At 39.7% G+C, this 115343-nt stretch carries 112 protein-coding genes, 1 pseudogene and 1 riboswitch (1 of these 114 running past the window's edge); of the genes and pseudogenes, 42 read left to right on the top strand and 71 right to left on the bottom strand.

Annotation, left to right across the window (positions count from 1 at the left end; translation table 11 throughout):
• Positions 1 to 550, bottom strand: the 5' portion of a protein-coding gene (yghU, locus tag RV00_RS10100; protein WP_071862482.1) for a glutathione-dependent disulfide-bond oxidoreductase. 230 nt of this gene lie to the left of the window's left edge; 550 of the gene's 780 nt are visible here — the first part of the coding sequence; its start codon is at positions 548 to 550; its stop codon lies off the left edge, out of view.
• Between the two features lie 492 nt (positions 551 to 1042).
• Positions 1043 to 1444 carry a VOC family protein gene (locus RV00_RS10095; protein WP_071862481.1) on the bottom strand — a complete coding sequence of 134 codons (402 nt, stop codon included), beginning with the start codon at positions 1442 to 1444 and terminating at the stop codon, positions 1043 to 1045.
• A 142-nt stretch (positions 1445 to 1586) separates the two neighbouring features.
• Between RV00_RS10095 and RV00_RS10090 the strand changes: the two genes are divergently transcribed.
• A complete protein-coding gene (locus RV00_RS10090) occupies positions 1587 to 1916 on the top strand; it encodes an ArsR/SmtB family transcription factor (protein WP_071862480.1) in 330 nt (109 codons plus the stop codon).
• Between the two features lie 77 nt (positions 1917 to 1993).
• On the top strand, positions 1994 to 3550 hold the full coding sequence (locus RV00_RS10085) for an MFS transporter (RefSeq protein ID WP_071862479.1): 1557 nt from the start codon (positions 1994 to 1996) through the stop codon (positions 3548 to 3550).
• A 49-nt stretch (positions 3551 to 3599) separates the two neighbouring features.
• On the opposite strand, the gene RV00_RS10080 is transcribed toward RV00_RS10085, so the two are convergent.
• Both RV00_RS10080 and RV00_RS10075 read right to left on the bottom strand, forming a co-directional pair.
• Complete coding sequence (locus RV00_RS10080) at positions 3600 to 5021, bottom strand: glycoside hydrolase family 1 protein (protein WP_071862478.1); 1422 nt, start codon at positions 5019 to 5021, stop codon at positions 3600 to 3602.
• 572 nt (positions 5022 to 5593) lie between these two features.
• A complete protein-coding gene (locus RV00_RS10075; protein WP_071862477.1) occupies positions 5594 to 7051 on the bottom strand; it encodes an alkaline phosphatase in 1458 nt (485 codons plus the stop codon).
• Positions 7052 to 7461: 410 nt separating this feature from the next.
• On the opposite strand from RV00_RS10075, the gene RV00_RS10070 reads away from it, so the two are divergent.
• A complete protein-coding gene (locus RV00_RS10070) occupies positions 7462 to 8055 on the top strand; it encodes a histidine phosphatase family protein (RefSeq protein ID WP_071862476.1) in 594 nt (197 codons plus the stop codon).
• An 18-nt stretch (positions 8056 to 8073) separates the two neighbouring features.
• Here the strand turns inward: RV00_RS10070 and RV00_RS10065 are convergent, their stop codons facing one another.
• Together RV00_RS10065 and RV00_RS10060 are read right to left on the bottom strand one after the other, a co-directional pair.
• Positions 8074 to 9132: a sensor histidine kinase gene (locus RV00_RS10065; protein WP_071862475.1), complete on the bottom strand. Its 1059-nt coding sequence runs from the start codon at positions 9130 to 9132 to the stop codon at positions 8074 to 8076.
• Positions 9133 to 9134: 2 nt separating this feature from the next.
• Positions 9135 to 9824 (bottom strand): response regulator transcription factor, encoded by a 690-nt coding sequence (locus tag RV00_RS10060; protein WP_071862474.1) that lies wholly within the window; start codon positions 9822 to 9824, stop codon positions 9135 to 9137.
• A 346-nt stretch (positions 9825 to 10170) separates the two neighbouring features.
• Here RV00_RS10060 and RV00_RS10055 point away from each other — a divergent pair, with 346 nt between their 5' ends.
• The gene (locus RV00_RS10055) at positions 10171 to 11082 is read left to right on the top strand and encodes a WxL domain-containing protein (protein WP_071862473.1); all 912 of its coding nucleotides are present in this window, start codon (positions 10171 to 10173) and stop codon (positions 11080 to 11082) included.
• A 74-nt stretch (positions 11083 to 11156) separates the two neighbouring features.
• Here the strand turns inward: RV00_RS10055 and RV00_RS16690 are convergent, their stop codons facing one another.
• The 3 genes and pseudogenes from RV00_RS16690 to RV00_RS10045 all read right to left on the bottom strand — a co-directional run bounded on the left by RV00_RS16690 (position 11157) and on the right by RV00_RS10045 (position 13114).
• A complete protein-coding gene (locus RV00_RS16690; RefSeq protein WP_071862567.1) occupies positions 11157 to 12005 on the bottom strand; it encodes an aldo/keto reductase in 849 nt (282 codons plus the stop codon).
• Between the two features lie 60 nt (positions 12006 to 12065).
• Positions 12066 to 12485, bottom strand: a pseudogene (locus RV00_RS16685) (cyclophilin-like fold protein); the annotation flags it as partial.
• A 29-nt stretch (positions 12486 to 12514) separates the two neighbouring features.
• Positions 12515 to 13114 carry a DapH/DapD/GlmU-related protein gene (locus RV00_RS10045; protein WP_071862472.1) on the bottom strand — a complete coding sequence of 200 codons (600 nt, stop codon included), beginning with the start codon at positions 13112 to 13114 and terminating at the stop codon, positions 12515 to 12517.
• Positions 13115 to 13222: 108 nt separating this feature from the next.
• On the opposite strand from RV00_RS10045, the gene RV00_RS10040 reads away from it, so the two are divergent.
• Both RV00_RS10040 and RV00_RS10035 read left to right on the top strand, forming a co-directional pair.
• Positions 13223 to 14095: a LysR family transcriptional regulator gene (locus tag RV00_RS10040; protein WP_071862471.1), complete on the top strand. Its 873-nt coding sequence runs from the start codon at positions 13223 to 13225 to the stop codon at positions 14093 to 14095.
• Positions 14096 to 14216: 121 nt separating this feature from the next.
• Positions 14217 to 14834: a hydrolase gene (locus RV00_RS10035; protein WP_071862470.1), complete on the top strand. Its 618-nt coding sequence runs from the start codon at positions 14217 to 14219 to the stop codon at positions 14832 to 14834.
• Between the two features lie 227 nt (positions 14835 to 15061).
• Here RV00_RS10035 and lacD read toward each other — a convergent pair whose 3' ends face one another.
• From lacD to RV00_RS10010, 5 genes are read right to left on the bottom strand one after another with little or no spacing between them, the layout of a single operon-like run.
• Positions 15062 to 16051 (bottom strand): tagatose-bisphosphate aldolase, encoded by a 990-nt coding sequence (gene lacD / locus RV00_RS10030; protein ID WP_071862566.1) that lies wholly within the window; start codon positions 16049 to 16051, stop codon positions 15062 to 15064.
• 39 nt (positions 16052 to 16090) lie between these two features.
• A complete protein-coding gene (lacC, locus tag RV00_RS10025; RefSeq protein ID WP_071862469.1) occupies positions 16091 to 17017 on the bottom strand; it encodes a tagatose-6-phosphate kinase in 927 nt (308 codons plus the stop codon).
• Between the two features lie 26 nt (positions 17018 to 17043).
• Positions 17044 to 17559 carry a galactose-6-phosphate isomerase subunit LacB gene (gene lacB / locus RV00_RS10020; protein ID WP_071862468.1) on the bottom strand — a complete coding sequence of 172 codons (516 nt, stop codon included), beginning with the start codon at positions 17557 to 17559 and terminating at the stop codon, positions 17044 to 17046.
• A gap of 24 nt (positions 17560 to 17583) precedes the next feature.
• Entirely contained in the window at positions 17584 to 18012 is a 429-nt protein-coding gene (gene lacA, locus RV00_RS10015; RefSeq protein ID WP_071862467.1) for a galactose-6-phosphate isomerase subunit LacA, read from the bottom strand.
• Positions 18013 to 18065: 53 nt separating this feature from the next.
• A complete protein-coding gene (locus RV00_RS10010; protein ID WP_071862466.1) occupies positions 18066 to 18851 on the bottom strand; it encodes a DeoR/GlpR family DNA-binding transcription regulator in 786 nt (261 codons plus the stop codon).
• A gap of 164 nt (positions 18852 to 19015) precedes the next feature.
• Between RV00_RS10010 and RV00_RS10005 the strand changes: the two genes are divergently transcribed.
• The 3 genes from RV00_RS10005 (at position 19016) to RV00_RS09995 (ending at position 21430) form a co-directional block, all read left to right on the top strand.
• Complete coding sequence (locus RV00_RS10005; RefSeq protein WP_071862465.1) at positions 19016 to 19507, top strand: PTS sugar transporter subunit IIA; 492 nt, start codon at positions 19016 to 19018, stop codon at positions 19505 to 19507.
• Between the two features lie 43 nt (positions 19508 to 19550).
• Positions 19551 to 19850 carry a PTS sugar transporter subunit IIB gene (locus RV00_RS10000; protein WP_071862464.1) on the top strand — a complete coding sequence of 100 codons (300 nt, stop codon included), beginning with the start codon at positions 19551 to 19553 and terminating at the stop codon, positions 19848 to 19850.
• Positions 19851 to 19972: 122 nt separating this feature from the next.
• On the top strand, positions 19973 to 21430 hold the full coding sequence (locus tag RV00_RS09995; RefSeq protein WP_071862463.1) for a PTS galactitol transporter subunit IIC: 1458 nt from the start codon (positions 19973 to 19975) through the stop codon (positions 21428 to 21430).
• 66 nt (positions 21431 to 21496) lie between these two features.
• On the opposite strand, the gene RV00_RS09990 is transcribed toward RV00_RS09995, so the two are convergent.
• From RV00_RS09990 to RV00_RS09965, 6 genes are all read right to left on the bottom strand, one after another.
• The gene (locus RV00_RS09990) at positions 21497 to 22249 is read right to left on the bottom strand and encodes a DeoR/GlpR family DNA-binding transcription regulator (RefSeq protein ID WP_071862462.1); all 753 of its coding nucleotides are present in this window, start codon (positions 22247 to 22249) and stop codon (positions 21497 to 21499) included.
• A gap of 147 nt (positions 22250 to 22396) precedes the next feature.
• Positions 22397 to 23149, bottom strand: coding sequence for a class II aldolase/adducin family protein (locus RV00_RS09985; RefSeq protein WP_071862461.1), 753 nt, complete (start codon positions 23147 to 23149; stop codon positions 22397 to 22399).
• A 17-nt stretch (positions 23150 to 23166) separates the two neighbouring features.
• On the bottom strand, positions 23167 to 23433 hold the full coding sequence (locus RV00_RS09980; protein ID WP_071862460.1) for a hypothetical protein: 267 nt from the start codon (positions 23431 to 23433) through the stop codon (positions 23167 to 23169).
• A gap of 29 nt (positions 23434 to 23462) precedes the next feature.
• Positions 23463 to 24854, bottom strand: a complete 1392-nt coding sequence (locus RV00_RS09975; protein WP_071862459.1) for a PTS galactitol transporter subunit IIC — start codon at positions 24852 to 24854, stop codon at positions 23463 to 23465.
• Between the two features lie 30 nt (positions 24855 to 24884).
• Positions 24885 to 25184, bottom strand: a complete 300-nt coding sequence (locus tag RV00_RS09970; RefSeq protein WP_071862458.1) for a PTS sugar transporter subunit IIB — start codon at positions 25182 to 25184, stop codon at positions 24885 to 24887.
• 25 nt (positions 25185 to 25209) lie between these two features.
• Positions 25210 to 25668: a PTS sugar transporter subunit IIA gene (locus RV00_RS09965; protein ID WP_071862457.1), complete on the bottom strand. Its 459-nt coding sequence runs from the start codon at positions 25666 to 25668 to the stop codon at positions 25210 to 25212.
• 287 nt (positions 25669 to 25955) lie between these two features.
• Between RV00_RS09965 and RV00_RS09960 the strand changes: the two genes are divergently transcribed.
• Both RV00_RS09960 and RV00_RS09955 read left to right on the top strand, forming a co-directional pair.
• Positions 25956 to 26717: a DeoR/GlpR family DNA-binding transcription regulator gene (locus tag RV00_RS09960; RefSeq protein ID WP_071862456.1), complete on the top strand. Its 762-nt coding sequence runs from the start codon at positions 25956 to 25958 to the stop codon at positions 26715 to 26717.
• The gene (locus RV00_RS09955; protein ID WP_071862455.1) at positions 26714 to 27685 is read left to right on the top strand and encodes a 1-phosphofructokinase family hexose kinase; all 972 of its coding nucleotides are present in this window, start codon (positions 26714 to 26716) and stop codon (positions 27683 to 27685) included. Before RV00_RS09960 ends, RV00_RS09955 begins: the two co-directional genes overlap by 4 nt.
• An 81-nt stretch (positions 27686 to 27766) precedes the next feature.
• On the opposite strand, the gene RV00_RS09950 is transcribed toward RV00_RS09955, so the two are convergent.
• Complete coding sequence (locus RV00_RS09950) at positions 27767 to 30196, bottom strand: glycyl radical protein (RefSeq protein ID WP_071862454.1); 2430 nt, start codon at positions 30194 to 30196, stop codon at positions 27767 to 27769.
• Between the two features lie 228 nt (positions 30197 to 30424).
• Complete coding sequence (locus tag RV00_RS09945; protein ID WP_071862453.1) at positions 30425 to 31168, bottom strand: DeoR/GlpR family DNA-binding transcription regulator; 744 nt, start codon at positions 31166 to 31168, stop codon at positions 30425 to 30427.
• Between the two features lie 157 nt (positions 31169 to 31325).
• On the opposite strand from RV00_RS09945, the gene RV00_RS09940 reads away from it, so the two are divergent.
• Complete coding sequence (locus RV00_RS09940) at positions 31326 to 32102, top strand: glycyl-radical enzyme activating protein (RefSeq protein ID WP_071862452.1); 777 nt, start codon at positions 31326 to 31328, stop codon at positions 32100 to 32102.
• 98 nt (positions 32103 to 32200) lie between these two features.
• Here the strand turns inward: RV00_RS09940 and RV00_RS09935 are convergent, their stop codons facing one another.
• The 8 genes from RV00_RS09935 to RV00_RS09900 all read right to left on the bottom strand — a co-directional run bounded on the left by RV00_RS09935 (position 32201) and on the right by RV00_RS09900 (position 39856).
• Positions 32201 to 33196, bottom strand: a complete 996-nt coding sequence (locus tag RV00_RS09935; RefSeq protein ID WP_071862451.1) for a sugar kinase — start codon at positions 33194 to 33196, stop codon at positions 32201 to 32203.
• A gap of 45 nt (positions 33197 to 33241) precedes the next feature.
• A complete protein-coding gene (gene dagF, locus RV00_RS09930) occupies positions 33242 to 33982 on the bottom strand; it encodes a 2-dehydro-3-deoxy-phosphogluconate aldolase (RefSeq protein WP_071862450.1) in 741 nt (246 codons plus the stop codon).
• 13 nt (positions 33983 to 33995) lie between these two features.
• On the bottom strand, positions 33996 to 35090 hold the full coding sequence (locus RV00_RS09925) for a DgaE family pyridoxal phosphate-dependent ammonia lyase (protein ID WP_071862449.1): 1095 nt from the start codon (positions 35088 to 35090) through the stop codon (positions 33996 to 33998).
• Complete coding sequence (locus RV00_RS09920; protein WP_071862565.1) at positions 35080 to 36186, bottom strand: amidohydrolase/deacetylase family metallohydrolase; 1107 nt, start codon at positions 36184 to 36186, stop codon at positions 35080 to 35082. Before RV00_RS09920 ends, RV00_RS09925 begins: the two co-directional genes overlap by 11 nt.
• An 8-nt stretch (positions 36187 to 36194) precedes the next feature.
• Entirely contained in the window at positions 36195 to 37283 is a 1089-nt protein-coding gene (locus RV00_RS09915; protein WP_071862448.1) for a DUF871 domain-containing protein, read from the bottom strand.
• Positions 37280 to 37543 carry a hypothetical protein gene (locus RV00_RS09910; protein WP_071862447.1) on the bottom strand — a complete coding sequence of 88 codons (264 nt, stop codon included), beginning with the start codon at positions 37541 to 37543 and terminating at the stop codon, positions 37280 to 37282. The genes RV00_RS09915 and RV00_RS09910 overlap by 4 nt, the downstream gene beginning before the upstream one ends.
• Before the next feature lie 68 nt (positions 37544 to 37611).
• The gene (locus RV00_RS09905; protein WP_071862446.1) at positions 37612 to 38961 is read right to left on the bottom strand and encodes a PTS sugar transporter subunit IIC; all 1350 of its coding nucleotides are present in this window, start codon (positions 38959 to 38961) and stop codon (positions 37612 to 37614) included.
• Between the two features lie 193 nt (positions 38962 to 39154).
• A complete protein-coding gene (locus RV00_RS09900; RefSeq protein ID WP_071862445.1) occupies positions 39155 to 39856 on the bottom strand; it encodes a GntR family transcriptional regulator in 702 nt (233 codons plus the stop codon).
• Positions 39857 to 40102: 246 nt separating this feature from the next.
• On the opposite strand from RV00_RS09900, the gene RV00_RS16425 reads away from it, so the two are divergent.
• Positions 40103 to 40252, top strand: a complete 150-nt coding sequence (locus RV00_RS16425; protein WP_169818947.1) for a hypothetical protein — start codon at positions 40103 to 40105, stop codon at positions 40250 to 40252.
• Between the two features lie 55 nt (positions 40253 to 40307).
• On the opposite strand, the gene RV00_RS09895 is transcribed toward RV00_RS16425, so the two are convergent.
• From RV00_RS09895 to RV00_RS09855, 9 genes are all read right to left on the bottom strand, one after another.
• Positions 40308 to 40670, bottom strand: a complete 363-nt coding sequence (locus RV00_RS09895) for a rhodanese-like domain-containing protein (protein ID WP_071862444.1) — start codon at positions 40668 to 40670, stop codon at positions 40308 to 40310.
• Positions 40671 to 40676: 6 nt separating this feature from the next.
• On the bottom strand, positions 40677 to 41201 hold the full coding sequence (locus RV00_RS09890; protein ID WP_071862443.1) for a MarR family winged helix-turn-helix transcriptional regulator: 525 nt from the start codon (positions 41199 to 41201) through the stop codon (positions 40677 to 40679).
• Positions 41202 to 41345: 144 nt separating this feature from the next.
• Positions 41346 to 42806: a sucrose-6-phosphate hydrolase gene (locus RV00_RS09885; RefSeq protein ID WP_071862442.1), complete on the bottom strand. Its 1461-nt coding sequence runs from the start codon at positions 42804 to 42806 to the stop codon at positions 41346 to 41348.
• 9 nt (positions 42807 to 42815) lie between these two features.
• Positions 42816 to 44684 (bottom strand): PTS sucrose transporter subunit IIABC, encoded by a 1869-nt coding sequence (locus RV00_RS09880; protein WP_071862441.1) that lies wholly within the window; start codon positions 44682 to 44684, stop codon positions 42816 to 42818.
• Positions 44677 to 46389, bottom strand: coding sequence for an alpha-glucosidase (locus tag RV00_RS09875; RefSeq protein WP_071862440.1), 1713 nt, complete (start codon positions 46387 to 46389; stop codon positions 44677 to 44679). Before RV00_RS09875 ends, RV00_RS09880 begins: the two co-directional genes overlap by 8 nt.
• Before the next feature lie 55 nt (positions 46390 to 46444).
• Positions 46445 to 47443 (bottom strand): LacI family DNA-binding transcriptional regulator, encoded by a 999-nt coding sequence (locus RV00_RS09870; protein WP_071862564.1) that lies wholly within the window; start codon positions 47441 to 47443, stop codon positions 46445 to 46447.
• Positions 47444 to 47572: 129 nt separating this feature from the next.
• Positions 47573 to 48946 carry an MATE family efflux transporter gene (locus tag RV00_RS09865; protein WP_071862439.1) on the bottom strand — a complete coding sequence of 458 codons (1374 nt, stop codon included), beginning with the start codon at positions 48944 to 48946 and terminating at the stop codon, positions 47573 to 47575.
• A gap of 54 nt (positions 48947 to 49000) precedes the next feature.
• The gene (locus RV00_RS09860) at positions 49001 to 49456 is read right to left on the bottom strand and encodes a MarR family winged helix-turn-helix transcriptional regulator (RefSeq protein WP_071862438.1); all 456 of its coding nucleotides are present in this window, start codon (positions 49454 to 49456) and stop codon (positions 49001 to 49003) included.
• A 110-nt stretch (positions 49457 to 49566) separates the two neighbouring features.
• On the bottom strand, positions 49567 to 51249 hold the full coding sequence (locus tag RV00_RS09855; RefSeq protein WP_071862437.1) for a metallophosphoesterase family protein: 1683 nt from the start codon (positions 51247 to 51249) through the stop codon (positions 49567 to 49569).
• 319 nt (positions 51250 to 51568) lie between these two features.
• On the opposite strand from RV00_RS09855, the gene RV00_RS09850 reads away from it, so the two are divergent.
• Complete coding sequence (locus RV00_RS09850) at positions 51569 to 51775, top strand: DUF378 domain-containing protein (protein ID WP_071862436.1); 207 nt, start codon at positions 51569 to 51571, stop codon at positions 51773 to 51775.
• A gap of 115 nt (positions 51776 to 51890) precedes the next feature.
• Entirely contained in the window at positions 51891 to 52190 is a 300-nt protein-coding gene (locus RV00_RS09845; protein WP_071862435.1) for a hypothetical protein, read from the top strand.
• A gap of 279 nt (positions 52191 to 52469) precedes the next feature.
• Here RV00_RS09845 and RV00_RS09840 read toward each other — a convergent pair whose 3' ends face one another.
• Complete coding sequence (locus tag RV00_RS09840; RefSeq protein ID WP_246569824.1) at positions 52470 to 52853, bottom strand: GNAT family N-acetyltransferase; 384 nt, start codon at positions 52851 to 52853, stop codon at positions 52470 to 52472.
• Between the two features lie 126 nt (positions 52854 to 52979).
• Here RV00_RS09840 and RV00_RS09835 point away from each other — a divergent pair, with 126 nt between their 5' ends.
• A complete protein-coding gene (locus tag RV00_RS09835; protein ID WP_071862434.1) occupies positions 52980 to 53966 on the top strand; it encodes a serine hydrolase domain-containing protein in 987 nt (328 codons plus the stop codon).
• Between the two features lie 56 nt (positions 53967 to 54022).
• Here the strand turns inward: RV00_RS09835 and RV00_RS09830 are convergent, their stop codons facing one another.
• From RV00_RS09830 to liaX, 4 genes are all read right to left on the bottom strand, one after another.
• The gene (locus tag RV00_RS09830) at positions 54023 to 54388 is read right to left on the bottom strand and encodes a potassium channel family protein (RefSeq protein ID WP_071862433.1); all 366 of its coding nucleotides are present in this window, start codon (positions 54386 to 54388) and stop codon (positions 54023 to 54025) included.
• A gap of 134 nt (positions 54389 to 54522) precedes the next feature.
• Entirely contained in the window at positions 54523 to 55296 is a 774-nt protein-coding gene (locus RV00_RS09825) for an HAD-IIB family hydrolase (protein ID WP_071862432.1), read from the bottom strand.
• 148 nt (positions 55297 to 55444) lie between these two features.
• Positions 55445 to 55723 (bottom strand): PspC domain-containing protein, encoded by a 279-nt coding sequence (locus RV00_RS09820; RefSeq protein WP_071862431.1) that lies wholly within the window; start codon positions 55721 to 55723, stop codon positions 55445 to 55447.
• A gap of 13 nt (positions 55724 to 55736) precedes the next feature.
• Positions 55737 to 57410 (bottom strand): daptomycin-sensing surface protein LiaX, encoded by a 1674-nt coding sequence (gene liaX, locus RV00_RS09815; protein WP_071862430.1) that lies wholly within the window; start codon positions 57408 to 57410, stop codon positions 55737 to 55739.
• Positions 57411 to 57601: 191 nt separating this feature from the next.
• Between liaX and RV00_RS09810 the strand changes: the two genes are divergently transcribed.
• The 3 genes from RV00_RS09810 (at position 57602) to RV00_RS09800 (ending at position 59684) form a co-directional block, all read left to right on the top strand.
• Positions 57602 to 58285 carry a GDSL-type esterase/lipase family protein gene (locus tag RV00_RS09810; protein ID WP_071862429.1) on the top strand — a complete coding sequence of 228 codons (684 nt, stop codon included), beginning with the start codon at positions 57602 to 57604 and terminating at the stop codon, positions 58283 to 58285.
• A 25-nt stretch (positions 58286 to 58310) separates the two neighbouring features.
• The gene (locus RV00_RS09805) at positions 58311 to 58730 is read left to right on the top strand and encodes a GNAT family N-acetyltransferase (RefSeq protein WP_071862428.1); all 420 of its coding nucleotides are present in this window, start codon (positions 58311 to 58313) and stop codon (positions 58728 to 58730) included.
• A 120-nt stretch (positions 58731 to 58850) separates the two neighbouring features.
• Complete coding sequence (locus tag RV00_RS09800; RefSeq protein WP_071862427.1) at positions 58851 to 59684, top strand: Cof-type HAD-IIB family hydrolase; 834 nt, start codon at positions 58851 to 58853, stop codon at positions 59682 to 59684.
• Between the two features lie 57 nt (positions 59685 to 59741).
• Here the strand turns inward: RV00_RS09800 and RV00_RS09795 are convergent, their stop codons facing one another.
• Both RV00_RS09795 and RV00_RS09790 read right to left on the bottom strand, forming a co-directional pair.
• Positions 59742 to 61262, bottom strand: coding sequence for an AcpB/EbpR/MafR family transcriptional regulator (locus RV00_RS09795; protein ID WP_071862426.1), 1521 nt, complete (start codon positions 61260 to 61262; stop codon positions 59742 to 59744).
• A 266-nt stretch (positions 61263 to 61528) separates the two neighbouring features.
• Entirely contained in the window at positions 61529 to 61801 is a 273-nt protein-coding gene (locus RV00_RS09790) for a PspC domain-containing protein (RefSeq protein ID WP_071862425.1), read from the bottom strand.
• A gap of 418 nt (positions 61802 to 62219) precedes the next feature.
• On the opposite strand from RV00_RS09790, the gene RV00_RS09785 reads away from it, so the two are divergent.
• On the top strand, positions 62220 to 63995 hold the full coding sequence (locus RV00_RS09785) for an ammonium transporter (RefSeq protein WP_071862424.1): 1776 nt from the start codon (positions 62220 to 62222) through the stop codon (positions 63993 to 63995).
• Between the two features lie 167 nt (positions 63996 to 64162).
• A complete protein-coding gene (locus RV00_RS09780; protein WP_071862423.1) occupies positions 64163 to 64519 on the top strand; it encodes a DUF488 domain-containing protein in 357 nt (118 codons plus the stop codon).
• A gap of 233 nt (positions 64520 to 64752) precedes the next feature.
• On the opposite strand, the gene ebgA is transcribed toward RV00_RS09780, so the two are convergent.
• The gene (gene ebgA, locus RV00_RS09775) at positions 64753 to 67806 is read right to left on the bottom strand and encodes a beta-galactosidase subunit alpha (protein ID WP_071862422.1); all 3054 of its coding nucleotides are present in this window, start codon (positions 67804 to 67806) and stop codon (positions 64753 to 64755) included.
• Positions 67803 to 69299, bottom strand: a complete 1497-nt coding sequence (locus RV00_RS09770; RefSeq protein ID WP_071862421.1) for an amino acid permease — start codon at positions 69297 to 69299, stop codon at positions 67803 to 67805. The genes ebgA and RV00_RS09770 overlap by 4 nt, the downstream gene beginning before the upstream one ends.
• 131 nt (positions 69300 to 69430) lie before the next feature.
• Between RV00_RS09770 and RV00_RS09765 the strand changes: the two genes are divergently transcribed.
• On the top strand, positions 69431 to 70267 hold the full coding sequence (locus RV00_RS09765; RefSeq protein WP_071862420.1) for a helix-turn-helix domain-containing protein: 837 nt from the start codon (positions 69431 to 69433) through the stop codon (positions 70265 to 70267).
• A gap of 89 nt (positions 70268 to 70356) precedes the next feature.
• Here RV00_RS09765 and RV00_RS09760 read toward each other — a convergent pair whose 3' ends face one another.
• From RV00_RS09760 to RV00_RS09725, 8 genes are all read right to left on the bottom strand, one after another.
• Positions 70357 to 72870 carry a sigma 54-interacting transcriptional regulator gene (locus RV00_RS09760; RefSeq protein ID WP_071862419.1) on the bottom strand — a complete coding sequence of 838 codons (2514 nt, stop codon included), beginning with the start codon at positions 72868 to 72870 and terminating at the stop codon, positions 70357 to 70359.
• Positions 72871 to 73036: 166 nt separating this feature from the next.
• The gene (locus RV00_RS09755) at positions 73037 to 73747 is read right to left on the bottom strand and encodes an HAD family hydrolase (RefSeq protein WP_071862418.1); all 711 of its coding nucleotides are present in this window, start codon (positions 73745 to 73747) and stop codon (positions 73037 to 73039) included.
• Positions 73741 to 74568 (bottom strand): PTS system mannose/fructose/sorbose family transporter subunit IID, encoded by an 828-nt coding sequence (locus tag RV00_RS09750; protein WP_071862417.1) that lies wholly within the window; start codon positions 74566 to 74568, stop codon positions 73741 to 73743. The genes RV00_RS09755 and RV00_RS09750 overlap by 7 nt, the downstream gene beginning before the upstream one ends.
• Complete coding sequence (locus RV00_RS09745) at positions 74565 to 75371, bottom strand: PTS mannose/fructose/sorbose/N-acetylgalactosamine transporter subunit IIC (protein WP_071862416.1); 807 nt, start codon at positions 75369 to 75371, stop codon at positions 74565 to 74567. The genes RV00_RS09750 and RV00_RS09745 overlap by 4 nt, the downstream gene beginning before the upstream one ends.
• Positions 75372 to 75383: 12 nt before the next feature.
• Positions 75384 to 75875 (bottom strand): PTS sugar transporter subunit IIB, encoded by a 492-nt coding sequence (locus RV00_RS09740; RefSeq protein ID WP_071862415.1) that lies wholly within the window; start codon positions 75873 to 75875, stop codon positions 75384 to 75386.
• A 55-nt stretch (positions 75876 to 75930) separates the two neighbouring features.
• Complete coding sequence (locus tag RV00_RS09735) at positions 75931 to 76347, bottom strand: PTS sugar transporter subunit IIA (protein WP_071862414.1); 417 nt, start codon at positions 76345 to 76347, stop codon at positions 75931 to 75933.
• A gap of 225 nt (positions 76348 to 76572) precedes the next feature.
• Positions 76573 to 77232 carry an ABC transporter ATP-binding protein gene (locus RV00_RS09730; protein ID WP_071862413.1) on the bottom strand — a complete coding sequence of 220 codons (660 nt, stop codon included), beginning with the start codon at positions 77230 to 77232 and terminating at the stop codon, positions 76573 to 76575.
• An 18-nt stretch (positions 77233 to 77250) separates the two neighbouring features.
• Positions 77251 to 78735 carry an ABC transporter permease gene (locus RV00_RS09725; protein ID WP_071862412.1) on the bottom strand — a complete coding sequence of 495 codons (1485 nt, stop codon included), beginning with the start codon at positions 78733 to 78735 and terminating at the stop codon, positions 77251 to 77253.
• 143 nt (positions 78736 to 78878) lie between these two features.
• Between RV00_RS09725 and RV00_RS09720 the strand changes: the two genes are divergently transcribed.
• The 7 genes from RV00_RS09720 (at position 78879) to proC (ending at position 84017) form a co-directional block, all read left to right on the top strand.
• Complete coding sequence (locus tag RV00_RS09720) at positions 78879 to 79553, top strand: response regulator transcription factor (protein WP_071862411.1); 675 nt, start codon at positions 78879 to 78881, stop codon at positions 79551 to 79553.
• Positions 79554 to 79557: 4 nt separating this feature from the next.
• Positions 79558 to 80862 (top strand): sensor histidine kinase, encoded by a 1305-nt coding sequence (locus tag RV00_RS09715; RefSeq protein ID WP_071862410.1) that lies wholly within the window; start codon positions 79558 to 79560, stop codon positions 80860 to 80862.
• Between the two features lie 110 nt (positions 80863 to 80972).
• On the top strand, positions 80973 to 81848 hold the full coding sequence (gene thyA / locus RV00_RS09710) for a thymidylate synthase (protein WP_071862409.1): 876 nt from the start codon (positions 80973 to 80975) through the stop codon (positions 81846 to 81848).
• Positions 81849 to 81968: 120 nt separating this feature from the next.
• On the top strand, positions 81969 to 82202 hold the full coding sequence (locus tag RV00_RS09705) for an AbrB/MazE/SpoVT family DNA-binding domain-containing protein (protein ID WP_071862408.1): 234 nt from the start codon (positions 81969 to 81971) through the stop codon (positions 82200 to 82202).
• A complete protein-coding gene (locus tag RV00_RS09700) occupies positions 82199 to 82612 on the top strand; it encodes a type II toxin-antitoxin system death-on-curing family toxin (RefSeq protein WP_071862407.1) in 414 nt (137 codons plus the stop codon). Before RV00_RS09705 ends, RV00_RS09700 begins: the two co-directional genes overlap by 4 nt.
• 157 nt (positions 82613 to 82769) lie before the next feature.
• Positions 82770 to 83087 (top strand): YrhK family protein, encoded by a 318-nt coding sequence (locus RV00_RS09695; RefSeq protein WP_071862406.1) that lies wholly within the window; start codon positions 82770 to 82772, stop codon positions 83085 to 83087.
• Between the two features lie 150 nt (positions 83088 to 83237).
• Complete coding sequence (proC, locus tag RV00_RS09690; protein ID WP_071862405.1) at positions 83238 to 84017, top strand: pyrroline-5-carboxylate reductase; 780 nt, start codon at positions 83238 to 83240, stop codon at positions 84015 to 84017.
• A 128-nt stretch (positions 84018 to 84145) separates the two neighbouring features.
• Here the strand turns inward: proC and RV00_RS09685 are convergent, their stop codons facing one another.
• Positions 84146 to 84577, bottom strand: a complete 432-nt coding sequence (locus tag RV00_RS09685; protein ID WP_071862404.1) for a GFA family protein — start codon at positions 84575 to 84577, stop codon at positions 84146 to 84148.
• 160 nt (positions 84578 to 84737) lie between these two features.
• On the opposite strand from RV00_RS09685, the gene RV00_RS09680 reads away from it, so the two are divergent.
• A complete protein-coding gene (locus RV00_RS09680; protein ID WP_071862403.1) occupies positions 84738 to 85670 on the top strand; it encodes a helix-turn-helix transcriptional regulator in 933 nt (310 codons plus the stop codon).
• A 67-nt stretch (positions 85671 to 85737) separates the two neighbouring features.
• Here the strand turns inward: RV00_RS09680 and RV00_RS09675 are convergent, their stop codons facing one another.
• Together RV00_RS09675 and RV00_RS09670 are read right to left on the bottom strand one after the other, a co-directional pair.
• On the bottom strand, positions 85738 to 86418 hold the full coding sequence (locus tag RV00_RS09675) for a DUF4767 domain-containing protein (protein ID WP_071862402.1): 681 nt from the start codon (positions 86416 to 86418) through the stop codon (positions 85738 to 85740).
• A gap of 313 nt (positions 86419 to 86731) precedes the next feature.
• The gene (locus tag RV00_RS09670; RefSeq protein ID WP_071862401.1) at positions 86732 to 87511 is read right to left on the bottom strand and encodes a hypothetical protein; all 780 of its coding nucleotides are present in this window, start codon (positions 87509 to 87511) and stop codon (positions 86732 to 86734) included.
• Between the two features lie 321 nt (positions 87512 to 87832).
• Here RV00_RS09670 and RV00_RS16420 point away from each other — a divergent pair, with 321 nt between their 5' ends.
• The 6 genes from RV00_RS16420 to RV00_RS09640 all read left to right on the top strand — a co-directional run bounded on the left by RV00_RS16420 (position 87833) and on the right by RV00_RS09640 (position 92317).
• Positions 87833 to 87985 (top strand): hypothetical protein, encoded by a 153-nt coding sequence (locus tag RV00_RS16420; protein WP_169818946.1) that lies wholly within the window; start codon positions 87833 to 87835, stop codon positions 87983 to 87985.
• Positions 87986 to 88505: 520 nt separating this feature from the next.
• The gene (locus RV00_RS09660) at positions 88506 to 88715 is read left to right on the top strand and encodes a hypothetical protein (RefSeq protein WP_071862399.1); all 210 of its coding nucleotides are present in this window, start codon (positions 88506 to 88508) and stop codon (positions 88713 to 88715) included.
• Positions 88716 to 88760: 45 nt separating this feature from the next.
• Positions 88761 to 89060 (top strand): hypothetical protein, encoded by a 300-nt coding sequence (locus RV00_RS09655; RefSeq protein ID WP_071862398.1) that lies wholly within the window; start codon positions 88761 to 88763, stop codon positions 89058 to 89060.
• Between the two features lie 192 nt (positions 89061 to 89252).
• Positions 89253 to 89921 carry a hypothetical protein gene (locus RV00_RS09650; RefSeq protein ID WP_071862397.1) on the top strand — a complete coding sequence of 223 codons (669 nt, stop codon included), beginning with the start codon at positions 89253 to 89255 and terminating at the stop codon, positions 89919 to 89921.
• Positions 89922 to 90109: 188 nt separating this feature from the next.
• A complete protein-coding gene (gene lysS / locus RV00_RS09645; RefSeq protein WP_071862396.1) occupies positions 90110 to 91678 on the top strand; it encodes a lysine--tRNA ligase in 1569 nt (522 codons plus the stop codon).
• A gap of 132 nt (positions 91679 to 91810) precedes the next feature.
• Positions 91811 to 92317 (top strand): GNAT family N-acetyltransferase, encoded by a 507-nt coding sequence (locus tag RV00_RS09640; RefSeq protein ID WP_071862395.1) that lies wholly within the window; start codon positions 91811 to 91813, stop codon positions 92315 to 92317.
• Positions 92318 to 92542: 225 nt separating this feature from the next.
• Here the strand turns inward: RV00_RS09640 and RV00_RS09635 are convergent, their stop codons facing one another.
• Complete coding sequence (locus RV00_RS09635; RefSeq protein WP_169818945.1) at positions 92543 to 93322, bottom strand: SHOCT domain-containing protein; 780 nt, start codon at positions 93320 to 93322, stop codon at positions 92543 to 92545.
• A gap of 442 nt (positions 93323 to 93764) precedes the next feature.
• On the opposite strand from RV00_RS09635, the gene RV00_RS09630 reads away from it, so the two are divergent.
• Positions 93765 to 94775, top strand: a complete 1011-nt coding sequence (locus RV00_RS09630; protein WP_211272387.1) for an NADP-dependent oxidoreductase — start codon at positions 93765 to 93767, stop codon at positions 94773 to 94775.
• A gap of 179 nt (positions 94776 to 94954) precedes the next feature.
• Here RV00_RS09630 and RV00_RS09625 read toward each other — a convergent pair whose 3' ends face one another.
• Entirely contained in the window at positions 94955 to 96121 is a 1167-nt protein-coding gene (locus tag RV00_RS09625) for an iron-containing alcohol dehydrogenase (protein ID WP_071862393.1), read from the bottom strand.
• 213 nt (positions 96122 to 96334) lie between these two features.
• On the opposite strand from RV00_RS09625, the gene RV00_RS09620 reads away from it, so the two are divergent.
• Positions 96335 to 97345 (top strand): PocR ligand-binding domain-containing protein, encoded by a 1011-nt coding sequence (locus RV00_RS09620; protein ID WP_071862392.1) that lies wholly within the window; start codon positions 96335 to 96337, stop codon positions 97343 to 97345.
• A gap of 574 nt (positions 97346 to 97919) precedes the next feature.
• On the opposite strand, the gene RV00_RS09615 is transcribed toward RV00_RS09620, so the two are convergent.
• The 6 genes from RV00_RS09615 to RV00_RS09590 form a co-directional block, all read right to left on the bottom strand.
• Positions 97920 to 99089, bottom strand: coding sequence for an RNA-guided endonuclease InsQ/TnpB family protein (locus RV00_RS09615; protein WP_276327100.1), 1170 nt, complete (start codon positions 99087 to 99089; stop codon positions 97920 to 97922).
• A gap of 267 nt (positions 99090 to 99356) precedes the next feature.
• Complete coding sequence (gene mgtA / locus RV00_RS09610) at positions 99357 to 102095, bottom strand: magnesium-translocating P-type ATPase (protein ID WP_084133281.1); 2739 nt, start codon at positions 102093 to 102095, stop codon at positions 99357 to 99359.
• A gap of 117 nt (positions 102096 to 102212) precedes the next feature.
• Positions 102213 to 102584 (bottom strand): GNAT family N-acetyltransferase, encoded by a 372-nt coding sequence (locus RV00_RS09605; RefSeq protein ID WP_249024088.1) that lies wholly within the window; start codon positions 102582 to 102584, stop codon positions 102213 to 102215.
• Positions 102585 to 102681: 97 nt separating this feature from the next.
• Positions 102682 to 103356 carry an MgtC/SapB family protein gene (locus RV00_RS09600; protein ID WP_071862559.1) on the bottom strand — a complete coding sequence of 225 codons (675 nt, stop codon included), beginning with the start codon at positions 103354 to 103356 and terminating at the stop codon, positions 102682 to 102684.
• A 147-nt stretch (positions 103357 to 103503) separates the two neighbouring features.
• Positions 103504 to 103673, bottom strand: a riboswitch (M-box (ykoK) riboswitch).
• 423 nt (positions 103674 to 104096) lie between these two features.
• Entirely contained in the window at positions 104097 to 104252 is a 156-nt protein-coding gene (locus RV00_RS16415; protein ID WP_169818944.1) for a hypothetical protein, read from the bottom strand.
• 5 nt (positions 104253 to 104257) lie between these two features.
• Entirely contained in the window at positions 104258 to 104590 is a 333-nt protein-coding gene (locus tag RV00_RS09590) for an ArsR/SmtB family transcription factor (protein WP_071862391.1), read from the bottom strand.
• A gap of 799 nt (positions 104591 to 105389) precedes the next feature.
• Between RV00_RS09590 and RV00_RS09580 the strand changes: the two genes are divergently transcribed.
• A complete protein-coding gene (locus RV00_RS09580) occupies positions 105390 to 105653 on the top strand; it encodes a hypothetical protein (protein WP_071862390.1) in 264 nt (87 codons plus the stop codon).
• A 241-nt stretch (positions 105654 to 105894) separates the two neighbouring features.
• Here RV00_RS09580 and RV00_RS09575 read toward each other — a convergent pair whose 3' ends face one another.
• Entirely contained in the window at positions 105895 to 106194 is a 300-nt protein-coding gene (locus RV00_RS09575; RefSeq protein ID WP_446682002.1) for an ATP-binding cassette domain-containing protein, read from the bottom strand.
• 16 nt (positions 106195 to 106210) lie between these two features.
• On the bottom strand, positions 106211 to 107542 hold the full coding sequence (locus tag RV00_RS09570) for an FAD-dependent oxidoreductase (protein ID WP_071862389.1): 1332 nt from the start codon (positions 107540 to 107542) through the stop codon (positions 106211 to 106213).
• A gap of 569 nt (positions 107543 to 108111) precedes the next feature.
• On the opposite strand from RV00_RS09570, the gene RV00_RS09565 reads away from it, so the two are divergent.
• A complete protein-coding gene (locus tag RV00_RS09565) occupies positions 108112 to 109341 on the top strand; it encodes a chloride channel protein (protein ID WP_071862388.1) in 1230 nt (409 codons plus the stop codon).
• 223 nt (positions 109342 to 109564) lie between these two features.
• Here RV00_RS09565 and RV00_RS09560 read toward each other — a convergent pair whose 3' ends face one another.
• Positions 109565 to 110233, bottom strand: a complete 669-nt coding sequence (locus RV00_RS09560; protein WP_071862387.1) for an aspartate/glutamate racemase family protein — start codon at positions 110231 to 110233, stop codon at positions 109565 to 109567.
• 557 nt (positions 110234 to 110790) lie between these two features.
• Here RV00_RS09560 and RV00_RS09555 point away from each other — a divergent pair.
• Both RV00_RS09555 and RV00_RS16880 read left to right on the top strand, forming a co-directional pair.
• Positions 110791 to 111396: a rhomboid family intramembrane serine protease gene (locus tag RV00_RS09555; protein WP_071862386.1), complete on the top strand. Its 606-nt coding sequence runs from the start codon at positions 110791 to 110793 to the stop codon at positions 111394 to 111396.
• A gap of 364 nt (positions 111397 to 111760) precedes the next feature.
• Positions 111761 to 111931: a CPBP family glutamic-type intramembrane protease gene (locus RV00_RS16880; protein ID WP_084133280.1), complete on the top strand. Its 171-nt coding sequence runs from the start codon at positions 111761 to 111763 to the stop codon at positions 111929 to 111931.
• A gap of 240 nt (positions 111932 to 112171) precedes the next feature.
• Here RV00_RS16880 and RV00_RS09545 read toward each other — a convergent pair whose 3' ends face one another.
• Positions 112172 to 115231, bottom strand: coding sequence for a type I restriction endonuclease subunit R, EcoR124 family (locus RV00_RS09545; protein ID WP_071862385.1), 3060 nt, complete (start codon positions 115229 to 115231; stop codon positions 112172 to 112174).
• Positions 115232 to 115343: the final 112 nt, after the last annotated feature.

Below are 115343 nucleotides of genomic sequence, written 5' to 3'. Positions count from 1 at the left end.
ACAAATCCAATTGTCGCTTCGTTTCCATTGTATAGCGATTGATCGGATATTCCATCGGTTCAGGGGCGTATTCGAAAAAGTGCCCGAAGCCGCCGCCGACAAATGGTGCCGCGCCCACTTGCCAAAACAACCAATTCAACGTTTCTGTCCGTGCATGCAGCTCAGTGGGCAGTAATTGTCCAAATTTTTCCGCCAAATAAAGTAAGATCGCTCCCGATTCAAAAACATTCACTTGCAGGCTTTGATCCACTAGTGCTGGGATCTTCCCATTCGGATTGATAGCGCTAAAATCAGAGCCGAATTGATCGCCTTGACTAATATCGATTTTGTACAGATCATAGTCCACCTCAGCTACGCCTAATTCTTTCAGCTCTTCAAACATGATCGGAATCTTGATACCATTCGGTGTTCCTAGTGAATACAGCTGAAAAGGCGCCGTTCCAACCGGTAAAGTTTGTTCAAACCGGCTTCCTGCAGTGGGACGGTTACCGCTGATGCTATCATTTTCATTCTGCCATTGCCAAACCTTTGGTAATTTATAGTTAGACATTTGTTCGCTCCTCCTAGAAGATTCTTTTTCTTTTATTTTACCCTTTCTAATCAGGAAACCTAAATATTCAGCTCGTATAAAAATCACACCGACTTGCGTCAATATGATTTCGTTTGTATTATTCTTTTACCGCGTAAATATCACTTTCTAAGAAAGGCTTTCGCGAACTCGCTCAGCTTTTTGCCAGTTTTTCTGCTCACTTTATTGAGAGTAGAAAAATGATATGCGTAACAACAATCAGAATCATTTTTCGTGTCTTTGGAAAAATGATCCTCTTATTGGGAGTCAGCTGAGCAATAAGACCAAACGATTTATACATTGCTTCTCAAATTTCGAAATCGTTTTGCTTATTGCCGATAAAGCTAGTGCGTGAAGACGGACATGAATATGCCTGCTGTGAAGCGATTTATTCATATGAAAATTTTGTACTTTCTTCATAGTTTAGAAAAACGACCGATTTCATTTTATGAAATCGGTCGTTTTTCCTCTTTTTTATCCCAAATTCATCCAAACTGGCTCAAACTGATTACCGTCAAGATCAACGACTTCCAAACTAAACATTTGATCTTCTTGCATATCCATTTCAACAGAATGGTAACTTCCACCGTTGGCCTTCGCGGCTTCCGCAATTTTTTTTACCACCGCTGGACTTTCCACTGAAAAAGCTGTCAGCGTTCCACTTTGTGTTCGAGTGTCTGCGATCTTCTTCCCTTTCAAAAATAAATTATAAAAATCGTATTCTAACAACATAATCCAAAAATTATCATCCCAGACCATTGAGCTAGATTGCTCATTGGAGAAATCTTCGTTCTTCTTAAATCCCAACTTTTCATAAAATTCTGTGGAGGCCTGTACATCTTTCACGGGGTAATTAACAAATACCATTGTCGCCATGTTCTTCACTCCAATCAAATTTTCGTTTAGTATGAACTGCTAACGTAAAAAAGGCAATGAAAACGCTTGTATTAAAATGAACGATAGATTTTGATTGACATGTGCGCACAGGTGCATATAATAAAAAGTGTGGAGGTGCCCCATGAAAGCAAAATATGATCCTGAAAAATGTCGTCAGCTGATTCAAGACAGTGTTGATATTGATTTCTTTCGCGCGATTTGTGATCCTGTTCGTAGTGAACTGCTGATTTTTTTAGCAAGTACCGGCGAATTATCCATCGGTGAAATCGCAGAGAATTTCCCGCAAAACCGTTCAGGAATCTCACGTCACTTAGACTATATGAATCGCTTTGGCGCTGTACATCGCAGAAAAGAAGGACGCGAAGTCTATTACAGAGTCGATAAAGAACAAATTGCCAATAAATTTGAGTCTGCTTCAGACAATATGAAAGCACTCCTGAATCAAATCTAAGGAGTGTTTGCTTTTGGATCATATATGCATTTATGCGCACGAATAATTATTGATGATTGAAAGAAGGATTTTTGAAAATGAAGGAAACACGTAACAAATGGTGGATTTTAGGAACAGTTAGTTTGGCAGTCTTTATGGCGATGTTGGATATTACAATCGTCAATGTCGCGCTGCCTGAGATTCAAAAAAGTTTTTCCGGCAGCTTCAGCAATTTACAATCGGTATTGAATGCCTATACGCTAATCTATGCGATTGCCCTACTGCCTTTATCTAAATTAGGCGATCTGCTTGGTCGGAAAAAAGTATTTTTGCTTGGCTTAGCAATCTTTATGGTAGGATCATTAGCCAGCGGACTCGCTAATAGCAACCTGACTTTAAATATTTTCCGCGGCTTCCAAGGAATTGGCGGTGCGGCGATGATGTCGCTTTCGTTATCGATCGTTACTTCAGCTTTTCCTGAAAAACAACGGGGATTAGCTCTGGGAATTTGGAGTAGCGCGGTGGGTCTAGCGGTTTCCGGCGGTCCACTGATCGGTGGTATTTTAGTTGACGCACTTGGTTGGCGCTCGATTTTTTTGATTAATTTACCGGTAGGATTGCTAGCATTGATTCTAGGTACGATCACGATCCAGGACACCAACAAAAAGTCCGCTGGAAAAATCGATCTGCTTGGTTTGCTTTTTAGCACGTCCATGATTTTCAGCACTGTGTTCGCCTTGATTCAAAAGGAAACCCACAGTGATTATGCTTGGACAGATTGGCGGATCATGGCCTTGTTCGCAGTCGCTGTCCTTTCATTGCTATTCTTCATTTTGGTTGAGGAAAAAGTCAAAGAACCAATGATTGATTTGAAAATGTTCCGTTCGTCTTCTTTTGTTGGCGCGAATATCGCAGCTTTCACGCTAGGGGCGGGACTCTATGGTGGCTTTACTTATCTTTCGATCCTGTTGCAAAGCTATATGGGCTATAGTGCTTTTGAAACCGGACTAAAATTATTAGTCATTAGTGTCTTTACGCTAGTTTTAGGTCCGATCACTGGTTTGATCTCTGGGAAGATCGGAAATCGCTGGTTGATTTCCATCGCTTTATTAATTGGGATGGCGGGTGTCTTAGTCATTAATCAGATGATTAAGGTCCCTTTCAAATGGGATTATCTAATGCCCGGCTTTATTCTTTTAGGGATCAGCAACGCCTTAGTCAATCCACCGATTTCAAACGCAGCTATGAGTGCGGTGAATGAAGAGCAAGTCGGAATGGCTTCAGGAATTTTAAATGTCTTTCGTCAAGTGGGAATCTCCTTTGGCGTGGTGATGCTAGGGATTAGTGTTACAAACGGTTACAACAGCAATCTTAACCAAAGTTTAGTTAAATTAACGATGGTCCCAACAGCCCTCAAAGAACAACTAACGGCCTTACTCCACAAGGCCAGCCCCTTTGCCGGACGCCAGCTTTTTGAAAATACGCAAGCTAAGGCATACAGTCAGTTGCCGATTTTTGATCAAGTGAAAGAAACGGTCTTCACGGCCTACAATCATGGTATGAAAAACGCCAATTTCTTAATCGCCATCTTGTTATTGATTGGCGCCATTTCTAGTCTTGTTTTAATCCGAGACAAGCAAGTGAAATCCGTTTAAGTTGAATAAAAAAAGATGGACCCTCGGCTTTAAGGTGTCCATCTTTTTTTTATTTCGAAGCTAAATCTGCGCCGTTGGTTGCAATCACTTTTTTATACCATTCAAAGCTATCTTTTTTGCTGCGATTGAAAGTTCCATTGCCCTCGTCGTCTTTATCAACGTAAATGAAGCCGTAGCGTTTCGACATTTCCCCGGTTCCGCCAGAAACGAGATCAATGCAGCCCCACGGTGTATAACCAATCAGATCCACCCCATCTTCGACTGCTTTATCCATTTCCTCGATGTGACGGCGGAAGTAATCAATTCGATAGTCATCATGGATCGAACCGTCTGCCTCGACTTTATCGACTGCCCCCAGACCATTTTCCACAATCATCAGTGGAATTTCATAACGGTCATACAGCTCATTCAACGTGAAACGCAGTCCAACTGGATCAATTTGCCAACCCCACTCGCTCGTTTCTAGGTATTCATTTTTCACACCGCCAAACAGATTGCCACCAACACGATCGTCGCTTTCACCAATCGTTGCGGCCACACAGCTGGTCATGTAATAAGAAAAAGTATAATAATCCACCGTTCCTTCTTGCAAGATCTCTTCATCGCCAGCTTCAAAGTCAACTTGAATACCGTGCTTCGCAAAATAATTCTTCATGTAGTAAGGGTATTTCCCTTTGACTTGAACATCACCACAAAACCAGTTCAGCTTTTTCACTAGCTCTTGACTAGCCAAAACATCCTCTGGTTTACAGGTCAAGGGATACATTGTGATATAAGCCAACATACAGCCGATTTGGAAATCGGGATTGATTTCATGACCAATTTTTACCGCTTTGGCACTAGCGATAAACATATGATGCAAGGCTTGATAACGACGTTGTTCGTCATCTTCACCTAAAATTCCTAATAAATTACGCCCACCCATCGGCAAGGTTCCAAAGTTGATTTCATTGAAGGTCAGCCAGTATTTGACTTTATCTTTATAGCGTTTGAATAAGGTCGTCGCAAAATTAACAAAGAAATCAATTGTCTTGCGATTCGCAAAACCGCCATAGTTTTCTGCCAAAGCATACGGTAGTTCAAAATGACTGATCGTAACTAAGGGTTCAATATTATATTTTTTACATTCATCAAAGACTTTATCATAAAAGGCCAAGCCTGCTTCATTTGGTTCCGTTTCATCGCCTTTGGGAAAAATCCGCGACCAAGCGATACTCAAACGGAATACTTTGAAGCCCATCTCTGCAAACAGTGCAATATCTTCTTTGTAGCGATGATAAAAGTCGATCCCATCATGATTAGGATAATAGCCGTCCGGCTCGATCATTGGCGTCATTACGCGGCGTTTATGTAACCCTCCAGCCCGCATATGATCAGGAATACTCTCGCCCTTTCCGTCTACGTCCCAAGCCCCTTCACATTGGTTGGCCGCAGTGGCCCCGCCCCATAAAAAATTTTTCGGAAATGTCATTTGTTCTTCCTCACTTATCTTAAAATTTGGCGTTTTTGCATTCTAAACGTCAAAAACCTGCCAACAAATAAGCGTTCAGAACGCTCCATTTGTTAACAGGTTTAGCTTGCTACATGCAATCACTATCCATTGTATTTATTTCTATAAGAATTATAGCACTCCCCCAGCAGGAAAGGCAACCGCTTTCCAAACCGAAAAAACGAAGTATTTGGCACTTCATTTAGTTATTTAATGCGTGGTACATGAAGACCGGATCGCGAATCAATCGTTCTTATTATTAATCAGATTTCAGCCCATATTCCCCGGGTAATCATGATTTTTGTAATTTTTTTCATTTTATTAAAAAGATTCGGTTTGAATGTTTCCATTCTACCGAATCTTTAGTTAGATCATTTTCGCTTTTGATAAATTTCAGCTATGATTTGATAGGCCGCTCTCCTAAATTAGTTAAACGACCTCTATTTTTTTAAGGACAACAATACTTGTCCAGCAATTCCCTGATCCTGCTGCAGCTCTGTACACTTTTTTAGGCGCTATGTCTTGATTATCGCTTTATAAAATTATTTTTCAGATCACTTCCCGATTTTCACATCCATAATTTCCGCAAGCGTCTGAGGAATGTCTGTATTGTCTTCACACTCACCAAAGTCCTTGCTACCGACTCCAATCGCAGTAAGCGGAACAGTTTCCGCAGTATGGGCTTGCGTCGTCCAGGCGATTTTTGTTTCCTTTGAAAGGATCGGTGAAGCCGCGTAGCCACCAATTCCCATCATATGCTTCATACCCTCAGCTTTTTCTTTTTCTGATTCAGGAATCCCCATATCTGCCATTAAATCAGCGATTGGAAAGGTGTTTAAGCGATTTTGGACTAACGCTTTGTCATCATCAGATAACTTGACCTGCCATTCCTTTTCCATTGCATGATACAATCCATCGTAATCCTTCTTCTCAATGTAGGATTCCATTGTATTTCCGAATGAAGATTTCACCCGATCGACTGCTTCGAAATCCATTTTATAAGAATTATAACCGAGACTTAATCCGCCCGTTTCATGATCTGCTGTTACCAGAATCAACGTTTCATCAGGATGTTTGTCATAGAATTTTTTGGCTTCCGCAACAGATTCTTCAAAAGAAAGAACCTCATTCAGTACTGCCGGCGTATCATTATTATGGGCCGCACCATCAATATAACCGCCTTCCACCATCATGAAAAAGCCTTTGTTATTTTGGGAAAGGACATCGATTCCACCTTTGACCATTTCAGCCAAGGTCGGTGATGTTTTTTCAACGTTTTTCTGAGTGATTACGTCCGTTAAATACTTTGGCTCATAGATTCCTAAGTATTTATCGGTCTTAGTGAAATCTGTCTCTTCAAAATCTTTTAAACTGCTATCTACGTCGTAGCCTTGTTCTCCAAACGCTTTAGCCAGGTCTTTGCCATCCTCACGTTTCCCACCTGCATCCTTCGTTTGAAAATACTGGGCACCGCCGCCTGCTAAATAGTCATAATCGGCTTTTAAGTATTGATCAGCAATCGTTACCTCGTCATTTCGATCAGGTACGTGAGCTCCGAATGCGGCAGGCGTTGCATGCGTAATAGAAACAGTCGTAGCCATTCCAACACCGTAGCCGTCTTTTTGCATGGACTCAAGAATGGTCGTATAGTTGTCCTTTCCCTTCCCATCCATTCCGATCACACCAGTAGCCGTCTTGATACCGGTACTTAAGGCCGTTCCAGCCGCAGCCGAATCCGTAATCGTACTGGATAAAGAATTTGTCGTAACGTTAGCCGTTACCGGCATTTGATTCATGGACAACTTGTAATTTGCATCTTGATTTTTCCACTGCATATAGTTTTCTGCTAATCCTCTATGGGAGGCACCCATCCCGTCGCCGATAAAATAAAAGACATACTTGGGCTGTTTTGTTTCTGTCTCCTTTTTTGCTGATTCTGAGCTGGCGGTACTGCAGCCCGACAAGCCGATGGCTGCCAATATCATTAAACTAATCCACTTTTTATTTTTCATGATCGTCCTTTCCTTTTCCTAAGTTTTAATGTGGTTTTCAAGTACTTGATGGTTCTTTCTGAAAAAATGTAAAACGGGACAGTAACGGTGAGCTTTTTACTTCATTGGATAATACAGCAGCAGGTGAATTGCAATAGGTGTACCGAAGGGATAGAACTCAAAAAAATAAAAGCGACACCAAATAAATGTAATTACTTACATCATTCGGTGTCGCCTTCTTCAGTAACGATCCTATATCCAATGTAGCATAGTCGATATTCCGTTGCAACCGCTTTCTTTTTATGCAATCTGTTTTTTTATTTTGTGGACTTATGTCTTAAATCAGCATTTACTGATCCTTTTCCAAATTTTGATGCGTTTTCATTCTTTATTTGCTAGTATTGAGTTAATGAAACAACGGAGGATAAAAAATGAAGAAAAAATTATTTTTAATGCGTCATGGGGAAACGTTGTTTAATCAATTAAAAAAAGTTCAAGGGGCTTGTGATTCCCCCTTAACCGAAAAAGGAATCCAACAAGCAAGACGGGCAAAGGACTATTTCAAAGAAAACAACATAGCTTTCGATCATCTTTACTCATCTACCCAAGAACGGGCCAGCGATACTTTGGAGATCGTTTCTGGCAGTCAAAATTATCAGCGTCTCAAAGCATTGAAGGAGATGGGGTTTGGTTCTTTTGAAGGTGAGCAGCAATTTTTACAACCGCAAGGACAGGAATATTTTGATTCTTTTTATTTACAATTTGGTGGCGAATCGATGGTCCAAGTTCAAACAAGAATGACCAAAGCCCTCCACCAAATCATGGAGCAAGATGATCATCAGACGGTTTTAGCGGTCTCTCATAACGGTGCTTGTATTAGTTTTTTGCAGACGATTTGGCAGAAGGAGAAACAGGATTTAGTCCGCGCATTTCCTAATTGTGCGATTTTCACTTTGGCTTACGAAGATCAGCAATTTCAACTGGAAGACATCATTGATCCAGCGACAAATTTAAGTATTCTATAGAAAAAAGCAGCGCTCGTTTTACACGGGCATTGCTTTTTCTGGTTCCGTTGATAAAGTTAAACGGAAAATACTGCCCTTTCCAAAGTCACTCTCTACTTCTAAACGGCCATTTAATTGTTCCGCCAAATTTTTGCTGATATATAGTCCTAAACCAGAGCCTCCTGTTTCGGGATTACGGGATTTTTCTACCCGATAAAGACGGTCGAAGATTTTGGCTTGATCTTCTGGACGAATTCCGCTGCCCTCATCCGTGACAGAAAAAATGACTCGGTCAGCTACAGCGGTGATTTTCAAATAAATCGTTGTCTGCTCCCCAGAATATTTACTGGCATTTTCAATTAAATTGGTCAAGATTCGGTTTAATTTTCCCTCATCCGTGATCAACGTCGTTACCTTTGCATCAATTTCTAGCTTAAGTTGCTGCTTTTTCTTTTTTAATATGTATTCAAAGCTAGCTAAAAGGGTCAACAAAAACTGGTCCAACCAAATTTTCTGCTCCTTATTTTGAGGGCCTTTTAGGGAATTTTTTTCCATGATCGAGACTTCCATCAATTGCTTGGTCAAGGCGGTCAAACGTTCGATTTGATACGCCATCTGATTTAAGGTTTGATCAATTTCTGATTTGGCGATGATGCCATCTTGGATCGCTTCGATTTGATTTTTGATAGCGGTAATCGGTGTTTTGATGTCATGGCCTAACTGTGCCACTAGATTACTCTTATCCTGTTCACTTTTTTCTAAAGCGTTAAAACTGTCGGCTAGCGCGGTGACCATTTCATTGAAATCCTCCGCCAGTGTCTGTAATTCCTTAGGGGCGTGCTGCAAATGAATCTTGGTGAATTGATTTTCTTTGATGACTTTGGTTTGCTTACTTAATTTATTTAACGAATGGAAGGTATTTCGCAATAAGAAAAGCCCCAACGCCGCACCTAAAATATTCGCCAAAATGGTAATCGCGATGATCAAGTAACCATCTTGGTCGGTCAGATACATCTTACGGATACTAAACCAAACGATCACGATGACCACTAAGCTGGAAGACAGAAAGGACAGAATCATCATATCTCTTAACTTCATGCTTACTCCTCCATTTTATAGCCTAAGCCCCAGACCGTTTGGATATGCGGGTAAGGCAATCCATCGGCGGTCGTCGCTAATTTTTCTCTTAAACTATGAATATGAACATTTAAAGTATTGGCGTCATCAAAATATTCCGATTGCCAAATTTTTTCATATAACTCAGACTTTGGAAATACTTTACCTATATCGCGTAAGAATAATAACAGCAATTGAAACTCCTTAATAGATAAATCTAAGGAATGATCGTATAGTGTCGCTTGAAATTTATCTTCATCTATTTTAAACGGACCTGCTTCAATCGTATTTTCTTTACGCTCTTCTTGACTGCCGACCCGACGCAAAATATTCTTCACTCTTAAGGTCAATTCTCTTGGACTAAAAGGTTTTGTGATAAAATCATCTGCCCCCAAAGTCAAAGAAAATATTTTGTCTTTCTCTTGATCTTTAGCACTGACAAAAATAAAAGGCGTATCATCAGCCTTTTCCAGTACCTTTTCAATGAAGTCATAACCGTCCATTTCAGGCATCATGATATCGGTAATAATCAAATCTAATGTTTCCTTTTCAAAGAACGCTAGCGCCTCTTTACCATTATTAGCAGCGAAAACTTTGTAGCCCTCTCGTGCTAAATAACGGGAAACGATTTCTAGGATCGCTTTTTCATCGTCTACAACTAATATTTTTTGCATTGCTTACACCTCACGCCCTATACTAATCCAGACGTTCAAAAAAAGCACTCAATTAACTCATAATTTAGCTTAAAATAAGTCTTAACTGATCCTTAACTAACTTTCTAAAAATGCTTAATTGAAAAGATCTAGCAAATAAAAAACGACTCATTTCCGATTCAATTATCCAAGATTATTTTGTTTGTTTTTGACCAAAAATAACTATAATCACTCGTTTAACGATTTTTTTTATTTGATTTTTCACTAGTTAGGTTTTACTTAAGAAACAGCTGCTTTGTTTTTTTATGTTCTCTGACGTACATTTATACCCGTTAAGAGCAACCAATCAAAAAAAGGAGTCTTTACTATGAACGCAAGAAAATTTGGAACCGTGGCAGTCGTAACTGCCTTGAGCAGCATCGCATTAGGAGGATTCATTAATACGAACTCAACCACCGCTCACGCTGCCGCAAACTTTACTGCAGGCGCCAAAGAAACCCGCAATCCAATGGGCGCAGCGCTTAGCAGCACGATGGCAAAGAAATACAATATCTCAATGCCTGAAGCAAATAAAGGTTATTTTTCAGGTGGTTCAACCTACATCGGACCTCGGGTTGGAACCAGTGCCGCTGGGGCTACCTCAACGATTCAAGTAAAAGTTTCGAAAACTTCAAAAGGAACGACCTTTGAATTAGAACCTGCCAAAGCTGGCGAGCAACCTGAAAAAGCAACGTTACGTTTAGATGGTGTACCAAACATCGCCTTCAGTGGTACTAAGAAGGAAGATATTAAAAAAGGCAATGTGACCTTAATGGCTGACAGTTATAAAGTCGAAAAAGGTACCAGCGCTGAAAAAATGGCCTTTGACGGCAATCAAGATGGGCTAGTCGAAATCAATGACAAAACAATGAGCGATAAAAGCATGGGCTGGTCACTATTTGCAGCCATTACCCCACTGACCGATAAAGCTGGCGACACATTAGATGCAACTTTGAATCTAAAATTGATGGGCGATAACGGCGTCGCCGGCACTTCTACTAGTCTAAGCAGCATGAACGGTGAAGCTAAATCTGTCTTAATGGCTGCTAAAGGCACGGGCTTAGATACGACAAAAGTTATGGTGGATCAAAAAGGAACAACCTTGACCATCAATAAAAATGAAAATATTCAAGCAGGTGTTTACCAAGCCAATGTTGTTTGGACATTAGCCAACAACGCCAACGCGCAAGCAAACATGGCCAACGCTAACGCCAACCGTGGTGCAAGTAATAATCAATAATCAATTAACGAAACAAAAAAACTTTATGTGCTCCAAAAAAGGTCTGTCTCAAAAGCGAGACAGACCTTTTTTTATTATCGATCGTTTAAAATCTTACGGAAAACAGGCGTATCGTTACTTTTACCATAATCAAAATCACTGCTTAATGCTTTTAGTTGCGCCATGTCTTCAGTTGAAATCACGAAATCAACTTCGGCATTCGCCTGCATGTGTTCTCGGTTCTCCGTTTTCGGTAGCGGCAAAAGGTTTAATTGCAAACAGTAGCGAATGGCTAATTGAGGGATCGAGACGTTGTATTTCTCCGCTAAAGTTGTAATCGTCTGACTCTTCAGCATTGCTCCGTGAGCAATCGGCGAATAGGCCTCCACTAATACGTCGTGCTTTTGCGAATACTCGATCACCTCAAAAGGCGTTTGGCCAATGTGGGCTAAGACTTGATTGACCATTGGCGGAATCGTTGAATGAGTGAAAAGATTTTCAAGGTCTACCACTTCAAAATTAGAAACACCGATCGCCCGCAACTTGCCTGCTTGGTACGCTTCTTCTAATGCCCGCCACGCGGCAATATTTCCTTCAAAATAATGATTCGTCCCTTGAAAATCCGCCCACGGCTTCGGACTATGAATAATCATCAAATCAAGATAGTCTAAGTTCATTTTTTCCAGCGATTCATCGATTGCGTTGACTGCCTGCTGATAATCTTTTATCTCCGCCGCCAACTTGGTCGTAATGAACAGTTCTTCCCGCGGAACCTTCGTCGCCTGAAGTGCCGCTCCTACACCTGCTTCATTGCCATAAGCCTGGGCCGTATCAATATGGCGATAACCTAGCTCGATGGCTTCCAACACTTTTTCAGTCGCTTGTTTGTTCTCAATCATCCAAGTGCCGTAACCGATCTTAGGAATTTTTACGCCGTTTTTCAATGTATAATTTTCTTTTAAACATGATTCATCCTCACTTTCGTTTCTTTCAACTGTTACTTGCGCTGTGCCTAACTGGTCAGACAATTCTTTGGTCAACTCTAACCGGCCGATTCGGGTGTAGCGATATTCCGTTTCAAAGCTGTGATAAAAAATCACCAGTGTTTGATTGCCGTACAATAAAATATCCCCTGCTTCAACTTTGCCTACTGACTCTTCAGCTGTCGGAAGCGGTGTTGGCAACCGGTAGTATTTTTCATTTTGATACAGGTCTTCCATGCTAAATTTCGTTGGTAAAATCCGCTGTAATTCTTGCGATGATGCATTTTCCTCTAAAAGGATGCGATGCTTGTAACCATTTAATAATAAAGCTATTTTTTTCGTTTTTCCCTGTGTATTTTCCGATGAATGGTGCGTACAAGCTGTCAAATTAAAACTAATACCACACAAAGCAATTAATAAAAAGGACGCTACTCGTTTCATTTAATTAACCTCAAATCGTAAACCTACTATTATAGTACTTGTTCCAACGCATTTTCTTTCACGCTTGATTTAATTTCTTTGATCACCTTGGCGGGAGAGCCTGCGACGATTACATTGTCCGGAACATCTTTGGTCACAGTAGAATCGGCAGCCACAATTGCGTTTTGGCCTATCGTCACACCGGGTAAAACCGTGACATTGGCACCTAACCACGCATTTTCTTTAATTTTTACTGTCGCAACCGACAGTCCTCGGCGCTTTTGGGGATCTGCCAAATGATTCACAGAAATAATTCGACACATGGGACCAATCAAAACGTGGTCTTCAATCACGATCCCGCCCAAATCGACAAAGGTGACATTCTGATTGATAAAAATATCCTTACCAAAGGAAATATGCTTGCCAAAATCTGTGTAGAACGGCTGTGTAATTTTAACTGAGGCATCAATTTTTCTGTCTGTGATTTTAGCCAAATAAGTTAACACCTCTTTATTGGTATGGTATTTTCCGTTCATTTCCATCACCAACTCTTCGTTGTCGGCTTTCAATTCATGGATCTGATCGAAAAGCGCGGAGCCGGGTAAAATCTCACGGTCTTGAAGTTGAGCGATTAATTCCTGTGTACTCATCTTTAGTACCTCCTTCATTGCTGTCTTTAGTATACTTGGTTATACTAACAATGAATAATACTTATATAGAATAGATAGATATCGTTTTTAGTTATAGGAGGAAGCTTTATGGATTTACGTGTTCTAAATTATTTTTTAACGGTGGCCCAAGAAAAAACCATCAGTAAAGCCGCAACTGTGCTACATCTTTCCCAGCCCACACTGTCAAAACAATTAAAAGACTTGGAAGAAGAATTAGGTGTACAGCTGTTTACTCGAGGCAATCGTGAAATCACGCTAACTGAAGATGGCGTTTATTTGCAAAATCGGGGAAAAGAGATTTTTTCATTAGTGGACACCACCACCGCTAACTTACAAAAAAATGAAGTAATTGGCGGTGATATCATGATCGGTGGCGGTGAAACGCTAGCCTTTCAATTTCTTTCCACGATCCTAAATGACTTGATGCAAGATTACGCCGATCTCAACGTCCATCTTTACAGCGGCAACGCGGATGACGTGAAGGCTAAAATCGACAAAGGGCTGTTAGATTTCGGGCTAGTGATCGATCCGGTAGATAAATTAAAATACGAATACTTGCCTTTGCCGATTTCTGATCACTGGGGTGTTCTAATCAATGAAACCCATCCCTTAGCGAATCGTAAAACCATTACACCCGCGGCCTTAAAAGATCAGCCCCTTTTGATTTCCAATCAATCCTTAGTAAACAATCAGCTGTCCGAATGGTTAGGAGGAAACCTAAGTAATTTCAACGTAATCGGCAGTTACAATCTACTCTACAACGCTTCTTTGCTAGTCAAAGAAGGAACCAGCGTTGCTCTATGTATTGACGGAATTATTAATACCAAAGACAGCGGCCTACTGTTTCTTCCTCTTGAACCGACGCTGACTTCTCGGATCAGTGTCATTTGGAAAAGAAAACAGATATTTTCTAATGCGGCCAAGCTATTCTTAGAACATCTGTTGGCAACAACTAAATAAGCAATTCCCTCTATCTCATTAACCACTGTCCGGAAAGGGCTTTCAAACTCAAGACAAATTCTTCGTACTTTTGATTGCTTCGCTGTACAATAAATGTATTAAATTCAAAGGAGTGTCACCTATGACAAGTTATGAAAAACGAACCGATGATCATTTACTTTCTCCAGAGAATACCGTATTGACGGTAATTGATTATCAACCAACCCAAATCAATTCCATCAATTCCATGAACCGTTCTGAGCTGATCCGCAACACTGAGATCGTGATTGAGTTAGCCAAACTCTACAATATCCCGATCGTGCTCTCTACAGTAAATGTCGAAAAAGGTTGGAATACCGATACTATCCCCGTCTTGAAAAAAGCAGTCGGCGAAGACGCACCTTCTTATGATCGCAGCTCCATCAATGCTTGGGAAGATAAAGAATACAACGAAGCGATTAAAGCAACTGGACGGAAGAAAATTTTGATCCTAGCTTTATGGACTGAAGCCTGCTTAACCTTCCCAACTTTAGATGCATTAAAAGAAGGCTACGAAGTTTATCCCATCGTCGATGCTGTTGGTGGTACTTCAACTATTGCTCACGAAACGGCCTTACGTCGGGTCGAACAAGCCGGCGCGCAATTAACTTCAATCGCCCAACTCGCTTGCGAATTACAACGCGATTGGAACCGCGAAGAAACTGTCCCAGGCTTTGACGAATTATTGACCAAGTTTGGCGCGTTTTCAAATTTGAGATAATTAAAAAATCCTCTTACTATCAATTAGTAGGAGGATTTTTTTAGTCAATTCAATTTTGAAACGTTTGTAGCCTATCAATCACCCTCTCGGACTGAACAGTTATCCAAACAAGAGCAGCAATCATCTGAAATGAAATAGCTCGTCGCTTTATTTTCATTATTATAAAAAAAACTGACAAATCTCCCTTCATTCAGGAAAATCCATCAGCTTATTTACTTATTCAACCATTAGCCATTGATCAACACAGTGGCTTGGTCAACAGGTGTTGCTGTCTCTTTCAAGACAGCGTTTAATTCCTCGATATTTTTGCGGCCTTGTGTATTCATCCATTCGATGGTGGCTTCTTGGCCTTTGGTGATGAAGCTCTCGACACCATCAGCCCACGTTGCCCGTCCACAAAGAACACCGTTAAAGGTTGAGCCGGCGTTTTTAGCGAAACGTAGGGTTTCTTGGAACAAATCTGCTTTAACTCCAGCACTCAAGAAAATAAATGGCAGATTGGTTGCTTCAGCTTGTTCTTTGAAGTAGTTGGCAGCTTCGGCTTTGGTGCAGACCGTCTCCCCCGTGCCATAGCCTTCCACGTAATTCATATTGACTGGCACTTCAACTTTCAGTACATCCACTCCGTAACGAGGGTCAGAAAATTCTTTCATCATATCAATAACTTTATGGGGCTTGATTTTCGCGTATTCTTTTGAAGTTGCGTCGGAAATATTGGCGTCATAGGAAACTAATTCTAAGAAGAATGGCAGTTCTTCGGCTTGACATTCAGAGCCGATGCGTTCAATAAAGGCGTGCTTTTGATCATTGATTTCTTTGGCTTCGTCAATGTCGTAATAAAGCAGGAATTTGCAAGCATCGGCGCCCGCTTCTTTCAAGCGTTTAACCGACCAGATCGATAATAAATCGGGTAAACGACCTGGTGTTGACGCATCATAACCCGTTTTTTCGTAAGCCAATAACAGTCCGGCATTGTCCGCCCGAACATTTGCGGCTGGTAAGCCATACTCTGGGTCCAATAGGATTGATGAGGCATACTGGGTAAGTTGAGCGGACACGATTTTTTTGAACTCAATGATTTCAGCTTCAGTCGCGTCAGATCCTTTAAACTTCGTAATCATTTTCTTCAATGCGCCCCGTTGGTCGATCGCCAAAGCTCCGATTACACCATCTTCGTTACATAATTGCTTCATATACTTGTTTTTTTCTGTAGACATTTCCATATTAACCGCCCCTTATTCATTTTAGGTATTGTTTTAGACACTCGTTACGTTGATTTGTTCGACGAGATTTTGATAATTAGCCAATTGGACAAAGCCGGTCGTTGCTTCCTGTGCATTCAGCATGCCCATGGCGTTTCCATGTTTTAAGATTTCTTCTGGTGAAAGACCTTTGGCAATAGCATCAATCAAGCCCGCCACAGTCGCGTCGCCAGAACCAACCGGATTAACGACTTCGATCTTAGGAATCGTCACTTGATAGAACGTCTCGTTGTGTTTGGCAAAAGCACCACCTGCGCCTAGCGAAACCACGATCCATTCGATTCCCGCAAATAATGGATCCGACAAAGCTTCCTTTAATTCAACTGGATCTTTACCGATTGGTTTCCCCAATAGATCAGACAACTCTTCATTGTTCGGCTTGATCAGCAATGGCTTAGCCTTACCTTGTAAGACCTGCTGTAAGGCTGCACCAGAGCAATCTAAGACGACTGGCTTCGATTGGCAAAGCTGGATCATTTGACTATAAAAATCCGTGGGCAAGCCTTCAGGCAGGCTGCCGGAAAAGGATAAAATCTCTGCGGTTGCTGCTAGTTTTTTAAAATGCTGCAAGAACGCCGCGGCTTCTGTGGGCTCAACGACTGGACCGCTTTCCAAGATTTCCGTTTGTTGACCTTCATGTAAGACGGCAATACAATTGCGCGTCTCGCCTTTAATAGAAGAAAAAGCATGTTTGATCTCGGTCTGATCCAAGTCCTGTTTAATCGCTTCACCTAGTACGCCACCGATCAAACCACTAGCAGTCACATCCGCCTCCAATTGTTTCAAGACGCGGGTCACATTCAAGCCTTTACCACCAGCTGTTTTATGAACATTTTTGACTCGATTGACCGTATCCAATGTAAAGGTTTCTAGAGGATACGAGATATCAATTGATGGGTTCATAGTAATCGTTACAATCATTGTCTGTACTCCTTTAGAATGATCGCTTAATCGTGGTATTCGCCACGATCCCATTTTTCGATGAACTCATCGAAAAAATGAGGATCAGACTGATCTGCACTAGCTTTTTCCACATGGTCAATTTTAGCGATCAATTTTTTGTTGGCTTCGGTTTCTTTATATTCTGCTTTAATGAAAGCTTCGAGAATGTCACAAATCAGAAATTCTCCAGTGATTCGTGCGCCAAAGCCGATCACGTTGGCATCCAATTCTTCTTTAGCATAGATTGCGGTGGTCATATCCCGCACCAACGCACTGCGGACGCCAGGAACTTTATTGACCGCATTGTTGATGCCGACACCGGTTCCACATAGACAAACACCTAAATCGGCTTCGCCGCTCGTTACTGCTTCGCCGACTTTTTTACCATAAATCGGATAGTGGGTCCGCGTAAAATCGTAGGTTCCCACGTCTAAAACCTCATAGCCTTTCGCTTTCAAGAAATCTGATACTGCCATTTTTGTATCTGTGACAATGTGGTCACAGCCGATTGCGATTTTCATTTCATTCATCCTCTCTTATTTTGCTTACGCCATTTTATTTAACATATCGACACGTACTTGATGACGGCCGCCATCATAGTTTGCTTGTAAGAATTCCCGGACGATATTCAGCGCTAATTCGTCCCCAACAATTTTTGAACCTAACGTAATCATGCGAGAATTATTATGCTCTCTCGTCATATACGCACTACGTTCATCAGAAACTTCCGCCGCTACCATCCCTTTAACTTTGACTGCTGTAATAAAGCTGCCGGCACCATAACCATCAAAAGCCACACCTAAACTGCCTTCATTTTCATTCAAGTCATTCGCAATCGCTAAAGTCGATTCCACAAAATCCTCAGAAGCGGTTTCACTTTTATCGACAACAGTAAATCCCTTACCGATCAAATCTTCCTTGATTATTTCCTTTAGTCTCATGCCGTCACTGTCTGAACCAATTACTACACGCATTTTTTGTTTCCTCCTATATTCTTTTTTCTTATTAATACCTCATCCTCTTAAACTTATTGGATGACGTTGGTATATTGCTGATAAAAACTCTTCAGCTCGGCTGAAAGAGTAGCATCCGTAAACAAACTGTCGATTTTTCTCAGATCATAGAAGGTATAAAAATCACTATGATCGAATTTATTTGCGTCAGAAACCAAACATTTTTCTGCCGCATTGTCTAAGACGATTTTCTGTAAAGTGCCCTCTTCAATGCTGAAATTAGAGACTTCAGGACCCTTCAGTCCGTTCACTCCGACAAAGGCTTTCTTGATGCCGATTTTCTGCACCGCCTCGTTAGCGATTGATCCGACAAAGGCCCCCGTCTTTTCGCGATACAAGCCGCCGATCAAGTAAAGCTCATGTTTTTTTGTCTCGCTCAATAGGTTAAACACCGGCAGACTATTGGTGACGATTCGTAAAGAAGACTGTTTGATATATTGGGTCATCAACTCGATAGTCGTTCCCGATCCAAGAAAGATCGTATCGTCTTCTTCATTGATATGAGCTGCCGCGTTCTTCGCAATGTATTCCTTCTCAATCGTATGCAGCTTTTTCTTTTCAGAATGAGAAAGCTCATTTGCTTCTATAGTAGAAAAAGAAGAACTGATTCCTTTTTGAGGACTCATTTTTTGTGCCCCACCATGGACTCGCAGGAGTTTTTTCTTACGAGCAAGCTCTTCTAAATCACGGCGAATCGTCATGTCCGAAACCGCTAATGTCTCTTGAATGAATTTGACCGTAATCGTTCCATAGCGATCACACATCGCTAAAATCGATTGTTGTCGTTCAGTTTTCAGCATAAGTTGTACCTCCACGACACTATGATAAAACATTATCAAACATTTATCAACAGTTTTATGTTTATTATTTTTCGTTTTTGTGTTTACAAAGTTTATGTAAGCGATTATACTCAACTTATCAACAACGAACGAACATTAACGAACTTAGAAAGGAGCGGTTTTGTTTGAAAAACTTTTTTTTCAAAGATACCACTTATGTTTCTGACAAGTTGACTCAGTCAGAGGTATTTGAAGAAATTTATTTAGATCTCTTAAATAAACAATTAGTAACAGAAGCTTTTTTGGAGAATCTCTTGGAACGAGAAGAAAACTATCCGACAGGTTTAGATCTATCACCTGTATCTGAAATATTGCCGGATATCGCGATCCCTCATACTGAGAGCGAATTCGTACGAACGACACGAATTGTTCCAATCAAGCTAAAAAATGAAATCCCTTTCCATAACATGATTTCACCTAGCGATCAAGTTTCGGCTCACTTCTTATTTTTGATCCTGAATCAAAATGGTGAAGCACAAGCCGGAATGTTAGCAGACATTATGGACTTCATCAATTCAGTCGATCAAGAAGTACTATGTAATTTTTTCAAGTTGGAAAGTCCTGAAGCAATTTATCAGTTTTTAGAAGAACATTTTAATGTGGAGGTTTCTGCATAATCTGCAGGATAAAAAATAAATTAAAATCGAGGAGCGAATACAAATGATTAGAATTTTAGCAGCATGTGGCGCAGGAGTTAATTCAAGTCATCAAATCAAAAGTGCACTAGAAGGTGAACTAGGCAAGCGAGGCTATCAAGTCTCTTGTGACGCAGTCATGATCAAAGACATCAATGAAGAAATGCTGTCTCATTACGACATCTTTGCCCAAATTGCTAACACTGATTTAGGTTTCAACGTAAATATCCCAGTAATCGATGCGGGTGCGATTCTTTACCGTATTCCAGCTATGGCAGAACCTGTTTATCAAGAAATGGAATCAGCAATCCAATCAATCCAGTAATTTACGTTCAGCTTCACGAGTGAGACAAAATCATCTTCGTGAAGCTGAATAAGGAGACGATTACCCAAAAAATACAATAGTGGGAAGCCTACTTTCCACTCGTATCAGGAAAGGATAAGACAATGAGTACAATTATCGATATCGCCAATACAGTCTTTACCCCACTTATCAATCTTGGAGCGGCACCTTTAATGACCATCGTATTAACTGTTATCGCATTATTTTTTAAAGTAAAACCGACTCGGGCCCTAGAAGGCGGGATTAAACTGGGGATCGCCTTAACCGGTATCGGAGCAATTATTGGTATTTTAACAACCGCATTTTCAGGTGCTATGACCGCTTTTGTTGAACGAACAGGAATTTCATTAAACATTACAGATGTCGGCTGGGCACCTTTAGCGACTATCACTTGGGGCTCACCCTATACACTTTACTTCTTATTGATCATGGTGATTGTAAACATCGTGATGTTGGCAATGAAAAAAACCAACACCTTAGACGTCGATATTTTTGATATTTGGCATTTAGCGATCGTTGGCCTATTCGCGATCTTCTGTGGCGCGAACTTATTTATCGCTACTGCACTAGTAATTTTCATCGGTGTTCTTAAAATCTGGAACTCCGACTTAATGAAACCAACCTTTAACGATTTATTGAATGCGCCAGAAAGTAACCCAATGACGACGACTCATATGAACTATATGATGAATCCCGTGATCATGGTTTTTGACAAAATTTTTGATAAACTATTCCCATGGTTAGACAAATACGATTTCGATGCTGCTAAATTGAATAGCAAGATCGGCTTCTGGGGATCAAAATTTGCTATCGGTATTTATTTAGGAATTTTCGTAGGCTTATTAGCTGGCCAAACACCAACACAGATTTTCTCACTAGCCTTTACAGCTGCTGTCTGTTTAGAATTGTTTTCTTTGATTGGTGCCTGGTTCATCGCGGCTGTAGAACCGTTATCACAAGGGATCACCGACTTTGCTAACAAACGTTTAAAAGGACGTACAATCAATATCGGTTTAGACTGGCCCTTCCTTGCCGGTCGCGCTGAAATCTGGGCAGCCGCAAACGTATTAGCACCCATCATGTTGTTAGAAGCAATCATCTTACCAGGAAATAAATTATTGCCACTTGGCGGAATCATCGCCATGGGTGTGACTCCAGCCTTGTTAGTCGTTACTCGCGGTAAATTGATCCGTATGATCGTGATCGGCGCCATCGAGTTGCCACTATTCCTATGGTCAGGTACATTGATCGCACCATTCGTTACTCAAACAGCGAAAGCCGTCGGGGCCTTCCCTTCAGGACTAAGCGCATCAGCTCAAATCTCTCATACTACTATGGAAGGACCAATCGAAAAATTCTTAGGTTACTTAGTTGGTAACGCATCACAAGGACAAATCGAATTCGTTCTTTACGCCGGCTTAGCATTGGCTGCTTACCTATTAATCTTCATCTGGTATGCACGCCAAATGAAGAAACGTAACGCCGCTTATGCTGCAGAAAAAGAACAAAAGGCGGCACCATCAGTTGCTAACGGCAACGTTGCTCACGCTGAAGCAAAATAAACCAAACAAAGCGACGATCAAAAATTTGATCGTCGCTTTTATTTTCATTTGTATTAAATTCAAAAATCACACCACATATTTCTCTTCTTTTTCAATCTTTTCATAATGTCCCGCTTCATCTTTGTCCGTAATAACTGCCGTCACATCCGCCAAATTATAATAGACCGAGAAATCCTTTTTTCCAATCTTCGAACTATCGATCAATAAAAAGCGTTCTATAGAATTATTCAAGGCAATCTGTTGGGTTTGCCCTTCCTCAAAGGTAGAGGTCATGATTTTCTGCTCATTCAAGGCATTACAGCTAAAGAATGCCTTGTGAAAATTCATGTCCTGCAAGGATTTGTTGGTGATTTCTCCTACAAAACACTGCGTCGTCTCCCGCATTTCGCCGCCTAGTAAATAAATTTTCCGATCGTCTTTGTGCTTGTTTAGCTCTTCAAAAACCGGCCAGCAATTCGTAACGATCCGTAGCCCTTCACCGCGAATAATTTTCGCTAATAATTCCATTGTTGTTCCTGGACCTAAAAAAATCGTATCTCCATCATGAATCAGCTCACTCGCCTTTTCCACGATCCGCTGTTTCTCTTCCTGCAAAAGAATTTGTTTTTCCGTATGTGAAAGTTCTTCATGACGATAAAAATCATTCAGCTTCGCCCCACCGTGGACCCTTTCTAAAAGCCCCTGCCGCTCTAATTCATCTAAGTCGCGCCGCACCGTCATATCTGATACCGATAGCTTTTCCATAATATCACTCACGCGAATGGTTCCATTTATTTCTAACAAAGACATGATTGCTTGAAATCGATCCGTTTTTAACATTTCATCGCCTCTCTTCAATGATAGAGTATCAAATTTTGTTGAAATGTTCTAGCTTTAGTTTCGTTATTCGGTCTTTAATCAACAAAAACAAAAAAACTTGAACAAGAAAATCTACGAAATTTTCTTGTTCAAGTAACTTAGTTAACTTTAATCACCACCGGCAAAAATTTCTTCCCGGTTATAAAGCGGCGTATGGTCTTTTAAATCTTCGATCGTACCGATTTGTTTTCCTTTTGAATAGTAGCCGTCTAGCAGACCCAATGATTGGAAAACCGTTTGTTTATAGGCAATCTCAGCATTCCATTCTGTTGTATCAAGAATCTGCAATGCCTTATGAATCGCTTCGATTCCTGTTTCACCAGGAGCACTGATTAAAACGCCATGACTATTTAATAGTAACATGTTTGGAATTGCTAACTGCTCTTTTTCCATATAAGTAGAAACCAATTCAGCTAATTCCGTCGAACAATTTGGTTCAAAATCAAGCACTGGCACATAGCCAATTTTTTGAGTCGCTTCCGTTAAGTTGGGCATATCCAATCCAGAAGTTGCCCAAAACATCGCGTTTGGGGCATGGGCATGTAGCACCGCTTTAATTTCTGGGTTTGTATCATAAACTGCTTCGTGCAAATTAATTTCCCGTGTTAATTGTCCTACTCCGTCGATCACTTTGCGAGTGTGTGGTTCTACTACTAAAATCTGCGCTGGCGAGACCTCACCTAGATAAGCCTCTGACATCATTGTAGGGGTCATAATAATATATTCTTTTCCATAATCGTCTGTTGTTTTAAAAGAAAAGTTTCCTCCCGCAACATTCGTATTCTTTCGTGCGAAGATCAACTTCACAATCCGTGCTAAATCTTCTCTTTCTCTCTCAAAAATCATCCGTCCGTCTGACATAGTCGAGACCACCTTTTCTATTTTTTGAAAATTCTTTTACTAGTAATTGCTGTTTGAGCCGCATTTCTGACTTCCATCGCTTCTTTGTACTTTCGCTTTCTACGGTCATCGTATTCTTTAAATAAGATCGGATTGCCATACTTGTACACACAAATTGCCAAAATAATGGCAATAAAATTAAAGATCAGCTGCTGAGTCATGAAGGCTAAGAGAAAACTAATAATCGCAAGAAAGAGAACCAATAGCCATTTCGTTTTTTCTTTATTTTCTTTATTGTTAGTCATTCGTTTTCCCTACCCTTCAATGGTTTGAATTAACCAGCGACTTTCACGCCACTGACTTTTTTATCTACTGTTGCTTCGTATCTTTGGCTTGGAACCTTGGCTTTATTCATGTATTTGTATAACCAAACAAACATGGCAATAAAGGCGATCGCACCAACGATTCCTAAAATATTTCCTTTAAAAGCTTCAGCAAATAAAATTCGAAACTCTGGCCCTTCAATTGATGACCACGTGATTTGCTGACCCTTTTTAATTCCTTCTACCGCTCCGGTTTTATCTGCTAAACCAGTTAAAATCGGAGTTAAATAAGTTGCTGCGTATAGATAGATCGGCATTGAAATAACACCCATGATCAGCATTCTGACAAGATTCCCACCAGTTAATAACAACCCGCCGACTGCGATAGAATAGTTAATAATCCCAGCTAATGGTAAAACTGCGTTGCCTGGCAAAATAATTGCGTAGCCAATAAAGACGGGTACTAAAAGAATCGCTGTTACCCAAATTTCTGAACGACCAGCTAATACGGGCCAGTCCAAACCAATATAGACTTCGCGATCTTTGAAACGTTTCTTCATCATTTCAGACATCGCATCTGCTAATGGGGAAAGTGATTGCATGAACATTTTAGAGATCATTGGGAACAATGCCATCGCTGTAGCGATTTGAATAGCCAAGTTCAATGAACCTGATACACCGTATGCCGCAGCTAATCCTAAGCCCAATCCGATGATGAAGCCCATTACTGAGTTTTCTGAGAAAATCCCGATTTTTTTCTTTAAAGCTTTAGTATCCGCCTGTTTGTTAAAGAAAGGAATTTTATCCATAATGATATTGATTGGCAACAAAAGGACTGCTGAAATATTCATTAAGTGAGTAACCGTTACCAATGGAATACCTGTTAAATCTTCAATATGGCGTTGGAACATATCCCCCATCTTCAATTCTAAAATCACTTGCGCGATTGCTGTAGCAAAACCAGCTAATAAACTGCCGCTGATAAAATACACTAGATATGCCGTCAAAGCTTTGCCCCAAACGTTCCACATATCAACGTTGAGCGTCTTCGTCCAGTTCAAAATCAACATGACGAAGTTAACTCCTAAGACAACTGCGAAAAAGACAAATGCGTAAGACCATGACCAAGTAATGCTCGCCGCTCCAGTCCAGCCCAAATCCAGCGCTGGAAGATTCAACCCGGTATTTTTAGCTAACGCTTCTGAAGCCGGGCTAACTGCGTTGGACATGAAACCGATGACCATCGACATTCCGGTAAAGGCGATCCCTAAAGTAATCGCTGACATAAATGCTTTCTTTAATTTCATTCCAGCAACTAAGCCTAAAATCAAGATAATCAATGGGACAAAGATCGCCGAACCCAACCCTAAGATGTAATTAATAATGTCTTGAAATATTTGCACTTTTTCCACTTCTTTCTATAGTAAGTTTTTTTATTCGACTAACGCTTTGATATCATCATAAATCTGCTCTGAGCCCATCCCCGTCAAGAAAGGAATTCCTGGGAAAACCTTAACACCAAGTTCATCAGCTTTTTCTAAGACTTCATCATCTGGCTGCGCAACATATACATAAATACCAGTTGAGGGTAATTCGGTTTGAATCGATTTATAATCCACCGCATCAACCGGGAAATCAATTCCGTCATCTTCTAACAAACTAGCGATCTTACTCGCGATTGTTTGGCTTGTTGCTACGCCGCTTCCACATGCTACAATCAGTCTTCTTTTCATCATAAATTCCTCCTAAACTTCTCTCTTAAATATTGTTAGTAAACAATTGATAGATTTTATTGATATCTTTTTCGTTAATAAATTCAGTGACAAACTCTTCTTTCATGAATAATTCCATAAACGCTTGCAGTAAACCAACTTGACCTTTCGGATCTTTAATACCCAAGAAAAATAAATTTTTCACCTTCATTTCTTGACTATCGCCCATTTGCTTAACTTTCACCTCATCTTTAAGGCGAGCAATGTATACAAATGGCTTCTCAACATACTCTGGATCAGAATGCGGTAGTGCAATATTGACATGCTGGGTGATCAATCCGGTAGGAAATTTTTCTTCCCTAGTGATAATCCCGTTTAAGTAACCTTCGTTTACAAAGCCGAGCTCCGTTAACTGTTTAGCAACCTGTTGAAAAACTTCGACCTCATTTTCTCCCTTTAACTCAAGGCTAATCAGTTCTTGATCGAACATCTCCTTGTAATCCATCATTTCGCTCCTTTCTGATAAACGTTGAAACGTTTTGTTAATCTTTGTTAAGATTTGTTTTACAATGTAAATATAAACCGTTGATTTTCATTTGTCAACGCTTTCTTTTATTTTTTTATCAAAAAGGCACATTTAATTTCAAGCATATCCCAATTTATTTAACAAACATTAACATAACTTAACAGTTTTCACTTGCTTTTTTTCTTTTCTAATGCTATTAATTGTATATAAGAATTCTAGCTTGACTGATTATTTTGTAAGAGCTTACTTATTAAGGAGTGTTTTCTATGTTGAAAAAGGAGCGGCAAGAAAAAATTTTAGCTTTGCTGCATAAGAACGATTACTTATCAATTCCAGAAATATCGACAAACTTAAATGTTTCAGATATGACGATCAGAAGAGATATCAATGAACTGGCGGAGCAATCATTATTAGTAAAAATTTATGGCGGGGCTCAAAAGCTAGAGAAGATTGAACAAGAATTATCGACCCAAGAAAAAATCGATACGAATGTGACCGAAAAACAATTTATCGGTAAAGTAATGAATAGCATTATTTCAGATAATGATACGATTTATATTGGAGCTGGAACAACTATGCTCCACGCCCTGCCCGAAATCAAAAAAGCAAACTTATTTGTCATCACAAATAGTTTGCTGGCCTTTAATTATTTAATTCATAACACGGATTATCGGGTCTTACTGACCGGCGGAGAGTTTTCTCGAACAACGGAGGAATTTTATGGTGAAATCGCTGAAAAAAGCTTCGATAACATCAACATTGATCGAGCATTTGCTGCTACTAATGGTGTTTTTGACAATAATGTAACCACTGCTAATCCTATTGAAGGTTCGATTCAACGTGTTGCTTTTAAACACGCTAGGAAGAAATATGTCGTGGCTGATAGTTCAAAATTCAATCGGTCCGATGTCTATACCTTCTATTCGTTGTCAGATATCGATTGTTTGATTACAGATGATAAGTTAACCGATACAACTCGTGATTATTACAATACCTTTACTAAGATTTTGAAGGAGGAGCAGGCATGATTTTGACAATTACTCTAAACCCATCGATGGATTATAATTACTTAGTTTCTTCGCTTACGCTAGATCAAGTCAATCGTGTAGAAAATCCTCATACTTCCATTGGCGGTAAAGGGATTAATGCTGGTCGAGTCATTGCACAGTCAGGCGAGAAAGTCATCTTAACTGGCATCCTTGGCGGCCCAGTTGGTCAAAATATCCTAGATACCTTGATAGGAGAAGATCGATATCAACTAGAGTTTTTAACCGTTGATGGCAACTCTCGTAACGCAATCACTATCATGCACGATGATGATATTCATACAGAGTTAGTAGAGCGTGGTCTTTATTTATCAAAAAAAGATGACGCAAGGTTCTTCCAACATCTTGCTCTGCTCTTAAACAAATACCCCATCAATGTAATTTGTGTTTCCGGTTCCGTCAATTCCGATGATCCCAATTTTCACGGCAAATTATTGCAGTTTCTACGGGAACGTTTAGGCAATGAATTCCCGATACTGATGGATATCTCCGGTGAGCAATTGGAAAATTGTTTAGCAAATCCTGCTATTCGACCTAGCTTTATTAAACCTAATACGCACGAATTAAGTGAATTGATTGGAAAAGAGATCGATTCACTTGAAGAAATCATCACCATCTTAGAAACGGATCTTTTTGCCGAGATTGAGACGATCATGATTTCCTGCGGCGGTGACGGCGCCATCGTCAAACATAATGAAACCATTTACAACGTTCGGATTCCTGAGGTTCCAATCGTTAATACGACAGGTTGCGGGGATTCTACGGTTGGTGGTATGGCTTATGCCATTAGTCAGAACTTTTCAATTGAAGATGCCATTAAATATGCTATGGCCTGTGGTATTTCCAACGCTCAATTCGAAACAAACGGTACGATTGATAAGGAACAATTAAAGACTTTTATTCCTGACATTCGTTTGGAAAAAATTGCGGCTGTAAGTTCAAAAAATTAAATACGAATATTATAAAAAGACTAGGCAGACCCATGAATCTTGGAATCTGCCTAGTCTTTTAATTGTTTGCGTTTGGTCTATCTACAAACTATGCTCCGTCCGCTCAATAATATCATCTTGGGTCGCCTTCGATAATACATTGAAGAACGCCGAATAACCAGCCACACGAACAATTAAATCGCGATGCTTTTCGGGGTGTTCTTGCGCATCTATCAAGGTTTCTCTTGAGACAACATTGTATTGGATATGATACCCGTGCAGCTTATTGAAGAAAGCCCGCAGCAGCATGATCAATTTTTGTTTGTCTTCTTCTTTGGCAAGTGTTTGAGGGTTAACCTTTTGATTCAGTAGCACACCGCCAAGAATATCTTCGGTCCGCAACTTCGACACGGATTTCAAGACAGCTGTTGGGCCGTTTTTATCCATGTTATGAGAAGGTGAACAGCCTTCTGCCAGCGGTACCCACGCATTTCGGCCGTCCGGCGTTGCCATGGTGGCTTTCCCTTGGCCGACATTCGCTGAGATCGATGAAGTTCCGGAATAGCGGATTCCACCGATTGGCCCCCGTCCATAGCGCGTATTGGGGTATTTGGCGATCTCATCGATGTAGCTGTCATAGGCTGCTGTAATTAATTGATCGACACGATCGTCATCGTTTCCGTATTTCGGTACATCATGTAAGATCATTTGCTGGATTTCTTGACCGCGCTCACTTGCATAATCTGTCATCAAGGCTTCCCACAATTCATTTGGCGTGACTTTTTCTTCATCAAAGACCAGCTGCTTGATGGCCGCTAATGAATCCGCCATATTGGCAATCCCAACTTGCAATCCAGAAATAAAATCATAGACCGCACCGCCTTCTTTCAAGGTCTTGCCGCGACCGATACAGTCTTCGGTTAACGCCGAGCATAAAATATCAGGCACATCCCGTTCTAATCCTAAATCAATCGCATTTTCTACGATCACACTCATGCGCGTCAGCTCACGCACCGTTTTGTCCCAAGCCATTTGAAGTTCCTCATAGGAATGCATCTCTTTGAAGTGCCCATAGCCTTGAACAAACCGTTTCCCTGAAACAGGATCGATCCCGTCGTTCATAGCGATCATCAAAATTTTCGGAAAATTCATATAGCTCATACCAGTACACCGATAGCCCCATTTTCCCGGAACCGCCGTTTCCACACAACCGATCGCACTATAATCATACGCATCCGCTTCCGTCACCCCTACCTTCATAAAGGAGGGAATAATGATCTCATCATTGTTGAAAGCCGGCATACCAAAACCTAGCTTCATCACTTCGATACACTCACTCATGAAACGATTGTCTAACCCCGCGTGATAACGCACGGTCAAATTCGGTTGCGGCAATTTGGTTTGGGCAACACTGCGTAAAACTAAGTACGATAACTGATTAACTGCATCTTTTTTATCGCGGGTTTGCCCGCCGATCGTAACATTTTGATAAAGCGGACTACCGGCACTACTGAACGTATGGGCTTGGCTACGGACCTTATTGACTGTCAACGTTTTGATCCAAAGGTTCGTCAAAAGCTCCACCGCTTGATCTTCCGTAATCGCCCCTTTTTCCAAATCTGTTTTTAAATAAGGATAAATGTATTGGTCAAAACGCCCATAAGATAAGGAATGACCATTTGATTCGATTTGTAAAAGTAATTGAATGAACCATGTCGCTTGAACCGCTTCTTGAAACGTTTCCGCTGGTTCATAAGGAACCTTTCCACAGATCCGGCTAATTTCTAATAATTCTGCGCGCCGTTTAGGATTCGCAGTTTCCGCCTTTTCTTTGGCTAACGCTGAGAAGCGTTCCGCAAAAGTCTTCACTGCGTCAATCATAATCAAAACTGCTTTGTAAAACTGATACTTATCCAAGCTTTCTGGAATCGTCAAATCTAATGCGGCTTTTTCCTTTTTCGTTCGTTCTTCATAGCCCTTCAACCCCACTCGCAGCATTTGTCCATAATCTACCGCCAAATGAGCATCGCCAGAATTCAGCTTGCCTTCCATCCCGAAAAAGCCGGTCTCCATAAAAACACTGACTTCATCTGGTAACAGTGCCCAGCCTTTGGCACGCAAATTATTATTTTCCCAAAATGGTGCGATGGAACGCAAGTCTTCTTTGGTTTTTTCCGTGATATAGAACACATCCCCATCACGCTTTTCAAACAAATCCAATTCATTCAAAACGAATTCCATCGTGTATTCCGGAAAAATTGGCGCATCCCGATTAGAAGAAGCCTGATTGCCTACGATTAACGTCTCTTCTTCAATAAAGATCGTCATTTTTTCTAAAATATTCTGCAACATCAGTGCCCGTTTCACTGTACTCGGCTGATTTTGATGCTGTTGATAGGCCTCCGTCGCAAGCAACGACCGCTCAGCATCAATGTACGGTTTTTTCGTCAGAACAGATTCACGAAAACGATTCATGCGATTCGTTAATTGACCAAAATACGGCGCGTTCAGTTCTTTTGTTTGGATATTCATGATTAGCCCTCCGTTTTCATTCGTAACTTATTTTATATTCTTTCGTAAATATAGTAGCATGTGAATAGAAATACAGTCAAGCGGATTTAAAACGATTTCAAAACAAAAAAAGATACTGCACCAATGTGCAATATCTTAAAAAATCTGAGCGTTTATTACGTTTACTAACAAACCCCGTGAACGAGAAATTAAATTTTTTTACAGCTATCTCCAATGTTTCCATCAGCTTTATACTGTAAAGACGTCAATCCCCTGCTGCTTCAAAAATTCCAACGCTGCTTGATCAATTCGCTGATCGGTAAAGACCTTACTGATCTCACTAAAAGCAAACTCGGAAACAACACCGTTTTGGGAAAACTTGCTGGAATCGGTCAAGACGATCGTTTGATTGGCAGCCGTCGCTAACGTTCGAGTAGTATCGCAGCGTGTAATGTCGCTACCGGTAAAGCCGCGACGTCGGTCAAACCCGTCAATGCCGACAAATAATTTATCGACGTAAAATTCACTAATCACTTGCTTGACCAACGGCCCCACGTTAACTTGTGATTCTTTTTGATATTCCCCACCGATCAGGATCACCTTGACCGATTCAGCCTTGCGGATGTAAGACGCGATAAAGCAGGAATTCGTAATGATGGTGATATCGTTACGATTAAAAGCCAACTCTTCTGCTAAAAGGGCACAAGTCGAGCCGGACTCGATCATAATCACCTCGCCGTCATTGACGATTTTACTAGCTTCCAACGCGATTTTATGTTTTAGATCATAGTTTTGCGCCAAGCGGTAATTGATGTCGTCCATATTGTTTAACAACGCATAACCATGCTGGCGATGCAAAAGACCACGAGCTTCTAATTTGTCTAAGTCTTTGCGAATCGTTACTTTCGAAACATTCAACAACTCCGAAAGCTCATTCACTTCGATTTTCTTTTTTTGACTGACAATCGCCAAAATCTCTTCTTCTCTTGACATACGCTCTTCTCCATTCACTTCTGTCATTGGCTTTAGCCTATCATAATTTTCTCTTTCGAACAACTTTCTGCTTATTTTATGTTTCGAACGTAATAAATAATATTTACGTTAATAATCATTTGTGATACACTCAACTTGACAACAGGGAGGGCTTCTTATGATTGATCAGGCATGCATTTTCAATATCCAAAAATTTAGTATTCACGACGGACCTGGTATTCGGACCGTGGTCTTTTTCAAAGGTTGCCCTTTACGTTGCTACTGGTGTTCCAATCCCGAGTCCCAAGCCGGAAAACCGGAAAAAATGTGGGACGCTCAAAAGAAGGCGCCGACGATCGTGGGTGAGTATAAAACAATCGACGAGATCATCGAAGAAGTTATGAAAGATGAAGTCTTTTACGAAGAATCTGGTGGCGGCGTCACTCTTTCCGGCGGCGAAGTCTTGTATCAAGCGGAATTCGCCACCGAATTGCTGCGGCAATTAAAAGCAAAAGGGATTCATACTGCCAGTGAAACCACCGGCTTTGCTAAAGCAGAAGTGTTCAAAAACTATCTCGAGCAAGTGGACCTACTTTATTTTGATGTGAAACATCACGATGAAGAGCAGCATAAAGCCGGAACCGGCGTCTCACTAAAGCCAATCCTGAAAAATCTCGCGTTAGCTATTGACCAACAACAGCAGTTAATCGTTCGGATTCCAGTGATCCCTAACTTCAATGATGGGCCAGCAAACGCCACTGCTTTTGCAAACTTATTCAACCAAATGAAAATCACAGCAGTCGAACTGCTGCCTTTTCACCAGTTCGGCGAAAAAAAATATACCTTTCTAGAACGCAGCTATCCCATACAAGATGTTCCACAACTTCATTCTGAAGAGTTGGATTATTTTAAGGAGATCTTGGAAGCCCATCAGATTCAGTGTCATGTTCAATAAAAAAGTACAGTTTTAGTCCTAGATCCTCCTGAATATAACAGCAAAAAGCTGAACCATACGTAAATGGGTTCAGCTTTTTATCATCATATTTCTTCTAATTAGCGAAGCAAATCGATTCCTGGATTTTTTAATACCGTGAGAACCTGTTCTTTGGTCGTCAAAGGAACATCTCCGTGAATCGTATGGGCTAAAACAGCATTCATTGTTGCGAACTCTACCGTCTCAACTATTGGCCAACTTTCAGCATAGCCAGCTAAAATACCAGCAGCATAAGCATCGCCAGCACCAATCCGATCCAAGATAGTTAGTTCATGTCTCTGACTAACCACCTGTTCCGTACGATTATAAAGAAAGCCCTGCAGTTGTTTTTGATTCTTTTCGCTTGTTCTTTTTGTCCCAGCGAAGCATTCTACTTGATAATTTTCCATAAACTCTCGGATCAATGCCTCCTCACTCGCGACCTTCTCCATCTGTAACAATTCAGTCAAATCCCTCGTACTGCCAAAAACGATATCACAATAAGGTAAGATCATTTCATATTGCTTTTTCATGAAGTCAAATTTATTCGGCTCAGTATTCAAACTAGGACGAAAGTTAAAATCAAAACAGACTTTTTTCCCCGCTTGAGCAGCTTTTTTTGCCAGTTCATGAGCGGCATTTCGTGTGTCATTTGTGAGACTTAAAGAGATTCCACAAATATGAATCAGGTCACTACCCTCAACGACTGCCTCAAAATCGTAAGCTGTCGAGTCACTTACTCCAAATGAACTATGATGACGATTTTGATAAGTGACTTGAGTGGGGCGTTGTCCAAAGCCATTTTCTGCGAAATAGCTGCCAATATGCTGGTGGGCAAAGTGTAGTAAATTTGGTCGGATCCCATATTTCATAAGCGCTGATTTGGCTACTTGACCTAAGCGATTATCTGGAAGCACCGTCACTAAAAAAGTTTCATAATTGAATTGGGCCAAGTTAGCCATGATGTTGACTCCAGTCCCCGTATAGTCCATCCGCAATTCGTTTGTTTGATCTAATAAGAAAGATTCAGGCGGGGTTAATCGCAGCATAACTTCGCCGAAAGCCGCAAATCTCATAGCAGTTCTCCTTCGTAAAACATTTTTATTTCTAAAATATAACAGTTAGCTCAAAACACGCATACACATTGTTAGCAATGCTTCGACATCTTCGGGACGTGTATCCCCTGTCTCTGAATCAATGATTGAGCTATAAACATGCGGGATAATCTTTTTAACACCAGCATCCACGGCAATTTGGAGAATTTCTTCAAAGTTTTCTAAATCGATTCCGCCGGTTGGTTCTAAATAGAAATCATAGTTTGCACAAGCTTCTGCTACTACTTTAAATTCTTCTTTATGGGCTAAACCCTTCATAGGAAAATATTTGATTGAACTTCCACCCATGTCTTGTAATAATTTAATCGCCGTCTCGATTGGAACGATTCCCGCAGCTCCCTGTGAACTTAAAGGGCCCGTTGCGATATTTACATAGCCGGCTTTACCTGTCGGAGATACTAAGCCGTTGATAACTGTCTCCGTTTGACCTAACAGTGCTCTTGAGGTGCCTACTCCAGTGAATACTTGGTTTACGTGCTGTGGTTGCAACTCTCCTGAGATGCGCGAGACCATCTGACTTTGGTTTGGATCTCCCGCACCTAAGCCAACGGACAACGCATTATTGGTAGCGGCTTGATAGCTTTTCATATCAGTGATTGCCGCTTCATCGCTGGCATAATTTTTTGATAATACTCCTAAAACAACGTGGCCTTCCGCTGCTTCATAACAAGCTTTAGCGTTTTCGACGGAGTTGGCTAAAACATTTAAACAAATTCGATCTTCTAAGTAGTTAGGTAATAATGACATTCTCTTACTCCTTTTATTTCATAATTTCTTGTAATCGTTTTTCGATCATACGCATTTCTTGCTCATTGACCGACCGAACATCAAATTCGATAATGCCATTATTGGCTTGGTACTCTCTCGTATACACAGCCGGAGACTCCGTCTTCAGTTTGGTGATCACCTCTTTTGCTGTTTGATTGCCAGAAACTTTCACACTTCCACGATAAATGTCTCTGCCCGCACCGTCTTGGACGATCGAAGCGGTCAAGCCATTGATTTGATTGACTGCTTCAATAAAGGGCTCTAACCGCAACTTCATGGCTGTACCTGATTCGCTGCCATTTTTCAAATAATCCTCAATCGCTTGAGTGAAGCCAAGAATATTATCTTTGCCGATCTTCATGGCTCTGCCAATCCCTTTACCTTGCAAGCGAACCCATTCGATTTCTGTTTTCTTACCGATCACTAAACCAGCGCTAGGGCCTTCAATCGCTTTTGCACCTGAATAGATGACTAGGTCTGCCCCGGCTTTACTATAGAAGAATAAGTCTTCCTCTGCAGCTGCATCAACGATCAGAGGTACGTGATTTCTCTTCGCTACCACCGCGGCTTCCTCAACTGACAGCATACTTTTTTGTACAGTGTGGTGACTCTTAATATATAAAATCGCTGCAGTCTCATCAGTAATCATCATCTCTAAATGATCCGCTGAGCACATATTGGCGTAACCGGCTTCTTTCACTCGACCGCCACCTTGCTCTACCATTACTTCCACAGGTGTTCCATAGTCTACATTATGTCCTTTTGGTAAAACAATTTCACGCTTTGTTATTCTTTCAGTATAAGGATGATAGGCGTGGTAACGATTTCCTTGCCCAATGACTGCTGCAATACTTTGAGCAATTCCAGCTGATGCAGAAGAAACGATCTGTGCGTCCTCAACCTTCAAAAGCTGAGCGATATAAGCGCCTGTTTTTTCGCTCAAATCAGCCATTTCAAAAAAGTGCTCACCACCGAAACGCTGCGCTTGTAAGACTGCTTCCGAGACTTTTGATACACCTAAGATAGTCATACGACCAGATGCGTTGATTACTTCTTTCAACCCTAACTTTTCAAAATTAATTGTCATAGATTTGACCCCCAATAATCGTTTTCACAGGCATAATGACTTCCTTTGCTGAACGGATATTTCCATTAGAATCAACTAATTCTCTGTTCGAGTTGTCAAAAGTAAAGACCGTGATGTCCGCATCATAACCTACAGCTAATTTCCCTTTATTTTTTAAATGGAAGCTTCTTGCCGGTACTTCTGTCACCTGCTTGAGTATCTCATCCCAAGAATACCCTACTACAAACAGTTTTTCCATCGTAGTTGCTAGGTCATAAACCGGGCCATTTTGACGATTACGTACATAAATATCTGAACTGATAGAATGACTTTTCATCCCTTCATTCAATGCTTGCTGGGCCACCGAGAAATTGAAGCTATCCGTTCCATGACCAATATCAAAAATAATCCCCTTACTATACGCATCCCAAACAAACGATTTTATCCGTTTAGTATTACGATCAAAGATGCCATTCTCTTTTCCATTGAAGCAATGCGTCAGTACGTCTCCCTTGTCCATCAATGCTAAAATCTCTGATAATTCTGGCGGCGCAGAACCGACATGTACCATTAAGGGCAGTTCGCTATACTCACTTTGAAATTCTTTGGCTAATTTTAATGGTTCAATTCCGCTGGAACCGACCACTGTTTTACTCATTCGGGCTTTTAAACCAACGATAAAATCGGGATATTCTTCAAGTGCTTTTTGGACAGCTTCACGCTGTACCTTCGTTAAATCTGCCAACTCATCTTGTTTAACGATTCCCCATTTGGAAATATTTAATAGTGCAAAGACATTTGTTTTGGTTTTTTTAGTCAATCGGCAAAAATCGCCAATATTTTCGGCTCCCGTCGTTCCAGCGTCAACCACCGTTGTGACCCCGCGTTTTACCCCGACTTCATCAGGATAATCGTAATAAAGAGTCATTTTTTCATAGCAGTGTACGTGGTCATCAATCCAGCCAGGAGAAACATATTGATCCTCTGTTAAAATAAGTTCCCCTTGACATTGATCCATAATTTTATCAGCAACTTCAACTATTTTCCCATCAGAAATTCCTAATTCAAATTTCTGTCCGTCAATCAATTTGGCATTTCGTACAATTAAATCCAACATTTTCGTTCCTACTTTTCTGTAAATTTGAATTTTGACCATGGGTGAATAAAAGGTAACAGAATTTTTTCCTCTTCAATGATCTGCCCTACTTTATTCTTTCTCGAATCCTTATGCGGCTGCAAAACAACCTGCAGCTCGTTTTTATATTTTCCGAAGGTGTCATTGCCGATCACGATATCCCCCGGTTGAAATTCGATGGAGTTATCATGAGGCGGATTGGTCTCTAGCCCATATTTTTTCCGAACAAATGTCGAACGGACCATTTGATCAGTAATATCTCCGCGACGATAATGTTGCTCAGTCAAAACAATCTGTTTTTCTACTTCATTGAAGTCGGGAACAAACTCCACAGTAAACGCTGTTTGATAACGATCCACTTCTCCCATCGCTTTTAATTCTGCCTCAGACGCATAGGCATTACCGATGATCACATCATCAATCAATTTGGTTGCAAATAGATGCTTCGTCGCTGTCTCTACCGGCAGATGACGATGCATTTCCAGCGTTGGTAAGCCATCGTTAATGTCCCAAGGACCAATATTTCCTGCTTGCGAAGTAATAAAGGCGGCCGTTCTGATTCCATAGTTTTTGAAGCGCTCACTGCATTTTACAAAGAAATCATACGGCAATGCCGTGCCTTCCTGCGGATAAAAATTATGACAGCCATACAAAAAAGGCGTATTGGCTTCATAAGTTAGGATATTATCTAGATAGGCTACATCATTACTCATATTCAATTCAATCGCCACACCAAAGGGATTATAAGTCAGCATCGCTTCCTTATTCCCGTCAAATCCCAAATCTAAGCGAATACCATCAGCCCCCAATTCGTGGAAGAAACGCATGTCATCATAAGAGATTTCTAACTCTTCAAAAATATTAGGAGCCACATCTAAAATTGTTTCATAACCAAGTTCTTTCGCAAAGAAAATTAACTCTTTATATTTCTTTTTAACAACTTCCTTGCCATCTGTGACCTCCAACATACTCATAAAAATTCTGCCAAATCCATACTTATGAGCCAATTCAATATAGGCCTTATCTTGATCAAGCTCACTGTGATCTGGATAAACTGAAATTCCTAATACACGTTTCATACGCTTTTCCCTCGTTCCATTTCGTCAAATTTTGAGCGGTATTTATAAGCAATCAAAGAAGCTGAACAGACTGTAATCGTCATCACCAAGAAAGAAGCGATATGTAAAAGAATACCCAATACGATTGCTAGAAAAATAGCTCCTAATGAACCTAATAAAATATATCTAAGTTTTATGTTTTGAAGCGTTTCAGGCAATTTCCCTTTTTCTAAATAGATATGACTTGCAAAAAATAGAATGATTACATAAATCAGATTCATACTATCACCGAAGAGGATAGTCAGTTGACTATCCTCTAAATCCCTTCTACGTAAATTTTGATTCCTTTTTAATTCGAAGTTGCACCTTGTAACTGTTCAGCCTTGGCCTTTTTCGCTTTCTCTTCAGCTTCGACTTCAGCTGCTTCACGAGCCAATTGTTGTTTTTCAAAAACCTTGAAGAAGGGATAATAAATTGCCATAGATATCAAAAAGTTAATGATAACTAAGATAGCCGCACCGATACTCCAATCCGTACTCATCCAAGCCGCAATCGGCGCTGGAATGGTAAATCCATAACGCGCTACCATCATTGGGATTATTCCTGATACCGTCAAAAAGTACGAAAGTGTTGTAGTAACTAACGGAGCAACGATAAAAGGAATCCCTAGCAACGGGTTCATTACGATTGGTGCGCCGAAAATCATTGGTTCATTAATATTGAATAATCCAGGTAAGAAGGACAAGCGGCCTAGGCTCTTTAGATATTTTGATTTTGAAAACATAAAGAAAACAACTAAAGCTAATGTCGTTCCAGCACCACCAATCCAGATAAACCATTGTAAAAATTGCTCTGTAAAAATATTTGGCATCGCATGAGCGCTTGCGCCATCAGCGAAAGCTTCCATATTTTCAGCAATCGACAATTCCCAGAATGGACGGATCACCGGCCCCATAATCGCAGGGCCATGAATTCCCAGTACCCAGAAGAAACAAATCAGGAATACAGTCAACAATCCACCAAACAGACTATTACCAGCCAAAACATCTTTAAACGGCATCAATAAATTACTTAAAAAACCGTTGATATCAAAGCCGATCATATGACGAACTACCCAGAAGAACAACAGGATAGCACCACCGGGAATCAATGCCATAAATGAATTGGTCACTTCTGGTGGAACCCCCTCAGGCATTTTGATCGTAATGTTCTTTTCAATAAAGATTCGATAAATCTCAACAGAAATAATTGCTGTCACAATCGCACCAAACAATGATGCTGCGCCTAAATTAGCAATATTAATATAACGTCCAGCATCAATCACGCCATCGACATTATCAAAGACTCTTAATGGAGGTGCCGCGGTAACTAAGAAAGACATCACCGATAAAATACCAGCCGTTAAAGAATCTACTTTATAGCTATTCGCTAATTGAGAGGCAATACCAAAGGTTGCGTACAGCGCTAGGATACCGACCGTATAACGAAATGGAATATCTAAAATTGGCAAATAAGGTTCAATTATTGCAGCAATCGACGGAATCGGGAAATTTAAGAAAATAGTAAAAAAGGAGCCGACAATCGTCAGCGGCATTGTTGCTACGATTCCCTTTCTGATTGCCATCATATGTCGCTGTGTTCCGATTTTATTCGCGAAAGGCATCAATTTTTGTTCAAGTGAATTTACAAGTCTGTCCATTTTTTAACCTCCGTTTATAACATTATAATGTTTACAAATGAATACTATCATACAACGCTGCGACTGTAAACGCTTTTTTGATTCCGTTTTTTTTATTTTTTTGTCAAATTTGATTAAATACGTTAGAATCCTTGACTTCGTGGCTATTTTCTCTATAAATAAAAAGCTGCGGTAAATTCACCACAGCTTTTTGTTAGGTCTCATATTCAATTTGATAGGCATGATCCGATGTATTGTATAATGCTTCTGAGTATTCAATCACTTTTTGATCATAATCATAGGATTTTCGAATTCTTTTCAAAGCTAGCGTTTCTTTTGTTTTTAAAAGGTCCTGCTCCTCATCGTTTAATGCAATTGCTATAAAATCATCTATAAATCGATCAATGTCTAACCCATTTTGGTAAAGAATCCGATAGAGTGAATCTTGCTCAAGATCCGCTTTAGTAACTTTGTCCAAACCAACGGGCAAATAATGATTGAAATAAATATAAGGTTTTCCATCTAGCAAGTACATTCGCTGAAAACAAATCGCTTCCTCACCAAAGTATTCAAACACTGGATCTTCTTTTTTTAACTTGATCTTTTTCACATCTAGAATAATCTTTTCGACATTTCGCTGTGAATTTTCAAGTATCTGAGTGAAGCTAATTGCTTTTGATAGTTTATTGTACGGGCGCTCACTGAGAACGGTCGTCCCTTTTCCGCTCTTTTTCTCCACATATTCATCACCCGCTAACAGTTCGATGGCCTTTCTAACTGTGATCTTACTTACCTTGAAAAGTTTTTCGAGTTCAGTCTCTGATGGTAACATCGTTCCTACCGGGTATTTACCGGAAAAGATATCCTCTTTTATTTTTTCAGCGACTTCCAGATATAACACACGAGTTTTTTTCATATCTACCACCTTTCCATCGTTTATTATTCTTCATTTAGAATAGCATTAAGACTAGCGTTTGAAAAGCCAGATTCAACTTCATCATCAAATATGATGAAGCCTTTTCAGTTCGGAAGATTTTCTAGAATATTTACCAAATAGATTGACCATCACCCTAATTCAAATAAAATTAATCGCTATCACCATTGCCTTTCCCCTTCAACTTATGTACTGTTTAAGTAATAAATAAAGAGCAAGGAGGTCCCTATGACATTCAAGCATATCGTTGTCTTTACTGTGAAAGAATTCAACAAAAACACCGAAAAAGATGGCTATCTGCCTCAAAATGGTGTTGTTATCAATGCCTTTGTGAATTCCACTGGTTTTAATTCTGTCGCTGTCGGTTATGAAAAATAGTTATTGGCTAAAAAAAGAGTGGTTAACGATTCCTTCTTCGTTAACCACTCTTTTTTTATAATTCTTCGATCGGCAAGTTCATGCCTTTCCAGCCTTCCATCGCACCAGCCAGTTCGTAAGCTTCAAAGCCGGCTGATAACAGAATCAACAGAGCTTCTTTGCCTAACGTTGTACCACCAGTCCAGTCGTAGACAACATAGGTCTTATTTTTATCCAATTCAGCTAAATGATCTGCTAAATCTTTGGCCGGCATCGCGATTGCACCTTTGATTTGGTCTTTTTTTACTTGTGCTGGAGCGTTGCGGACATCTAATACGACGTAAGGGGAATCTTCCTTATCCATATTTTGTAAAACAACAAAGTGGTTGATATATAGGCTCAAGTAGGTTTTTAATAGCTCAATTTTCTTTTCGTTCATTTTTTATTACTCCATTTCTTTCGTTAATTTGGTAGTGCCTTGTTTAATTTTATTTAATAGGTAGAAAAACTGGTCGATCTCTTCTTCGGACAATTCCTCCGTCAGTGTATTAACAAATTCAAAGTTATCCGGTAAAAAAGCTTTCAGAACTTCTTTGCCTTGATCAGTCATTTGGATTTGAACCGCCCGTTTATCTATTAGTGACGGGATTTTTTTGACCCACTGCTCTTTTTCCATACTGTTTAATAGCTTGGTGATTGTTGCTCGTGAAGCCCCGAGTTTTTCTGCCAATTCAGATGGCAGCAGACTATTTTCTTCCGCTGAATTCAAAAACATCAAAATAATAAACTTTGATTCAGACAGACCGTACTGCGCTAAGACTTGATCGTAAGCCTTCTGCATCTCGCGATAGGTCCACTGCAGATCCAAAAACAATAGTGCCTGTTCTGAATTTGAAGATTTCGCATATTGATCAACAGTCACCTGCATCCGCTGATTGTTGGGTCGATCTTTGAACGTAAATCTTTCCATGATTTTCTCCTTCGAATATAATTAGCCGGCTAACTATATTTAATATAAACTTATTTTGCTAAAAGTCAACTTGTTTTGCTCAGATCTTTTCATCCAAAAAAAAGAAGGCTCTCGTCCATGCGCACGTCAAGAACCTTCACTTTATTATTTTTCTAATAAATAATAATCCAACTGAAACTTTCGATTTCCCCTCACAAATAAATTCAGTTGCTGGGGCGTTGGATAATAAGCTGCTGTCATCGTTTTTAAGCCGTGATTGAAAAATAGTTCGCAGGTGGAATGATCCACAAATAATCTCAAATGAAGAGGGCTATTTTCTTCCAAGACCGTCTCGCGTGTTTCACCAAAGGCAGGATTTAGTGGCTCGTCTGTTTTACGGCGGTCAAGTCGGACTTTACCAACTGTTGTATCATATGTTAATGACAGAGATTGTTCACCTTTTTCATCCGCAAATAGCTGAACAACTCCTTGCGTATTTTTCGGGATAACCATTTCTAACTCGTAGCAATTTGTAGTTTCTTTGGTCACGGCTTCATTGGACTCGACTATCAACTGCTCATAACTTCTTCTCAATTCTTTTGTCTCAGCGACTGGGTATTGTAGCAACTGTCCGTCGATTATTTTTAGTTCCTTGACTAAGCTTAAACAATGGGCCCAGCCATCTTCAAAGGTTGGATAACTCATTTCCGGCAAGCCGATCCAACCAATGCTCAAGCAGCGTCCGTCTGGCGCCGTGAAGGCTTGGGTGGCGTAAAGATCAAATCCTTCATCTAGTAATTGCTGCGGTGCGGGATTTTCCAGGCTGTTCGTTTCTTTCTTGTAAGCATCCGCCAAAATATAGGTGTTAGGATAGACATTTTGATAAGGCAACGTCTTCTGGTTCAACCCTTGAGGACAAAGTAAAAGCAGTATCTTGTCCTCGATAAATAATAGATTCGGACATTCAACCATAAAACCAAGATCTTGCGAAATAGCGAGTGTTCCTAGATTCCTCCATTTCTTCAAATCATAACTTTCGTAAACAAGGATTGTTCCTTTTTCCCCAGTCGTTTGTGCTCCAATGATCATTAGATAAGTTTCTTTATAGCGGATAATTTGTGGATCACGAAAATGGGCAGTGATTCCCTCAGGCATTTGCTTGATCAAAGGTTCTTCGATTTTTTCGATTACACCATCAGTGTCCATCCAAGCTCCTAATTGATAACTATGACGTTCCCAAGCCTGATCCCGTACATTTCCGGTATAAGCGAGAAATAATTTTTCTCCCACCGGTAGTCCACTGCCGGAATAAACACCCTGAGCATCATAAACTGAATCTGGTGCTAGCGCCAATCCCTTTTCTTCCCAATGAATCAAATCCGACGAGCTAACATGATACCAAGATTTCAGACCATGCACCGCTCCAAAGGGGAACGCTTGATAAAACAAATGCCATTCACCGTTGAAAAAGCTAAAACCATTAGGATCATTCACCAGACCAGTCACTGGCTGAATGTGATAATTCAACCGCCAATTAGAAGCCTGGATAGTATTTTTTAAATGTTCAAGATAGTCCGCTGGCCAGTCCTGATAGGAACGGTAGCGTTGTTCTTGTGTCCACTCCATCTTCTCCACCTACGATCCAAGAATTGGTAAAACGTAATCTTGATTGTATTCCAGCCCAGCGATTGCTTCTTTTGAATCGGTGATGATCACCATAACCGTCGCATCTTTGCCGTTTTCTGCAATCATTTTTAAATTGACCGTACCGATTGCTTGTCCTTGTTGAACTTTTTCGCCGACTTTGATTTTCAGATCAAAAGGCGCACCATTTAATTCCACGGTGTCTATTCCAAGGTGAAGCAATAATTCCATCCCATTGTCAGCCACGATTCCAATCGCGTGCTTCGTTGGCGCGATCATTTTTACCATACCTGAGACCGGTGCTTTGATTGTTTCGGTGCTTGGTAATACCGCAAAGCCTTCCCCCACCATTTTACTGGCAAAAACCGGATCGTTGACCTCTGAAATCGGAATGATCTCCCCTTCAATTGGTGAATATACTTTTACATTTTTTGTATGTCCTTCCGTTGGAAGAACGGTTTCGACTTTGGTATCATTTTTTTTGATAACAAATAGATTCGTCAAAATGAAGGCTAAGACAAAGGTAGCGACTCCAACTAAAACGTACGTAATGACTTGATAAGGCTGATAAATGTACATTAATGGTGATAACAACACGGCCAATCCGTAGCTATTTGCTTGAATGCCTAATAATGACAGAACCATGCTGCCGACTGCAGAGCTTCCTAACATGACTAAGATCGCTTTCATTCCTGTCCGCATCACCACACCGAATAACGCCGGTTCACTGACCCCTAGCATTTGGGTGACAGTCGCAGAGATCCCAGCCGTTTTAATTGAAGCACTCTTCGTTCGCAAAGCAATCGCTAAACAAACTGCCGCATTGGCAAAACCATACATCGCACACACCGTGATCAATGGATTGAAGCCCGTCGTGGCAATCAAAGACGTTTCAATCATGATAAACATATGATGCATCCCGGTCATTACCGCGATAGGATAGAGGAATCCAATAATCAAACCCCCGATGCCGAATGGTAAATGCAGGAACATTTCAATTACTTTGACCGCTTGGCTTTCAAACGCATGGACGATAGGGCCTAAAACAAACAATGCTACAAAGACAGAAACTAAGATCACAACAAAAGGCGTGAAGATCAGATCCATCGCATTCGGCATTACTTTACGTAATTTTTTCTCTAACGTGGCACCGATCATACCGGTAATCAGCGCCGTTAAGATCGAGCCTTGATAGCCGACTAAAGGAATCACCCCGAAAGCCATAATTGGTTCAGCCGTTCCTCCTGCTACCGCGTAGGCATTCGGCAAGGCCGGCGAGACCAGCATCAGACCGATTAGGAAACCAATGATTGGCAATCCCCCCATTTTTTTAAAAGCTGACCAGCAAATAAAAGCCGTTAGAAACCCAAAAGCCGTATCCGTTAAAACAGTCACAGAGGCACTCAACCATGCTGGAATACTATTTGGCGTTAAGCCCATCGTGTGCAAAACGGTTTCATTGAACAAGACACCTTTTAATCCTAAGAAAAGTCCCGTAGCACCTAAAATGGGAATGATCGGAACAAAGATATCCGCGATATTCCGGACTGCTCGCTGCAATGGCGAAGAATCGTCTTTGGCCATTTGATCTTTGGAAACTTCATTAAAAGAATAGAGCGACTGTAGGGCCGCATAGACCTTATTCACAATGCCGGTACCTAAAATAATTTGATATTGCCCCGCATTGTAAAAGACGCCTTTGACTTCTTCCACTTGTTCCACTTGAGTATCATCGATCGCTTTTCGGTCTTTGACTTGCAGCCGTAAACGGGTGGCGCAGTGAGTAGCGGAGACAATATTGTCTTCCCCTACCACTGCCACGATTTTTTCTGCGATCTCCGAATAGTTTGTTTTAGTCATGCTTTTCACCCTTTCTGATTACAACTGCTTGGTACGGTTGTAATACCTGCGTTCCATCCGTCAGTTCTACCGTAGGATAATTATTTAACAAGATTTCCCCTGAAGCTTGGACCTTGTGCTTTTGATTGCTTAAATTCACAAAAATCTGAAGCGTCTTTTCTCCTACTCGCTCATAACCAATCACTGCATCCGCGGTTTCCAATGGTACGAAATCGCCGTAAATCAATGTGTCGCGATAGATTGAATGATTCCGCAATTGGATCATTTTTTTGTAGAAAGTCAAAATAGAATCTGCTTGATTGATTTGATCAGCCGCATTGACTTGTTTTTGATCTCCTGTCAGTTTTAACCAGGGAGTCGCTTCACTAAAGCCAGCCTTGTCCGAGGCATCCCATTGGAAAGGGGTACGATTATTGTCTCTCGAACGCTGATTAACAAAATTCAATGCTTCTTTCTCAGAAAAGCCTTCCAATAAAGAACGCTGATAGTTATCGATACTGGAAACATCATTGAAATCTTCAATTGTTGTTCGTTGGAAGTTTTTCATGCCGATTTCTTGGCCTTGATAAATAAACGGCGTTCCTCTTAAGAAGAAAAATAAGGCTCCTAGTGCTTTTGCGCCTATCTCATTTTGATAGCGTTCATCAGTGATATATTTCGATAAGGACCGAGGCTGATCGTGATTTTCTAAAAAATTCGCCCCCCAGCCACTGTTTTGAATCGCTGTTTGACTCTTGAACAATAATTCTTTTAAATCTTGTGGCTGCCAATTCGTTCGGCGGAACCACTCGCTTCCGTTCTCTACATCCACGTCCGCATAATGAAAATCAAAAATCATATTGAAATAGCCGTCCGACCCAATGTATTGATCGTATTGTTCATAAGGAACGCCTGGCGCCTCCCCGACACTGACACATTCATATTTTTGGAATGTTTCCCGATTCAATTCAGCTAAGAAGTTTTCAATCCCTGGGCGATTGCGGGTCTTTTCTTTGACACTACCAAGCCCATCACTACCATCCACGGCAACATCACTGTAGTCCTGATCTTTTTTAATAAAAGTGATGGAATCGATCCGAAAACCGGCAATTCCCTTTGACAGCCACCAATTGATCATTTCATAAATATCCCGTCGCAATGCCGGATTTTCCCAATTCAGATCCGGCTGCCGTTTGTCAAACGTATGGAAGTAATACAAATTCTCCTCATTCGGCACTGGTTCCCAGACACTGCCGCCAAAGATCGAACGCCAATTATTGGGTGGATTCCCTTCTTTGCCTGATTTAAAAATATAATAATCACGATAAGGACTCTTAGCATCGGCTAACGCCGCTTGAAACCAAGCATGTTCATCCGAGGAATGGTTGACTACCAGATCAAGGATCAATTTGATTCCTCGCGCTTTGGCTGCTTCAATCAGCTCATTCAAGTCTGCCATTGTGCCAAATTCTTTTTGGATACCTTTATAATCAGCTATATCGTACCCATTATCAACCATTGGCGAGGTGAAAATCGGACAGATCCATAGCATCGTGACCCCTAGTTCAGCTAAATAATCCAGCTTTTCCGTGATCCCTTTGATATCGCCGATACCGTCATTATTACTGTCATAGAAACTTTTCGGATAAATTTGATAAACTACCTCTTCTTTCCAAAACTTTTTGTCTTCATCAACCAAGTTCTTTTCTTTTAAAAGCATCTCCATAATTTAAATCTCCTTTTGTGGTATCGATACCATATTTGTTTTAAAGAAAATCCGCTTATGCAGATTTTCGAATAATCAATTCTAAAACTAATTCTGTCTGATCTAACTGATAGCTATTCCCTTCCATTTTCGCAATCAGCAGGTTGGTCGATTCTCTGCCTAATGCTTCGATTGGCTGAGCGATCGTCGTCAACGGTACCGCTAAAATCCCAGTAAAGGGCTGATTATCAAAACCTAAAATCGCTAAATCCTCTGGAACTCGCTTCCCCTTTGAAAGATAGGTTTCTAAAATACCGCTGGCTACTTCATCACTACTAGTGAACACTGCGTCAGGTCGAAGCTCTGCCGGCAGCGACAGCATCTTCTCGGCAACTTGCCGGCCATCTTCAATTGAATGAATCTGTTTGAAAATCCAATCGATCTTCATTGCTAAGTTATGGCGATTTAAAGCTCGTTCAAATCCTTCGGTCCGAGAATTCCCATGACCGCCGCGAGTCAATGTTCCACCTGTACAGTAGGCGATTTTTTTATAGCCTTGATTGATCAAATATTCCGTCGCCTGATAGCTTGCCGCCTCTTGATTGGTAAATACTTGCGGTAGCTTTGCATCAGGGATCTGTTCGTTGCATAATACGATCGGACCATACTCTTGATAGGCTTCAATAACTTTGGCATCGCCTTCGATCGAACACATGATTAGTCCAGAAATCACTTGCTGTTTCAACATTTCCAACATATTAGTCTCCGCCTGTTTATCATCATAGGTCTGCATGACTAAAACATTATAGCCATGATGCCGGGCATTTTTTTCGATGGAATCCACCAAATGAGAAAAAAATGGATTCGCGATGCGAGAGACTAAGATCCCAATCATCGTCCCCTTTTTCGAACGCAGCTGGGTGGCTACGGAACTTGGGGTGTAATCCAATTCACCCATTGCGGCTTGAATCCGTTTCCGTTTATCTTCAGAAATATAGGGATGGTGATTCAAATATCTTGAGACTGTCGAGACAGACAGTCCGGCTTTTTTCGCCACGTCTTTGATTGTTGCCAATTCTTCACCGCCTTGTGGTATCGATTTCACAAATAGCATACAATGCTCTGATCTATTTGTCAATCTATTTTATGAAAAAAGCGAATCAAGCAATACCGCTTGATTCGCTAACTATTTCTATGAGTTAATTTACCCTTCATAATCAACCGTCGCTAGTGTCTCTTCTTTCGTCAACTGTTTGATCCCCATGTAATACCAAATGCCAGTCAATACTACCGAAACCCCATCAGCAAACGGTGCCGCATGTAGCAAACCGTCCATGCCCCATTGTCGCGAAAAAATCAAAATAGCCGGGATCAATAAAATGATTTGCCGTGTCAAGGTCAAGAAGATCGCAGAACGAGTCCGTCCAGTGGCTTGGAAAAAGTTCGAAGCGACGATTTGAAAACCAATCACTGGTAAAAATAAAAACCACGACCGTAAGGCTTTACTACCAAAAGCCACCAACTCTGGTTCACTGTTGAACAGACTGACCAACAGCTCTGGCGCCACTCTGGTGATGATCCAGCCAACAGCGACAATCGTCGTGGCGGTTAAGATCGCTAACTTCTGTGCTTCTTTGACTCGCTGATATTTTTTGGCGCCAAAGTTGAAACTAACGATTGGCTGCGCCCCTTGGACCAAGCCGGTGATAGGCATCAAGAGAATTGTTTGCACACTATTGACGATCCCCATTCCAGAGACGGCGATATCTCCGCCATAAGCCAATAAATTCATATTCAACACCACATTCAGTAAGCTATTTCCTAACTGCAATAAGAAATTAGGTAAGCCTAGAGCCGTGATCCGTGTTGCAATATGGAGCCGGATCCGCATATTTTTCAGCTGAATCTGATGATGACTGCGCCGGCTAAAAAAATAAGCAAGAATCCAAGCCATCGAAATAAATTGAGACAAAATCGTCGCGGCCGCCGCCCCTGACATGCCCATTTTAAAGACATAAATGAAGATCGGATCAAGAATAATATTGACGCCGGCACCCATAAACATCGTGATCATCGCCAATTTTGGTTGACCGTCTGCCCGTAAAAAATTATTCAAACCTAGACTAACGATTTGAAAAACAGCCCCAAAGAAAATGATGCGCATATATTCTGTCGCAAAAGGCAACACCGTTTCACTGGCACCAAACAACTGTAAAACCGGTCCTAAAAAAAGCTGCCCTAAAATCATAAACAGCACTCCGCTGAAAAGCAGCAAAGAAAAGGCATTTCCTAAAGCCAATTCTGCCTCTTGCGGCTTCTTCTCTCCCAGTTTCATGGAAAAAAGTGTCGCACCTCCGACACCAAATAATAATCCGATGGAAAGCAGAATGATCATGATCGGAAAACCGATAGTGATACCCGCTAGTCCGTTTGCGCCTAAATCAGGCGCATTGCCGATATAAATGCGGTCCACCACATTGTACAATGCGTTGACCATCATGCCGATAATTGCTGGAATCGAAAACTTGATTAATAAATTTGAAACCTTCTCAGTTCCTAAAGGATTTGTTTCTTCCATCTTATTCTCCTCACTTGTGTTCAGACTTTTTTACTAACTTCTCAGTTAAAACTTTTAACGATCGATTGTTGAGTGTTTCTCCTTGTTTTTTTCAAACTCATCCACTTTGTCTACCAACTCTTCTAAGATGGAAAAAATGGCTTGTTGTTTTTCTTCATCAAAGTCCCCCAACAGAATCTTATTCCATTCAAGCAAACTATTTTTGATGCCTTCTCTGATGGCCACCCCTTCGTCTGTCAAAAAGACGCGGTTACAGCGCTTGTCTACTTGATCCTTTTCTTTTCTTACAAACCCTTTTTGCACCAAAGCTTGAATCGTCCGAGTCATCAAGGCCTTGTCCACTTGCAAATAATGAGCAATCTCTTCTTGAGTCACTCCCGGATTTTCATAGAGGAACATCAAAACCGGCTGCTCCGCGGATGTAATGTGATAAGGTTTCAACGCAGTATTTAAATAGATCTGATTCTTGCGATACAAAATCGAGATCAATCTTCCAGGGACTTTATCCATAGTTACCTCCAACTATTAATTGACTTGTCAACTATTATTTTAAGAGCAGCTCGTTGATAAGTCAACTATTATTTTACAAAAAAAGGATCTAACGAATTCGTTAGATTCCTTTACTTTTCGCTGTTTAAAAGACTCAGCAACTCAAACCCGGTATTAACCTTTGAATAGATTGAACAAACCACAAAAAGTTTTTTTCCGCCAAACGCAACTTTTGCGAAGCGGCTGGAAGAAGCTGGGATATGATGATGTCCATGAATCACACCGAGAATATTGTATTCCGCAAAAAGTGCTTCGATTCCCGGTTCTTGACAAATATTTTCCTTATTATACGCTTCGCTCGTTGGCGATAGTAGGCTTAGCTCATTAAACAGTGGCGCGTGAGAGACGATCACTGTTGGCATTTCTCGATCCTCTCCCAGCAACTCGTTCAATGTTTTCAAAATAAAACGTTGAACGGCTGCTCTTTTTTGGACTAAAGCTACGGGGATCGTCAGCCCAATATAACGAACGCCATCATGGATCAGACTTTCATTGTTCAATACGTGCATTTTCGCAAAACGTTGCGTCAACTCTTCTTTCACTACTCCATAAAAAGAATCATCGCCAATCGGCAATAGATATGAGGCTTCAGCTGGATCAGTCGTTAAAGCTTTAAACCATTCATAGCGGAAAAATGAGCGCCATTTTTTCCACTCATTCGTCGTGGTATCCGCGCTTTCTGGCAACACATCCAGTAATTCGTGCATTCCCATAACATAGATTCCGACAATCTCTTGATCCTTTACTTTAGAATCTGAAACATCTCCCGCTAAAATATTAAAGTTTCGATTGACGAAAGGCAACAGCCCCTCTGTCGCATGAATATCCGAAAGTACATTGATCAAGTTCCGATTTTCGGCGGAATGGACGTTTTCAAAGGATTGCGCCAATTCATCTGGATGAACGCTATGGGCAATATAATTCTCGCGTAAATGGGCGAGCTCTTTGCCATATTCCGAGCGCAATAATGGCCGAGTGTTGATCAGCGGCTGATTCGTTAGCTGCAATGCATTTTCGATACCTTGCTGCACTTCCTGCGGCAATAAAGCTAGAGCTGGCTCAATATTCGAATGAATCGACAAATTATTTTCTAATAATAAAGGATCAGGTTCAGTCGAATCCAACAATTGCACATTTCCTCCATCGATCATCAAGGGTAGCGCATTGGTCGCCTGTACAACAAAATTCAAATACTCCGAAAGATAGCCGGAGATACCGGTTTTAAGATTCTCGCTAAATAAAAACTTTCCGGCTAAATTGGCTGACAGCGGGCCCGTTTCATCGTGCTGCATTAAACGCCCGGTTACTTGGATCTCTAGTAAAGGATTTTGTAGGATCGCATTGTAGGCCTGTTTCACTTCAAAAGAGTTTTCGCTTACCTTTTGACCTGAGACTTGAAAAATACTTTTGACCAAATATTTTTCGATCGTTGATTGGTGCAATTCGATATATTGGCGAACTCCCTCTGGCCGTAACAAGTATTGAATTCCCGCTCGCTGAATATAATTTCGCGCAGTATCATAAGGAATCGCCGAATATACCAAATCCCCCTTTGTTGAGATACTCAAGGAGTTGTCTCGTGTATTATAGGTCAGTTGAAAATAATCATTTTTAAAGACCGTCTTATTGACTGGGCGGCGCTTGTTCTCTGGGAACAGCTCGATGCGAGAGGCTAAAGCTGGTGGCATGCGGACTTCATTAGCTTGAGGTAAAAAATCTGCTCGTCTGCTGAGTTTCTTTTCATCGTCTGTCAATCAAGCACCTCCTTTTTCATAGTTTCTATTTGCGAAAATTATACCGCAAAAATTAATCAGATAGACGTTTCTGATAGAAAAATTTTGTGCGTTAAGCTTTCTCTAAGCTTTGCCTTGTACACTGCATTTGTGGATGAACTTGGTGTTTAAACTCACGAGTGGGACTTAAAACGACGGTTTGTTTCATTTACACATGAGGTGCAGGTTCGATTCCTGTCGTCCACATTTTGAAATAATTCCACCTCGCTATGAGCAGATAGATAGGTAGCCCCCTCTAAGTGTGGTACTGTTAACGGAATCAGAAAGGAGGATAAACCACATGAAATACCTAGATATAATTGCTTTAGTGTTATTAATTATCGGTGGAATCAATTGGTTATTAGTCGGTCTTTTTGAATATGATTTAGTTGCAGCAATTGCAGGTGGAAGTACAGCTATTTTGGCTAAGATTATATATATTGTTGTTGGGTTGTGTGCGCTTTATTGCTTGAAATTCATCCCAGCCTTTGCAAATAGAGCGGAGTAACTCCCTTCTATCTGCTTTGAAAAAACAGGGCTCGCAACTTGCGGGCCCTGTTTTATTTTTTCCCTCAAAGCTTTCTTTCAGGTGTATACTAAATTAAAAAAGGGCGGTTACTAGGTTGAAGGCAAAAAAATACAATCGATTAGCGCTTATTATTCTTGCGCTTTTTGTTCTTTTCTTACTACTTTTGAAAAACACACTGCTAGTAGAGCTACAGCTAAATTATATTGCGATTATTGGCTTTGCTGTTATCTTACTAACAGTAATTGTCGGCTTTCTGCTCGTTCCTACCCATGAAAAGAAATTATTTATTCCAAAATATTATGGGTATGGTATCTCATTGAATCCTCGTAATCTGGTGGGATTGGCTATTTATATCAGCTTGCTGCTAGTAATGCTACAGGCGATTATCGGATGATCCCGTCAAAAATTTCTTTTTCTTTAGTATCGTCCTTAAAATTGAATGATCAAGCGGCGCCATTTAGGCTATGATAGAAGTATTCCATGATAATTTCACAAACCATTTTAAAACGACTGATATTCGACGAGCTTGCCGAATATCAGTCGTTTGTTTTTCTCCATAAATTACTAGTGAAACGAACTATTTTAACAAATAGATCATAAGATACTTTTCATCATTCTCGTCAATAATTTGGAAACCGACTTTTTGATACATGTTTAGAGCATAATTATCTTTTTAAACAGCCAGTGACACTTGTTTATATCCTTTTCCTTCAATCAATAATTGCAGCATTTTCTGTAGCAATTCGGTTCCGATTCCATATCCGCGATACTCTTTTAACAAAGAAATCGCACATTCAGGCGTAGCTGCGTCTACACTTCCGTAGCCAGCGATATTGCGTACCCAAACAATGCCAATGACTTTCTGATCGACCTCGGCACAAAGGCTAAAATCATCTGGTCCTTCACCAAAGTTTTTGAGATAAACTTGCAGCTCAGGTTCATTGATGATGCTTCGTGGCAACTGTGTCTGTCCTTTTCTCTGAAACAGCACTTCGTATAAAAAAATTTCCAGTAATGGATATTCTGCTGATTCTAATTCTCTAATTGTATACTTCATAAGTGCCTCCTTTTTTGGCTTGTTTACTCTCCTTAATCATTATTACAAGTCCGAAAACAATTTTCCTTGACCTTCCTCTTACTGGAAGCCTTACGCTAGGTTTGAGACAGGAAGGAGTTTTTATTAATGGAAGAAAATAATCAAAAACGATTGGTGGAACTAATCGAATCAGAGCACCCAAATATCGGCGGAATCACCATTTTACAAAACGGCAAAACGGTATGTGAAACCTTTTTTAATGGCTGTGACGTCACCAGCAAGCTACATGTCTATTCGGTCTCCAAGAGCATTCTTTCCCTTTTAGTTGGAATCGCCTTCGATCAAGGATATTTGAACAGTTTGGAGCAAAAGGTACTAACGTTCTTTCCTGAATACTCAGTCGCAGCAAAGGAGCAGACCATTCAGCAGATTACACTGCGCGATTTAATCACCATGACAGCGCCCTACAACTATGATACGACGGATCCAAGCATCTACAGCCAGTATTTTATGAGTAGTGACTGGGCGGCTTTTTCGCTGGATTTATTAGGCGGGCAAGGGAGGATTGGAGCGTTTCATTACACGCCTTTAATCGGGCCGGATATTTTATCAGCGGTCCTAATCAAAGCGACGGGACAATCTGTACTGGCATTTGCTCAAGAAAATCTTTTTACTCCGCTTGGGATCACCATCGAAAAAAATATCACCTTTTCTTCAGCGGAAGAACAGATGGCTTTCAATCAATCGATCGATTATAACGGTTGGGTTTGTGATGCTAAGGGCGTGAATGCCGGCGGTTGGGGATTGACTCTCTCTTCTAGGGATATGGCAACGATCGGTCAATTATATTTAAACGATGGGCAATGGGATCATAGCCAGATTGTTTCTCCTGAGTGGTTAGCTGAAAGTACCAGTCCTCACAGTAAATGGCTGGAAATGAACCTTTCTTACGGCTATTTGTGGTGGATTATTGACCAAGAAAAGCAGATTTTCGCCGCGCTTGGTGACGGCGGTAATGTGATTTATTGTAATCGCGAAAAGCAGCTGGTAATTGCGATTGCCTCGCTATTTATGGAAGGAACCAAAGACCGGATCGAGCTGATCCAGCAAGTCATTGAGCCAATGATCCGCTAAAAACAAGCGACGGCCCAAAGAACTCCAACTAGTTTCTTTGGGCCGTTCATTTGATCTTATTTTTTGGTTTCTACCTTCGTAGCGGCAGCTCCGCGTTTTTCTTTATGATACTCTATCAATGCTCGATTGAAATTTGCAATCAAGGCGGTAAGAATTCCCACGCCAATCAGCACATAGACGATGGTAAATAATTTCCCCAGTGCCGTGTGGGGAATAAAATCGCCATACCCCACCGTCGCAAGGGTCATCACCGCAAAATACAGCGCGTCAAGATAGGCCATCCCCTCAACATTATGATAAAAGAGTGTGCCAATCACTAGAATAAATAAGACCGCCAATAGCACGGCCTTTTGTTCTTCTTGTTTGAATAAAATTTTTAGAATATGCCAGAGGCTCCTGAATAATAAAATAAATGAGATCATCGGCGGTCTCCTTTAATTGGTTACTTCTATCGTAGCATTACTTGTTGGAATCACAAAGTTTTTCTAGACTTGATAACGAAAAAAAACTTCAACCCGTTTCCAAATTGAAGGATTTTCCAATAGTATAACTGGCCTTAAATCCAGCCAAATTTCACACATGCATTATAAATACCATCATCGACATTACGATCCGTTACGTAATCCGCCCGCGCTTTCAGCTCCTCGGCACCATTGCCCATCGCGATACTCGTCCAACTAGGATCGAACATGACCAAGTCATTCAAATCGTCGCCAAAAACGACTACCTCTTTTTGCGGCAAACTTAAATAATCCAACACATCGAGAATCCCTTGTTTTTTATTATCGTGCTGGCACATGATGTATTCTGGCACAAAACGCAGCTTAGCAAATTTTACCGGATCCGGGATCAACTGGTCTTGTTCTTTTGACAACGCCAAATAAAATTTAAAAATCTCTGGGGCTTCATCTACCTTGAAGTCTGGGTCAATCACATATTCTGTCGGTTCTTGCCGGGGGCCAACCTGCTCGCGAAAAAGATCATTGGCGGCATAGACTTTTTCCGAATCATCCAAAGCAATTAATACACCAATTCCCAACTGCTCAGCGTGATGGATCACCGCTAACGCTTCCCTTCGATCCAATGGCGTATTTTTTACCAGCTGATGATGGAGAACCAGTCCCATTCCGCCGGAGCAAACCATATTTTCTAAGCCAAGCGACTCAAGAAACCCGCGGCATTTATAATGAGCCCTCCCTGTCGCGATGGAAACGAAATGACCGTTTTTTTCTAGCAACTCCAACGCCCGTTTGGCACTTGGAACGACTTGTCCGGTCTTCCGATCTGTTAAGGTTCCATCAATATCAAAGAAAAATACCTTCTTCTCCATACTTTCCCTACTTTCATTTTTTGCCTGCTGCTACTTGTCTCTAATGCCTTCTTATTGTATCACAGCACCGCTAGGTAAAAACCAAAAAAAGTGAACAGCCGATTTGGCTATTCACTTTTTCAATCGATTCAATTTTTGGGTGAAGCTCTTAGAAGTCGTTCCAATCGTCTTCAGCGCGTTTGCGTTGCGCTTTTGTCTCCCGTTTAGGGCGTTGAGCCCTTTGTCTATCAAGCTGTTGTCCAGCTTCTTTTGGCATCAACAGCATAAATAAAATATATAACAAGATCGGTCCGCCATTAAGCACGATCGTTGCAAATACAAAGATCACTCGAGCAATTGTTGGATCGATGCCAAAATATTCAGCAACGCCGGCTAATGTACCGGTCAACATTTTATTATTTTGTGATTTAGTCATTTTTTTACTCATCATTGCAGCTCCTTTAACTATCAGAATCCTTTAAAAAAATATTTCCAGCCTTAGAAGAAACGGTGATTCGCGCAGTTTCATCCGCTGATCGTTGGAAATGTAGCGTTTTTTGATTTCCTTCGTTTCTTTCTCGAACCGTCTCGCAATTCGCGAAGCGGTAATTGATCGTTCCTTGATCCGTTTTTCCAGTTCCTTTTAAGCCTAACCCTTTAGGCAACGCAACTTTCACATCCCCATCGACAGCGCTGGCTTTGATTTTTTTCAAGTTTTCATTTCCAGCGGTAATTTTAATGTCGCCATTGATCGTAGCATAGTCGCCACTAATGATCGCCGCTTTGGAAATAATCGTACCATTGACTGTCTCGATTGTTGACTCTAAGATGTCGCCAGCTTGTAGTTCGATCTGATTATTGGTTCCTTGAATCTCTAAGCTCGACGCATCGAGATCTTCAATTCTAATTGTACCCGCGGTAGACTTAATCAATACTTCTTTGGCTGCTAACTCCTCAACCCGCAGATCACTAGTCAAGAGCTGAAGTTTTGCCTGTTGATAGTGGCGTCTTGGCAAATAGAAGGTCAAGGTCGCTTCCACCCGTTTATTCGGTACATGAAACCGAATTTGATAATCGTCAATCTCGATTTGACTACGTTCCAAGAAAGCCTCCAGCGGGTCCGCGTCCTCAACGGCAGCTAATAGCGTAACCTCAGCATCGACTTTCACGTCACTAACCGTTTCATCGGTCCATGCTTTGAGAATGACTTTTCCCTTGGCGAGCTTGATATCCAGCAAGGTCGCATCGATCGATTCAAATAAGAATTGATGGCTGAAATGTACGTTTCTACGCTGCGGCATTTGCTTGCCTATGTCCTTAAAAGCCCCACTCCCATTGACTGTTTCAGAAACGGCTTGAACGGTTTTATTCATTAATCGTTCTAATCGTCCCGCAAAATTTTGCGGCTCTTCCGTTGGTCGATCCAGTGGCGAATAGCGCTGCTGATCAAAATCATCCGGGATTCCGAAAAAGTTTGGTGCTTCTTCTGAAGCCGTATAATACTCCGTCTCCGGAGTTTCACGTGCTTGCTTTAATTGTTGGATCTCTGACTCTAGCTGATCGATTTCTTCTTTTAATTGCTGATAACGTGGCTGATTTTCCGCTGAAATAATGCCTAGCTCTGCTTCCAGATTCAGTTCACGGTATTCTTCCTGATTTTCTCGCAGCTGCTTGCTTTTCGCTTGCAAAGCTTGATCGAACTCATCGATTTTTTCCGTTACTGAGTCCTTTGAGGTAGTAGATCCAGTTGTACCTATGTGTTCCCATTCATTGAGTAAGCTGGTTACGCTATCGGTTGGTTGCGGCGTAGGTTTGATTTCCGGTTCGGATTTTCCAGCTACTTTTGGCGCACTAACCGTTGACGAGTCTGACTTAGATCCGACTTCGATATCTACGTTTTCGGTTTCCTCTTGAAGGAACTCTGGTTCTGCTTCCGTAGTTGGTTTACTTTCCTCTGTTTTTTCAAAAGTTGTCGCTGGTTTTTCAGCTGGTAACGGTGTATCTTCTATCGCTGCTTCTGCTGATTGCTCCGCTGCAGCGTGATTTTTTTCAAGATGTTCTAATAAATCTAGACCTTCTTCAGAGGACAAGATCCCTTTTTTGATTGACGCTAAGATTTGTTCCCGTTCATTCATACGGTTCTCTCCTTGTCGTTTTTCTATAAGCCTATTATGCAAGAACTTTAGCCCTTCGTCATGGGTCGAAAGGACTATTTTTATAAAAATCCTGTCTTTTTGGCAGCCAGAATAATTGACAGTCTCGCAGCAAGAGACTAAACTCATAAACAATTAGATATCTAACTATAAAAATGAAAGCTGGCATTTCTATGAAAGACGAAACCGTCAAACTCACTAAACTAAATCCTAAGTTAAAAGAATTCCAAGATGATTTGCGTAGTCATTATACAGCCGCAAATAAAACCGCTAAGAAAAATCAAATCGTCTTTGTCGGTTCTAGCTTGATGGAAATTTTTCCGATTGAAAAATTTCAAGTAGAAGAAAATTTGGGACTGCCGCTAACGATTTACAATCGCGGCGTCCGAGCCACCACAACAAAAGATGTCTTAGACCACTTAGACACCTTGATTTTTGACTTAAAACCGAGGAAAATTTTTATCAACATTGGCACCAACGACATTGGCTTTGGACTCTCCGAGACTGAAACACTGACAAATTATCGTCAGCTCCTAACCAAGATCAAGGAGCAGTTACCGGAAACACAGGTTTACGTCATGAAATTTTACCCGATCAACGCCGTCGATGAATTTATTGACCCACGCTCAGGAGAAACAGGCCGCTATTCTGACAAACGGACAAACCAAAATTTACAGGCAATGAGTGATCAGCTGGGACAACTGGCAGAAACCTTTGGTTACAGCTACATCGACGTCAACGAACAGTTAGCTGACAGTGATGGAAATTTACGAAAAGAGCTCAGCTTTGACGGGGCTCACTTACTGCCCGCAGGTTATCAGATCGTCTTGCAGAACCTGATGCCTTATTTACGTTAATTTTTTTGAAAGAAGGACCAACTATATGCAGATTCGTGAAATGATCCCCCAAGATAGAAAAAGTCTGCGGAAACTTTATTTAGAGAGCCGTCGCCGGACGTTTTACTGGGATGATCCGCTGCTGATGCACGAAGAGGATTTCGACCGTGATACCCAAGACGAGCAGATTTTCGTGGCGATCGAACAACAGCAGATCGTGGGCTTTATTTCCATTTACCTACCAGAAAACTTTATCCATTGCTTGTTCATTCACCATGAGTTTCAAGGTCTGGGCATCGGTCATTTGCTGATGCAGCAAGCCAAAAAAGTTACCCAGCGACCGATCCGGTTAAAATGTTTGTCTCGCAACCATGAGGCATTAGCCTTTTACGAAAAAGAAGGCTGGCAAAAAGTCCATGAAGTGAAGCTTCACGATCCTTATTGGGAAATGATTTTTCCAGACTGAAAGGCTGGCTTTTCTTATTAAGAACCCTTTGATTTTCCAACGGGATTTACAAATGAAACCATTTACATCACCTCTAGCCAATAGTAGACTTAATTTATACTCAAATTAGGACGTGATGACATGGATATCAAAGCGATCGTACTGGACATCGACGGTACATTATTAACTTCAAAAAAAATGATCTCTCCAAAAACGAAGCAGGCCTTGATCAACGCTCAAGAAAAAGGGATCAAAGTGATTTTAGCTTCCGGTCGCCCTACGACAGGAATGTTTGAACTGGCTGAGCAACTAGAAATGACGAAATATGAAGGCTATCTCGTTTCCTATAACGGTTCTCGTGTGACCGATTGCAAGACCAAGGAAGTCTTGTTCAATCAAGCCATGAGTGTTGAAACCGGACAAGCAATCTTGGAACACTTGAAAAAGTTCGATGTGATGCCGATGATTGACAAAGAAGACTATATGTATGTAAATGACGTTTACAACAATAACTTAGAGTTGCCAGAAGGAGATTTCAATATCATTCGATATGAGTCTCGCGGTGGCAATTTCAAGCTATGCGAAATCGATGATCTCGCGGCCTTCGCCACTTTTCCAATCAATAAAATTTTGATCGCGGCCCAACCAGAATACTTGCAGGAAAATGTCGATGCGATCCACGCTCCTTTTGATGAGGTTGTGACTGCCGCTTTTTCAGCCCCCTTCTATTTTGAATTTACAGATAAAGGGATTGATAAAGCCAAGGCTTTAAACACCGTTTTTCCTGATTTAGGAATTCATTCGTACAATATGATTGCTTTTGGCGATGGTCAAAATGACCGTACCATTATCGAATACGCCGGGATCGGTGTCGCGATGGGCAATGCCGTTGAGGAACTAAAAGCGGTGGCTGATGATGTGACACTTTCCTGTGATGAAGATGGGATTGCGGTCGGATTGGCGAAATATTTATAACCATGTCTAAGTAAACAAAAAGTTCCCCACATTCAATATCAATGTGAGGAACTTTTTTCATTGCTTGGAACGTTTACTTTTGGCTTCGGACAGCTCATTGACTAAATTTTGGATTGCCACAATTGATTGCGGCGTCACATAAGGGTCCATTGAAATCAAAGGAAATGATGCTGGCACCCCTTCGCTGGAGCCGGTAGTAATCAAGCCATCATAGGTCAAGATTTTTTTGAATAGATCGCCATTATCCTTAAGCGAGCCTTCGTAATGATGAATTTCAAAATTACCATAAACAATCTGACTGATAATTTTAGTAATAAATTTTTCTTCCGTTGGCGAAAGATCAGAAATAAGTAATAAATGGACCGTTTCCTCTTGGTTAGCCAGTTCTTCTAAGCTATCAACTTCCTCAGTCAATAAAAGATAGACATAATTTGTAATAAAGTCCTCCGTTTTATAAAATTGATGCTTTTGAACAAATTCGGTAACCGTCTCAGTTGCCTTATCAACTGCATACTTATGCATAATTCTGACCATCTTTAAAAAGATCGTGCGACTTTTTCGCAGAATCGTCAAAAAATCGCGATTCTCATCATAAAGATAACTATCATTCACTAATACGGTCGTCAGCTCTCTACGGTAAGTTTCATCAATCGGCTTGCCTAAAAGCTTAACGAAACGATCCGTCAATTCTAAATGAGCTTCAAATAAATAGCTGTAACGCGGATTGTCTTCTATTGCCGCCTCTCGATGTGCTTGACTAAAAACAACTGAATCTGAGAAGGAAAGCCACAGACAGTCACGTAGCAAGTCGTCGGTTAAGTCAAGACGAAAAACTTCTGACACGGTGTCTCGGAATTTGGTAATATCCTCGGTCTTAGGTAACGATAACCCTCGCCTACGCAGCTCCTTCGCCGGGTAATGATGGCCATTTTTTATACGCCACAAACTAATAAAAACATTATAAGCCACTCGTTTTTGAAAAATATATTTTTTATACAAACCATTGATTTCGGTAAAGGCTATAACGAATTGTTCGACTGATTTTAACTGATATTCCTTCAAATCAGGCAGCGCTACATTCAATGAATACTGTTTTTCAAGAAAATAACGATAGTAAAAATGCCGGATCACGCTTTCTTTACCTTCTAAGCGAAGTGGGCGATAATATAAGCGAATCCCCGCAACCCTCAAAACTTTCTCGATCTTTTTTAAGTAACGTTGTGTATTGGACGAACTTAGATACAGCAATTTTGAAAGCTCAGCGATGTTGTCACAACGTTCATACAATAACTGCTCCACAATTTGGAATTCTGGGGAATTGGCCAGCACTTCAGAATAGAGCTTTCCGATACTCACATTATTTCTAAGTGTCAATCGATAGAGGCCCTTCTCCTTCTCAATAAAAAAATTATCTTGCAGCTCATTTATAACATTCATATCATTCAACAAAATCGGCAAAGAACAGCCTAATTCACTTAGTAGCTTTTCATTTGGTAAGCCATCCCGGTTATAATACAACACTTCAACAATGTTCAACCTACGTAAACTACTGGTACCCAAAATCTGTCGAAAATCCATCTGCCACCTCCTAATCCTTTAGAAAAGTGCTTTACCTCTTTCATACGAAACGACTTAACACCTTAAAAAAACGCTTACTTTACATATTCATTTTACTCTTTTTTTATTAATGTATTTAGAAATTTTGATTATAACTTTTAGAGTAATAATTGAATCGACTACATCAATAGCTCCTCCGACAGATGAGTATTCTTTTAACATTGCTACTAACAAAAAAACGGATCGCACTAAGACGATCCGTTTTTATTTTTTTATTTTCCCCTTGATTAGAAGTCACTCCATGTGCCATCTGCAACGGGTTCTGCCTGTTTTGGTTGATCGGCTCGTGTTTGTTGGTAAACACGCGTCTGTCTTTCAGCGGAAGGAACTAATATCGCCAATAAAATATAAAGTAAAATTGGTGCACCAACTAAAAAGATACTAGTGAAAACATAGATGATACGTACGGTAGTAGCGTCGATTCTGAAATATTCAGCGATACCGGCTAATGTACCTGTTAACACTCGATTATTTTGTGATTTCATCATTTTTTTCGTCATTTTAATTATCTCCTTCAATTTCAGCTTTTACTACTCGTAACGTGTAGTTATCTTATGTCTTCATTATGCCGAAACTCTGAATATTCGTCATAGGGCAAAGGTCGGATTTTTCAACTAGTCATTTAGGCTGAGTTTTTCTAGTTCCTGTACTTCGACACGTTTGAATCAGGAAGAATCTCTCATATACAACTGCTCAAACTTTTACGCGAGAGAATGCTACAAAACAAAAATTTACGGCGCCATTTCTTGAAGGTAGAAACCTTTAAGTTTCTGTGTATGTTACAAAACATCACATTTAATGTCGTTAAAATTAATTTTTTTGTCTTTTGTTGCAGAAAAAATGACGAACGTTATTGACTAGCCCTGAATTTCTGTGTAGTGTGTTAGAAAAGTTAACATAAACGAAAGGATTGATTCTATGTATTCGTCAGTTGATGTGATTTGGACATTGTTAGGCGCATTTCTAGTATTCTTTATGCAGGCAGGTTTTACGTTAGTCGAGTCCGGCTTCACCCGGGCTAAAAATGCCGGTAACATTATCATGAAAAATCTGATTGATTTTTGTTTCGGCACTCTGCTTTATTGGGTGATTGGTTTTGGAATCATGTTTGGTGGTAGCAGTGCCATTTTCGGTGGAATCAACTTTTTCGCTGGAAACTCACTGACATTCGACCTTCCTACTCCCACCTTCTTATTATTTCAGACCGTCTTCTGCGCGACTGCGGCGACGATCGTCTCAGGGGCGATGGCGGAACGAACAAATTTCATCGCTTACTGTATCTTTAGCGCCGTAATCAGCGGCCTGATCTATCCGATCTCTGGTCACTGGATCTGGGGCGGCGGCTTCTTAGCAGAAATGGGCTTCCATGACTTCGCTGGTTCAACAGCCGTGCACATGGTGGGCGGGATCGCGGCCTTTGCCGGCGCAGCAATCGTTGGTCCACGAATCGGAAAATACACCAAAGACAAAAAATCCAACGCCATCCCTGGCCATAATTTGACCTTGGCGGCACTGGGTGTCTTCATCCTATGGTTCTCGTGGTTTGGTTTCAACGGCGGTTCCACCACTTCAATGACTGGCGACGATACGATCTTGATCGCCTCAAATGTTTTAGTCAACACCAATATTGCCGCAGCTACTGGGACATTGACCACACTGATTATTTCTTGGTTTCGCTATAAAAAACCGGATGTTTCATTGACCTTGAACGGCACCCTTGCCGGCTTAGTCGGAATTACTGCCGGTTGTGATATGGTCAGCGCTGGCGGTGCTTGGATCATCGGCTTAGCTTCCGGTGCTGCCATGATCTTTGCGGTTGAATTTATTGATAAGAAAATCCGCGTAGATGACCCTGTTGGTGCGGTCGGTGTTCACGGCGTCTGCGGTGCGTTAGGAACGATTATGACTGGCCTACTAGCGCTAGATGGCGGGCTTTTCTATGGCGGCGGTACTAGTTTCTTTTTCACTCAAATCCTTGGTGTTTTAGTCACTGCCGCATGGGTCGGAGCAAGTGCAAGTCTTTTATTCTTTGCTTTAAAACATACGGTCGGCTTACGAGTCTCTGAAAAAATCGAATTAGAAGGCCTAGATCTTGAAGAACATGGCTTACAAAGCGCTTATAGCGGGTTCGTGGTGACACCGGATATGACGAACGCCAATGAATTGCCACTCTCAGCCAACTCTGCTCCTGCTACCGGAATGTTTGGCAAAGAACCTGTCTTAGCAACCGATATTTCCAACGTACAAGTGGAAGCTGTCACTGAAACGGACCGCAACAGCTCCGATATACAAACGAACTGGAAAAGGGTGCAGCAAGGTGAGTTAGAGACATTACCGATCTCAATGGTTTCCGTCGTGATCAATGAAAACAAACTGGATGAATTAAAAAAAGGCTTAGAAAAAATTGGAATTGAAGGCCTAACTGTCACTCAAGTTTTAGGCCATGGTATTCAAAAAGGCAGCACCGAATATTATCGCGGTTCAGTGATTCCTACGAAGCTTCTGCCAAAAGTCAAAGTCGATGTGGTGATTAGCAGCAGTCCCGTTCACCAAGTCATCAATACCATGAAACATATTTTACACACTGGTCAGCCCGGTGATGGGAAAATCTTTGTTTCAGCAATGGATAATGTGGTTCGCATCAGTAACAACGATGAAGGAGCCGAAGCTCTTCAAGGGTACACCGCAGATTAAGCAACGTTTCACGTCAATCCTTCCATTCTCATAGACTTAATCTGCTTAAACTGTCAATAAGCCTAGGCTTGTTGACAGTTTTTTCTTGTACTCTTTTTGTAATTAATGGTTTTCATTCCTTCTTTCTTCTCGATTTTGATAAAATGAGCGAAAGGAAGTGTCCACATATGCTTAAAATTAAACGAGCTTACTTAGCTGCGGAGAACGCAGATGGCTATCGTATCCTAGTCGATCGATTATGGCCGCGAGGAAAATCCAAAGAGATTGAACAGATCGATCTTTGGTTAAAAGAAATCGCCCCAAGTCCTGAACTTAGAAAATGGTTCAATCATGATGACGATAAATTCCCTGAGTTTCAAGCGAAATACCTTGAAGAACTGCAGACGGGCTCACAAAAAGAAGCCTTAAATGAGTTAAAAAAAGTTTTAACAAAAGAAAAAGATGTGACCCTTGTCTACGGTGCGAAAAATGAAGAATCTAATAACGCACAGGTGTTGTATCAGCTATTGAAAGATGAAATTTAGTGAAAAGTAAATGTTCCAATCTTAAAGTAACGTACTTTTTATTTAAGAAATTCAATCAATTTTTTTATTCATCTGTTGAGCTACATTTTCATTGATGTTTTGATTGTTACACCATATCCGATTTTACAATGAACCTTTTTCCAATAAAAAATACTCCTTTCAAATTCTGTTCTAGCAATGATAAAATCTGCTAGTAAACGAATTTGAAGGAGCATCTTTAGTTAGGACAAAAATTAGTTTAAGACTTCATGGGACAACGATAAAATATCAGCTTCTTTTCTGTTAAAACCAGTTAAGCGGAAGGAAATATCGAATTTTTCAAAAGTTGTTCGATATTTTTCTAACTGCCACTGTCCACAAGAAAAGCTTCCTAATGCATTTTGCTTGTAGTCGATATTTACAACTACATAATCCCGTTCTTCTAAGTCGCAAGTATGCTTTGCCTGGTCTAAATCAGCTTCTTCGTAATAAGAAGTGCTGAAGTTAAATCCAGATGATTCAGCAACGAACACACCCTGTCCTCGATCATCGGTTAGTGCCACCCACCGAGTATCCATCCTGTTTCCATTCGCTTGAGGAACCACATAATTTGTAAACATATCCTTAACACTCGAACTATAAACTCCGAGATACCCTGCTTCTTTTGAATCCGCATAGTTTCCTCTTGGTCCTCGGCCCAAGTATTTCACTTGATTTAAAGCTTTATTTACATGCATCGATACTCCTAGTCGCGGAAGCATGTCTGGGGCTGTATCGATTTTCCCACTAGGAATTCCTTCTATATTAAATAAAATATCGCCACTTCCAAAAATTGTATAACTATAAGTACACTTGTAATGCCAAGCACTATTTGTAGTCGAGTTGATCGTTTCAACAATGATCTTAATTGATCGATCTGCCTTTTCCCAATTAAACGAATGAACAATCTCATGCTCCAAATGAAGAAAATGCTTCTTTTTCATTTCATCAATGATTTCCATGTCATTACTAATCGGAGCCCGCCATAAAGTAAACTTAGGTCCTCGTTCAATCAGTGTTTGGCCATCTTGAACCATCTTCAAAAGCGTTCCTCTCACAGTATCAAAAGTTACTGAAAAATTTTCTCCAACAATATTAAGCTTTGTTTCATCTTGTTCGACTTGCAAACGACCGTTTGGTTCGACGACAAGGCCTTCTGTCATAATCGGAAGTTCAAAATTAGCCGAGGCCAATTCATACCCCTTTGGTGCATACGCCATGGCTGCATTAAGTCGATAGGAAAGTTTCAAGAAATAACTTGCTCCTGGCTGGGGTATAAAGTTCAACGAATAAGGCAAAGTCATTTCCATTTTTTGACGTGCTGAAATCGAAGGTAGTGAAATTGTTCCATCTTCGATCACGGTCTCATCCTCAATAATTGAATAATACAAATCAAAAATCTGTAAATTTTGGAAATCAAAACGACTCAACAGCTCGATTTTTCCTTCGGCCAGGTCAATTTCTGTCGTTTGAATGGGTTCGATGACTTTTTTATATTCGTACAGACTTGGAGAAGGAGTGCGATCTGGCATCAGCATCCCATCAATACAGAAATCTTTATTGGAAGGATCATCGCCAAAGTCGCCGCCATAACGATAATATTTTTCTCCTTTTTCAGTATATGACTCAATTCCATGATCAAACCATTCCCAAATAAAACCGCCTTGCAACTTATCATGAGTGTAGAATAAGTCTTGATATTCTTTTAAGTTACCAGGTCCATTCCCCATCGCATGACAATATTCACATAAGATGTGTGGTTTTTTTGATTCCTCAATAATGGTTTTCATCAATGGTTTCTTTGTTGGATGTTCCAGCCAAGTGTACATGGTTGAGTATATATCCGCTGCTTCTACCTCGAAGTCCCCTTCATAATGAACTAGTCGAGTTGAATCCATCTTTTTCGCCACCTCGGCCATTTTTACAAAATTGCTTCCAAAAGCAGATTCATTTCCAAGAGACCAAAGTATAATCGATGGATGATTTTTGTCTCTTTCAATCATTCGAACCATTCTAGAAACATAGGCCATTTCCCACTCAGGATCATCACTAATCCAATCATATTTCCCAGTTAATTCAAATCCATGACATTCTAAATCCGTTTCATCGATGACGTACATTCCATAATGGTCACAAAGATCGTACAAATAATAAGAGGCTGGGTAATGACTTGTTCGAATGGCATTAATATTGAATTGCTTCATTAAAATAATATCTTTTTCAATTTCTTCCTTTGAGACAACTCGGCCATTTCTTGGATTATAATCATGACGATTAACGCCTTTGAACTTGATTGCCACACCATTCACTAGAAAAACCTCGCCCGCTAAGCGGATATTTCTAAACCCTACCTGTTGTGGAATAACCTCGATCAATTCATCCCCTTCATAAACAGAGATCATCATTTGGTACAAATTAGGTGTTTCAGCCGTCCAAGGTTCAACCTTAGGAATTTCCATATGAATCCGTTCTTGCTGGTTAACCGACGTTTGACTAACTTGTTTCCCAGCTGAATCGATCAATTCTACCTCTATGCGCTGCGACTTTTCTTCACGGAATTTGAAAGACAGATCCAACAACCCATTTGTATAGTCTTCATCCAAATCTGCGACCACTTTAATATCATTAACCCCTGCAAAAGGAACCCCAAGCAGCTCTACATCTCTAAAGATTCCACTAAGCCACCACATATCCTGATCCTCTAAATATGTCCCATCAGACCATTGATAAACTCTTACCGTCAAATCATTTGCGTCATCTTCATGAATCAGTTTGGTAACATCAAACTCAGCTTCATTTCTTGCACCTTTACTGTAGCCGACTTCTTGCCCATTGACCCAAACATGAAACGCAGAATCTACACCACAAAAACGCAAGATTACTTTTTTTCCTTTGAAGTTTTCATCAACAGTGAATTGTCGTTTGTAAATCCCTGTTGGATTTTCTGTTGGAACATAAGGCGGGTTAATTGGAAAATTGTACCAAAGATCGGAGTAATGCATTTTGCCATATCCCTGAACTTGCCAATTGCCTGGAACTTTGATATCGAACATTTCTTTTGTATCAAAATCTGGTGCATAAAAGTTACGTGGGCTATATTCTGGAGCATCTATTAATAAAAATTTCCATAGTCCATTTAAATTTTTAAAAGCATGTGTATACTTGTTTTCATTCAATAATGCTCTTTCTTTTGTTGGAAAGCTCAAAAAGTGTGCACGTGGTTCTAACCGATTGATATGATCCAATTGATAATTTTCCCAAATTTTCATTTGCCAGTCACCTCTACCTTAGTTTCTTTATTATTTATTAATTTTGATTTTCTCTCATAGCGATTCCAACAAAGCCAGGCAAAGCCCATGAATATTACTAGTCCAGCAATGTTATAAATCAGCATTCCAATGGGACTTGCTTCACCCGCCGGTAATGTTCCATGTATCTCAGCCATAATCAACTGCGGATCAGGAACCGTTGACATGAAGAATACGAAAATAAAAATCACTAATAACGTAATACCCGCAAAAATACCAAAATGACGATTGCCAAATTTAAAGCTTCGAGGCATCGAGTCCTTTTTCAACCGTAATCCGATATAGGCAATTAATAAAAATAAAACCGGTAACAATGAGGTAGAAGCAGTCATATTGATTAACGTCGCAAGAAAGCTATCCATGTTACCAATTCCCAATGCAGGAATAATCAGCAACATTGTAACGATAATTCCTTGTACTACTAAGGCATTTGTCGGATTTCCTTCTTCATTGGTTTTAACCAGCCATTTTCCAAAGACACCCTCTGGAATTTCTGAGAAAAAGACCTTGACCGGTGCAGCAGTCCATAACGCTAATGAACCCAGACTACCAATAAATAAAATCAAGCCAACTAAGCGGACCATCACTCCACTTGGAATATGGAAATAAGAACCCAAGATTTTAAAGATATCGAATATCCCATTTGAAAAATTCCCTTTTAATACATCTGAAGGAACCACGAACCCAACAGCAACCGCGCCTAAAACATACATGATACCAACAATTATAGTTGCACCAATCATTGTCCGAACAAAAGTACTATTTCCACCTTTGACATCCTTAATGTATACACCAATACTTTCACCACCGCCAACAGCTTGTAAAATCCAAGCCATGGTCATGAAAAAAGTCCAATTGAAGGTTGGCTTAATTGACTGCATCGTAAACTCTTGTGCAGGTTCTTTACCAAATCCAAAAACAACAATAAATGCTAAAACTACAAAAGCTACCCCCATGAATAACCTTGCACTGCCAGCAAAACTTGTGACTTTCGAGATCCAAGATACTCCTTTAATACAGACCCATGTCATTAACCAAAAGAGAAAAATCGAAATAATAGCAATAATAATCGTACTGTTGCCACCCTGAAAAACATTAGCTCCACCAAATGCATAAGAACCATAAATCAATGTGTTCGGCAACAAGGAACAGAAGAAAAATAGATTCACAAAGAAGTAAGACCATGCACCTAAAAATGCCCATTTCTCTCCTAATACTGACTGCAGCCAACTGTGAACTCCTGATTCTTTTCCTGAGTTAGCAGAAGCAAATTCCGCAATCATCAATATAAACGGTAAAAAATAAAAAATAGTGCCAAACAAGTATCCGGGAATCGTCGCCAACCCAATTTGAATACTATTGTTGACAATGCTAGGAAATGCGAAGACTGCTGAAAATGTCATCAGCATCAACGCAACCGAACCTAGCCGTTGTCTTGAATTAGAATTCTCCATCTTTTAAACATCCTTTCAATATTTATTTACACATTGATTTTATAGCGCTTTCATGATATAAAAAATAAGAAATGTTTCCAGATACTTGTATTAATGTTGACTTATCCATTTTTCTTTTAAGGAGTGATTAAATGTATAATTCATTACCCAATGACGTCAGCATCCTAATTAACAATGAGAATTTAAGTAAAGAATTCAACGTTTGTGAGGTTGGTTATGAGAAATGTCGCTCAACAAAGCCAACTGAATACGCTCCAATCGATTATTGGGTCATTCATTATTGTGTTGAAGGCGAAGGGTTTTTCTCCACGCCTTTTTTCTCTGAAAGAAAAATTACAGCTGGAGATTTTTTCATCATCCCTTCAAATTGTAAAAATGTTTATTATCCTAATCGTGAAAATCCTTGGCAATACAGATGGATTGGCTTTTCCGGAAGTTTAATAGATCGTTGCTTTTCAAAACTAGAACTGAATCAATACAATTGTGTGATTAACCATTCCTTTGACCATCGCATAGATGTTCTTTTTCAAGATATCTACGAATCCTTTAAAAAAGACAGTCTTTTCCAAACGATGTCCGCTTCTTTTATTCTATTCGATACAATCGATAGAATGAATCTAAAAGTAGACAAAACCTCACAAGCTGAACTCTTATTTAAGGATATTCTGAACTTCATCGATGATAATATGTCAGAAAATCTTAGTGTTAATCAAATTTCAAAAGCCAATAACATCGATCGAACTTACCTTTACAAACTGTTTCAACTTTATAAAAGCGTGGGCCCTAGCGAGTACATTCAAGAGCTAAAATTACAAAAAGCATGCTCTCTGCTACGGAAAAGTTCACTCTCCATCACTGAAATTGCTTTTGAGTCTGGCTTTTCTTCCTCGTCCTATTTTTCAAAATTTTTTCATTCCAAACTTGATATTTCTCCCTCTACTTATCGAAAAAAATTTATTGTCAATTAGATGATAAAGAGCTGCAAAAAACTCATTTTAAGAATAATGAGCCTCTTGCAGCTTTTTCAGCAACCAATATTTTAGTTAATTCTTTTCAACTAACCAATCAGAATCTCGTAAACAATATAAAGTTCCCAATTCGAGATTTTGATTTTATAAAACTGTTCCAACGTGTAAAAAATCGTTTGAGCATTCTGATAAAAAGGTTTGTCATTAATTTTTAACACATTGATATTTTCAGGAACTGGATAATCTTCTGCGCCAAGAATTGTTCGTTCCACCATTAAAGCTAGATGCATCATCAAATTAAATTTCATTTTTGCATTCAACTGTAACCCAAACCTTTTTTCACACTTTCCAACAACGTCTTCCACTTGCCGGATAATAACATCTGGATTTAGAAATTCAAGCTTCTCTGACAAACCTTCTTTAGAGAAGAAGTGGATAAACTCATTCATTAACAGTGGAATACTATTAGGGTGAATCAAATTCTTTAATTGTCTATTCAGCTGATTCTCAGCACCTTCATCTAGTACATCGATCAAATTGATACTTGGTACCGGTGTCTTATTATCTAAATATGAAGTCGTTAAAATTACAGCTGTTTCTTTCAAATAATCTTCTTCTGTATATGCTCGTTCTAAAGTCTTTATTAGTTCACTGTAATTTAATACGATCAGTTTAATATCGGGATTGAAATACTTTTCGCAAATCATTTTAATTTTTTTAGCAATATCACGTCCAGAGATACTAGCTAGAATGACATTTTTTTCTACTGCAAAACCTTCAAAATATTGGACATTTGTAATAAATTCCCTCTCAGCCGTTTTCGCAATTTCATAAAAAAGATTTCCATTAATAAGTTGTTGGCCAACCTCTAAAGCATAAGAAGTCGTTAAATTATTAATTACTAGAAGCTCTCCTAAAATCTGAGGTTTCAAACTTTTATATAAATGTGTCAAAGAGCCCATATCTACCAACATGATTACCCCTTCAGAAGTATCTCTTTCTGTAAGCCAATCACTGAATTTTGTTATTATATCTCGGGCTGATGAGGATAACGGCATGTTGATTGCATCGAAAACATATTCTCCGCACATTTTATTCGCTACAGCTTGAATACTGCTAGCAGTTGAATTTCCATGCGCTACAAGAAGCGCCTGATAACGGATATCCTCGCTTACTTTGCCAATTAGCATAACTCCTAGAAAAAAGGTAACAAATGACTGAATTTCTGCTGCTACATTTTTAGTCAGATTAGTGGCCAGTAATAATGTTCGAGGGTATTGTTTTGAAAGAAGATGGCTTTTCGCTCTTAATATTTTTAAAGGAATGTCTCCTTTGATAATTTGAAGTAGCCTGCAAACAATCTCAATGGCTTCTAACGTCATCTTTTCATTATCAAACAGGATGTGATTCTGTCCTTGAACACTTGAAATGATTGTCGTAGATAAACTATCATTTATAACAGTTACTGCATTAGTCAAATACTTACTATCAAATTCTTGAAGCTGTTCCTTTAGTTTTATGAAGTCATCTGATTCGAGTATCGGGGTTACTTTTTTTACCAAAAATAAGCGCTCCTCTACTGACGACTGAGGTATCGGTGGATACCCGATTTGGATCGTTGTCTCGGTATCTCTTCCTATTAAAAGTGTTTGGCTATTAGGTTTAAGTCTTAGTGCATCTGCACAAGCCATTCTGACTTGATTAGATAAACTGCCTATATTCCCTGGAAGCTCTTGCGTAATCAAGTCAGAAAAAATATCGTTAGCGATAACAATACTTTTTTTAATACGTTTGGCTTCACGTTGAAATAGATATTTAACTAACTCAATTCTCTCAAATATCGGTCGTTCATGAAATGTTGGCAACTCAATAACTACAGAAATCCGACGATAAAATGTTGGTAATAAAACCTCTTCTGGTGCTTCTGTAGTCGCAAAAAGCAAGCGCACATTGGAATGAATCGACTCAGCCTCTTCACCAACCGGTCGGAATTGCCCACTATCCATAAATTGAAACAGTTTTTCTTGATTTTCATTGGAAAGTCGATGAATTTCATCTAAAAACAAGACACCATTATCTGCTTGCGCTAACAGTCCTGTTTTTTCCTTTTCTGCCCCAGTAAACGCTCCTTTTGTATGTCCAAACAGGATGGATGACAGCAATTCAGGATTATTGGCGTAATCCGCACAATTAAAAACCAAAAATTTTTGAGCACCAGCACATTTCTTTTCTTGAAGGTATTCAAATATCAGATGTGCCAAAAAGCTTTTACCCACACCACTTGCACCGTGTAAAAGAAGCGGCAATCCTAATGGGGGATACAAAACCGCAGCTTTACATTTTTCAAGTGCCTTTTTAGCGCTCCCATTGCTACCGATGTATTGGGTAAAGACATCTCCGCCTTCGGTCTGTTCCATTTTATTAATTGACCAGTATACAGGTTTTGTTCCACTTTTTTCAATTTCGCTTTCTTCTAATAACTCATTTAAGTACAAACTAGTTGCGGAACGACTTAATGAGATAGAATCTGCAATTTCTTGCGTGGTCAGAGCTTGTTCTTGTGCTAGTATGTGTAACAATTGTTTCCGTGTCTCTTTTCGCATACTCTAGCCTCCCTTTATAAAATACAGTATCTATTAAAAAAAGTCATCTCATCTAGTAATAACTATCTTTGCTTTTATTTGCTATAAAAGACTATCGCAGTAAGAGTCCATTAGATTGTCCTCTTCGCTACGATAGTCTTTGTAATATGACTTGATTCAATAAATTCTATTTGATGGTTAATAGTTTTGAAAGCAACAGTTCTACTACTTCTTTATTAGTAGTAGCTTGTGGGACTAATAATTCACCTTCATCAGCAAAACGATTCAGCCAAATTGGATTCCACCTAGCCAAGTGTGCAGGAGCAATATCATTTTTATAACTGTCTCCTAAATAATATATTTGGGCTATTTCTGCTGGTAATTGACTCGCAACTTTTTTGAAACAGCTCACATTAGGTTTGGTATCTCCCAGATCCTCGGAGATAAACTGCCATTTTGGCTCAATGTACAAATCCATTCCTAATTGATCTAGTTTTTTTTGCTGTTGCTGAGTAAACCCATTTGTTAAAATACCACAAAAAATCTTGCTTTTTTTTAAAACGTTTAACAACATCACCATTTCAGTAGACAACCTTTGTTTGCTTTGACAGAAGTGATAATACTCATCTAAAGCAATGATTTCTAAATAGTCTTTCTGGTTTAGTCCCTCTAAAACAGAATACCAACGATTATAATTTTGCTTCGTATTCAATTGTCCCTCTTGGAATTTCTGATAGATTTTCTCACTATTTCCACGAAAATCACGATATAGTTGTTTTAAAAAAACTTCATCAGAAAATTCTTCTGGAAAAAAATTTTCAATAGTGCATTTGAATGCACTGTAATTGTCCAGTAAGGTATCATCGACATCGAAAAAAACAGCTATCTTTTCTAACATACCCCTAACAACCCTAAAATGATTCCTAAGAACATGATCCCAAACATTACAATATTTACATTGACTTTCTTCCGTAACAACCAAAAAGCAAAAAGTGTGACGGTCAAAGGTACAATGCCGACAAACAATTGGTCAAGGTAATCTTGAATCTTCATTACTTCTTTGCTGCCTTTGACACTCACCTCTAAAATTGTTTTAAATTTGACATTCGAAGCTGTCATTGAACCCATCATCATTAAACCTAACATGCTAGATGCTTTTGTTAGAATCTTCATGCCCCCTGATTCATACATCTTTTGAATAAAGCTAGCACCGACAGAATATCCGCTATAGAGAGCATAATAATGGATTAAAAAAGCTGGAACATTATAAATCACTAAAAACATTATCGCACCTAAAGGTGAGCCCGATGCAGCTAAAGAAATTCCAATCCCCGCAGCGATGACTCGTAGAATTCCCCAGAAAAATGAATCCCCAATTCCAGAGATTGGTCCCATTAAAGATGCTTTGACCGCTGTAATAGAACTTGCATCAAAATGTTCATCTTCACTGTTTTGTTTTTCCATTGAAGCAACAAGACCCATGATAAAATTATTAATATGCATAGTGGCATTAAACCATGTGGTATGACGAACAATCGCCTCGGCGCGTTCTTCTTTTGTTTTATAAAAACGATTGATGACAGGCAAAAGGGTATAGATAACACCAACTGCATGGTATTGTGTCGCCCCAGTTCGGCTTGCATTCATTGTCCACGAACGCCAAAAGACTGAGCGCATCATTTTCTTTTCTTCTTTTGTCATATTTTCTTGGAATTTCATGCGAAAAAGTCCTCCTCTTCTTCAACTTTGGTCATTGGACCATCATGATGATTGCCGCCTTTGCCGACATCTCTAATTTCAAGGTCTCGTTGTGCGCTAACAATACAGATTACAACGCCAATGACAGCGACTGCTACAGCCGGTAGTTGCAAATAAGCTGTCAGAACAAACCCTAAAATATAAAAAACCGATAGCTTATTGTCCCATAATAATTTCATCAACATGGCAAACCCAACCGCCGGCAACAGTCCTCCAGCAGCACTTAAGCCGTTCATCAAATTTTGTGGAATATTTTCAACAAAAGTGTTTACTGGACCACTACCCGCTAAAATACCAATGAAAGAGATCGAAGCGATAATCACATAATAAATAGCCCAAGTTCCGTAGTGTAATGCAACTACCATTTTTTGATTATCCTCGCGGGCTGCTTTATCTAAAGCTGGAGCAAAAATATTCATGAAAACATTTTTTAAAAACATTACGACAAAGGCTGCCAGCATACCAATAGGTACAGCTAAAGTCATCGCAGCTTTTTGTTCTACATTAGAAATAATTGCAAAGGTTGTAGCTAGAGTTGTTGCGGTTACTGGCTCAGCAGCGATCACACCGCCAATATTTACATTTCCTAAAAATACTGCCTCTAATGACGCACCCATTAAAATTCCGATCTTCATGTCTCCCATTAAAATCCCAGTTACTAGACCTACGACCAAGGGACGTTCCATCATACTTTGCCCTGTCAGATAGTTACCTGCGAAACAGATAAAGACCGCTAGAGCTGCCATCGTTGCATGCATCAACATTTTATTTTCCTCCTATTTCAACGCTTCTTTTAAATTTAATTGCGAATTTGACGGCAAAACTTGATTGTAACTATTCACTCGTTCTAGTTGTGACAACTCTTTTGCTGCTGTTAGTTCATCAGGATTTAACTGTACACTAGGAAAAATCATTGTTTTTGTGGTTGGATCAGATTTATCAAATCTTCCCGCGTTTGCTACATTTACTGTCTCAATATTTTCAACATTTTGAGCAATTCTATTCGCATCAGATACGCTATTTACAATCACAAAAATACGCTTATCTGCCCCTCTTGGATCATTGAATAAATTAATTGCGTCATCTACCGAACGAATCAAAAGCTTCATACCATTCGGTACCGCCATTTTTAATGTCATCTGCATAACTTCATTTTTGGCTGCTTCATCATTAGCAACCACTAACAATGGTGCATTTAATTCCTTTGTCCATACCACAGCTACTTGACCATGAATTAAGCGGTCATCTACACGAATTTGAGTAATCATTTTATTTCCTCCTAAGTTTTTTTGAACTTCTTATTTACTACTTTTTTTTGTTGTTCTAGAAAAATAATTCTTCTTCTGATAATTGAGTTGAGACTAAACAAACTTGACTTTCTTCAATTGCTTCGTTGATGCTTTGTTGAGTAAACACATCATTTTCCGACGATAAGACTAAAGTCAAGATAATCGCTAAATTGCTATTAGACACAATAAATATCTGTTCTTTTTTACTTATCATTGTTTCTGAAACAACTTTTTGATTAACACTTCCTCCAAACAAGTCTGTAAAGATCACTCCTTGTTCTTCTTCCCCAATAGATTTTATAAAGTCTGTAATAATAGGGGTAAAATCATCTTCAGTCAAATACGCATCTATGATTTCGAGCTCAGTACCCTTATCTGCTAGAATATTCAGCGAATTTTGAAACCCACTAGCTAGTCGCCCATGTGTTGCAACTAAAAATCTCTTTTTCATAATAATCACCTCACTCTATTAGAAGCAATTACTATGCCAAAAAACAAAAGGATGGAAAACGCCATTAACAGCGACTTCTCATCCTCTTCGAACTGTTTAAACAGTTTTTATATTTTTAAACACATGCGATTGTTAAACCATCAATCATCCGTACATAGGACTCTTTTTTCTTACACTCGTAATCCTTTTAAGTAGTTTTTTTCATCATTGCATCAGTAGTTTCACTCACGAGACTTGATTAAACGTCTGATTTTTCAACTCGTAGACCACATCGCAGCCTTTGGCGACTTCCTGTTCATGGGTGACTAAGATGATACATTTTTGTTGTTGATGAGCGATTTCTTGAAAAAGCTTGACGATCTCACCGGAAGTGGCTTCATCAAGGTTTCCAGTCGGTTCATCGGCGACGATCAGCTCGTGTTCACAGCACAAGGCTCGGGTGATGGCGACTCGCTGCTGCTGTCCGCCTGATAAGAGCGTGACTTTTTTCTCTGCCAGCTCCTTGGTGATCCCGACTTTTTCTAAATTAGCTAACGCATAGGCTTTTTTATCGGCTTGCTGGCTTTGGGCGATCTCCATCGCTGTCACTACATTGTCCACCGCCGATAAATAGGGCAATAAATTATAAGCTTGAAAAACGATTGAAACATCTTTGCGTCGGTATTCACGCAATCCGATTTTTTTTAAGGAGTTGTCCTCATAGAGAATCTCCCCACTTTTAGGGGTGTCTAGTCCGGCGATCAAGGATAAAAAAGTCGTTTTCCCCGAGCCACTAGATCCTAAGATCGCGTACATCTTGCCTTTTTCAAAGGTCAGATTGACTTTTTCAAATAGCGGTCCGTTATTTTCGTACCAGTAACCTAAATCTTTCGTTGATAGTGTCATAGCTCATTCTCCTTCTGTTTATGAAATCAAAATTTTCTTAGGGTTCAGCCGCAGAATGCCAGCGGAGGAAAGGACGATTGAGAAGAGGCTGATGCCTAATCCGATCCCTGCTAGACTAAGAATTTCGGTTGGCTGTAATGAAATTTTCAGTTCTTTGATCTCTTTTGTTTGACCAAATGGATTGCCGCCCATTTGGACGTTGCCTCGTTGACCGCCATTGTCATTAAGTGCCTGCCCTTGACCCGGACCGCGATCACCAGCAGCGTTAGCTTGTTGATCGGTTTGTTGACTACTGGTTTGTTGGCTAAGTAGTTGATTTCCTACGGCGTTACCGACAAGATTGCCACTGGCGGCGGCGATCCCTAAGGCGAAGACCATGCAGACAAAGATCTCCACGAAAAATTGTGAGATCACTTTGACTCGTGACTCTCCTAGTGACAGCAAGACACCAATCTCGTATTTTCGTTCGCGGATCGATAGCATGATAATCAGCGTCAAAATAATCACGCCGGCCGCCGCGACTAAGATCACAATATTTTTTGCGAAGCTAGAGACATTGTTTAATGGCTGTAGCATCTGTTGATACATTTGATCATTGGTTTCTAAGCTGAAAGTATCAGTATCAATCAACTTATTGGCTTTTTTAACAAAGCTTTCCATTTCTTTCGGATCGTTTAAATTGTAAACAGCCGAATCAATCGTTTTGTCATCTGAGCCGGTCAATGTATTAACCAACGTATAGGAAGAAAAAATCGTATTGGCTGGGTTCATAAAATTAAAGCGAGCCCCCATGCTGTCACTAGAGCTGCTGGTTTTATAAATCCCTTTGACAGTGACTGCCACATCTTTATCGTCGCTATTCTTGATTTTAAAGGTATCACCGACCTTCAAATCATTGGCCTCCGCTAAGTTTTCTTCTATTAGGACATTGCTGGTGCCTTCATCTTTAGCAGTGATTGCTTCTCCTTCAACAAGACTGGCGGTGCCGGCGGAAAATTCACTATAGGAGCTGCTTTGGGAAACTCCTTTGATTTGGAAATCGCCCTGACTCATTCCTTCCGGTCCGCCTTGTCCGCCCATTTTTTGATCCGTGGAATCCTCAGAAGACAAGGTTGTGCTCTCTTCGCTGGAAATTGGTGTAATACCAGTGCTTTTATCCGCCGACGTACTGGCCTCGAAAGAATAGGATTTCACATTGGCCAGCTTCGCGATTTTTTCCGCGTCGCTAAGATTGACTGGCGTCTGCTGAAAACTCCCCGGATCAGGCCGAGCATTCTCTGAATCCGAGTCCTGTTGGTTTTTAAACATCGCCTCGCGGTTAGTAGATAAGGTGACGGTTGCCCCGACGCTCTTTTTGGCATTCGTCGTCGCAAGCTCCGCCCCACTGCGGATCGTCAGTCCTGCTAGAACAAAAATTAAAATAGCTGAAAAGACCGCGATCATCAGTAAGCTGCGTCCTTTCTTGGCCCACAGGCTTTGCAGTGCGCGTTTGATATAATTCATAGATTGTTTCCCCCTTTAATTGTTGCTTGTAGCATAAGTAGCGTGCCTTAACCCAAGCTTAAGCGAAACGTCAGGAGGTTTAAGGTTGTTTTAGGAAAGCATGGTACACTTATGGGAGATAAGAATAGGAAAGGAAAAAAATAATGATAAATCTTTTAATCGTAGAAGACGAAGCAACGCTTTCAGATAATATTAAAGAAATTTTGACCGACCTGGGAACAATCACGCAGGTCTATGATGGTGAAGAAGGCTTGTTCGAGGCAGAAAGCGGCATTTACGACTTAATCGTCTTGGATCTGATGCTACCTGGGAAAAATGGGTATGATGTTTTAGCGGAATTAAGGGAAAAAAATATTCAGACGCCCGTTTTGATCCTTACGGCCAAAGACAGTTTGGAAGACAAAGTTACCGGCTTTCAAAAGGGTGCCGATGATTATTTGACCAAACCTTTTTACCGGGAAGAATTGATTATGCGAGTCAAAGCCCTATTGAAGCGTTCTTTAGGCTTATTTTCCGAAAATCAATTAAGCTATCGAAGCATCACCTGTAACCTAGCCACAAAAGAAGTCACCGCTGGCGAAGAAACACTGCCGATCCAAGGCAAAGAATTCGATCTCTTAGTCTATTTCATTCAAAACAAAGGAGTGATCCTGACGAAAGAACAAATCTTTGACCGCATCTGGGGCTTTGATTCTGACACGACCATCACCGTGGTGGAGGTTTATATGAGTCATTTGCGGAAACATTTGAAACCGACGGGTGTTGATCAGCTGTTTAAAACATTACGAAACGTCGGCTATATTTTACAAAAGGATTGAGGCTATGAACACAGAACTTTCAAGAAACCAGCGCTTAAAATTTTTCTGTATGAACGTCGCGGCCTTTGCCGTGATCTTTCTGCTGCTAGGATTCATTACACTACAACTATTACAAAGCTCCGCTTATCGCCAGACGGATCTTTCCTTGTCGCAAATGGCGGACAATGATCATTTAATCCAGATGGAGATCAATCGTTATCAGCAAAATAACCCCTTTTTAGATCAAAATCCTGGCGGTGATGGGCCTGGTGGCAATAATCGCTTTAATACCCAAATCATCTTGTGGTCCAAAGAGGGGACTATTTTGAATAAGGAGGTCTTAGGCGGCCGCTTTACCGAACTGGATAAGCTGACTTTGGATAAAGAACATTTAAATGCCGTTAAAACGTTAAACATCTCAGACGAAACAGTCCCTAATCAAAAATTGTATTTTCGTTCCTATACGATTCGCTATGACGGAGGTACTGACATCAGCTATATTCAATTTTTAGCGAATACGAATCAAATCGTTGACTCGATGTCCACCTTTGAAACGACGCTGATTATTTGTATGGTGATCTTTTGGCTGATCTCGATTGGGATAAGTTTTTACCTTTCAAAAATGAACATGCAGCCAGTCATGAATTCTTGGCGGAAACAGCAAGAATTTGTCGAAAATGCGTCCCATGAACTGCGGACGCCTCTTGCCATAATCCAAAACAGTTTGCAGCAGTTGTTCACTAAGCCCGATCATACAATTTTAGAAGAATCAGAACCGATTGCTCAAGCCTTGAATGAGACCCGACGATTAAGCGGGCTGACCAACGATTTATTGACGCTGGCTCGCAGCGACTCCAATCAATTACTCTTGGAAAAAGAAAGCCTTGATCCCCAACCTTTTATCCAACAATTAGTCCAGCCCTTCCAAGAAATCGCTGAGATGGCCGGAAAACAATTTGTATTGGAAAATTTTGCCAAGGACCCCGTCCTGATCGACGAAAAACGCATCCATCAAGTCTTGGTGATTTTATTAGATAATGCCTTGAAGTATACGGAAGCCGCCGATAAGATCGTGCTTCAGTCAGAGATTTCAAACAACGACTGGCTGATCGAAGTCAAAAACAGCGGCCCCGCCATCAGTGATGAAGACAAGCAACACATCTTCGAACGCTTCTATCGAGAAGACCGTTCGCGCTCTAAAGAAACCGGCGGCTATGGCTTAGGTCTGGCTATCGCCCAACAAATCATCACCCAGCACAAAGGCAAGTTAACAGTGCGAGATTGGCAACCTAAAGGCGTGATTTTTCAAATCCGATTGCCGTTGAAATAAAATGAAGTTGGCAAACAATAACAAAATAGACAGCTTCTAAAGAAAAATTAATCCACGAATTCCCGCAAATGTGTTAAACTCAGACAAAAGCAAAAAAGAGGAGAATTCTTGTGACTGAATATACTGGCTTCGACAAAATTTATCGCGATATTGTGATGGAAATCATTGAGCAGGGCACCGATCAAGACCCGACTTTAGTTCGTGCGAAATACGCAGATGGCACGCCTGCTCCGACCCGCTTTATCCAAGGAGTCAATTTTAAAATCACGCCGGCGGACGGTATCCCGATCTTAAAATCAAAACGCGTATTCCAAAAAACACCCTTAGTCGAATTAGAATGGATCTGGCAAGAATTATCCAACGACGTAACTTGGTTGCAAGACCATAAATGTAAGGTCTGGAACGAATGGGTCGATGAAAATAACACCATCGGCAAGGCCTATGGCTATCAATTAGCCAAGAAATGCCGCAGGCTGCCTAATCATGATGAAAAACTAAACCAAGTCGAATACGTCTTGCATCAATTAGAAAATAATCCCGGCTCACGCCGTATCATGACCAGTCTTTGGGATGTCGATGATTTGGATGAAATGACCTTAGAACCTTGTGTTTGGGCCACCAATTGGAAAGTCAATAATGGCGTCCTTGATCTGCATGTCAAACAGCGCTCAGCCGACATGGCTTTAGGAAATCCCTTCAACGTTTATCAGTACGCCGTCTTACACCGCTTGATCGCTGACCAACTAGACTTTGAACTAGGTACGATGCATTGGTGTATCGATGATGCACATGTCTACGATCGCCACATTGATGTCTTAAAAAATCAATTGTCACAACCCGTGCCAGCGAGCGAGCCAACCTTAGTCTTACCTGCTAAAATAGCTGAAAATGGTAGCACGCGCTCCTTCTTTGAACGTCGTTTATCCGATGTAAAATTGGAAAACTACGAGAATAACGGTGTGTTTAAATACGAAATCGCCGAATAAACTAAACCAGCGAATCACTCCTCTATTTAGTGGGAAGGTTTGCTGGTTTTTTAATTATTTTGTATATCCCGTATATCCGGTGTATACTGTAATATATAAGTACGAAGGGGGGTCCTGGACGTGAATATCAAAGAAAGAAAGCTCCGGATGGTGGGAAATTCAATTGTCATCTCTGTTTCGAAAGATTTCTTAGCGGAAAACCATTTACAAGTTGGCGATGCTATCTTACTTGACGAAGATAAGTTAAAGGAAGCTATTACGAAAAAAAATACTCATGACGCACAATTGGATTTTTTAATCAATCAGTCGCTGCAAGAATACAATGATACTTACAAGGATTTAGTTGACTTATGAGCTGTCACTATTTGAAAGCAGAAGATATCATAAAAATGAACGTTTATCTGATCCAAACTTATTCTCCTAAAGAAATACTAGGAGTAAAAGATCCAAAAGCATTAGATATGATTGTCAATCAACCTACTTTACCCGCATTCGGTGAAGAGTTCTATCCAAAAGTCCCAGAAAAGGCTGCGATGCTGTTAATCCAGATTATTAAGAAACATCCCTTTCACAACGCAAATAAACGGACTGCTTTTATGGCGTTAGATATCTTTTTAAAGTTGAATGGTTTTTCTTTAACCTTTACAAAAGAACAAATCCTTAAACTTGTTGTAACCATCGCTACCTACCAAGGAGACTTTGATTTGCTTAAAACTAACACCACAAATCAACTGCAAAATCACATGAAAAAACAAACGAGCTAAAAGCTTTGAGTCCTTCGCATTTGCCGAATTCTCAAAGCTTTTTCTATCCCCTTAAGAAAACCATAACTCCCCCAATCAATAGGCTGATTCCTTAGCTTTTCCTCCTTCCCATAGTACAATAACCAATTACAAAAAAAATGAAAGGCGTGATCTAAACATGCCACAAATCAAACGAAAATCACACGAAGTAGAGGCTGCTCTCGAAGAAGATGTCGAAATTCAAGGGAAACGATTCCGCTTATACTTTCAGAATCGCTATACGATTCTTTCATTGGCCGTCGATTTATTAACGGGATTCTTTTACATCCTCGGAAGCGTCGCTGCCTTGATCCCGATACCTGACAGAGTGGGTATGTACTTTTACCTTACCGGATCGATTTTTTTAACCATTCGTCCGATTCTGCGTATAATCAAAAATATCTTTATTTATGATGACTTGAAGGTGGAAAAAGCAAATAAATCCGCGAGTAAATAGTAGATTCTATGGTAGATTTGAAACGTATAGCATACAGTTTAGGTTGCTTTTAACAAGAAGTGATTCCCTTGCATTTCCAAGCTGTTTAAATGTCTTTATTTTCGAATCATCCTTATAATAAATAAGAAGCAACTATTAGGAGGGTTTTAAATGAAAATCGGTATTTTTGGACTTGGACAAATGGGCAGCGCGATGATCCACGGTTATCTACGGACAAATACGCTCAGCCCAGCAGATGTGCTAGTAAAAGGTGGTCGTAGTCAGACTGCCAAAAAGGTCTCAGATTCATTAGGATTGACCTTGATCGACAATTTAACAGAACTGGCTGAAGCATCATTGATTTTGATTGCCACCAACCCAGCCAGTGTCTTGTCTGTTTTAGAATCTTTACCAGAAGAAGTGACAGCTAACCGTATCCCGATCGTTTCTGTCGCTGGCGGTGTGTCACTTGATAAAATGGGCGCTGTCTTAGGTGCTGACTATCCCCTCGCTCACAGTATCCCGAACACTGCAGTTGAAGTAAATCAAGGCGTCTTAGGTATTGCCTATGCTGAAAAAATCTCAGCAGACGCTAAAAAGACCATTTCAGAGCTGCTTACACCATTAGGAAGATTATTTGAAACACAGGAAGATACCTTAGGCGTGATCGGCTCTGTCGGTGGCAGCGCACCAGCCTTCGTGGATGTCTTTATTGAAGCTCTCTCTGATGCAGCGGTCCTTTATGGCATCGATCGGAAATCCTCTTATCAAATCGTGGAGCAGATGATCAAAGGCTCTGCCGAACTAGCGTTAGAAACTGGAAAACACCCGGCCGAGCTTAAAGACGGCGTCACCTCCCCCGGCGGTACAACAATTAAAGGCATCGCTGCTTTGGAAGCAAATGGTTTTCGTCATGCGGTGATTGAAGCCGTCAAACAGACGATGAGTTAATTTTTATCTATTTAACTAGTAAACCCCTTTCGACTTTTTATAGTCGAAAGGGGTTTTGTCTTTAAAAATCGCCAATCAAAATAAAAGAGACATGTCAAAATACTTTTTGAGACCCTTTTTGAACGTACTTATTTCGACTCATCAAAAAATTGCTGTTGGACCATTTTCATAATGTCCGCTTCCGTTAATTTCTTAGTCTCGTTGGCAAATTCATAGTAGGCGGGTTTTTGGTCATAATAAACTTCGACTTCTAATGTTGCCTCCGCTTGATCCTCGAATAAATCGATTGGGATGTTATACGAATCATTGACGACTAGATGATAAAAAAGATTCGAGCCGCAATTTGAGCAAAAGCCTCTTTCTGCCCACTCAGAAGAACGATATCTAGAAACAAAATCTTCTCCATTAATCGTGACACTCTCTCCTGAACCTGCTTCCACCGTTAACAGTGGCCCTGATCCCCAGCGGCGGCACATTGAGCAATGGCAAGCGCCGACCTCGGAATGAAACTCCGTCACTTCGATTGACACTTTTCCGCACAAACATTTTGCTGTTTTCATTTAATTCTCCTCCTTATTGATAGAACTTGTTTTTCACTTGTAGTATCTGACAGTGACTCCATCTCAATTTGATTACCTTCATTATACCTAACCATTGTTGACAGCTATATGGCAACAATCTACAATTAAAAAAGAACTTTTTTTGAAAGGCGGTGGACGGATGAAAGTGGAAAGACTAATCAGCATCATTATGATTCTGTTGGATAAAAAAAGAATCGGTGCTCAAGAGCTGGCAGAATTATTTGAAGTATCCCCTCGCACCATTTACCGTGACATCGATTCCATCAATCGAGCAGGAATCCCGATTCGTTCAACCTCCGGAGTCGGCGGCGGCTTTGAGATCATGGAGCAATACAAACTGGATAAAAAAGTCTTTTCCACCGTCGAACTTTCTACACTTTTGTTGGGACTTTCCAGTCTTCCCGATACGATGCACGGTGCTGAAACACAACATGCGCTGGCAAAGATTAAAAGCTTTATTCCTACCGAACACGCACAAGCGATTGAGCTAAAAACCAATCAAATAAAAATTGATCTAAGTCCTTGGGAGGGCAATCTCAATACCCAACCCTATTTAGAAATGATCAAAACCGCTTTGCGAAAAAATGAAGTGATTTCCTTCGATTATACCGACCAAAATGGGAACCAAACGGCTCGGAATGTCGAGCCTTATCAACTAGTCTTGAAAGGCAACCATTGGTATCTCCACGGCTATTGCAATCAGAGAAACGATTTTCGCCTGTTTAAATTGACACGTCTGTCAAACCTCCAGCTGCCAAATAATACCTTCACGCCACGAGAACATCACCCGCCGCAATTAAACTTTTCTGATAATTCAGCAACTACACAAACGGAAATCACTCTACGAATCCATTATTCCGTTCTGGACAGGATTCTAGATTATTGCACATATGAGGCGCTTTCGCCAGATGGCGACCAGCATTTTATTCTTCGTCTTCCATTTATAGAAAACGATTATTACTATAATATTCTTTTCAGTTTTGGGGATAAGTGCGAATGTTTAGCACCGCCTTATGTACGGAAGGAAATAAAACGACGAATACAGAAGATGGCTAATTTGTACGAACAATAAGAAGATTTTATAGACAATTTTCTACAAAAAAACAGCACTCGCAATTCATGCGAGTGCTGTTTCCGTTTTATTCGTTGACGATTGCGGCAAAGCCGTTTTTCAGCTCTTGGTTTCCAGTTTCTTGAAGATGGAAAGCATGGTCTTCCATTCCTTGATTTTGCATAGAAACTAAAACAACGGGCTGTTGATTATGAAAAGCAAAGAAGTAGACATGATTATTCATCCGTCCGCTATTTTCCGCATCAGAATAGACCGCTACAACAGAATATTCCGCTGATGATGTGCCGTCTAATGACCACTCTGCTGTCACAGGTTGGTTGTTCACTGACAATGGCATTTCTGATCCACCGATCACGCCGTCCGGTAATTGCAAGCCGTAGAAATTCACATTATTACCTGGCGCATATTCCTTATACGATTGACCCATCGCTTGTTCCCAAGTACTGATGAATCCTTGCAATTCTCCTGATTTAGTCGCATTCCAGGTTCCGGCAGTGCTGACCTCTTCTGACACTGACGTCGATTCTTCGGTTTGGCTAGAAACAGTGCTGCTAGTCGTTTGACTCGTTGAAACACTTGTAGCTTGTGTTGATGTGCTTTTTGAACTGCTTTCTTTTGTCGAACGAACCTGCGCAACTTGGCTCGTAGCTTCTGTGGATGAATGTGCCGCTTTTGACTCATTGCTGGTACATCCGGTAAATGCTGTTATTGAAAATAATAATACCATCCCAAATAATGCCTTCTTCATGGGATCACTCCTTCCGTTTATCTAAATGAAAGTATAGCAAATGTGATATTTTAAAATAAAATTATGGCAAATCATTTAGCTGATTGTTAGTCAGCTTTATTAAAGGTGAAAGGAATCCATAATGAAAGACCATGAGGTTATTTAAAACAACTTTTGCACTTTCCTCATTTGTGATAAAAATACAAAAAAGAATCCCTGATGCTTAACGGGTATCGAATTCTTTTTTTATTATTAGTTCTCTGTGTTCTCCGTTTTAATGAGGTCCAACTAGTGATCGCTCTTTAACAGCCGTTTTCTTCCGCGGGAATCGGAATCAATAAGACTGAATCAGTTCTTTTAATTTTTCCTGAGCTGCTTGATCCTCTGAGACTTGGAAATTTAAATCCGGTGTGTAGCTTCCTTGGCTCCCGTCATCCGCATATTCCCCAAATCCCGTATTGGTACTTACCGGCATTCCATTGCCTGTTTTTAATTCATAAACAACGCCATTATCCCCTAACAAATATTTACTGACAGGTTTAGTATGATCTAGCTTAACCGAATAATTGGCCGCAAAAGAGTCCGCAAACAATTCTTGTCTACCGATACCGCCATCTTTCGCAGTATAAAAAATACAACCACCAATCGCACGAATCGGAAACGCACTTTTTCCAGGTAGATTATTATTTTGGACTTGGACTTGACCATCAGGTGTGTTGGCGTACCAGTCGCCCCGTCCAGCTGCGCCATGATCAAAGAACCATTCGCTGACCGCCATATTCCCGATTGCCGCGCGCTGACTAGCCCAATTTAGAAATGCCAGATTGATTTGATTTCTTTGGGCGTCATTGAGTAGAACGCCTTTACTTGCAACATTAGCTGGCTGGCTTGTTGGTTCTTCTGTCGTTGTCGAAGATTGACTTGTTGATGTGGTCGTTTCTGAAGTCGATGAAACACTCGTTGACGATGTTGTTTGTGAAGTTGAGGAACTACTTGTTGACGATACTGGTGATGTACTGCTTGAAGCTGAATTTTCTTTTCCTTCCGTTGAACCGCATCCGGCTAATAAAAATACTGAAAAAAGACCCAACACTAAATAACTGCTTCTTTTCATTATGATCCCTCCAAAAACGAATGAAATACTTTTTATTTAATAATAGAGTGACTTCCATCTATTATTGTCTAGACTAACTTTATCACTAAATGAATAACAAAAAAAGATAGAAAAAAATAAACTACCCCTTCCAACAGCACGAGAGGTTGATAAATAAAACTTGAAAGTACCAAACTTTTTGATAATGCTGATTTTATATAGAATTGTTTGGTGAACTGACATTTTATCGGCTCCTTTTTTAAAGTTATCCTCTTTTTTACACTTATCTAACGGATTATTTACAATCACGGTTCATAATGAACATAGAAAGGAGAGGATAACATGATTCACACGAATTCAGATAACTGTTGTGTTTGTGTAGTATTCAATACTAAGTTAGATAGATTTCTCGTCTATGATAAAAGTAATCCTCATAAATTCGCGATTGGGATCACGATTGAACAAGCCTTGAAAAAACTAAATATCGCCACTTAGAACAAACTACTGAACTTCAGTAGCTTTTTTGTTTCTTATAGTACCTCCCTCATCTTCTCCTTCTTAGTCCTGCTCTAGTATAAATAATCCGTTAGAGGCCACACTTTGCCTTCATTTTTGTTATTAGAGATAGTAAAACCTCCGATCAATCCAAAAATAATCTTCCTTATTTTCTGCTTTCCTGTATTATTATTTGTGAGAGGTGACTCATGAAAAAATTTCAGAACTTATATTTAAACCATAAAATATTGTTCTTTTCATTGGTTTTTTTCGCTTCGATTGCGAAGGATTTAGCTAAGTTGATTATTCGGAATACTATCCAAAATGATTTTTACAGCTTTGTATTGAGCGTTTCCGCCTCACTTTTATATTCAGCCTTTATTATGTTTCTTTTATATGTTGTTTTTAAACTCAAAATAGATCAAGTAAAGCACTGACAAACAAGCGCTTCTTACTTTTGAAAGCTTTTTTGTTAGCGCTTTACAAGAGTGCTATACTATTTATAAGGAGAGTGAGAAGCATGCGTTATGTATTCGGCGTTATTTTTTTATTACTGAGTATTTGGCAATTTATCATGGCTAAACGAGCATTCACAAATCTTAAACAACATGGAGATAAAGGTACTTCACCATTCATCATGTTGGGGTTGTGGGGTGGAATCGTCTTTGCGATTGTTTTCTTGATTGTGGCCTTCAACTGCTTCTTTTCTGATTTTTCTAGTTGGATGTAAACGAAGTACTCGCATAAACTATTATTTATAGTAGAGGGATGACTCATGAAAAAAATATGTTTTGTCTTAACAGTCAGCACTGGACTAGGCTACAGTACAATGCTTTTACCCGTAAATTTTAGTGATAATAGTGATTTCAAAGACTATTTCTCCGAATATTATGATGTATCAATCAATTATCTTAGGGACAAAGACACCGTCGATTATTTGGTCGTCCCTGATCCCTATTTTCCTTTTGAAAATGAAAACAATCTTCCAATCATCAAAGTTCCCGCAAAATTCTTTCTAACTAGGAATTTCACGGAAATAAAGAAATCTATCGATGCGTATTTCGCTAATAACTAAGACCGATAATACAAGAGAGAAATCTCTTGTATTTTTTATTTTTTCCAGCCAACGATGTTTCAGATGCCTATCAAAAATCTATTTTGTAACCATAACCTCATATTTTCTACATAGCTTACTTTCACCTTATTTTTCTTTTCATTCACTCTTTATCAGGTATAATTATAATTATCAAATACATGAGGTAAATCAATGAAAAGAGACCAGCACAACAATCAAAAAAGGAATGCCATCTTAAACAAGCTGTTGATTCTGGTAGGCGTGATTATTATCGGCTTAGTCGCTTTTATTTTGGGGATGCAATTTGTTCAACCCACTGCTATCCCAGCAAGTAGTCAAAGCATCCCGACAACTACTCGAAGTTCAACTTCTTCTCAAGCATCGACCGCGACTTCTACGACGACTAAATTTTCCAGCTCCACAGAACCAAGCGCTACGCTGGAAAAAACGGAAGCCTATGCCGTTGATTTTCCAAAGGGCGATGTATTAATGGGAGAAGATGATTCTTTCAAATTTGCGGTCACGACTTATTTAGCGAACGACTCCCTGATCGTCTCTTATACTCCGAAAGAGTCTCACTCACAGGATGCCCACAACGGTGAGTCAGCCACCTTGTATCCGACGACAATCCCGACAACCCGAATTTCGGTGGTTGAAAATGGCCTCACGAAAGACGTTAAAATAAACACCGAGTTAAAACTACCTGCCAGTGACAGTAGTAAACCAAATCTTGCATTTTTCCAACCTTTCAATGGTGATGATACTAGGATTTATTCCTATCTGAATAGAGGCGGAAATATCGTGCTGGCCTTTTCATCAAGCGGTGAGCATGGTCCCTATTCAACAGTGGTGCTACAGTAAATTTTTTCATTCAAGAAAATAGTGGGGCTGGGATACTAATAATATTCCAGCTCTTGTTTGTGTCTATCAAGTTCTCACAATTTTCTTTTCAGCCAAGGACCCTCAGCTTCAGTTTTTTTCGGCTGTAATGATACAATGAGACTATCAATAGATCGGTAAATGATTATCAGGAAGAGGAGGTACTTTTTATGCATTGGGCTTTTCAAATCGCCACAAACTTGATTCAACAACATGAAGATCAACAAACACCGATTACTTGCGCCTCAGGTGTCAGCCCGTCCGGCTATGTCCACGTGGGAAATTTTCGGGAAATCGCCACGACGTATTTTGTTACCCGCGCGCTGAAAGAACTCGGCGCGACACCCCGTTATATTTTATCTTGGGATGACTATGACCGGTTGCGGAAAATACCCAAAAATGTCACGGGTGTTGCAGAGGAAAATATCGGTATGCCTTACACGAAGGTCGCCCCGCCTACTGATAGTAAAACGACCGCGGCTTCCTATGGTGCTTATTTTGAAGCGATGTTTATTGACGATTTGGCTAAATTAAATATCAAACCGGAATTCATTTTTGAGACTGAACGCTATGAAAACGGCGCTTATGATGACGAGCTGGCTTTAGTTTTAACCAATCGCAAAAAAATCTATGACATTTTAAGTCGTTTTCGGACCGAGGCTGCCAACGATGCGGAGCGCGAAACCTATTTCCCGATTTCTTTGTATTGTGATCAGTGCGGCCATGACATGACGACGATTTCTGCTTACGACGAAAAAAGCCAGACACTCTCTTATGAGTGTCGAAATTGCGGCCATCACGGCACGCAAACGATTGGTCAGCACCAGCACATCAAGCTCCATTGGAAGATCGACTGGCCGATGCGTTGGCGCTATGAAAAAGTCGCCTTTGAACCCGGTGGCAAGGACCATTCATCAAAAAACGGCAGCTTTGACGTCGCAAAAGCCATCGCCAAAGAAATTTTTGACTGGCAAGCACCGCTATACCAGCCCTATGATTTCGTAAATATCAAAGGCCAAACGATGAAGATGTCCAGTTCGACAGGAAATATTTTGACCTTGCCGGATTTATTATCGATCTACACACCAGAATTGGTGCTTTATTTATATGCCAAGTATCAGCCAAAGGCCCAATTCGATTTAGGCTTAGACGATGATGTTTTACGAAATTATGCTGAATTCGAACGACTCGTTCAAAAAGCCAAAACAAGTGAACTTGATGAAATGAACCAGCAATTACTGACGTTAACCGGTGTTGATTTGGAGCAAACCTATCCTAGCTTCAATCATGTCGTCAGCATCCTATCTTTGACCGCCAATAACCAAGCAATCGCCAAAGATTTGTTGAAAAATGAAGCCGCCTATACCGAAGAAGCGATCAATTATATCTTAGAACGAGCCAGCTATTGGATCGAAAATGACGCGAAAACACGTTTAGTCACCATCAATCAACAGCCTGATCAAAAGACTTACGAACAATTATCGGCGACCGTCAAAGAGCAACTAGAAAAATTCGCTCAGCTTTTAGAGACAGCCACAACTCTAGACGATGACGAGCTGATGCAAAAAATCTATGACCTCTCCGATGCCACCGATAAAAAAGAAAAGCGCACAGAACAAAAAGAACTGTTTTCGGCCATTTATCAACTGACTTTGAACCAAGATCACGGCCCAAGAATCCCACTGCTGATCAAGGTCGTTGGGCCAGAAAAATTGAAGCAGTTGATCCATTTTGACTAAGCTTAGGAGCTGGGACAGTAAAATAGTCCCAGCTCCTTTTGCGAATAAACAGATCGATCAATCGTGTCTGATTTAAGTTCTTTGTTCAGAGATGATATTATTAAGGAAAATACACTTTGGGGAGTGAAAACAATGAATCCAGTCCTCCGAAAATGGCGGGTAACAGACGCTGAAGCATTAGCCAATATTTTGAATAATAAAAAAATCCAAGCGAATCTACGAGACGGTCTTCCCTATCCATATACGAAAAAAGATGCACAACTTTTCATTGAAGCAATGTTAAAGGCTGATCCTGCCAAAACATTTGCTTTTGCCATCGTTGATCAAGAAAAAGTCATTGGCAGCATTGGTGCGTTCCGTTGCGAAAATATTCATCGCCGTTCAGCAGAGCTGGGTTATTATCTATCGGAAGAATATTGGGGAAAAGGTTTTATGACTGCTGCCGTCAAAGCACTGACGGAGTATCTTTTTACTGAGACAGATATTATTCGAATCTTCGCTGAGCCCTTTTCAACCAATCTTGGCTCTTGTCGCGTACTAGAAAAGTGCAGCTTTCAATTAGAGGGTACTTTACGGAAAAACGCAGTGAAAGATGGATGTATAATCGATATGCAACTGTATGCGCGGATTAATGAATAACTGATTAAACTAAAAAAGATACAAGTCGTTAGTTGTAACGAGCAGCCTTTGATAAGGCTAAAAGAAATGAATGAATAGTTATCTTTAATACTACAAAAAACCATGAAGCAAGTGCCCGTTTCCAGGCAATTGCTTCATGGTTTTTGTCTAGCAAATATAAATTGTTTTCTGCCTAGATAGTTATCCGCAGATACAGCTCTAAATAAGTGACTGATTGTCTTCGGACTAGTTTTCTAGTAATTCTTTTTTCTTAGCATCAAATTCTGCTTGTGTCAAAATACCCTCATCTAACAGTTCTTTGTATTTACGAATTTCATCGACTGGTGAAAGTATTTCTGCTGAAGAAGCACTGGTTTCGGGAGCAAAGAGACTGTCTAGTTTTTCCACCAGTTTGTTATAATCATCGACTAATGCTCTTCCAGTGATGGAATCTAATTTGACATCTGTTTCAGCCAATAAAAATTGAATCTCCCGTCCATCTTTTAAATGAAAGTCAATGCCTAAGCGGCTGATGGATTCAATACTCTTTTTGCCAGTACTAGAAGCAACTAATGATCCTAACGGTCCCGCGACGGCCCCGCCAACTACGCCGCGACTAAAAGAGCCTTTGCGCATTTTGCCACTATCAAAAATAGGTGTATAACTATCAATGTCTTCGTATTTGATTAACGACTGTGGCCGATTAAACATGATTGATTTCTTGATCAACAAAGCTTGCTCTTGATCATTGAATAGCACATCATTGATCGTCAAATTTGCATGCGCTTTAAATTGTGCTAGTTGACTTTTATGCAGATCTTTTGCGTTAACCTCGCCAGCATCCGCTGGCAAACGTTTTTTAAACTCGGCACTTGTCATCGTTTTCAATTCTTTAAGATCCGCAAAACTTCCACCGTAGCCAGCTAATTTGAAACAATTTTTACAAGCATAGTCGCCATCACCTAATTTGTACCCGCTGCTCAACGCACCAATTTTGTTCTCACATCCGACACATATTTTTGCCATTTTTTTCACCCTCATTCCTTTTTTATTTATTAGTTAAAAATACAAGTCTGACTTCACATTTGGCTTCTTACAATAAACAATCATTAAAAAAGTTATTAAAAGAATCTTATCTACAATTCAAGTGTAGCAAACAGCAGCTGAAATTAGCAAGAAAGAATATAAGTGAATGGATTTTATAATTATTTTTTAATTGAAAAATCAAATAATAACTATAGAAGATAACTCGGTTAGAGAGTATCTTATGAACCTTTTCCATATATGACGTTGTACTTGGCTTGATAATTCTCAAACTTTCAGGACCAAAAACTTACATTCTATCCATCGTTAGAATGTAAGTTTTAATGGTTGACATTTTTAAACCAAAGCATTAGACTCCCTTTGATGATCGTTCAAATTTTTAAACGATAACTTTGAATTGGAGGAATTTATTTTGACTCATACAATGAAGGCAGCCTTAATCACACACTATAAACAAGCGTTTCCTAGTATAGAACAAGTAGTAATCCCTAAAATAGGTGCTACAGATGTACTGGTTAAAGTCGTTGCTGCTAGCATTAATCCGATTGATTTAAAAACTAAAGATGGTGGGTTAAAAATGCTCTTAAAATACAACATGCCATTAGTTTTGGGGAGTGATTTCGCAGGAATCATTACACAAGTTGGCGAAAAAGTCACTGCTTTCAACGTCGGCGATCCTGTCTATGGTCGCGTCCAAAAGAATCGAATTGGGACATTCGCTGAATACATCGCTGTCGACCACAATGACATCGCTAGAAAACCACGAAATCTAAGTTTTGAAGAAGCCGCGGCGATTCCATTAGTCGGCTTGACTAGTTATCAAGCGCTACATGATATCATGAAGATCAAACCAGGCCAAAAAGTTCTGATTCAAGCCGGCTCGGGCGGCATTGGTACCATCGCCATCCAAATCGCAAAAATGTTAGGAGCCTATGTCACTACAACGACTAGTGCCAAAAATTTTGCGCTAGTTAAATCTCTCGGAGCGGACCAAGTCATTGATTATAAAACAGAAAAATTTCAAGATAAACTATCTGACTATGATTACGTTTTTGATACACAAGGCGGAAAAATTTTGGAGGATGCCTTCAAAATCATTAAGCCCGGCGGAAAAGTCGTCAGTATCTCTGGTTTGCCAAATGCGCGATTTGCTAAGGAATACCAATTGCCACTTTGGAAAAAACTAATTTTTGCTTTGATTACTAGCAGACTGTCCGCTTTAGAAAAAGCCGCTAAAGCTGAATATATCTTCCTTTTTATGAAGCCTAGCGGAGCAGAATTAGAAATCCTCCGAACCGCTATCGAAGCAAACAAAATAAAACCGGTGATCGATCGAGTCCTACCTTTTGCTGCAATTGAGGAAGCCTTTCGCTATTCCAAATCAGGCAGAGCAAAAGGCAAGATCATCCTTAAAATCAATGAAATAGCCGAATAAAGAATCCGCTGATCCTTTATTTAGCTTGGATCAGCGGATTCTCTTATTTTGGCAATGCAGTAAGTTACATTTTACTGTCGGGATTCACATCCCTTTGGTTGAATACTATTTTTCAATTTAAATCAACAGCTTGCTTCAAAATTTTCAAGATTAACTTGTTGATGGTTTATCAATAAAAGCTACGCATTGTAAGCTTGAGTAAATAATTCTACAATATCTTCTTTGGTACCTTTACGCGGATTAGAAAAAGCGTTCCCGTCTTTCAATGCGTTATCTGCCATCAGATCGAAGTCTTTAGGATTAGCACCAATTGCCTTTATATTCACTGGAATACCAACATCTTCTGAAATTCTTTCCAAAGCAGCAATTCCTTTTTCTGTTGCTTCCATTTTACCTAGGCCTTCAATGTTTTCTCCTAAAAAGACAGCGATATCTGCAAACCGTTCTGGACTAGCTATCATATTCCAGCGTTCAACAGTTGGCATCAATACCGCACAACATACGCCATGCGGTGCATCGTATTGTCCGCCTAATTGGTGAGCCATGGCATGCACATAGCCTAAATCTGCATTATTGAAGGCCATTCCTGCTAAAAGCGAAGCATATGCCATATTGGTTCGTGCTTCCAAATCGTGCCCATTTGCTACCGCTCGACGCAAGTATTGACCAATCAATTTGATCCCTTTTTCTGCTTGTGCATCAGTGATAGGATTTCGATTTTCAGATACATAAGATTCAACACAATGACATAGTGCATCCATACCAGTTGCAGCTGTTAATTTGGTAGGTACATCTAACATAAGCAATGGATCGTTAAAAGATACTAATGGCACATTACGCCATGACACAACCACAAATTTTAGATGCGTTTCTTCATTTGTCAAAACCGCATGACGTGTAATTTCAGAAGCGGTACCGGCTGTTGTATTAACGGCCATTAGTGGCGGCAATGGATTTTTCAAAGTTTCTATCCCTGCCAACTTTGTTACGTCATCCCCATTAGTTAGTACAATACCGATTCCTTTACCGCAATCATGGACTGAACCTCCACCAATGGTAATAATGGAATCGCATAAGCTGTCTCTATAGATCGCAGCACCATCCATTACATTACGGATCTTAGGGTTAGGCTCTACACCATCAAAAAACACATACTCCACACCAGCAGCTTTTAGGCTTGCTTCCGTTTGTTTAACAGGGCCATTTTCAAGATTACGCAAAAAACTGTCAGTTACTAATAATACTTTTTTCATATTCAGTAATTGCGCGCGTTCACCAATTTTTTCGATTACACCAGGACCAAAGAAGTTCACACTAGGCATCATAAAATCAAAATTATTTTTCATTGCGATCATCCTTTTTAAAATTTTAGACAAGTTACTTTTTTCACTTGCCGCTAAATACTGATTTCTATATTTGAATCATACATCGTATTCAGTTAAAAAGCATGACACTATGATGGCGCTTTCTCGTCAATTTAAACAGGATTATCTTACAAAATAGGATTATTTATCATTAATAAAAAAAGGGGTATAATCATACAAAAGGAGGCGGTTCGAGTGGAAAATGCTTTTGAACTTGACACTGTACTAGATATAGAAAAATGGGAAAAGCTTCAAGATAAAATTGCTAGTGCTACACATTTAGCTATTCTATTAGTTGATTATCGAGGCGTTCCAGTAACGCGCCACAGTCAGGTAAAGCCATTTTGCCATTTAGCTCGTACCGACCCTCAAATGAGCAAATACTGCGAAAAGTGTGATGCTCGTGGCGGGCTTGAGGCTGCCCGAACTTACCGGCCATTCATTTATAGATGTCATTTCGATATTATTGACATGGCGATCCCAATTACAGTAGAGGGACGTTACGTCGGCGCGATTATGGCAGGAGAAATCATGTTAAATCATGATCAAGACGATTTAGAACAAGTACTAGATTTGAAAAATCTGCCAGAAGTTGCTGCTTTTAAAAGTGAGCACTATCAGTTATTGGAGAATTATCCTCAGGTATCTTTAAATGACCTTAAACTTACGGCAGACATGCTAGAAGAGTTGTCTGAATATATCGTCAGTGAAGCCATTAAAAAAGATTTTCTTGCCATGTCGTACAACAAGACTTTACGTTTTTCAAAAAAATCAGCCGGTAATCAGCAAGATTCCGAGCAACATGACTCACTCTTTTTAAATGATACTTTACGCTACTCGCTATTAAAGAAAAGACTGCAAGACAGTGGTATCTACTTAGCCGAAAATAAACTACTCCAACCTGCAATCGATGCAATCTTTACGAATAAAGATCAGCATCTTGATTTACACACTCTTGCTAAGTTAGTGAATGTAAGTCCTAACTATCTCAGCCGGCTATTGCGTAGAGAATTTGGTGAGCCCTTCAGCCAGATCTACGCAAAGCTGAAAATATATTGGGCACAAGAATTGTTACTCACTACTGACCTTTCAGTTAACGCGATAAGTGATACGCTTGGCTTTCTGGAACCTAGCTACTTTATTCGCTCATTCAAAAAAGTTGCTCACATGACTCCATTGAAATGGCGTCAACAAAAAAAAGACTAATTTTTTAGTCTTTTTGTCGTGTTTTTCGTAGCGAGGTGTGTCTTCAATTTGGCTTCCGTAATCTTTTGAACCGTTTCACCAAACTCCTTCCTTAAACGCGTCTCTTATGTCTCAATAGTCTTAATATCATAGTGTTGAATCATTTCTTTAATTTGATCTTTAGAGAGCATACTCATGGTCACTCCTCCCGAATTGTTTTATTTCATTTTACTATTGAAACTTATACAAAATATTATATACTCTCACCGTTTACGATAAAAAAACTCCTTTTGATAAAATAAACGGTTGATAACCATTTATCGGTATATCGTAAGGAGTTTTTATCACTAAAATATGATTTTTATATACTTTCCAAAAAATATTGGCTAAAAATCATTGATATAAATACCTAAAGAATACTATTATGACCCACTAACATGCATTCTAGGAGTCGTTGCCAATATCTATTAAAGTCAATATAAATATTGTTTATTTCCTGATTCATCGTGTTGAAGCTAAACTATTAATTATAAAAAATGAATAGAAGCATAACACTCCACAGGCGTATATTCGGATGCAACGCGTCCTACATTATCTAATTAATACTATAATCGATTAAATTTAAACTAGTGTTTCTATCCTTTAAAATTGTGTTGTTGCATTCTAGACACTGGTATACAACTCCAGATTCTAAAAGATTAAAGTTCATACTTTTACATCTATAACATATTTTACTACAAGGATCGGTTGGGGCCACTTCGGTAAAATCAATATTTAGTTCTTCACATTTGTAGTGGAGTTGCCTTTTTAATTCATAATAGCACTCCTTTGATAACCTTTTCTGATGTTCTTGTTTTTTCATTAATTCATGAAGGGGTAAATAAGAAATCACTATTTTCTCAGGGCGCTTCCTGAGAATGGTCATGGTAACATAGTGCCAATAGTTTTCACGAATATTTGAAATTTTCCTGTAGATCAATTGAATTCTTATCTCTAACTTGTGAAGATTCTTTTTTTCAACAAATAATTTATCTTCGTTCATCCTTATCTTTCGACGATGTTGTTGTTTTAGTCTAGCTAGTTTTTTCTCAAGTTTTCGCATTGTGTCAGTTTGGTTTATTGAAGTAAATTTTTCTCCCGTAGATAACACAACTGGATAAGTTCCATCCAAGCAAATTCCCAAAGTACCACTTATTGGATAAGTTATTTGATCAACTTCTAATCCCACAGCTAAATACCAATACTTTCCGTCAAAAGAGATTCTAGGATTATATACTTTCTTATTCACCGGCAAATTTACATTCGATTTTACCCAACCTATTTTTTCCAACAATACAGACTTATCCTTAAACTTTATACGTGTTGAATCATTATAAAATGAGGGAGTTGTTTTCTTCTTAGTTTTATATTTCGGAATTTCAACATATAAATTACTTGACCCATCTATTACATGAAACCACTTTTTGTAAGCATCACAAGCATCTTTAACAGCTTGCTTTGCTATATTATTCGACACTAAGCTTAACCAATAGTATTTAGGCCGTTTTTTCATTTTTGTAATATGTTTTCGAATCACCTGGTCGGAAAGGAATCCTCCATTATTAAATCGATAATTCATACGTTGCATACTTATTGTATAGTTATAGACCCAACGAGCAGTTCCCGCGGATTGCCATAGCTTCATTAATTGTTCATTCGTGGGACATAGCCTTATCTTTTTCCTCGAATCATTTTTTCCCTCCCTCGAGATTAATGATCTCTTCACAAGAATATTATTGACAAGTCTCCATTAAAATCATTAATTATAAATAAATAATGAAATGGAGTCTTCACTATATTTCTGTTGCTTTGAATCACAAACGACCAGTACAGACACACACACATATACAACAAGAAAAGTATAAAAATCACTAACAATCTCACTCTTCTCACTTCTTTCGTTGTTCCCTTCGTAAAAGGAACACACTATTTTTTTGATGACGGGTAACCTGAAAAATTGCCTACTTGACTGTATACTGTAAGATAGTCTATTTTATAGCAACTCTTTATAACGATGGATATAGAATCGTTTCACGATGGTCACTAAAGCCAAGTACGACACAGTAGTAGCTGCTAACCATAACCAATAATCGGTCGGTAAAGCTGCTAACCCTAAACTTTGTCCAAAGTTTGTAAATGGCAAGACTGTCCCTACAGCAATACCTAGTGAAGTAATAGCTGTCATGATAAATGAACCCCTGCTTTGAATAAACGGAATCTTCGGCGTCCGTAATGCATGTAGTACTAAAGTCTGTGACCATAAGGATTCCACAAACCAACCAGCATGGAACACAGCAATAAACGCGACTTGTTGAGCTGGTGTCAGAGTATGAAATTCTCCGCCAATAACAGCCGGACAAATGACAAAATACATGAGTAAATAGGTCGTAATATCAAACACGGAACTTGTTGGTCCTAACCAAATCATAAATTTCCCAATACTAGAAGCTTCCCAACGTTTCGGTTCATCTAGATATTCTCTATCCATGTGATCCCAAGGAATCGATACACAGGAAATATCATAGATAAGATTTAAAAAGAGAATTTGTAAAGGTAACATTGGTAAAAATGGTAAGAATGTACTGGCAACTAAAACTGAAAACATGTTTCCGAAATTTGAACTTGCTGTGGCTTTGATATATTTCATGATGTTTCCAAATGTTTCTCGTCCAGAAATAATCCCTCGTTCCAAAATCATCAAGTCTTTTTCCAATAAAATAACGTCGGCGGATTCTTTGGCAATGTCAACCGCGGTATCCACTGAGATACCAACATCTGCTGCTTTCATAGCTGGTGCATCATTGATTCCGTCACCAAGAAATCCTACAGTATGACCATTTTCGCGTAAAACCCGCGTAATTTGTTGCTTTTGGTGTGGATTTAGTTTTACAAATACGTTGTATTTTTCTACTAAATGGCTAAGTTCTTGATCTGAAATATTTGTAATATCCTCACCACTAATTAACTTTTCTGTCCCCAAGCCAACTTGTTTACAAACTGACTGTGTTACCAAGACATTATCCCCAGTCAACACTTTCACACCAACTCCATGCGTCTTTAAAGTCTCTAATGCTTGTTTAGTTGTTTCTTTTGGAGGGTCTAAAAAGGCTAAATAGCCAATTAAAACCATCTCAGATTCGTCTGCTACTGAAAACTCTCCTACAACGCTAGGATTTGTCTTTTGTGCAACACCAATCACTCGTAAGCCATCTTCATTTAATTCGCTTACCTTTTTCAATATTTCTTGTCTAACCTCATCAGTCAATTCTGTAACGGTCCCTCTAAAATCTACAAAGCTTGAGATGCTCAACATTTCTTCAATTGCACCCTTAGTGATCATTTGGGTTTTTCCACTAGTATCTTCTACTACCACACTCATACGTCTACGTTCAAAATCAAAAGGAATTTCATCAACTTTTTTGTAACGTATTTCTTTCGTATCCAGTTCTTCTTTTGCCGCATCAATAATAGCAACGTCCAACAAGTTTTTTAATCCTGTTTGATAATAACTGTTTAAATAAGCATGGCGTAATACACGGTCGTCTTCCTCGCCAGATAAGTCCAAATGATACTCCAAAATGATCTTATCTTGTGTCAGTGTTCCTGTTTTGTCGGTACACAACACATCAATAGCACCGAAATTTTGAATCGAATTGAGATTTTTTATAACCGTTCCTTTCTTCGCCATAGCTGTTGCCCCTTTGACCAAATTGGTTGTAACAATCATAGGCAACATTTCAGGCGTCAAACCAACCGCTACAGATAAACCAAATAGAAAAGCTTCCATCCAATCCCCTTTAGTAAATCCGTTGATGACTATAACTGTTGGTGCCATCAAAGCCATAAACTTGATAAAGAGAAAAGAAGTTTTTCGAATGCCCGTTTCGAAACTAGTTTGAATCGGCTTACTTGATAATGATCCCGCAACATTTCCAAATAGAGTACGATTACCAGTTCCAATTACCACACCTTCGGCACTTCCGCTAATAACATTGCTTCCCATATACACCATATTCTCGTAGCTAGTTTCAGAATGATTTTGCGTAATAATAGCTTCTGAACGCTTTTCGACCGGATAGCTTTCTCCTGTTAGTGCGGATTGTGAAATAAACAAGTCCTTAGTTGCAATGAGTCGGATATCAGCCGGAATCATATCCCCAGCTGATAATTTGACAATATCTCCACAGACAATTTCTTCCATAGGAATTTCATCATATTTGTTCTTACGTTTTACGGTTGCCGTTACTTTTACAAGCGATTTTAGTTTTTCCGCCGCTTGATTTGATCGTACAGATTGAATCAACGTCATTGTTCCACTAATCAAAACCATTGCAAAAATAATACAACTACCAAAAAAATCACGTTCCTCCGGTGCCGCAATAACAACATCTGTAATAAAAGAAGTAATCCCCAATCCAATCAGAACTAACGTAAAGGGAGTGATATAAGCTTTTACCATTTCAATGAAAAAGGGGGTTTTCTTTCCATATGAAATCTTATTATCCCCATATTCATTTCTTGCTCTGATTGCTTGTCCCTCAGACAGTCCTTTTTTTGATGTTTGAAATGTATCAAAAAGATTTTCAATTGTTTTTCGTGCTATTAAACCATAATTTACATCGTGATTCCCATTATTTTTAATTTCCACTCTTCTTTCCTTCTCTCCAAAAAAAATTCGCCACAATCCTATCCCAATCATTAGGTATAGAATGATATTTCCTAGCGTCTTCATAAAACTTCCTCCTTGCTAGGGTTTGGAGAGTCCAGGAACTAAAAACAAATAGACAATAATAATTGATTTGTTTTTAGTTCACTCTTTTTCCGCAAACCCAACTGCCTCGAACTACTGTCATCCATTTGTTTTCATCTCCTTTTTTTTCGAAAAGTATACTAATTCTTTTTTAAATACTTTTAATGTCAACCCATTTTCATGATAAGCATCCATTAAATCACAATACCCCATTTTTTCATAAAATCCCCAGGCTTGTTTTCTTCCAGTTAAAAAAATGATGGAAAAGTTAAAATTTCTAGCTACCTGCTCGGCATACATAATCAGTCTTTTCCCCAAACTTCTTCCTTGATAATCTGGATGAATAGCCACTTGCTTTATTTGAATGCAGTTTGAAGAGCAGGGATGCATTAGTAGAGTACCTACTGTCACACCATTCCGTTTGACCACCAAATGAATGTCGTTTATCTCACTGATAGGTGAGGCTGTCAAATAGGATTGTCCCGCGCTAACTCTCAATAACTCATTCCGTAAAATAATCGCTTCCCGATAAGTTCGACTATCCCATCTAACTATAGTAAACACTGTTTTACCATGTTTCTTCCTCCTTCGTTAGCTGATAAACTTCAAGTACTTCTTTGTTTCTCGATAAATGAGCAATGATTTCCTTCATTGCTAGATCCATATTTGAAGCGGGTTCAAGCTCAACCTGTAATTGAACCATATCTCCAGCAAGGTCTTGACATACAAAATGATAGAATGATAAATAATACCGATCTAGTTGGGCGATAGTTTCTGTTCTCAGCGAAACTTCAGATGAAATTTTACCTGTAATGATCAAAAAGGAATTTTGCACGTTATCTATAGTATCAGGTCGATAAACTTCCGCAATTTGATCAAATCGATGAGAAATAAAACGTATCACAATGTTAACAAAAGTGATCACAATTGCTGCCAAGAACCCTTCTTTAATCGATCCCGCACCAATCATTACTCCTACTGCAGCTGTACACCAAAGTGTCGCAGCAGTATTTAAACCTGTAACGCTAAAACCATCCCGTAAAATGATACCCCCTGCCAAAAAACCTATCCCGCTAACTACTTGTGCTGCTATTCTTGTTGGGCTAGTATCTGCCGTAAATGTCGAAGACAAAGAAACAAAAATTGTTGCTCCCAGTGAAACTAAAACCATCGTACGTACTCCAGCTAGTTTTTTTCGCCACTGACGTTCAATTCCAATCAATCCACCTGCCAGTACACTCATAAGCAACATAATTAAAAATTCATAGCATCACTTCCTCTCTAGGTTATTAAAAATAAAAATGAATATGTTAAATAAAAAAAACGGTTTTTCGCACAAAAACTCCGCGAAAAACCGTTCTAAAATCATCAAATCACATGACAAAATAAGACGTCGATCTAATCGTTGAGTTTTGGCACTATACAACGTAAAGACAAACATCTTAGCTACCTTAAGAAAAGCCTTGTATTCGACAATCCCTGTTCTACCCATTGGCGTCTCTCGACATTTTTGGGCAGTAGCCTATGTTTGCATAGGAGCCTCACCTAACAAATCATATTTTATTTTCATGGAAATAATAACAAAATGAATTAACACTGTCAACAAACAATTTTAGATTTATAAAAGAAATTTTGAAGAATAATGAGTTAATAATAGAACACTCTAGTTTAGTTATTTAAATTCAAAACGAAATTTGATCCCAAAGAATTCTATGAATTTCCAACTAATTAGGCTAAAAGAGCCCCCTTATGGTACGTTTACTATTTACTAGAATAGCGCTAGTTTTTCACCCATCCACATATCCAGATTATGGGTTCTTACTGTCCCTGCATCTCACTGTAATATACATGATTCATATATAAAGAATCTATTCTAATAATTTTGATCCAAATCTCGAATCGTTGATTCGTCAAATATTCGAAGGAATACTCTACAAAGATTCTGGCCTCGATAAAAACTAACCTATTTTTCAACAAATAAATTTAGACTAGCGCAGCTTGAAGACTATCTCCTTTTTGTTGATATTCAGCAAGTTTCAAGTGGGTATTGATTGGGAATATTGCGCTATTTTCAACATAATATTCAAGCTCATTCTCATCGGAAAAACATCCGCATCTCCCAATTAATACTTTTTTCATACCATTTACACTTTCCTTTTCTCCATAGCAGTCGTCACATTCGTCAGTAATTTTTTTAACTTGTCAATCTCAGTCGTGACATGCGTTAAATAATAGTAATTCTTCGTTCCTTCGCGACGATAATCCACCAGCTTCGCATCTCTTAAAATTTTAAGATGATGGGAAACTGCGGGCCGTGATAAATTGGTCGCTTCGATCAACTCGTTCACCCGCAAACCTTGGCAACTTTCCTCTTCCAATAACCGCAAAATAATTGCTTGCCTCTTCTCGTCTCCTAATGCGACCAAAAAGCTGCTTATATCGGCAAATTCTGCTTTTAATTTGATTAACTCATTCATTATACTTCTCTCCATTTAATGGTTCTTATTTTTAAACCATTAAACCATTACCTGATTGATTTGTCAAAATGTAAGCAGCATTGTCGATTTACTACATTTGTAAAACAATTACAACGTATTTGAGGGCCGTGACTATGGTAGTCAAAGATATTGTTGCTTTTCTTATTTGTGTCCTTTGTGGTATTTTAGCGCCTATAAAATTGCCTTATTTACCAAACGTCCTTCTCTTTTAGACATGCTAACTGTTTTAGCCTTTTCTGGCAGTTCACTCGTCTTTTTCTATTACTATTTCGAAAGAGTCCGCTCACCTATTATTTAAGTTTTTTATTTCTCAATCATTGTTGGCTCAGCAATCTTGTTTTCAAAATTGAAAGTAAAATGGAACACATAGTCATTCTATTAGGATTACACTTTTTGTTTCTTTTGAAATCGGTCTTATTAATAACTTCGGATTCGTTCTTCCTAAATCCTAATACCAACCTACTTACTTAACTTATAGAATTTGCTACCATTGAAATATGTGCTAGATGAACAACAATGCGACAAGTCATGGCTCTCATCAAAGTTAGAAAGATGAAGGAATTCCATAAAGCAACTGCAATCTTGTCTCTTACAAAGGATGTAAACAAGAATAATTCAGGCAAGATTAAATAATCATCAAGAAAAATTTGTCAAAATAAATTTTTGTGGTATTTGTTAAAATTAAAAGGAGTAAAATGGGTATAAGCTATTAATCTATGAAGTGACGCTATGTTAGTTTATTTCTATACTAAAATATTTGTATTATGGAGTGATCTTAATGAAGATAAAGATGAAGAGGTTTGGTTTTTTTTTATTAGGGGTAATTGCGACTTTAGCAGTTGGTAGTTTTGTTTTGGGTGTTTTAGGTTATTTGTTAGCCAAAAACAGTCCTGAGAGCACCGATAGTTCTCCGCATAGTAGTTCGGTAAAAACAAGTCGCAATACTTTTGAGAGTAGCTATGAGCAACAAGCTTTTATAAAAGTTCAGCCAAGCCAAAAGAATTCAGGTCAAACAGCTGAATCAAATCAAACTTTTTCCTAAAATATGAGAAAACGAAACAACAGAGACTTCCTATTTCAATATTTAATTTTAAATGAATAATCTCCAACAACGGATTATAAGCAAGGCTCATCGTTCAAAAACATACCATCAATTATAGCATCGTCTTTTTATATATTTTTCATACTTACTTAGTCAAAATTAGTTGATGCGATCCCATTGATTCATAGTCATTTAGATAACTACAAATCAATGGCGATGTTCATCAAAAAAAGATATCCAATTATAATAATTGGTAAGCTAATTTCTTTTGTTTATCTTTACTAAAATGATCTAACTGAATCGTCTGACGACCAAAACCTTTCGCAAATTCAAAATCGTGGGTAATGATCATGAACGTGACTCCCCGCTTCGCGTATTCTTTAATCATTCGCTGGACTCTTCGCATATTTCCGGCATCTAAACCAGAAGTTGGCTCATCTAAGATCAAAAGTTCTGGTTCACGCATTAATCCCACCGCAAAAACAAGCCGTTGCTTTTGACCACCTGATAAGGTTGCAGGGTGCTGGTCTTTAAATTCCAGTAAGTACTGAAAGCTACTACTTCAACACATCATTCAGAGCTTCACTCATGGTTGGGTGAGAATAAATATGATCTCGTAACATCGTATACGGCAATTTAGCCTTGATTGCTAGGGCAATCAAATTGATCACTTCATGTGATTCTTCCGCGTAAATGCTAGCCCCTAGAATTTGCTCCGTGTCAGGGTCGACCAATACTTTAAAGACCCCCTTCGCATCTTCCATGACCTGCGCCTTAGGTACTCCAGCCGTCATAAATTTGAAAAGTTTATAGTTGATATTGGCTTTTTGAGCTGCTTTTTCGGTTAATCCAACATTGGATAATGGTGGGGTAATAAATACGCTGTATGGAACTACGCTTCGATCAGAAACTCGGCGCGTACCTTCATCAGTTAATTGATCTAAGATAATCCGGTAGTCATCTAATGAGATATAGGTAAATTGCAGACCACCTTTGACGTCACCGATCGCCCAAACATCTTCGGCTGTTGTTTTTAACAAATCGTCCACCACAACGGCCCCGCGTTCGTTCACTTGAATCGTCGTGTTTTCCAAGCCTAGATCAGCCGTGTTGGGTTTTCTGCCGGTAGCAGCTAAGACGTTGTTCGCTGCTATTTTTTTAACAGTGCCATTTTCCGTATAAGTCACTTCAGCCATGTTGGTTTTGTCTTGAATCTGATCCACCGCAACACCGAGATGAAACTCAATGCCAACTGCAGTGAGATCCCGATAAATCATTTCAGCGATATCATCGTCCTCCCGAGGGATAAAGCTTGGGTTGGCATCTAAAACGATCACTTTACTCCCATAGCTAGCAAACATCGCCGCAAATTCCAAGCCAATGTAGCCGGCTCCGATGATCACCAATGTTTCAGGCAATTCGCTTAGATCCATCGCACTGGTAGAATCCAATAAATAGCGACTGTTTTGTAACCCAGGGATTGGCAGGATCACTGGGAGAGCACCGGTATTGATAAAGATTTTTTCTCCTTCAACTTGGATCGTTGATTGGTCCGGTAATGTGACTTCCAACACATGATCTGAAATGAATTTAGCCGTCCCATCTAAAACTTTGCCGGTTGGTTCATCTGCAATCATATGATAATTTTTATTACGTAGCATGCCTGTTAACTGTTCCTTATGTTCAACCGCTTCATTAAAGGTTAACTTTTTTTCACCATTTAAAATCAAAGATTTCGAAGGTATACAACCAATATTAATACATGTTCCACCGTACATTCGTTGAGATTTTTCAATCACTAATACCGTTTGACCTTTAGCAGCTAACGTTTTAGCTAACGTTTTGCCGCCTTTACCGAAACCTATAATAATATTTTCATATTTTTCCATGACGAACCTCCAACTTTCTCTGTACCTATCGGTAGGTACAGTTTGATTATAGAACCTTCACCATTCAACTGTAAACTAATCTGTTTGACTAAAAGTACCAATTTTTAAAAATTAGATTTCAGCCATTTTTAGAAAGCTTTGTTTCAAATAAACTCGGAGAACCGACTGCCTTCTCCGGGTTGACGTTACTATTCCGTTAATGAGCCGCCATTTGAGGCGTTCACTTCTTTGTACCAATTGAAACTTTTCATTTTTAGCGTTCCAAAGTGCTTGATCCATCACTCTGGCGAACGCCATAGATCAATGCCATAACGTTTTTGATCTCTGCAGTGGCAAAACTAATCGATACAGCCCTTCCTCATTGTGATATAAAAGGGCTTTACTCACTTTTTCGACCCAACTTTGTTAAAATATTAAGTAAAGTAAGTACTGAACATGTTTCAAATGAAACGCAAAACAATGCCCATGTCTTGTATGAATTATGAACCAATAAGCAATATGGCTACATCGAAATAGCCAATATCGGGAGCAGCTACTTGCTCCAACTAAAATTAAAAAGGGGGCCTTCAATGAAATTTAAAAGTATGTTCACCATCTATGCGGCTGTGCTTGGTTTATGTGTTGGTTTAGTCTCAGGGGCTTTTTTGACGCTCGTCAATTTGCTGAGCCAACTGTTATGGGAGATTGTGCCTGTTAGTTTCGATCTGCCTATTTACTATCCGATCATTTTCGGATTGATCGGCGGGGTCTTGGTCGGCTTATTCCAAATCTATGTAGGCGATTATCCTAAATCAATGGAAGATACCATGGAAGAATTCAAAGCGACGAAAGCAGTCAAATATAAGAAAAAATTAGCCAAAAACTTTTTAGGTGCCGTTCTGGTTTTATCTTTTGGGGCAAGTTTAGGACCGGAAGCTGCCTTAGCCTGTATCTTAGGAGGATTGGTCACTTGGGTAGGTGACCATTTAAAATTTACTTTTGCGCGAAGGGAAGAATTTCTAAAACTAGGGATTGGTGCGATGCTGGCAACGATCTTCAATGCACCCTTAGCTGGAATCTCAGAACCATTAGAAGAAGAATATACGAGCAAGACTCGCCGCTTAAAATGGAAAAAGCTGGTTCTCTACGCCCTGACCACGGCCTTCGGTTTGGTCGGTTTTTCGCTAGTAGAGCAGCTGGTTCCTAAAGAAACGATTTTCAAGATCCGGATTCCGGTCGTTGACTGGACACCCCAAGCCTTCTTGTTAGCTATCCCTGCTTTACTAGTCGGCATTGCTTTTGGCTGTCTGTTTTTAGCGTTAGAAACATTCAGTGACAAATTGGCCGAAAAAATCCAGCGACCGCTGCTGTTAGCCGTCTTGGCTGGATTATTATTGGGTAGTTTGGCCATGATCTCACCGTATTTTCTCTTTTCTGGTGAGCATGATCTACTGCCTCTCTCAGAAAATTATCAGCAGATGACCGCCGGCTTTTTACTGTTCTTAGCTGTGGGAAAAATCTTTTTGACCAATCTTTCTTTTGCCTTTGGCTGGCGGGGCGGGAAAATTTTCCCGGCGATTTTTGCTGGTGCCGCAATCGGCTTTGCCTTTGTCAACCTCTTTCCTTACACACCGGGGCTTTTGACCGCGATCATCGTGGCCGCCAGTGTGACGGTGATTTTAAAACAAGCGATCGTGACCGCCTCTTTATTACTATTGCTGTTTCCTTTACAGTTTTTTCCAGCGATTTTATTGGCTTGTTTTATCGCTCAAAAATTCAGCGCGTTTTGGACCAAAGCGCCTCCCGAAAAATCCGTTTGATAAAAAAAACTTCGTGAGCTCCGATAACTTTTGAGCAATAAGACCGCTGATTGCTGATAACGCTAATTCGTGAAGTCAGACATGGCTATTCTTGCTGCAAAGCGATCTATTCATGTAAAACTTTTATGCTCTTTTTATAGCTAACAAAGCCGCTGAGTCGTTTGCCTTAGCGGTTTTGTAATAAAATAGTGTTTTACGCCCATGTCTTGCTCAAGAAATGTGCTTAAAATTTCTCAGTGTCAAAGAGAATTGATTTTATCGTTGCAATTAACGCCTCATCAGGATTGAGACAGGGAATTGTGGTCCTCGACTGATATTCGGCCAAAAAATATGGGAAATGCGTACACCCGATCAAGATCGCTTCGACATGATTTTTCTGGAAAAAGCTCATGGAATCCGTCAAGCCAAATTGATCGACAATGATGTTCGGCGCGATCTTCGCTTCGACGGCTTGGACCCAATCCAAATTTGTGACATTGTAGACCTGGATGCCCGCATGATGCTGGACTAAGACACTCTCAATGCCCGCTGCACCTTGGCCGTTAGCCGCCAGTACCCCGATGCGCCCATATTTTTCCGCAAAAGCAGCATACATCTGAAAAGGTGTCACAATCGTCAAAGCATACTGCTCGGCAAAATAGTCAAAATCGATCGAAGCGCTCAAGGAATTGCAATAAACTAGCAGCAGATCGACCTTTTCGCGGACCAGTTGCTGAATTCTTTTTTCAATTTGCTGCATTTTTTCAGACGTCGGCAAGGTTTGGAAATACGTCTGTTGCACCGGATTTTTTGAAATAGCAAGCTCGATCAGCTCACAGGGAAAGTCTTGGATCAGTGCGGCTCCCATCTTTGTATCGACTGGCGTCCCCGCCATTACAGCAATTTTTACCATCCTTATGACACTCCCTTCAAAAAAAGAATTTTTGATTATTATACGCTAAAAACACTTTTTAACAAATAGCCACACGCTCCTAGCTTTCGAGAATATGCTCAGCCCTCCAAAAAAAAAACGACATTTTTGCTTCATTTCATAGCGAACTAGTTCATCCAGTCAGTCAGTACCAGAGCGGTTGATCGAATCTTCTTAATTAAAGCAATTTACCGAAGAAGTTGTTTCAACCTTCAAGAAAAATAACGGTGAAAACAGAATCTGAAATTAAGCAGCGGCCACCGGCAAATTCCTGGGAGAAATTCATGAAATGCTAGAAACCGCTCCTTCAAAACTGATACTTGAATCAATACAGCTTAAGTCTGATTGAATAAGAAAAAAATGAATGCTATCATCGCTTTATATATCATAAATTATATTTGGATGAAGCATTGACGAATCGTTTATTTACTAAAACACCAGTTTTGGTAAGACTTGTTTACATAAATAAGCAAAGCTTCGATTCCGCTCTGTTGACTATCATGACTTGTCTTATCTTACTAACTAAAAAGGGGGATGACATGGAAAAAAGAAAACTAGATAAGTTAATCAGCTTCAACTCACCAGTTATTTTAGGACTGACCATAGCATCGTTTATCGTACTGATTCTAAATGTAATGACGAATGGAGAAATCAACAAATTATTGGCTATATACTATTCATCCTGGGCAGACCCAATGATGTATTTACGCTTATTTACCCACACACTTGTTCATCAGGATTTGAGCCATTATTCGGGAAACTTTCTACTATTATTAGCAGTTGGGCCATTAGTAGAAGAAAAGTATGGCAGCAAAAATGTGTTAATCATGATACTGGCTACTTCTGCAATCATCGGCTTGATCAATGTCATTTTCTTTCCGCGGACAATGCTTTTGGGCGCAAGTGGCATCGTGTTTATGTTTATACTGCTAGCTTCCTTCACTAACATAAAGGATGGCAAGATTCCCCTTACAGTTATTTTGGTAGGCACGCTTTATATCGGAAATGAAATCGTAAGCGGTGTGATATCCCATGATAATATTTCGAGAATGGCCCATATCATTGGTGGTTTGTTAGGTGCATTGTTTGGATACTTGTTTCATATGAAGGGACTTCAAAATAAGAAGGAGAAGTATCCTTATTAAGAGGCTTAGACTAAAATCAGAGGGACAAAAGGATTCATTCGATACGACCTCTTTAATAACTATTTCGTAAACAATTATCCAATATCCGCCGACACTCAAAGCATTTCTAAACAAAAAACAAGCTCAACTCAAAGCTCTCATTTTTAAAACGAGACTTTTGAGTTGAGCTTGTTTCTATTAATGTAGACAGCGAGTTTTAGTACAAAAATGCTAGCACTACCAAATAATCGAAGGTTTCTTTACATAATCTTGGTCTATCCCAACATTATTCGGAACAAAGATACTATTCTGTCTTACTGGGAGGAAATTATTTTTCGTGCCGAAATCATTAAGCTGCTTTGTAAGAAGCTGCCGATCCTAAGCATTGTATTGCATTATCTGCTTCGGCATGATCCATATGGGGACAGATATCCCTAACTTCGTTTTATATGCATCGATGGGATTAGTCTTCGTATTAGCCTATTACAAAACTGGAAGATTGAAAGTTTCAATTATGGATCATTTTTTTAATAATACTATCAGCATTGTCTACTAATTCATCACGATTATCTTTATATTGTAATAACTTAGTAGCAAACTCCTGATAAAAATCAATCCAGTCATACTGTTGCGCATAGCCCATCTAATGTTAAAAAAAATCAAAATAGTCTGAATGACCTTTTAAAATAAACATTGCAGCTGGTCCATTGTAATTCAAAAAAATATCCCAAAAGCTGAAATCAAATCAGATTTTGAGATATTAAAGTTCATGATAGAAATAGAAAATATTTTGTATTTACATTTTTCTCAGTGGTAAAATCTCCTCTGACATCAACTCGTCCAACTCTTTACGAACAGACTTCCAATATTTTAATTTACTTACCGGTTCCTCAGCTTTTTGTTTGTATTCTTCATAATTACTTGTTCGTTTTAACTCTGCTTCACCATTTTGACGTGATCTTTTAGGATTGTAATTAGAAACCATAAATTCTAGCTCATCTTCATTGACTTGCCATTTGTCAGAAAATTTCTCAACTAATTCATATGTAGTGTCATGAATTAAGTTTTCAAGTAGAACAGAAACATTTTGATTCCGATAGGCCTCAGGATCTTTTTGAATATCATCCCATAGATTTTTCATTAAATCAGCCATCTTAGAATTATTTTTCCCTAAATCCTCTAAATATCGAGTGACTTCTTCAGCAGCTTTTTGATCTGTTTTAGGAATTAATTCATATTCATCATCACCCTGTGGCACAAAGGATTGAATCAACATCAAAATATATTCATAGTTGATTTCTTCTGTTTTAATGGACTCCAATTCGTATTCGATATCGATTTCTGTATCATCATCTCCAGCATCTACTATGTCTGGTGTGATTTCGACTAACACATTGACGTATTTTCCTTTAAATTCTTCGATCTCTTTAAATTTCATCGAAAAAACAGTTCCTAGCATGTCGTCTTCATATTCACTGTACACTTGTACCGAAGTAAATGTTTTATCCAATTTTTGGAAGGCTTTCGCAAATTTTTTCTTCAAGGTAATATTTAATTCATCCACTTCTTCTGGCGATGGCGCTATCGTTTTCAAAGCTTGAATAGCTTCTTTAAAAGCTGCAGCTGCTTCTTCCCAAGTAGGTGCTAAAACGACATTTTCTCCACCATTTGAATATAAAATTAACGCTTCTTTGACACTGTCTTCAAAGGTTTGAGGCATCTGAAACGTTACAATTTGTCCATATTTTTTATATTTATCAAACAGCCGATTCGTTCGCGAAAAGGCTTGAATCAAATCATGGGGCTTCATTGGCGGTCGATCAATAAACAAGGTGGATAGGCAGGGTGCATCAAAACCTGTTAATAGACGGTCCACAACAATAACCAAATCTAACTGCTCTGAACGTGGTAAATATCTTTCCTTCTTACGCGCCAGACGATCATTTACATTGCGATTATAAGCACGAATAGTTTCCATTGAATAGCTTGTCCCGTATTCTTCATTATAATCACGAAGAGATTCCTTCATCTTCTCCTGATTAGTGATTGAAGCCTCTTCATTTTCAGAAATTGAGTAGGTGATGGCAATTTTAGGAAAATCAGGTAAAACGCGTTTTGTTTCTTTCGAAATTTTTAGATCGGTCTCTCCTGCTTTTATTCGTTTAAACAAATCATAATACTTTTGTGCCTGAGCAATCGATGATGTTGTTAAAATAGCCGCATACGTTTGTCCGGGTCCTTTACTGAAGCCCAACTTCTTTCTCGATTTGTTAATGATCGAGTGAATCACTTCCAACATATGATACTCATCTTCATAAACAACTTTGGGTAGAATATCTTCTCTTTCAGCCAAGTCCATTTCTTCTACGTCTAGCAAATCTTCCGCATACATCTTAGACACTACTCGATTTAACGATTCTTCAGAAAACGTGCTTTGATACTCCACTTGAAAACCTAAAACTGCCTTATCATGAATCGCTTCTTTGACCGTATACTCATGTAGTCTTTTGCCATACTGTTGCTCCGTAGTTCTAGCTAAATTTCCTAATGCTTTCTTAGCATTTTCCTTAAAAATTGGCGTTCCGGTAAATCCATACCATAATGAATGAACGAAAAACTCTTCAATCTCTTGCTTCTTCTGTGGAGAAACAGCACGATGACACTCATCCACGATAAAAGCGGTTTTTAATTGCGTTAACTGTTGGTAACGTTTCGTCTCTTCTTTTCCACGAAGACGCTTCATAACATGATTCAATTTTTGAATAGTCGTTACGATCACAGTACGATCATCAGACAAAAGCTTCTTAATCAAGTCACTGACATTGTCCGTTTCATCTACTTCGATCACGTCATTTTCCGCATAAGAACTAAAAGAGCTAGAGGTTTGCTGATCCAAGTCCACTCGGTCAACAATAAAAATCGTTTTATTAATAGAGGGAATTTGAAGCAAATTCCGCGCTACTTTGTAAGAAGTCAATGTTTTACCTGAACCAGTCGTGTGCCACACATAGCCGGATTCTTGCCGTTTCGAAGCTTCTTTGACCGCTTCAATGGCATGAATTTGATATGGACGTAACAAGATTAAAGCCTTTTTCTCTTTGTCCATTACGGTATACTGTGTCACCATTTTGTGCGCTTGAGGAATGGATAACACTTCCTCCGAAAATTCCAAATAATCATTGATCGGTTGATTGTCTTTGTCTACCCATTTTGTCAAAAATTGTTCATTTAACTTCGTATCCATCGCTGAAGCAATGTATCGCGTATCAGTTCCATTGGAAACAACAAACATCTGAAGTGAAGAGTAAATTCCAGTAAACTTTCCTTCCTTCAAATACTTCTTAATTTGTCGAAAAGCGTCCATGTAAGGGTGGTTTCGATTTTTTAACTCGATATGAATCATCGGCAGTCCATTAATTAGCAATGTAACATCGAAACGTCGATTCTGATCTTCAAACGATTTCTTATTACTTTCAAACTGGTTAATCACTTCATAAGAAGACATCCCCCCAGCAACATCAGCCCGATTCAAAACTCGCAGACGAATTGTTCCTAAACACGCATCCTCTCTCTGAACTTGTACCTTAGCAATCCCATTTTCCCCTACTAGCCAACGAGCAGCTTCATAAAAATTTGGAAAGTTTAACTGATTTTGAATTTGACGAAACTCCTGTTCAGTCAAGGGAACTTGATTCAATATATCCTTATTATTATTTTCCAATTTTTCACGAAAATTATTCCATAAATCTGCTTCCGTTCTAAGATCTTTTCGATAAATCCACTGCGATTCACCTGTGATTAAATGTTGAATCAGATTATTTTCAATAACAACTTCCGGTGTCATTCTGTTTCCCATCTATTTTCCACTCCAAACAAACAAGTCATGTAATCAATAACGTTACTTTAAGTATATCACTGATTTGAGTTTTAGTAATGGAGATACTGACCGATGGGAACAGCGTAAGTTT

The sequence above is a fragment of the Enterococcus devriesei genome (genome assembly GCF_001885905.1).
GTDB lineage: Bacteria > Bacillota > Bacilli > Lactobacillales > Enterococcaceae > Enterococcus_A > Enterococcus_A devriesei.
The sequence above is the reverse complement of the archived record's forward strand: the minus strand, read 5'-3'. Positions and strand labels throughout refer to the sequence as shown.

What these genes read in the sequence shown, in the direction of transcription:
- RV00_RS10095 (WP_071862481.1), bottom strand. Translation starts at nt 1,444, where the DNA reads ATGGCGACAATGGTATTTGTTAATTACCCCGTGAAAGATGTACAGGCC.
- RV00_RS10090 (WP_071862480.1), top strand. Translation starts at nt 1,587, where the DNA reads ATGAAAGCAAAATATGATCCTGAAAAATGTCGTCAGCTGATTCAAGAC.
- RV00_RS10085 (WP_071862479.1), top strand. Translation starts at nt 1,994, where the DNA reads ATGAAGGAAACACGTAACAAATGGTGGATTTTAGGAACAGTTAGTTTG.
- RV00_RS10080 (WP_071862478.1), bottom strand. Translation starts at nt 5,021, where the DNA reads ATGACATTTCCGAAAAATTTTTTATGGGGCGGGGCCACTGCGGCCAAC.
- RV00_RS10075 (WP_071862477.1), bottom strand. Translation starts at nt 7,051, where the DNA reads ATGAAAAATAAAAAGTGGATTAGTTTAATGATATTGGCAGCCATCGGC.
- RV00_RS10070 (WP_071862476.1), top strand. Translation starts at nt 7,462, where the DNA reads ATGAAGAAAAAATTATTTTTAATGCGTCATGGGGAAACGTTGTTTAAT.
- RV00_RS10065 (WP_071862475.1), bottom strand. Translation starts at nt 9,132, where the DNA reads ATGAAGTTAAGAGATATGATGATTCTGTCCTTTCTGTCTTCCAGCTTA.
- RV00_RS10060 (WP_071862474.1), bottom strand. Translation starts at nt 9,824, where the DNA reads ATGCAAAAAATATTAGTTGTAGACGATGAAAAAGCGATCCTAGAAATC.
- RV00_RS10055 (WP_071862473.1), top strand. Translation starts at nt 10,171, where the DNA reads ATGAACGCAAGAAAATTTGGAACCGTGGCAGTCGTAACTGCCTTGAGC.
- RV00_RS10045 (WP_071862472.1), bottom strand. Translation starts at nt 13,114, where the DNA reads ATGAGTACACAGGAATTAATCGCTCAACTTCAAGACCGTGAGATTTTA.
- RV00_RS10040 (WP_071862471.1), top strand. Translation starts at nt 13,223, where the DNA reads ATGGATTTACGTGTTCTAAATTATTTTTTAACGGTGGCCCAAGAAAAA.
- RV00_RS10035 (WP_071862470.1), top strand. Translation starts at nt 14,217, where the DNA reads ATGACAAGTTATGAAAAACGAACCGATGATCATTTACTTTCTCCAGAG.
- lacD (WP_071862566.1), bottom strand. Translation starts at nt 16,051, where the DNA reads ATGTCTACAGAAAAAAACAAGTATATGAAGCAATTATGTAACGAAGAT.
- lacC (WP_071862469.1), bottom strand. Translation starts at nt 17,017, where the DNA reads ATGATTGTAACGATTACTATGAACCCATCAATTGATATCTCGTATCCT.
- lacB (WP_071862468.1), bottom strand. Translation starts at nt 17,559, where the DNA reads ATGAAAATCGCAATCGGCTGTGACCACATTGTCACAGATACAAAAATG.
- lacA (WP_071862467.1), bottom strand. Translation starts at nt 18,012, where the DNA reads ATGCGTGTAGTAATTGGTTCAGACAGTGACGGCATGAGACTAAAGGAA.
- RV00_RS10010 (WP_071862466.1), bottom strand. Translation starts at nt 18,851, where the DNA reads ATGCTGAAAACTGAACGACAACAATCGATTTTAGCGATGTGTGATCGC.
- RV00_RS10000 (WP_071862464.1), top strand. Translation starts at nt 19,551, where the DNA reads ATGATTAGAATTTTAGCAGCATGTGGCGCAGGAGTTAATTCAAGTCAT.
- RV00_RS09995 (WP_071862463.1), top strand. Translation starts at nt 19,973, where the DNA reads ATGAGTACAATTATCGATATCGCCAATACAGTCTTTACCCCACTTATC.
- RV00_RS09990 (WP_071862462.1), bottom strand. Translation starts at nt 22,249, where the DNA reads ATGTTAAAAACGGATCGATTTCAAGCAATCATGTCTTTGTTAGAAATA.
- RV00_RS09985 (WP_071862461.1), bottom strand. Translation starts at nt 23,149, where the DNA reads ATGTCAGACGGACGGATGATTTTTGAGAGAGAAAGAGAAGATTTAGCA.
- RV00_RS09980 (WP_071862460.1), bottom strand. Translation starts at nt 23,433, where the DNA reads ATGACTAACAATAAAGAAAATAAAGAAAAAACGAAATGGCTATTGGTT.
- RV00_RS09970 (WP_071862458.1), bottom strand. Translation starts at nt 25,184, where the DNA reads ATGAAAAGAAGACTGATTGTAGCATGTGGAAGCGGCGTAGCAACAAGC.
- RV00_RS09965 (WP_071862457.1), bottom strand. Translation starts at nt 25,668, where the DNA reads ATGGATTACAAGGAGATGTTCGATCAAGAACTGATTAGCCTTGAGTTA.
- RV00_RS09960 (WP_071862456.1), top strand. Translation starts at nt 25,956, where the DNA reads ATGTTGAAAAAGGAGCGGCAAGAAAAAATTTTAGCTTTGCTGCATAAG.
- RV00_RS09955 (WP_071862455.1), top strand. Translation starts at nt 26,714, where the DNA reads ATGATTTTGACAATTACTCTAAACCCATCGATGGATTATAATTACTTA.
- RV00_RS09950 (WP_071862454.1), bottom strand. Translation starts at nt 30,196, where the DNA reads ATGAATATCCAAACAAAAGAACTGAACGCGCCGTATTTTGGTCAATTA.
- RV00_RS09945 (WP_071862453.1), bottom strand. Translation starts at nt 31,168, where the DNA reads ATGTCAAGAGAAGAAGAGATTTTGGCGATTGTCAGTCAAAAAAAGAAA.
- RV00_RS09940 (WP_071862452.1), top strand. Translation starts at nt 31,326, where the DNA reads ATGATTGATCAGGCATGCATTTTCAATATCCAAAAATTTAGTATTCAC.
- RV00_RS09935 (WP_071862451.1), bottom strand. Translation starts at nt 33,196, where the DNA reads ATGAGATTTGCGGCTTTCGGCGAAGTTATGCTGCGATTAACCCCGCCT.
- dagF (WP_071862450.1), bottom strand. Translation starts at nt 33,982, where the DNA reads ATGTCATTATTACCTAACTACTTAGAAGATCGAATTTGTTTAAATGTT.
- RV00_RS09925 (WP_071862449.1), bottom strand. Translation starts at nt 35,090, where the DNA reads ATGACAATTAATTTTGAAAAGTTAGGGTTGAAAGAAGTAATCAACGCA.
- RV00_RS09920 (WP_071862565.1), bottom strand. Translation starts at nt 36,186, where the DNA reads ATGTTGGATTTAATTGTACGAAATGCCAAATTGATTGACGGACAGAAA.
- RV00_RS09915 (WP_071862448.1), bottom strand. Translation starts at nt 37,283, where the DNA reads ATGAAACGTGTATTAGGAATTTCAGTTTATCCAGATCACAGTGAGCTT.
- RV00_RS09910 (WP_071862447.1), bottom strand. Translation starts at nt 37,543, where the DNA reads ATGAATCTGATTTATGTAATCATTCTATTTTTTGCAAGTCATATCTAT.
- RV00_RS09905 (WP_071862446.1), bottom strand. Translation starts at nt 38,961, where the DNA reads ATGGACAGACTTGTAAATTCACTTGAACAAAAATTGATGCCTTTCGCG.
- RV00_RS09900 (WP_071862445.1), bottom strand. Translation starts at nt 39,856, where the DNA reads ATGAAAAAAACTCGTGTGTTATATCTGGAAGTCGCTGAAAAAATAAAA.
- RV00_RS16425 (WP_169818947.1), top strand. Translation starts at nt 40,103, where the DNA reads ATGACATTCAAGCATATCGTTGTCTTTACTGTGAAAGAATTCAACAAA.
- RV00_RS09895 (WP_071862444.1), bottom strand. Translation starts at nt 40,670, where the DNA reads ATGAACGAAAAGAAAATTGAGCTATTAAAAACCTACTTGAGCCTATAT.
- RV00_RS09890 (WP_071862443.1), bottom strand. Translation starts at nt 41,201, where the DNA reads ATGGAAAGATTTACGTTCAAAGATCGACCCAACAATCAGCGGATGCAG.
- RV00_RS09885 (WP_071862442.1), bottom strand. Translation starts at nt 42,806, where the DNA reads ATGGAGTGGACACAAGAACAACGCTACCGTTCCTATCAGGACTGGCCA.
- RV00_RS09880 (WP_071862441.1), bottom strand. Translation starts at nt 44,684, where the DNA reads ATGACTAAAACAAACTATTCGGAGATCGCAGAAAAAATCGTGGCAGTG.
- RV00_RS09875 (WP_071862440.1), bottom strand. Translation starts at nt 46,389, where the DNA reads ATGGAGATGCTTTTAAAAGAAAAGAACTTGGTTGATGAAGACAAAAAG.
- RV00_RS09865 (WP_071862439.1), bottom strand. Translation starts at nt 48,946, where the DNA reads ATGGAAGAAACAAATCCTTTAGGAACTGAGAAGGTTTCAAATTTATTA.
- RV00_RS09860 (WP_071862438.1), bottom strand. Translation starts at nt 49,456, where the DNA reads ATGGATAAAGTCCCTGGAAGATTGATCTCGATTTTGTATCGCAAGAAT.
- RV00_RS09850 (WP_071862436.1), top strand. Translation starts at nt 51,569, where the DNA reads ATGAAATACCTAGATATAATTGCTTTAGTGTTATTAATTATCGGTGGA.
- RV00_RS09840 (WP_246569824.1), bottom strand. Translation starts at nt 52,853, where the DNA reads ATGAAGTATACAATTAGAGAATTAGAATCAGCAGAATATCCATTACTG.
- RV00_RS09835 (WP_071862434.1), top strand. Translation starts at nt 52,980, where the DNA reads ATGGAAGAAAATAATCAAAAACGATTGGTGGAACTAATCGAATCAGAG.
- RV00_RS09830 (WP_071862433.1), bottom strand. Translation starts at nt 54,388, where the DNA reads ATGATCTCATTTATTTTATTATTCAGGAGCCTCTGGCATATTCTAAAA.
- RV00_RS09825 (WP_071862432.1), bottom strand. Translation starts at nt 55,296, where the DNA reads ATGGAGAAGAAGGTATTTTTCTTTGATATTGATGGAACCTTAACAGAT.
- RV00_RS09820 (WP_071862431.1), bottom strand. Translation starts at nt 55,723, where the DNA reads ATGAGTAAAAAAATGACTAAATCACAAAATAATAAAATGTTGACCGGT.
- liaX (WP_071862430.1), bottom strand. Translation starts at nt 57,410, where the DNA reads ATGAATGAACGGGAACAAATCTTAGCGTCAATCAAAAAAGGGATCTTG.
- RV00_RS09810 (WP_071862429.1), top strand. Translation starts at nt 57,602, where the DNA reads ATGAAAGACGAAACCGTCAAACTCACTAAACTAAATCCTAAGTTAAAA.
- RV00_RS09805 (WP_071862428.1), top strand. Translation starts at nt 58,311, where the DNA reads ATGCAGATTCGTGAAATGATCCCCCAAGATAGAAAAAGTCTGCGGAAA.
- RV00_RS09800 (WP_071862427.1), top strand. Translation starts at nt 58,851, where the DNA reads ATGGATATCAAAGCGATCGTACTGGACATCGACGGTACATTATTAACT.
- RV00_RS09795 (WP_071862426.1), bottom strand. Translation starts at nt 61,262, where the DNA reads ATGGATTTTCGACAGATTTTGGGTACCAGTAGTTTACGTAGGTTGAAC.
- RV00_RS09790 (WP_071862425.1), bottom strand. Translation starts at nt 61,801, where the DNA reads ATGACGAAAAAAATGATGAAATCACAAAATAATCGAGTGTTAACAGGT.
- RV00_RS09785 (WP_071862424.1), top strand. Translation starts at nt 62,220, where the DNA reads ATGTATTCGTCAGTTGATGTGATTTGGACATTGTTAGGCGCATTTCTA.
- RV00_RS09780 (WP_071862423.1), top strand. Translation starts at nt 64,163, where the DNA reads ATGCTTAAAATTAAACGAGCTTACTTAGCTGCGGAGAACGCAGATGGC.
- ebgA (WP_071862422.1), bottom strand. Translation starts at nt 67,806, where the DNA reads ATGAAAATTTGGGAAAATTATCAATTGGATCATATCAATCGGTTAGAA.
- RV00_RS09770 (WP_071862421.1), bottom strand. Translation starts at nt 69,299, where the DNA reads ATGGAGAATTCTAATTCAAGACAACGGCTAGGTTCGGTTGCGTTGATG.
- RV00_RS09765 (WP_071862420.1), top strand. Translation starts at nt 69,431, where the DNA reads ATGTATAATTCATTACCCAATGACGTCAGCATCCTAATTAACAATGAG.
- RV00_RS09760 (WP_071862419.1), bottom strand. Translation starts at nt 72,870, where the DNA reads ATGCGAAAAGAGACACGGAAACAATTGTTACACATACTAGCACAAGAA.
- RV00_RS09755 (WP_071862418.1), bottom strand. Translation starts at nt 73,747, where the DNA reads ATGTTAGAAAAGATAGCTGTTTTTTTCGATGTCGATGATACCTTACTG.
- RV00_RS09750 (WP_071862417.1), bottom strand. Translation starts at nt 74,568, where the DNA reads ATGAAATTCCAAGAAAATATGACAAAAGAAGAAAAGAAAATGATGCGC.
- RV00_RS09745 (WP_071862416.1), bottom strand. Translation starts at nt 75,371, where the DNA reads ATGTTGATGCATGCAACGATGGCAGCTCTAGCGGTCTTTATCTGTTTC.
- RV00_RS09740 (WP_071862415.1), bottom strand. Translation starts at nt 75,875, where the DNA reads ATGATTACTCAAATTCGTGTAGATGACCGCTTAATTCATGGTCAAGTA.
- RV00_RS09735 (WP_071862414.1), bottom strand. Translation starts at nt 76,347, where the DNA reads ATGAAAAAGAGATTTTTAGTTGCAACACATGGGCGACTAGCTAGTGGG.
- RV00_RS09730 (WP_071862413.1), bottom strand. Translation starts at nt 77,232, where the DNA reads ATGACACTATCAACGAAAGATTTAGGTTACTGGTACGAAAATAACGGA.
- RV00_RS09725 (WP_071862412.1), bottom strand. Translation starts at nt 78,735, where the DNA reads ATGAATTATATCAAACGCGCACTGCAAAGCCTGTGGGCCAAGAAAGGA.
- RV00_RS09720 (WP_071862411.1), top strand. Translation starts at nt 78,879, where the DNA reads ATGATAAATCTTTTAATCGTAGAAGACGAAGCAACGCTTTCAGATAAT.
- RV00_RS09715 (WP_071862410.1), top strand. Translation starts at nt 79,558, where the DNA reads ATGAACACAGAACTTTCAAGAAACCAGCGCTTAAAATTTTTCTGTATG.
- RV00_RS09700 (WP_071862407.1), top strand. Translation starts at nt 82,199, where the DNA reads ATGAGCTGTCACTATTTGAAAGCAGAAGATATCATAAAAATGAACGTT.
- RV00_RS09695 (WP_071862406.1), top strand. Translation starts at nt 82,770, where the DNA reads ATGCCACAAATCAAACGAAAATCACACGAAGTAGAGGCTGCTCTCGAA.
- proC (WP_071862405.1), top strand. Translation starts at nt 83,238, where the DNA reads ATGAAAATCGGTATTTTTGGACTTGGACAAATGGGCAGCGCGATGATC.
- RV00_RS09685 (WP_071862404.1), bottom strand. Translation starts at nt 84,577, where the DNA reads ATGAAAACAGCAAAATGTTTGTGCGGAAAAGTGTCAATCGAAGTGACG.
- RV00_RS09680 (WP_071862403.1), top strand. Translation starts at nt 84,738, where the DNA reads ATGAAAGTGGAAAGACTAATCAGCATCATTATGATTCTGTTGGATAAA.
- RV00_RS09675 (WP_071862402.1), bottom strand. Translation starts at nt 86,418, where the DNA reads ATGAAGAAGGCATTATTTGGGATGGTATTATTATTTTCAATAACAGCA.
- RV00_RS09670 (WP_071862401.1), bottom strand. Translation starts at nt 87,511, where the DNA reads ATGAAAAGAAGCAGTTATTTAGTGTTGGGTCTTTTTTCAGTATTTTTA.
- RV00_RS16420 (WP_169818946.1), top strand. Translation starts at nt 87,833, where the DNA reads ATGATTCACACGAATTCAGATAACTGTTGTGTTTGTGTAGTATTCAAT.
- RV00_RS09660 (WP_071862399.1), top strand. Translation starts at nt 88,506, where the DNA reads ATGCGTTATGTATTCGGCGTTATTTTTTTATTACTGAGTATTTGGCAA.
- RV00_RS09655 (WP_071862398.1), top strand. Translation starts at nt 88,761, where the DNA reads ATGAAAAAAATATGTTTTGTCTTAACAGTCAGCACTGGACTAGGCTAC.
- RV00_RS09650 (WP_071862397.1), top strand. Translation starts at nt 89,253, where the DNA reads ATGAAAAGAGACCAGCACAACAATCAAAAAAGGAATGCCATCTTAAAC.
- lysS (WP_071862396.1), top strand. Translation starts at nt 90,110, where the DNA reads ATGCATTGGGCTTTTCAAATCGCCACAAACTTGATTCAACAACATGAA.
- RV00_RS09640 (WP_071862395.1), top strand. Translation starts at nt 91,811, where the DNA reads ATGAATCCAGTCCTCCGAAAATGGCGGGTAACAGACGCTGAAGCATTA.
- RV00_RS09635 (WP_169818945.1), bottom strand. Translation starts at nt 93,322, where the DNA reads ATGGCAAAAATATGTGTCGGATGTGAGAACAAAATTGGTGCGTTGAGC.
- RV00_RS09630 (WP_211272387.1), top strand. Translation starts at nt 93,765, where the DNA reads ATGAAGGCAGCCTTAATCACACACTATAAACAAGCGTTTCCTAGTATA.
- RV00_RS09625 (WP_071862393.1), bottom strand. Translation starts at nt 96,121, where the DNA reads ATGAAAAATAATTTTGATTTTATGATGCCTAGTGTGAACTTCTTTGGT.
- mgtA (WP_084133281.1), bottom strand. Translation starts at nt 102,095, where the DNA reads ATGAAGACGCTAGGAAATATCATTCTATACCTAATGATTGGGATAGGA.
- RV00_RS09600 (WP_071862559.1), bottom strand. Translation starts at nt 103,356, where the DNA reads ATGAGTGTACTGGCAGGTGGATTGATTGGAATTGAACGTCAGTGGCGA.
- RV00_RS16415 (WP_169818944.1), bottom strand. Translation starts at nt 104,252, where the DNA reads ATGAAAAAAGTATTAATTGGGAGATGCGGATGTTTTTCCGATGAGAAT.
- RV00_RS09590 (WP_071862391.1), bottom strand. Translation starts at nt 104,590, where the DNA reads ATGAATGAGTTAATCAAATTAAAAGCAGAATTTGCCGATATAAGCAGC.
- RV00_RS09580 (WP_071862390.1), top strand. Translation starts at nt 105,390, where the DNA reads ATGAAGATAAAGATGAAGAGGTTTGGTTTTTTTTTATTAGGGGTAATT.
- RV00_RS09570 (WP_071862389.1), bottom strand. Translation starts at nt 107,542, where the DNA reads ATGGAAAAATATGAAAATATTATTATAGGTTTCGGTAAAGGCGGCAAA.
- RV00_RS09565 (WP_071862388.1), top strand. Translation starts at nt 108,112, where the DNA reads ATGAAATTTAAAAGTATGTTCACCATCTATGCGGCTGTGCTTGGTTTA.
- RV00_RS09560 (WP_071862387.1), bottom strand. Translation starts at nt 110,233, where the DNA reads ATGGTAAAAATTGCTGTAATGGCGGGGACGCCAGTCGATACAAAGATG.
- RV00_RS09555 (WP_071862386.1), top strand. Translation starts at nt 110,791, where the DNA reads ATGGAAAAAAGAAAACTAGATAAGTTAATCAGCTTCAACTCACCAGTT.
- RV00_RS09545 (WP_071862385.1), bottom strand. Translation starts at nt 115,231, where the DNA reads ATGGGAAACAGAATGACACCGGAAGTTGTTATTGAAAATAATCTGATT.